This window comes from Corynebacterium sp. 20-84, from assembly GCF_053479455.1.
In genome coordinates this window covers 1-115,343 of sequence record NZ_JBRBCB010000003.1, presented here as the reverse complement: position 1 = coordinate 115,343, position 115,343 = coordinate 1, and the positions used below count along the sequence as shown (strand labels likewise).

95 protein-coding genes, 6 pseudogenes and 1 CRISPR repeat array (1 of these 102 running past the window's edge) are annotated in these 115,343 nt (G+C 61.7%); of the genes and pseudogenes, 33 read left to right on the top strand and 68 right to left on the bottom strand.

Features of this window, described 5'->3' with window-relative positions:
* Positions 1–420: the end of an MFS transporter gene (locus ACUY2Y_RS03205; protein ID WP_448324786.1), read on the top strand. 867 nt of this gene lie to the left of the window's left edge; 420 of the gene's 1,287 nt are visible here — the last part of the coding sequence; the start codon falls outside the window, past its left edge; the stop codon is at positions 418–420.
* 10 nt (positions 421–430) lie between these two features.
* Here ACUY2Y_RS03205 and ACUY2Y_RS03200 read toward each other — a convergent pair whose 3' ends face one another.
* On the bottom strand, positions 431–1,798 hold the full coding sequence (locus tag ACUY2Y_RS03200) for an esterase-like activity of phytase family protein (protein WP_448324785.1): 1,368 nt from the start codon (positions 1,796–1,798) through the stop codon (positions 431–433).
* Between the two features lie 140 nt (positions 1,799–1,938).
* A complete protein-coding gene (locus ACUY2Y_RS03195) occupies positions 1,939–2,664 on the bottom strand; it encodes a DUF2786 domain-containing protein (RefSeq protein WP_210575037.1) in 726 nt (241 codons plus the stop codon).
* Between the two features lie 195 nt (positions 2,665–2,859).
* Between ACUY2Y_RS03195 and ACUY2Y_RS03190 the strand changes: the two genes are divergently transcribed.
* Entirely contained in the window at positions 2,860–3,867 is a 1,008-nt protein-coding gene (locus ACUY2Y_RS03190) for an L-lactate dehydrogenase (protein WP_448324784.1), read from the top strand.
* A gap of 21 nt (positions 3,868–3,888) precedes the next feature.
* On the opposite strand, the gene ACUY2Y_RS03185 is transcribed toward ACUY2Y_RS03190, so the two are convergent.
* The gene (locus tag ACUY2Y_RS03185; protein WP_448324783.1) at positions 3,889–4,653 is read right to left on the bottom strand and encodes an ABC transporter permease; all 765 of its coding nucleotides are present in this window, start codon (positions 4,651–4,653) and stop codon (positions 3,889–3,891) included.
* Positions 4,650–5,474: an ABC transporter ATP-binding protein gene (locus ACUY2Y_RS03180; RefSeq protein WP_259900291.1), complete on the bottom strand. Its 825-nt coding sequence runs from the start codon at positions 5,472–5,474 to the stop codon at positions 4,650–4,652. The genes ACUY2Y_RS03185 and ACUY2Y_RS03180 overlap by 4 nt, the downstream gene beginning before the upstream one ends.
* 138 nt (positions 5,475–5,612) lie before the next feature.
* Between ACUY2Y_RS03180 and ACUY2Y_RS03175 the strand changes: the two genes are divergently transcribed.
* Entirely contained in the window at positions 5,613–6,413 is an 801-nt protein-coding gene (locus tag ACUY2Y_RS03175) for an HAD-IIA family hydrolase (protein WP_448324782.1), read from the top strand.
* A gap of 9 nt (positions 6,414–6,422) precedes the next feature.
* Here ACUY2Y_RS03175 and ACUY2Y_RS03170 read toward each other — a convergent pair whose 3' ends face one another.
* Genes ACUY2Y_RS03170 through ACUY2Y_RS03155 form a run of 4 tightly spaced genes read right to left on the bottom strand, consistent with a single transcriptional unit; the run spans position 6,423 to position 10,262 of the window.
* Positions 6,423–7,229, bottom strand: coding sequence for an ABC transporter ATP-binding protein (locus ACUY2Y_RS03170; RefSeq protein ID WP_448324781.1), 807 nt, complete (start codon positions 7,227–7,229; stop codon positions 6,423–6,425).
* Between the two features lie 35 nt (positions 7,230–7,264).
* On the bottom strand, positions 7,265–8,293 hold the full coding sequence (locus ACUY2Y_RS03165; RefSeq protein ID WP_448324780.1) for a FecCD family ABC transporter permease: 1,029 nt from the start codon (positions 8,291–8,293) through the stop codon (positions 7,265–7,267).
* Positions 8,294–9,313 (bottom strand): FecCD family ABC transporter permease, encoded by a 1,020-nt coding sequence (locus ACUY2Y_RS03160; RefSeq protein WP_448324779.1) that lies wholly within the window; start codon positions 9,311–9,313, stop codon positions 8,294–8,296. It lies immediately after the preceding gene.
* Positions 9,314–9,320: 7 nt separating this feature from the next.
* Positions 9,321–10,262, bottom strand: a complete 942-nt coding sequence (locus tag ACUY2Y_RS03155) for an ABC transporter substrate-binding protein (RefSeq protein ID WP_448324778.1) — start codon at positions 10,260–10,262, stop codon at positions 9,321–9,323.
* A 130-nt stretch (positions 10,263–10,392) separates the two neighbouring features.
* Here ACUY2Y_RS03155 and ACUY2Y_RS03150 point away from each other — a divergent pair, with 130 nt between their 5' ends.
* From ACUY2Y_RS03150 to ACUY2Y_RS03135, 4 genes and pseudogenes are all read left to right on the top strand, one after another.
* Positions 10,393–11,187 (top strand): siderophore-interacting protein, encoded by a 795-nt coding sequence (locus ACUY2Y_RS03150; protein ID WP_448324777.1) that lies wholly within the window; start codon positions 10,393–10,395, stop codon positions 11,185–11,187.
* Between the two features lie 23 nt (positions 11,188–11,210).
* A pseudogene (ldh, locus tag ACUY2Y_RS03145) lies at positions 11,211–11,534 on the top strand (L-lactate dehydrogenase); the annotation flags it as partial.
* Positions 11,535–11,655: 121 nt separating this feature from the next.
* A pseudogene (locus ACUY2Y_RS03140) lies at positions 11,656–11,886 on the top strand (HAD-IIA family hydrolase); the annotation flags it as partial.
* A 13-nt stretch (positions 11,887–11,899) separates the two neighbouring features.
* Positions 11,900–12,592, top strand: a complete 693-nt coding sequence (locus ACUY2Y_RS03135; RefSeq protein ID WP_448324776.1) for a hypothetical protein — start codon at positions 11,900–11,902, stop codon at positions 12,590–12,592.
* Between the two features lie 88 nt (positions 12,593–12,680).
* Here ACUY2Y_RS03135 and ACUY2Y_RS03130 read toward each other — a convergent pair.
* From ACUY2Y_RS03130 to rplN, 8 genes and pseudogenes are all read right to left on the bottom strand, one after another.
* Positions 12,681–12,941 (bottom strand): annotated as a pseudogene (locus ACUY2Y_RS03130) (50S ribosomal protein L5); the annotation flags it as partial.
* A gap of 34 nt (positions 12,942–12,975) precedes the next feature.
* Positions 12,976–14,229, bottom strand: a complete 1,254-nt coding sequence (locus ACUY2Y_RS03125) for an ATP-binding protein (protein ID WP_448324775.1) — start codon at positions 14,227–14,229, stop codon at positions 12,976–12,978.
* Positions 14,230–14,314: 85 nt separating this feature from the next.
* The gene (locus ACUY2Y_RS03120; RefSeq protein WP_448324774.1) at positions 14,315–14,653 is read right to left on the bottom strand and encodes an ABC transporter permease; all 339 of its coding nucleotides are present in this window, start codon (positions 14,651–14,653) and stop codon (positions 14,315–14,317) included.
* A 27-nt stretch (positions 14,654–14,680) separates the two neighbouring features.
* On the bottom strand, positions 14,681–16,069 hold the full coding sequence (locus ACUY2Y_RS03115; RefSeq protein WP_448324773.1) for an FtsX-like permease family protein: 1,389 nt from the start codon (positions 16,067–16,069) through the stop codon (positions 14,681–14,683).
* 4 nt (positions 16,070–16,073) lie between these two features.
* Positions 16,074–16,796 carry an ABC transporter ATP-binding protein gene (locus ACUY2Y_RS03110; protein ID WP_448324772.1) on the bottom strand — a complete coding sequence of 241 codons (723 nt, stop codon included), beginning with the start codon at positions 16,794–16,796 and terminating at the stop codon, positions 16,074–16,076.
* A gap of 431 nt (positions 16,797–17,227) precedes the next feature.
* Positions 17,228–17,809, bottom strand: coding sequence for a 50S ribosomal protein L5 (gene rplE, locus ACUY2Y_RS03105; RefSeq protein ID WP_448324771.1), 582 nt, complete (start codon positions 17,807–17,809; stop codon positions 17,228–17,230).
* On the bottom strand, positions 17,809–18,123 hold the full coding sequence (gene rplX, locus ACUY2Y_RS03100; protein WP_076599117.1) for a 50S ribosomal protein L24: 315 nt from the start codon (positions 18,121–18,123) through the stop codon (positions 17,809–17,811). Before rplX ends, rplE begins: the two co-directional genes overlap by 1 nt.
* Positions 18,124–18,492, bottom strand: a complete 369-nt coding sequence (gene rplN / locus ACUY2Y_RS03095) for a 50S ribosomal protein L14 (RefSeq protein WP_210575002.1) — start codon at positions 18,490–18,492, stop codon at positions 18,124–18,126.
* Between the two features lie 446 nt (positions 18,493–18,938).
* Between rplN and ACUY2Y_RS03090 the strand changes: the two genes are divergently transcribed.
* The 5 genes from ACUY2Y_RS03090 (at position 18,939) to ACUY2Y_RS03070 (ending at position 25,535) form a co-directional block, all read left to right on the top strand.
* Positions 18,939–19,292, top strand: coding sequence for a hypothetical protein (locus ACUY2Y_RS03090; RefSeq protein ID WP_448324770.1), 354 nt, complete (start codon positions 18,939–18,941; stop codon positions 19,290–19,292).
* A gap of 296 nt (positions 19,293–19,588) precedes the next feature.
* Positions 19,589–21,175, top strand: coding sequence for a bifunctional hydroxymethylpyrimidine kinase/phosphomethylpyrimidine kinase (locus ACUY2Y_RS03085; protein WP_448324769.1), 1,587 nt, complete (start codon positions 19,589–19,591; stop codon positions 21,173–21,175).
* A 70-nt stretch (positions 21,176–21,245) separates the two neighbouring features.
* Positions 21,246–22,040 carry a formate/nitrite transporter family protein gene (locus tag ACUY2Y_RS03080; protein WP_448324768.1) on the top strand — a complete coding sequence of 265 codons (795 nt, stop codon included), beginning with the start codon at positions 21,246–21,248 and terminating at the stop codon, positions 22,038–22,040.
* Positions 22,041–22,099: 59 nt separating this feature from the next.
* Complete coding sequence (locus tag ACUY2Y_RS03075) at positions 22,100–23,944, top strand: ABC transporter (protein ID WP_448324767.1); 1,845 nt, start codon at positions 22,100–22,102, stop codon at positions 23,942–23,944.
* Positions 23,931–25,535 (top strand): GTPase family protein, encoded by a 1,605-nt coding sequence (locus ACUY2Y_RS03070; protein WP_448324766.1) that lies wholly within the window; start codon positions 23,931–23,933, stop codon positions 25,533–25,535. Before ACUY2Y_RS03075 ends, ACUY2Y_RS03070 begins: the two co-directional genes overlap by 14 nt.
* Here the strand turns inward: ACUY2Y_RS03070 and ACUY2Y_RS03065 are convergent.
* From ACUY2Y_RS03065 to rpsJ, 17 genes are all read right to left on the bottom strand, one after another.
* Complete coding sequence (locus tag ACUY2Y_RS03065) at positions 25,532–25,960, bottom strand: hypothetical protein (RefSeq protein WP_448324765.1); 429 nt, start codon at positions 25,958–25,960, stop codon at positions 25,532–25,534. The two genes, ACUY2Y_RS03070 and ACUY2Y_RS03065, sit on opposite strands and share 4 nt — an antisense overlap.
* A 63-nt stretch (positions 25,961–26,023) precedes the next feature.
* The gene (locus ACUY2Y_RS03060; protein WP_448324764.1) at positions 26,024–26,953 is read right to left on the bottom strand and encodes a hypothetical protein; all 930 of its coding nucleotides are present in this window, start codon (positions 26,951–26,953) and stop codon (positions 26,024–26,026) included.
* A gap of 46 nt (positions 26,954–26,999) precedes the next feature.
* Positions 27,000–27,266: a hypothetical protein gene (locus ACUY2Y_RS03055; RefSeq protein WP_448324763.1), complete on the bottom strand. Its 267-nt coding sequence runs from the start codon at positions 27,264–27,266 to the stop codon at positions 27,000–27,002.
* A gap of 14 nt (positions 27,267–27,280) precedes the next feature.
* Positions 27,281–27,985 carry a hypothetical protein gene (locus ACUY2Y_RS03050; protein WP_448324762.1) on the bottom strand — a complete coding sequence of 235 codons (705 nt, stop codon included), beginning with the start codon at positions 27,983–27,985 and terminating at the stop codon, positions 27,281–27,283.
* Between the two features lie 149 nt (positions 27,986–28,134).
* The gene (locus ACUY2Y_RS03045) at positions 28,135–29,133 is read right to left on the bottom strand and encodes a hypothetical protein (RefSeq protein WP_448324761.1); all 999 of its coding nucleotides are present in this window, start codon (positions 29,131–29,133) and stop codon (positions 28,135–28,137) included.
* Between the two features lie 28 nt (positions 29,134–29,161).
* Positions 29,162–30,055 carry a hypothetical protein gene (locus ACUY2Y_RS03040; protein WP_448324760.1) on the bottom strand — a complete coding sequence of 298 codons (894 nt, stop codon included), beginning with the start codon at positions 30,053–30,055 and terminating at the stop codon, positions 29,162–29,164.
* A 92-nt stretch (positions 30,056–30,147) separates the two neighbouring features.
* The gene (rpsQ, locus tag ACUY2Y_RS03035; protein ID WP_448324759.1) at positions 30,148–30,411 is read right to left on the bottom strand and encodes a 30S ribosomal protein S17; all 264 of its coding nucleotides are present in this window, start codon (positions 30,409–30,411) and stop codon (positions 30,148–30,150) included.
* Complete coding sequence (gene rpmC, locus ACUY2Y_RS03030; RefSeq protein WP_259798696.1) at positions 30,411–30,644, bottom strand: 50S ribosomal protein L29; 234 nt, start codon at positions 30,642–30,644, stop codon at positions 30,411–30,413. Before rpmC ends, rpsQ begins: the two co-directional genes overlap by 1 nt.
* Positions 30,644–31,060 carry a 50S ribosomal protein L16 gene (rplP, locus tag ACUY2Y_RS03025; protein WP_448324758.1) on the bottom strand — a complete coding sequence of 139 codons (417 nt, stop codon included), beginning with the start codon at positions 31,058–31,060 and terminating at the stop codon, positions 30,644–30,646. Before rplP ends, rpmC begins: the two co-directional genes overlap by 1 nt.
* Before the next feature lie 5 nt (positions 31,061–31,065).
* Positions 31,066–31,809 carry a 30S ribosomal protein S3 gene (rpsC, locus tag ACUY2Y_RS03020; protein ID WP_259900308.1) on the bottom strand — a complete coding sequence of 248 codons (744 nt, stop codon included), beginning with the start codon at positions 31,807–31,809 and terminating at the stop codon, positions 31,066–31,068.
* A gap of 3 nt (positions 31,810–31,812) precedes the next feature.
* Positions 31,813–32,169, bottom strand: a complete 357-nt coding sequence (gene rplV, locus ACUY2Y_RS03015) for a 50S ribosomal protein L22 (protein WP_210574969.1) — start codon at positions 32,167–32,169, stop codon at positions 31,813–31,815.
* A gap of 3 nt (positions 32,170–32,172) precedes the next feature.
* Positions 32,173–32,448, bottom strand: coding sequence for a 30S ribosomal protein S19 (gene rpsS, locus ACUY2Y_RS03010; RefSeq protein ID WP_005286746.1), 276 nt, complete (start codon positions 32,446–32,448; stop codon positions 32,173–32,175).
* 16 nt (positions 32,449–32,464) lie between these two features.
* Entirely contained in the window at positions 32,465–33,301 is an 837-nt protein-coding gene (rplB, locus tag ACUY2Y_RS03005; protein WP_259900309.1) for a 50S ribosomal protein L2, read from the bottom strand.
* Between the two features lie 42 nt (positions 33,302–33,343).
* The gene (rplW, locus tag ACUY2Y_RS03000; RefSeq protein WP_210574964.1) at positions 33,344–33,646 is read right to left on the bottom strand and encodes a 50S ribosomal protein L23; all 303 of its coding nucleotides are present in this window, start codon (positions 33,644–33,646) and stop codon (positions 33,344–33,346) included.
* Positions 33,646–34,335, bottom strand: coding sequence for a 50S ribosomal protein L4 (gene rplD / locus ACUY2Y_RS02995; protein WP_210574962.1), 690 nt, complete (start codon positions 34,333–34,335; stop codon positions 33,646–33,648). Before rplD ends, rplW begins: the two co-directional genes overlap by 1 nt.
* Complete coding sequence (gene rplC, locus ACUY2Y_RS02990; protein WP_448324757.1) at positions 34,332–34,985, bottom strand: 50S ribosomal protein L3; 654 nt, start codon at positions 34,983–34,985, stop codon at positions 34,332–34,334. Before rplC ends, rplD begins: the two co-directional genes overlap by 4 nt.
* Positions 34,986–34,999: 14 nt before the next feature.
* Entirely contained in the window at positions 35,000–35,305 is a 306-nt protein-coding gene (gene rpsJ / locus ACUY2Y_RS02985; protein WP_003848085.1) for a 30S ribosomal protein S10, read from the bottom strand.
* Between the two features lie 633 nt (positions 35,306–35,938).
* On the opposite strand from rpsJ, the gene ACUY2Y_RS02980 reads away from it, so the two are divergent.
* The 6 genes from ACUY2Y_RS02980 to ACUY2Y_RS02955 are packed head-to-tail and all read left to right on the top strand — an operon-like array spanning position 35,939 to position 39,219.
* Positions 35,939–36,436 carry an Asp23/Gls24 family envelope stress response protein gene (locus ACUY2Y_RS02980; protein ID WP_448324756.1) on the top strand — a complete coding sequence of 166 codons (498 nt, stop codon included), beginning with the start codon at positions 35,939–35,941 and terminating at the stop codon, positions 36,434–36,436.
* Positions 36,437–36,438: 2 nt separating this feature from the next.
* The gene (locus ACUY2Y_RS02975) at positions 36,439–36,756 is read left to right on the top strand and encodes a hypothetical protein (protein WP_210574955.1); all 318 of its coding nucleotides are present in this window, start codon (positions 36,439–36,441) and stop codon (positions 36,754–36,756) included.
* Positions 36,757–36,810: 54 nt separating this feature from the next.
* On the top strand, positions 36,811–37,011 hold the full coding sequence (locus ACUY2Y_RS02970) for a hypothetical protein (RefSeq protein ID WP_259900312.1): 201 nt from the start codon (positions 36,811–36,813) through the stop codon (positions 37,009–37,011).
* A complete protein-coding gene (locus tag ACUY2Y_RS02965; protein WP_448324755.1) occupies positions 37,011–38,093 on the top strand; it encodes an Asp23/Gls24 family envelope stress response protein in 1,083 nt (360 codons plus the stop codon). Before ACUY2Y_RS02970 ends, ACUY2Y_RS02965 begins: the two co-directional genes overlap by 1 nt.
* The gene (locus tag ACUY2Y_RS02960) at positions 38,090–38,662 is read left to right on the top strand and encodes a hypothetical protein (RefSeq protein WP_448324754.1); all 573 of its coding nucleotides are present in this window, start codon (positions 38,090–38,092) and stop codon (positions 38,660–38,662) included. Before ACUY2Y_RS02965 ends, ACUY2Y_RS02960 begins: the two co-directional genes overlap by 4 nt.
* Positions 38,659–39,219 (top strand): hypothetical protein, encoded by a 561-nt coding sequence (locus ACUY2Y_RS02955; protein WP_448324753.1) that lies wholly within the window; start codon positions 38,659–38,661, stop codon positions 39,217–39,219. The genes ACUY2Y_RS02960 and ACUY2Y_RS02955 overlap by 4 nt, the downstream gene beginning before the upstream one ends.
* On the opposite strand, the gene ACUY2Y_RS02950 is transcribed toward ACUY2Y_RS02955, so the two are convergent.
* Both ACUY2Y_RS02950 and ACUY2Y_RS02945 read right to left on the bottom strand, forming a co-directional pair.
* Positions 39,216–39,971: a hypothetical protein gene (locus tag ACUY2Y_RS02950; RefSeq protein WP_448324752.1), complete on the bottom strand. Its 756-nt coding sequence runs from the start codon at positions 39,969–39,971 to the stop codon at positions 39,216–39,218. The two genes, ACUY2Y_RS02955 and ACUY2Y_RS02950, sit on opposite strands and share 4 nt — an antisense overlap.
* A 289-nt stretch (positions 39,972–40,260) precedes the next feature.
* Complete coding sequence (locus ACUY2Y_RS02945) at positions 40,261–40,485, bottom strand: hypothetical protein (RefSeq protein ID WP_448324751.1); 225 nt, start codon at positions 40,483–40,485, stop codon at positions 40,261–40,263.
* Positions 40,486–40,488: 3 nt separating this feature from the next.
* Here ACUY2Y_RS02945 and ACUY2Y_RS02940 point away from each other — a divergent pair, with 3 nt between their 5' ends.
* Positions 40,489–40,710, top strand: coding sequence for a hypothetical protein (locus ACUY2Y_RS02940; protein ID WP_448324750.1), 222 nt, complete (start codon positions 40,489–40,491; stop codon positions 40,708–40,710).
* Positions 40,711–40,849: 139 nt separating this feature from the next.
* Here ACUY2Y_RS02940 and ACUY2Y_RS02935 read toward each other — a convergent pair whose 3' ends face one another.
* From ACUY2Y_RS02935 to rpsL, 5 genes are all read right to left on the bottom strand, one after another.
* A complete protein-coding gene (locus ACUY2Y_RS02935) occupies positions 40,850–42,943 on the bottom strand; it encodes a TerD family protein (protein WP_448324749.1) in 2,094 nt (697 codons plus the stop codon).
* 103 nt (positions 42,944–43,046) lie between these two features.
* Positions 43,047–44,237, bottom strand: a complete 1,191-nt coding sequence (gene tuf / locus ACUY2Y_RS02930) for an elongation factor Tu (protein ID WP_448324748.1) — start codon at positions 44,235–44,237, stop codon at positions 43,047–43,049.
* Positions 44,238–44,628: 391 nt separating this feature from the next.
* Positions 44,629–46,752, bottom strand: coding sequence for an elongation factor G (gene fusA / locus ACUY2Y_RS02925; RefSeq protein ID WP_259900319.1), 2,124 nt, complete (start codon positions 46,750–46,752; stop codon positions 44,629–44,631).
* Between the two features lie 209 nt (positions 46,753–46,961).
* Positions 46,962–47,429: a 30S ribosomal protein S7 gene (gene rpsG / locus ACUY2Y_RS02920; RefSeq protein WP_259900320.1), complete on the bottom strand. Its 468-nt coding sequence runs from the start codon at positions 47,427–47,429 to the stop codon at positions 46,962–46,964.
* A gap of 6 nt (positions 47,430–47,435) precedes the next feature.
* Positions 47,436–47,807 carry a 30S ribosomal protein S12 gene (gene rpsL / locus ACUY2Y_RS02915; protein WP_076598032.1) on the bottom strand — a complete coding sequence of 124 codons (372 nt, stop codon included), beginning with the start codon at positions 47,805–47,807 and terminating at the stop codon, positions 47,436–47,438.
* Positions 47,808–48,106: 299 nt separating this feature from the next.
* On the opposite strand from rpsL, the gene ACUY2Y_RS02910 reads away from it, so the two are divergent.
* Positions 48,107–48,763 carry a DUF1707 SHOCT-like domain-containing protein gene (locus tag ACUY2Y_RS02910; protein ID WP_448324747.1) on the top strand — a complete coding sequence of 219 codons (657 nt, stop codon included), beginning with the start codon at positions 48,107–48,109 and terminating at the stop codon, positions 48,761–48,763.
* A 25-nt stretch (positions 48,764–48,788) separates the two neighbouring features.
* Here ACUY2Y_RS02910 and ACUY2Y_RS02905 read toward each other — a convergent pair whose 3' ends face one another.
* The 12 genes from ACUY2Y_RS02905 to ACUY2Y_RS02850 all read right to left on the bottom strand — a co-directional run bounded on the left by ACUY2Y_RS02905 (position 48,789) and on the right by ACUY2Y_RS02850 (position 68,420).
* On the bottom strand, positions 48,789–50,174 hold the full coding sequence (locus tag ACUY2Y_RS02905; protein ID WP_448324746.1) for a hypothetical protein: 1,386 nt from the start codon (positions 50,172–50,174) through the stop codon (positions 48,789–48,791).
* Positions 50,175–50,202: 28 nt separating this feature from the next.
* Positions 50,203–50,964: a hypothetical protein gene (locus tag ACUY2Y_RS02900; RefSeq protein ID WP_448324745.1), complete on the bottom strand. Its 762-nt coding sequence runs from the start codon at positions 50,962–50,964 to the stop codon at positions 50,203–50,205.
* Positions 50,965–50,983: 19 nt separating this feature from the next.
* Entirely contained in the window at positions 50,984–51,418 is a 435-nt protein-coding gene (locus tag ACUY2Y_RS02895) for a hypothetical protein (RefSeq protein WP_448324744.1), read from the bottom strand.
* Positions 51,415–51,936, bottom strand: coding sequence for a hypothetical protein (locus ACUY2Y_RS02890; RefSeq protein WP_448324743.1), 522 nt, complete (start codon positions 51,934–51,936; stop codon positions 51,415–51,417). The genes ACUY2Y_RS02895 and ACUY2Y_RS02890 overlap by 4 nt, the downstream gene beginning before the upstream one ends.
* Complete coding sequence (locus ACUY2Y_RS02885; RefSeq protein ID WP_259900326.1) at positions 51,933–53,027, bottom strand: TRAFAC clade GTPase domain-containing protein; 1,095 nt, start codon at positions 53,025–53,027, stop codon at positions 51,933–51,935. The genes ACUY2Y_RS02890 and ACUY2Y_RS02885 overlap by 4 nt, the downstream gene beginning before the upstream one ends.
* Complete coding sequence (locus ACUY2Y_RS02880) at positions 53,027–54,067, bottom strand: hypothetical protein (protein ID WP_448324742.1); 1,041 nt, start codon at positions 54,065–54,067, stop codon at positions 53,027–53,029. Before ACUY2Y_RS02880 ends, ACUY2Y_RS02885 begins: the two co-directional genes overlap by 1 nt.
* A complete protein-coding gene (locus ACUY2Y_RS02875) occupies positions 54,067–55,875 on the bottom strand; it encodes a GAP1-N2 domain-containing protein (protein WP_448324741.1) in 1,809 nt (602 codons plus the stop codon). The genes ACUY2Y_RS02880 and ACUY2Y_RS02875 overlap by 1 nt, the downstream gene beginning before the upstream one ends.
* Entirely contained in the window at positions 55,875–58,157 is a 2,283-nt protein-coding gene (locus ACUY2Y_RS02870) for a hypothetical protein (RefSeq protein WP_448324740.1), read from the bottom strand. Before ACUY2Y_RS02870 ends, ACUY2Y_RS02875 begins: the two co-directional genes overlap by 1 nt.
* A complete protein-coding gene (locus ACUY2Y_RS02865; protein WP_448324739.1) occupies positions 58,157–61,021 on the bottom strand; it encodes a hypothetical protein in 2,865 nt (954 codons plus the stop codon). Before ACUY2Y_RS02865 ends, ACUY2Y_RS02870 begins: the two co-directional genes overlap by 1 nt.
* On the bottom strand, positions 61,021–64,605 hold the full coding sequence (locus tag ACUY2Y_RS02860; protein ID WP_448324738.1) for a tubulin-like doman-containing protein: 3,585 nt from the start codon (positions 64,603–64,605) through the stop codon (positions 61,021–61,023). Before ACUY2Y_RS02860 ends, ACUY2Y_RS02865 begins: the two co-directional genes overlap by 1 nt.
* A 178-nt stretch (positions 64,606–64,783) precedes the next feature.
* Positions 64,784–67,732 (bottom strand): hypothetical protein, encoded by a 2,949-nt coding sequence (locus ACUY2Y_RS02855; protein WP_448324737.1) that lies wholly within the window; start codon positions 67,730–67,732, stop codon positions 64,784–64,786.
* A 25-nt stretch (positions 67,733–67,757) separates the two neighbouring features.
* Positions 67,758–68,420: a hypothetical protein gene (locus ACUY2Y_RS02850; RefSeq protein WP_448324736.1), complete on the bottom strand. Its 663-nt coding sequence runs from the start codon at positions 68,418–68,420 to the stop codon at positions 67,758–67,760.
* 520 nt (positions 68,421–68,940) lie between these two features.
* Positions 68,941–75,318: a CRISPR direct-repeat array (repeat unit 28 nt; unit sequence GGCTCATCCCCGCTCACGCGGGGAGCAC).
* 291 nt (positions 75,319–75,609) lie between these two features.
* Here ACUY2Y_RS02850 and cas3 point away from each other — a divergent pair.
* From cas3 to ACUY2Y_RS02815, 7 genes and pseudogenes are all read left to right on the top strand, one after another.
* Positions 75,610–78,411, top strand: coding sequence for a CRISPR-associated helicase Cas3' (cas3, locus tag ACUY2Y_RS02845; RefSeq protein ID WP_448324735.1), 2,802 nt, complete (start codon positions 75,610–75,612; stop codon positions 78,409–78,411).
* Between the two features lie 63 nt (positions 78,412–78,474).
* Positions 78,475–80,178, top strand: a complete 1,704-nt coding sequence (gene casA, locus ACUY2Y_RS02840) for a type I-E CRISPR-associated protein Cse1/CasA (RefSeq protein WP_448324734.1) — start codon at positions 78,475–78,477, stop codon at positions 80,176–80,178.
* On the top strand, positions 80,175–80,822 hold the full coding sequence (gene casB / locus ACUY2Y_RS02835; protein WP_448324733.1) for a type I-E CRISPR-associated protein Cse2/CasB: 648 nt from the start codon (positions 80,175–80,177) through the stop codon (positions 80,820–80,822). The genes casA and casB overlap by 4 nt, the downstream gene beginning before the upstream one ends.
* Positions 80,823–80,835: 13 nt before the next feature.
* Positions 80,836–81,993, top strand: a complete 1,158-nt coding sequence (gene cas7e, locus ACUY2Y_RS02830; RefSeq protein WP_448324732.1) for a type I-E CRISPR-associated protein Cas7/Cse4/CasC — start codon at positions 80,836–80,838, stop codon at positions 81,991–81,993.
* Entirely contained in the window at positions 81,993–82,715 is a 723-nt protein-coding gene (gene cas5e / locus ACUY2Y_RS02825) for a type I-E CRISPR-associated protein Cas5/CasD (protein ID WP_448324731.1), read from the top strand. The genes cas7e and cas5e overlap by 1 nt, the downstream gene beginning before the upstream one ends.
* Positions 82,712–83,413 carry a type I-E CRISPR-associated protein Cas6/Cse3/CasE gene (gene cas6e / locus ACUY2Y_RS02820; protein WP_448324730.1) on the top strand — a complete coding sequence of 234 codons (702 nt, stop codon included), beginning with the start codon at positions 82,712–82,714 and terminating at the stop codon, positions 83,411–83,413. The genes cas5e and cas6e overlap by 4 nt, the downstream gene beginning before the upstream one ends.
* Positions 83,414–83,983, top strand: a pseudogene (locus tag ACUY2Y_RS02815) (CRISPR-associated endonuclease Cas1); the annotation flags it as partial. It abuts the gene before it with no gap.
* 49 nt (positions 83,984–84,032) lie between these two features.
* Here ACUY2Y_RS02815 and istB read toward each other — a convergent pair.
* Both istB and istA read right to left on the bottom strand, forming a co-directional pair.
* A complete protein-coding gene (gene istB, locus ACUY2Y_RS02810; RefSeq protein WP_448324729.1) occupies positions 84,033–84,815 on the bottom strand; it encodes an IS21-like element helper ATPase IstB in 783 nt (260 codons plus the stop codon).
* 27 nt (positions 84,816–84,842) lie between these two features.
* On the bottom strand, positions 84,843–86,048 hold the full coding sequence (istA, locus tag ACUY2Y_RS02805; protein WP_448324728.1) for an IS21 family transposase: 1,206 nt from the start codon (positions 86,046–86,048) through the stop codon (positions 84,843–84,845).
* 72 nt (positions 86,049–86,120) lie between these two features.
* On the opposite strand from istA, the pseudogene ACUY2Y_RS02800 reads away from it, so the two are divergent.
* Both ACUY2Y_RS02800 and cas2e read left to right on the top strand, forming a co-directional pair.
* Positions 86,121–86,507: pseudogene (locus ACUY2Y_RS02800) on the top strand (type I-E CRISPR-associated endonuclease Cas1e); the annotation flags it as partial.
* Positions 86,504–86,839, top strand: a complete 336-nt coding sequence (cas2e, locus tag ACUY2Y_RS02795) for a type I-E CRISPR-associated endoribonuclease Cas2e (protein WP_448324727.1) — start codon at positions 86,504–86,506, stop codon at positions 86,837–86,839. The pseudogene ACUY2Y_RS02800 and the gene cas2e, both read left to right, overlap by 4 nt.
* Positions 86,840–87,022: 183 nt before the next feature.
* On the opposite strand, the gene ACUY2Y_RS02790 is transcribed toward cas2e, so the two are convergent.
* From ACUY2Y_RS02790 to eccCa, 13 genes are all read right to left on the bottom strand, one after another.
* Positions 87,023–91,024, bottom strand: a complete 4,002-nt coding sequence (locus ACUY2Y_RS02790) for a DNA-directed RNA polymerase subunit beta' (RefSeq protein WP_448324726.1) — start codon at positions 91,022–91,024, stop codon at positions 87,023–87,025.
* A gap of 105 nt (positions 91,025–91,129) precedes the next feature.
* Positions 91,130–94,627, bottom strand: a complete 3,498-nt coding sequence (gene rpoB / locus ACUY2Y_RS02785) for a DNA-directed RNA polymerase subunit beta (RefSeq protein WP_259900424.1) — start codon at positions 94,625–94,627, stop codon at positions 91,130–91,132.
* A 335-nt stretch (positions 94,628–94,962) separates the two neighbouring features.
* Positions 94,963–95,937, bottom strand: a complete 975-nt coding sequence (locus tag ACUY2Y_RS02780; RefSeq protein WP_448324725.1) for a DUF3068 domain-containing protein — start codon at positions 95,935–95,937, stop codon at positions 94,963–94,965.
* Positions 95,938–95,989: 52 nt separating this feature from the next.
* Positions 95,990–97,054 (bottom strand): hypothetical protein, encoded by a 1,065-nt coding sequence (locus ACUY2Y_RS02775; protein WP_448324724.1) that lies wholly within the window; start codon positions 97,052–97,054, stop codon positions 95,990–95,992.
* A gap of 103 nt (positions 97,055–97,157) precedes the next feature.
* The gene (locus tag ACUY2Y_RS02770) at positions 97,158–97,820 is read right to left on the bottom strand and encodes a hypothetical protein (protein ID WP_448324723.1); all 663 of its coding nucleotides are present in this window, start codon (positions 97,818–97,820) and stop codon (positions 97,158–97,160) included.
* Positions 97,821–97,834: 14 nt separating this feature from the next.
* Positions 97,835–98,341 (bottom strand): hypothetical protein, encoded by a 507-nt coding sequence (locus tag ACUY2Y_RS02765; RefSeq protein WP_448324722.1) that lies wholly within the window; start codon positions 98,339–98,341, stop codon positions 97,835–97,837.
* A gap of 21 nt (positions 98,342–98,362) precedes the next feature.
* Positions 98,363–103,537 (bottom strand): DUF6531 domain-containing protein, encoded by a 5,175-nt coding sequence (locus ACUY2Y_RS02760; RefSeq protein WP_448324721.1) that lies wholly within the window; start codon positions 103,535–103,537, stop codon positions 98,363–98,365.
* A 62-nt stretch (positions 103,538–103,599) separates the two neighbouring features.
* Complete coding sequence (locus ACUY2Y_RS02755; RefSeq protein WP_210573001.1) at positions 103,600–103,893, bottom strand: WXG100 family type VII secretion target; 294 nt, start codon at positions 103,891–103,893, stop codon at positions 103,600–103,602.
* A gap of 47 nt (positions 103,894–103,940) precedes the next feature.
* Positions 103,941–104,279, bottom strand: coding sequence for a WXG100 family type VII secretion target (locus ACUY2Y_RS02750; RefSeq protein WP_210572999.1), 339 nt, complete (start codon positions 104,277–104,279; stop codon positions 103,941–103,943).
* A gap of 73 nt (positions 104,280–104,352) precedes the next feature.
* Entirely contained in the window at positions 104,353–104,655 is a 303-nt protein-coding gene (locus ACUY2Y_RS02745; protein WP_448324720.1) for a WXG100 family type VII secretion target, read from the bottom strand.
* The gene (locus ACUY2Y_RS02740; RefSeq protein ID WP_448324719.1) at positions 104,656–104,982 is read right to left on the bottom strand and encodes a hypothetical protein; all 327 of its coding nucleotides are present in this window, start codon (positions 104,980–104,982) and stop codon (positions 104,656–104,658) included.
* A complete protein-coding gene (locus ACUY2Y_RS02735) occupies positions 104,972–105,742 on the bottom strand; it encodes a hypothetical protein (protein ID WP_448324718.1) in 771 nt (256 codons plus the stop codon). The genes ACUY2Y_RS02740 and ACUY2Y_RS02735 overlap by 11 nt, the downstream gene beginning before the upstream one ends.
* Positions 105,743–105,838: 96 nt before the next feature.
* The gene (gene eccCa / locus ACUY2Y_RS02730) at positions 105,839–109,873 is read right to left on the bottom strand and encodes a type VII secretion protein EccCa (RefSeq protein ID WP_448324717.1); all 4,035 of its coding nucleotides are present in this window, start codon (positions 109,871–109,873) and stop codon (positions 105,839–105,841) included.
* An 80-nt stretch (positions 109,874–109,953) separates the two neighbouring features.
* Here eccCa and ACUY2Y_RS02725 point away from each other — a divergent pair, with 80 nt between their 5' ends.
* The gene (locus ACUY2Y_RS02725) at positions 109,954–111,423 is read left to right on the top strand and encodes an EsaB/YukD family protein (protein ID WP_448324716.1); all 1,470 of its coding nucleotides are present in this window, start codon (positions 109,954–109,956) and stop codon (positions 111,421–111,423) included.
* Positions 111,424–111,437: 14 nt separating this feature from the next.
* Here ACUY2Y_RS02725 and ACUY2Y_RS02720 read toward each other — a convergent pair whose 3' ends face one another.
* On the bottom strand, positions 111,438–111,794 hold the full coding sequence (locus ACUY2Y_RS02720; protein WP_448324715.1) for a hypothetical protein: 357 nt from the start codon (positions 111,792–111,794) through the stop codon (positions 111,438–111,440).
* Positions 111,795–111,920: 126 nt separating this feature from the next.
* On the opposite strand from ACUY2Y_RS02720, the gene ACUY2Y_RS02715 reads away from it, so the two are divergent.
* The 3 genes and pseudogenes from ACUY2Y_RS02715 to ACUY2Y_RS02705 all read left to right on the top strand — a co-directional run.
* Positions 111,921–112,043: a hypothetical protein gene (locus ACUY2Y_RS02715; protein WP_448324714.1), complete on the top strand. Its 123-nt coding sequence runs from the start codon at positions 111,921–111,923 to the stop codon at positions 112,041–112,043.
* Between the two features lie 273 nt (positions 112,044–112,316).
* Positions 112,317–113,744 carry a MinD/ParA family ATP-binding protein gene (locus ACUY2Y_RS02710; protein WP_448324713.1) on the top strand — a complete coding sequence of 476 codons (1,428 nt, stop codon included), beginning with the start codon at positions 112,317–112,319 and terminating at the stop codon, positions 113,742–113,744.
* A 1,446-nt stretch (positions 113,745–115,190) separates the two neighbouring features.
* Positions 115,191–115,343 (top strand): annotated as a pseudogene (locus ACUY2Y_RS02705) (IS256 family transposase); the annotation flags it as partial.

Here is a 115,343-nt window from a genome sequence, read left to right as displayed (position 1 = left end):
ATCTTCGCCGTGGTCACCATGGCCGCCGCGGCCGGGAGCGGTGCCCTGTCCGACAAACTCCAACGCCGCAAGATCTTCTTCGTCGCCGCGGCAGTGGCGATGGCCGCTGGCACACAGTTGATGGCTTTCGTGAGCACCCTGAAAGCCGCGATCATCGCCGCTGTCCTGCTCGGCTTGTCGTGGGGCCTGTTCACCTCCGTCGAGCAAGCGATGATCAACGAGTCCCTGCCGTCAAAGGTCAACCGTGCCCGCGACGTGTCCATCATGACGTTGGCGCAGGGCTCCGCGAATATGATCGCGGGCCTCCTCGCCGCCGCTGGCCTGCGGTATCTGGGCGGTTACCCCGGCCTCTACCAGGCCTGCACGGTTGCCTGCGTCTTGGCCGCGCTACTGGTGCTGACGGTGCGTTCCTCGCGCTGACGCCCGCAAATTACGGGACCAGGACGGTGTGGAAATACGTCGTCTGAGTCTCGTTGAAGTTGTTGTCCGAGACGACGATCAGGGTGCGGCGCCCGTCTTCGGTGCGCGGACCCCATGCCAGGCCCTCGACGTTGTCCGGGTGCGGCTTCTCGGTGGCGAAATCGAAGACGAGTTCCTTGGACACCGTCTTCTCGTCGCCGTCCAGCTTTTCTTTGCCCAGCACGTCATCGGCGCCGTCGAGATCGAGCTTGTAGATCTCGGCCTTGTTCTCGCCGTTTTCGCCCAAGTCCTTGAAGAAGCCGCGCTGCAGCATGTAGAGATCGCCGTTGTCGTCAGCCAAAAGCGACGTCGCGCCGCGTCCGGCTTCGAGCTTGACAACGAGCTCGCGGGTCGGCTTGCCGCTCTCCAGGTCGTAGAAGGTGATGCGGTTGACCGATGCGTCCTTCTCCGTGTTCTTCGCGCCATCCTGGGCGAGGGCGTTTTCTTCAACGGTGACGGCCGTGCGCCCGCCGTCGATAAGCGTCATGCCCTCCGGCCCGTTGTTGTTGTAGATGCCGCGCGTGGAAATGCCGTTGGGCACCTGGTAGCCCGGCACGTCAATGCGGCGGATTTCCTTGCCGTCAGGCGCGGACTCGATGAGCTGCGGCGCGACGACCTGACCGGGCTTGCCGTTGCCCTCCGTGGTCCACAGGAAATTGCCGTTCGGCAGGACACGGATTTCCTCCGGGTCAATGAACTCGTCGTAGGCCTTGCCCTCCGGATCGGTGAACTCGATGACCCCGTCGCGGGTGAATGTCTTGTGGTCCGTCGTGGTGAAGACATAAGCGCGGACCGGGCCGTGCTCGTTCTTGTCGTCGGAGAGCACGACGTAGCGGCCCGGCGCGACCTCGTCGATGCCGCTGAACCCGCCAGCAGCCGGATCATCGTTGACCGCGCTGAAATCGAAGCGGTTCGCGTACTCCGCCCCCTTCGGCTCCGCTGGTGCGGGCTGATCCTTGTCCCCCTTCGAAGAACCCGGCAGCGCGCCCGTGATCGCCTGGATGATCACGAAGCTGAGACCGCCGAGCACCGCAGCTGCGGCCACGACACCCGCCAGCGCCGCCGGCACCGGCACCGTGACCCCACCGATATTCACCTCACGCTGCCCGAGGCCTTCCAGGTCGAACGGCAGCGACGACAGGTCGTTCAGCCCTGGGATAGCGGGCGCGGGTGCCGCGGCCGGCTGTGGAGCGGGTGCCGGGGCTGGTGCCGGCTCAGGGTGACCGCCGTGCGCGACCGCGGGTGCTGGGTTGGTTGCGAGGGCGACCGAAACGGTGAGGGCGACAGCGGCGCGCACTGCGGGTCGGCGGCCAGCGGCGAAACGGGTGGAACGGGACATGGCTACTCCTGAAGCTCGGCGAAACGTGATTCCAAGCCTAAGAACCACCGCGTGTGCCGCAAGCGCTGCAGCGACAATTCATGTCCCGGTAATAGACGCGTTGATCCGCGTTCAACTCGTCGGAGCGCCCCGGATGTGGCCTAGCACGGCAACGCCGGGCGCGCGCGGACACGAGTCTGGCCGAGATCGCTGGTCTCCCCCGCACTCACGCCGCGGAAATACGACCCGGCGTCGACCGTCGCCTTCGATGCGCGGTTGGTGAATTCGATGCCCTGCTGCGCGGCGAAAGCGCTCATCGCATCGCTTGCCTTATCGCGGTCGTCCATCAGTGCGAGGGCGTATTCGCCCTTGCCTGCGGCGACCGTGCCTTCGGCCGCTTGCAGCCGCTCAGTGATCACGCTGATGAACCCGCCCATGAAAGAGCGGCGCGCCACCACCGTCGCCACACCGAGTGCGCGGCTGCCGCTGATCTGCTGCGCCCCGGCAGCCATCTGCGGGTTGAGGACTCCGAAGAGCATGTCCACCCGCTCTATGTGGCGGCGGAGGCCGAAAGCGGTGACGGTGGAGATTTTGCGGGAGCGCCTGGTGCTTTCCATGTAGCCCATGCAGTGCAACGCATTGCAGAGATTCAGCAAAAGCGACGCTTGCATGTCGGTATAAGAGCCGCCCAAGGCGAATGTGCGCATAATCACCTCATCACCGTCGGTCGGGTTCCGCAGGTCCCTTTCCTCGAAACCGTACGCCGCCATGAGCTCAAAAGCCTTCTGGTAAAAGATCTCCCCCTCGGCCGTTCCGGCCCGGTCCGCTGCCTGGTTAAGCAGCTTTTGAACACGTTCTTTGACCTTGTCGATATTCGTCGTACCCATAATGTCCCCCTTGGTTTTGTCGTGTGAAAGGTACGCCACTGGTTCTATCGCGCGCATGCACCCACGTCGCCCGCTGTCGAACACCGCCCTGTGGATAACTTCGTCCCCGGCACGATTCTGCGGCCGGGACTAGGGTCGGGAACTAAGGCTGCCAACTGCTTTTGCACAGCAGCGACAACGAGCGAAGGAGCATCAATGATCCATCCGAACGCATCGCGCAAGGTCGACGTCGACACCAACACCCCCACCCCCGGCAACAAGGTCGTTCTGATCGGTGCCGGCGACGTCGGAATGGCCTACGCCACAGCCATCGTCAACCAGGGCTTGTGCGACCACCTCGCCATCATCGACCTGAATGAAGAGAAAGTCTGGGGCGAGGTCGCTGACCTCAACCACGCTGTGCCGTGGTCCGGACACAACACCCGCATCACCCAGGGCACCTACGAGGATTGCCGCGACGCCGCTGTCGTGGTCAACTGCGCGGGCGTCGCCCAGCGCGACGGCGAGACCCGCCTCGAGCTCGTCGGCCGCAACGTGAAGATCTTCAAGTCCATCGTCGACGAGGTCATGGACCACGGCTTCAACGGCATCTTCGTCGTGGCCACCAACCCGGTCGATGTCCTCGCGTACGCGACCTGGAAGTTCTCCGGCCTGCCGTCCAACCGCGTCATCGGCTCCGGCACCGTGCTGGACACCGCACGCTACCGCTTCGCTCTCGGCGAGTACTTCGGCATCAGCGCTTCCTCCGTCCACGCCTACGTCATCGGCGAGCACGGCGACACGGAGCTGGCTGTCGTCTCCTCCGGTTCCGCAGCGGGCATCCCGCTGACCACCCGCCTGGAAAAGATGGCGGAGACCGACCCGAACACCTCCAACAAGATGGAGGAGATCTTCGTCAAGACCCGCGACGCGGCCTACGACATCATCCGCGCGAAGGGCTCCACCAGCTACGGCATTGGTGGCGGTCTCGCCCGCATCACCCGCGCTGTACTCAAGAACGAAGATGTCGTCCTGCCAGTCAGCGCCCTGCTCGAAGGCCAGTACGGCGAAGAAGACATCTACATCGGCACCCCGGCCGTGATCAACCGCAACGGCATCCAGGACATCGTCGAACTCTCCCTCGACGAGCGCGAATCCGAGCAGTTCGCTCACTCCGCTAAGGTCCTGCGCGATGTCATGACCCAGGCGGAGCTCACGGACTAGTTCCCGCTCTAACCGCGGCCGCTACTCGCGGCCTTTCTCTCGCCGGTCGAGCATCATGCTCGCACCGGCGAAAATTATGCTCCAGACAATGACGCTGACGATGGCCCACCACAGTGGGTCGGTGACGAGTTGGTCACCGTCGTTGGTCACCTGAGTTCCTTCGGTCAGCGGATACCGGGTCAACACGGCCGCCCCGTACAGCGGGGTGAATCGTGCGGCCTGCAGCATTGCGCCGGAAAGCGGAACGAACATATTCGCCGCGAAGCCGAGCACCACCACCGACATCGTCGCGATGGACACGGAAGCAGGCGTCTTCAGTGCCTGCGCCCACACGAGCCCGTAGAACCCGAACGGAAGCGACAGCAACGAGGTGAGCAAGAATGTTTGCCACCAGGCATTCGGCTGCATCTCGGCGTTGAACAGGGCGCCCGTGAGAAAGACTGCAGCGACGGGCAGCACAGCATGCACGGCAATGAGCAGCAGCCTGGCCCCCATGATCTGCGAGCTGCGCAGCGGGGTCAGCGCGAGCGTTCGCCCCCACCCCGTGATGTTTTCCACGACGGCGTTGCTCGCCGTGGAGACAGCTCCAGTGATTCCGCCGTACAAGGCCATACCGACCATGACGTAGGCGGCGACATTGCCGTTGCCGAATTCTGCGTCGGTTTGCTGGGTTGCCGAGCTGAAGATGAGATAGAAGACGACGGGGAGCACGATTGAGGAGATGAGCGTGCTCCACCGGGTGCTGATGCGTTTGAGGTTGAAGAGTGCGAATTTTGCGGAACTCATGAGTTGATCTCTTTTCCGGTCAGCTCGATGAATGTGTCTTCAAGCGTGGAGGGGGTCACGGTGAGATTGCGGGCATCGGTTTCCGTGAGCAACCAACGCACCAACTCATCGGAATTCCCGGTTCGCACCGTCAGCGTTCCGTCGCGGTATTCGGCCCCGGGAACCTGCTGCGCATATTGCTTATCGACGACAGCGCTCACCCAATTCCACCCCGTGGCCTCCCGCAGTTCTGTGGCACTACCATCTGCGATCACTTGCCCCTTGTCCAGGATGACGATACGGCGCGCCATCTGTTCTGCTTCTTCCAGATAATGCGTGGAGAACAAAATGGTCCGCCCGTTTCGGGCTTGCTCATGCATGGCATCCCAGAAAGTGTGCCGAGCAGCGGGATCCATGCCCGTTGTGGGCTCGTCGAGCACGAGGATGTCCGGGTGCCCAAGCAATGCGAGCGCGAACCTCACCCGCTGCTGTTGCCCGCCCGAGCACTTCCCTACCCTGCGTCCTGCAATATCCTGCAGACCTGCCGCTTCGATGGCGCTGTCGACGCTCATCGGATCGTGGTGGGTCGACGCGATCATCGCCACGGTGTCGCGCACCGTCAGGTCCGGCAGAAGCCCGCCGGTCTGCATGACCGCGCCGATACGAGCATCGCGCACAGCATCGTGCGGAGTCGTTCCAGCAATCCGCACGTCCCCCGATGTAGGCCGCGTCAGTCCGAGCAATAGGTCGATCAACGTCGTCTTGCCCGCACCGTTGCGCCCCAGCAAGCCGACTACTTCGCCCTCCCCGACATCCAGCGAGACATCGTTGAGGGCCGTCACACTCCCGAATTCTTTTTTCAATCCCCGTGTTTGGATCACAAAATAAATTTAAGCGTGATGTGGCTCACTTGTCCATATATTTCCCTTGTTATTTGGCGAGTAGACTCGCGAGCGGATTCTCGCCCGGAAGGAGAAAGCATGATTTCCTACTTGACCGACATGGACGGCGTGCTGCACCGCGAGGGATCGGTGATCCCGGGCGCTGAGGAGTTCATCTCCGCCCTGCGCGAGGAGGAAATCCCGTTCATGGTGCTCACGAACAACTCCATGCAGACGCCGCGGGACCTCTCCGCGAAGCTCGTGCGCATGGGCCTGAACATCGACCCCGAACGGATTTGGACATCTGCGACAGCCACCGCCCACTTCCTGTCCAAGCAGGCGGGCGAGTCCAGCGCGTACGTCATCGGGGAAGCAGGCTTGACGACGGCTCTTCACGAGCAAGGCTGGATCCTCACCGACGCCGACCCCGCCTTCGTGGTCCTGGGTGAAACGCGCACCTACTCCTTCGAAGCGATCTCCACCGCGGCGAACCTGATCATGAACGGTGCCCGCTTCATCGCCACCAACCCGGATGTGACCGGCCCCGGCCCGAACGGAGTCGTGCCCGCCACCGGCGCAGTCGCCGCGATGATCACCGCCATGACCGGCAGGAGCCCCTACTACGTGGGCAAACCCAATCCGGTGATGATGCGTACGGCCCTGAACAATATCGGCGCCCACTCCGAAAACACCATCATGATCGGCGACCGCATGGACACCGATGTCAAAGCCGGCCTCGAAGCCGGCATGCGCACCATCCTCGTGCGCACCGGCATTTCCGACGACGCCGAAATTGCCCGCTATCCCTACCGCCCCACCACGATCCTCGACTCCGTAGCCGAACTGGCAAGTCGCGTCCACGACCCGTTCAACGACCACGAGGCTCAGGGGAGCCGGTAAAGGAAGTACCTAGCGAACGGTCCCGCGCGGGACGATGACGGGGGCAACACCTGCCGGGTCCTCCCACACCTCGGCCCGCAACCCGTAAGCCTGTGCCAGAACTTCCGCTGTCAAGGCCTGCTCCGGCGTACCATGCGCCACAATGGCGCCGTCGCGCATGACCACCATCGTGTCGGAAAACATGCCGGCCAGCATGAGGTCGTGCAGGACCATCACCACGGCCTTGCCACGGCGCGCCTGCTCCCGGGCGAGGGAGAGCATGTCAATGGCGTGGGCGGGATCGAGGAAGGTAGTTGGCTCGTCGAGCAGCAGCACGGGTGTGTCCTGCGCCAAGGTCATGGCCAGCCACACTCGCTGACGCTGTCCGCCGCTCAATGCGTCGATATCGCGTTCAAGGAGGTCGCTGATCCCCGTGGCCTCGCAGGCTCGGGCGATCGCCTCATGGTCAACGGCGGACGGACCAGCCATGCGAGCCTGGTGCGGGTGTCGCCCGCGGGCGACCAGCTCCCCGACATACAACCCGCCCGGCGCGCTCGGGTGCTGCGGCAGGAGAGCCACACGGCGGGCGGCCTCGCGCGCCGACAGGGAGTGGATATCGACACCGTCGACGTGCACCATTCCCGCACTCGGCACGAGGAGTTTGGACATCGCCTTGAGCAGTGTCGACTTGCCGCAGCCATTCGGCCCAATGAGCGTGGTCACCTCCCCTGCGCGCGCCGTTAAGTCGATTCCATGGAGCACCTCCGCTCCGTCCCCGTAGCCCACCCTGATGCCCTGAGCCACAAGTGCGTCCGCGGTATGTGTCTTGCTGTTCATTTCCTTGCTTTCCTTCTGGATTGTTGCGCCTCGCGCTAGCGGTCTCGGCTCCACACCAGCACCACCAGAACGACCCCGCCGAGAGCGGCGGAAACAGCTCCCACCGGCGCGGTCGACGGGATGAAACCACCGATCACAGCGCACACCCCCAAGATCGCCGCCCCCGCAGCCCCCGCCACCACCGGCGAGGGGGTCGGGGTGCCGGCGACGAGCCGACCGAAGTGCGGAGCGATAAGTGCGACGAAGCCGATCGGCCCGGCAGCTGCGACCACCACCGCCGATACACCCGTGGCCGCGATGAGCAACGCCCGGCGCTGCGCAGTAATGCTCACTCCGAGCATCGCGGCCGAGTCGTCGTCATGCGCCAAAACCGGCAGGTCGCGTCCACACCACGCCCCGAGCGCGACGAAGGGTGCAAGCCCGAGCAACAGCGGGAGGATGGCATCCATGCGGACAAACCCAGTGGACCCAGCCAGCCAGGTCTGCGCCTCGGCGGCGCGCAGAATCTCGGCACTAAGCAGCAGGTAGCTCACCGCTGCATGCAGCATGAGGGTCAGCGCGACACCGACGATGACGATCCTGTCACTTGTGCCGATTCCCCCGATCAGCGCCAGCACCACGACGACGGCAGCCGCGCCCACTAGTGCGAGCAGCGCGCGCCACCAGAAGACGGGGATGTCGTCCACAAAGGAGGGGCGGTAGGTGATGCTGCCCAGCACCACGAAAGCCGCCGCACCGGAGGTCACCCCCAGAATATCCGGGGAGGCCAGCATGTTGCGCGACATCGACTGCGTCCACGCCCCCGCCATTCCGAGCGCCGCCCCGACGATGAGTGTCGCCAAGGCGACGGGCATCCGCAGGTCCCACACCGCCATGATCTCGCGGTTGGTGCCGCCTCCGGTAAGCACGTCCACCACACGTGCTGGGCTCAGCTCCAACGCCCCCTGTCCGAGAAGGACCAGGTAGGCGGCTCCAGCCACGGTGGCAAACACTGCTCCGGCGACAACCGTCCTCCTCCTGCGCTCGCGCCGCTGCGCACCCAGGATCTCTACGATCCGGTCCATCTACGCCACCGCCTTCTGCATCGTCGAGCCCTGGCGCACCGCTGCGATGAGCACAGGCCCACCAATCACGGCCATGACGATCGACATCTCGACCTCACCGGGACGCATGATGAGGCGCCCAACGACATCAGCGAGCAGCACCAACGCTCCGCCGAACAGAGCCGATGGCAGCAGGAGACGGCTAACCTGAGGGCCGACGACGCGACGCATGATGTGCGGCGCCGCAAAGCCGACGAAGGCGACGGGTCCGGCGGTCGCGGTGGCGCAACCGGCGAGAATCACCACGCCGAGCGCCGCGAAAATCCGCGCCAGCCGGGGCGAGCCGCCCAGCGCGAGGGATGCTTCCTCCCCCATGGCCAAAAGGTCCAAGGGACGTGCGGCCAACACAGCGACCAGCATCCCGACGGCGAGCCCGGCCCACGCAACAGCAGCGTCGGCATAGCCGCGGCCGATGGTCGAGCCGACCACCCAGTGCCTCATGCTGTCGAGCACCTCAGTGTCGAACAGTCCGATAAGGACTGAACCCGCGCTCAAGGAGGCACCGACTCCCATACCCACCAGAATCAGAGTCAGCGGGCTAGCAGAGCGGCGTGACACGACAAGCACCAGAGCGGAGGCGGCAGCCGCACCTACGAAAGCGTGAACGGTGGCTCCGGCAAGGCCCACCACCGTGCCCATGGCGCTACCGAGGGCCACCGCGAACGCTGCACCCGCGGTGACCCCGATGAACCCGGGGTCCGCCAGCGGATTGCGTGTCCAGGCCTGAGCCAAAACGCCGGCAACGGCCAAGCACGCCCCGACGGCGTAGGCGAGCAGGGTGCGCGGAACGCGCAACTGCCAGAAGATGGTTCGCACGTCGATGCTGCCTTGCCCTTTTACCGCGCCGACGAGCTCACCGAGCGGGATCGAGCGTGATCCAAGAGCGAGTGAGGCCACCACCGCCACGGCAGAAACGGCAACGAGTGTGATGAGGGCTCGTCGCGTTGCCGCGGTGCGGACCAGGATATTAGCTGTGCTCATCGGGCTCTCAGAGCTGTTCCTCGAACCTCTCCGCGACCCACGGGATGGTCACCGGGTTGGGCATGCTCATAGCGCTGCCGGTATCAGTGTCGAGGTAGTGCACGCGCCCATCGCGCACCACATCAAGATTCTTGAACGTCGGGTCATTTTTGATCTGGTCGACCAAGCCGTTGTAGTCGAGGACAAACAGGTAGTCCACGTTATTGAGCTCGGTGTAGTTCTCCGGCGCATAATCGACGAAGAAAGTAGAGCCGTCGCCCTGCAGTTCATCCGGGATATCAAAGCCTAAGTCCTCAACGAACTGTCCTCGCCCGTCCTCGGCCGTGTAGAGACCAATCTTGCCGTCGTACGGCATGACGATGGCGGCACGCGCGCCCTGCACCTCAGGGTGGTCCCGGCGGAAATCATCGAAGACCTGCTGCGTCTGCTTGATCAGCTCCTGGCCCTCAGATCCCTTTCCGACGCCCTCGGCAATCGCAGTGACCTGATCTTCCCAAGGGACCTGCCAGTCGTCGAACTCTTCAGGCGCAAGCGTCGTCGGCGCGATGTTTTCCAGTGAATCCTGAGCCTCGACATCGACCGCCTGGTTCACGGCAACAATGTGGGTGGGGTCGACCGCAGAGACCTGCTCGAGAATATCGGCCGTAAAGCCACTAGCGGTGTTATAGATAGCCACGGGGTCGGCATCGCCAAGCAAGTCCTCAGACCACGGACCGACGCCGGAAGGGCCGACGTCTCCCTCCGCTCCCCACGGGGCAACGGCGACAGGAGTGATGCCGAGGGCGAGCAGCGTATCAGCGTCGCCGAGGCCGAGGCTGGCCACGCGCATCTCGGCGGAGTTCGCCGCAGGCTCGGGCTCGCCCTCGCCACGCGAGCAGCCCGTCAGTGTGACGGCGACGGTTGCCACGAGAGCAACGGAACTGGCGGCACGCTTTTTCAGAAAATTCATAGTAGGGTCCTTAGAGCATCCGGGCCCATTTAGGGCACAATAATGTGTTCAAATTGTGTCGACTTTCGTACCATAGACCCCATAGGTAGAATAAAGCAAGCCTCACCTTACTTAGGACACCCTACGACACATGCCAACACACTTCCTCCACCCCGTCACCCTCGTCTCCAACGAGCAGCTCAAGCCACGTCTGCATCGCCTCACCTTCACCGGAGAGGCTTTCGCGGACTACCCCCTGAGCGGCCCCGACGAGTATTTCGGCTTAGTCATGCCAAAGCCGGGTCATCCCTTCCGCCCCTTCAGCTTCAGCGGCGTCAACATCCGCGCGGCCGTGGCAGCAATCCCCGAGAAGACACGCCCCGCCCTCCGCTGGTACACCATCCGCAGCCTCGACAGGGCACGCAAGCTTATCGACGTCGACGTGGTCACCCACGGCGATTCCGGCCCCGGTTCCCAGTGGATCCGCCAGGCGCGCCCGGGCGACACTGCCGGCATGTTCACGTGCCCCGCACTGTGGAAGCCTCCCGCATCCTCACAGCTACTCGTCGCCGATGCTTCGGCGCTGCCCGCCCTGCGCCATATCCTGGCCTACCAGGAGGCCAACGCACCCCAGGCCCTCACGCAGACCCACGCCGTCGCCGTCGTCACGTCTCCAGAGGAAATCGAGGACGGACTGGCTGAACAGTGGCATGAAAAGCTCGCCTCCCTCACCGTCATAGAAGCACCGAAAACGGCCGAGACCGAAGCCACCCTGGCCGTCCTGCGCGAACACTTCGACGCAGGGCAACCGCCGCGCTCCGTGTGGGTCTCCGGCGAAGGCAACCTCACCAAATCCGTACGCGCACTTGCCGTGAAGGACTGGGGCCTTGCCCCGTCCGACGTGGTCTGGGTCCCGTTCTGGTTCCACGGCAAGGCCCGGCCATAACCAACCCGAACACCTCCAACAAGATGGAGGAGATCTTCGTCAAGACCCGCGACGCGGCCTACGACATCATCCGCGCGAAGGGCTCCACCAGCTACGGCATTGGTGGCGGTCTCGCCCGCATCACCCGCGCTGTACTCAAGAACGAAGATGTCGTCCTGCCAGTCAGCGCCCTGCTCGAAGGCCAGTACGGCGAAGAAGACATCTACATCGGCACCCCAGCCGTGATCAACCGCAACGGCATCCAGGACATCGTCGAACTCTCCCTCGACGAGCGCGAGTCCGAGCAGTTCGCTCACTCCGCTAAGGTCCTGCGCGATGTCATGCCCCAGACGGAGCTCACCGACTAAGAGCTTTTCGACGGACGCGTTCACACCCCCTGACCCCGCCTCCCCCCGAGGCGGCGCGCGGCAGGGGGGTGTTCGTCGTCAAGCGTCTGCTTTTCAACCGACAAGCTACAAGGAGAAGAACATGATTTCCTACTTGACCGACATGGACGGCGTGCTACACCGCGAGGGATCGGTGATCCCGGGCGCCGAGGAGTTCATCTCCGCCCTGCGGGAGAAGGAAATCCCGTTCATGGTGCTCACGAACAACTCCATGCAGACGCCGCGGGACCTCTCCGCGAAGCTCGTGCGCATGGGCTTGCACATCGAGCCCGAGCGGATTTGGACGTCCGCGACAGCCACCGCGTCGAAACTAAACTAAGGAAAACATGGGAAACACAGACCTGCTCATCCACAAACCAATTGCACCCCTGACCATACCTGACCAGGAGTTGATTGAGACTGTCGTCGCTGCTGCCAACGGAGCATGGGTATCAGATGAATACCTGGAACAGTTGCACAATAAGATCCTGGAGGACAACCGCGACCTCATCGACGACGGACTCCTCTACCCCGAGGGGACGGGGCTTCGCGGCGATCACTGCCTCGTCGTCGATATATCGGACCATGTGGTCCCCTTGCTAGTGAAACGCCTTTCACAAATCGCAGCGGGAAGGGGACTAGCAGTCGTCTCCGAACTCCATGACCTAGTGTTCGCCTACGGTGACGAAATTCCCAACATGGCCATCCGCACAAACGATTGGGATATTGCGTGGGCTTCCCTCCGCGCATTGCCACAGTGGCTGGACCGTACTACCGAGGACATGATCTTTTACCACCACCGTGGCGACGACGCCGTGGACTTCCTCATCGTCGAAGACACCAGCAAAGAACAGCATTTCATCCAAACGATCTACCGGCCCGACGAAGATAAATACCAAGTGGAGGTCCGCGATGGTGGCCCTGATGCCCACTACCAGGCTCTGATAGCCAGCTACGACGAGACGCTCGCCACATTTGAAACGTGGATGTCCACCGGCGAATGCCCGCCACAGATTAACTGGACACTCATCGACATCTAACCGGAGGCTTCCAGAACGACGAGACCCCCACCACTCAGCGGGAGAGCTGGGTGGTGGGGGTCAGGTGAAACGTCGATAAGCGAAATGCTTATGCCTGCTGCATCTTGCCGTCCTTGTCCTTGAAGGGAAAGCCGAAGTGGCGCAGCAGCGCACGGCCTTCCTCGTCGTTGACAGCGGACGTGACAACGGTGATGTCCATGCCGCGCGGACGGTCGATCTTGTCCACGTCGATCTCGTAGAACATCGTCTGCTCGGACAGGCCAAACGTGTAGTTGCCGTTGCCGTCAAACTGCGTGTCGGACAGACCGCGGAAGTCACGAATACGCGGGAGAGCGACAGCCCTGACGCGGTAGGGTGGGGCACCTTGCGATCAGCGGCCGGGATCATGGACCGAAAAGGCCGATGGGCACGATCCACGTCCGATCGCTGACTTGTGCCGCGACACCAGTTGGAGTGACAAGCAGCAGCGCCTCGGGAGGACGCTTAATACTTTCGGCCACCTGTTGCAGACGCGGCGCAGCTTCAATAGCTGCTTCTTGGGTGAGTTTGACCTCGACACCGACCCATCTTCCGTCACGAAGTTCTAGCACAATGTCGATCTCCGCTGTCCCGTCCTTATTCCGGAAGTGGAAAGCGGTCCCGCGCAAAGGCTGACTGTAGACGCGAAGGTCACGCAGCACTAGGGATTCAAATAGAAAACCCAGTGTGCGGGGATCTTTCGCGAGCGCAGTATGAGATGCACCCATCGCCGCAGCCGCCAACGATGGATCAACTAAGTGTCTTTTCGGTGTGGCATTCAGACGCGACTTGGAGCGTCGGGCCGGGGCCCACGGGGGCTGGTCCTCCACAAGGTACATTCGGCCAGCGAATTCATGGAAAAGAGGCGCGTATTTTTCCCCGACCTCGATTCCTTCTTCTCCTAACCGTTCCTGGATTGTGGTCAACGGAGATGGATGGGCTGTTAAGGACGCGTATGCGCGGACGAAATGCAGGAACCGCTGCGGCGAGCGTCGTGTTCCTCCCACAAACGGGAATTCGTTCTCGGCGAGATTATCCAGATAGCCTTCGACCAGAAGTTCAGCGTCATCCGCATCCCTGTCAACCCAGGAAGGCCAACCGCCCCTCGTGATGAGACGACAGACATCCGAGATCGAATGTGTGCTCGACGCCGCGCCCTCGAGTGGAGTTTCTCCCGCAAGAAGCCGGCGAAGGGAAAAACTACCGGGCGAATCACCCGATTCGTAGAGTGTCATCGGGCGCATCGTTAAGTTCAGAATTCTCCCGGCGCCGGGATGCTTGATTGTTTCACTGTCGGGCCAGGCCGAGCCAGAAAGTATAAACCGCCCGGGAGTGGGATCTTCATCGACAGCTCGGCGAACCGCACCCCACAAACTCGGGGCAAGCTGCCACTCATCCAACAAGCGCGGTGCCTCACCTTCGAGAAGCGCGGAGGGATTGAGGGCAACAATCTGAGCCGCCTCAACTCCCATACGGTCAATCTGCGCGATTGAGCATGCGGCCTGCATGCCAGTTGTTGTCTTTCCCGAGGCACGGGCACCCGCCAACTGCACCGCTGGTGAAGCTTCCAGATAAGCGTTCAAGAGCTGGTCCACAATCCGCGGACGATAAGTCTTCATACTGCAAGAATAGATAAACCTGCCGGAAGTGTCGACGCTAACCTAACGGAATAGTCGATGCAAACCTGCCGGAAGTGTCGACCTCCTATGGCGTCCTACGCCGTAGACTGAGCGAGGCGACTCCGAGCAACACGACGCAGAACGCCAGCAAAATCGCCGCATCGATCCCGATATTGCCCTGCGGGAAGGCAGCTTGATCCGGCACTCCACCGAGCGATTGCATTGCATCGACGGCATAGGTGACTGGCATTGCCGCGGAGATCACTTCGAGAATCCGTGGCATATCCGCGCGCGGAACGAGGAGTCCGCAGATTAAGAATTGTGGAACTACCACTGCTGGAACGAACTGCACCACTTGGAATTCAGTCTGTGCGAATGCAGAAGCAGTGAGGCCAGCGGCGGTGCCAATCAGGGCATCGAGCAATGGTGATCTGGGGACTACTCTCCCGGTTCAGACTCCCTCGCCTCGGAGTTGCGCGCCTGGCCCGTTGCGGAGAGGTCCGGTTGTGGGAATGGCCAAGATGAGGAACAGCAGTAGCCACGTCCCGAGCATGCCAAGCGACATCATCCCTAGAGGCCACTCGACAACTGGGGGCCCATTGAGGGCAGCTGCGGATGCGAAGGCGCAAACCACGCCACCCACAACCACTGGGACAGCCGCGATCAAGGTCGTCGCGAGCGACATAGCAAAACTCTCCGCGCCGATCAGCGCAATCACCTGCAGTGGAGACATTCCGGCAGATTGCAGGAGAGCAACTTCATGACCGCGCCCACGCGCGGACAGTGCGACAACGGCGGCGCTGGTAGCGAACATCGACACAATCACGACGGCGATGATGACCCATGTGTCGGTCATGTTAGTTTGCGCCCCCGGTTCGACAATGTGAATAACTGCTCCAACCGATCCCAATGAGCATAACAGCAGCCCCACGCCACCAAGACCTGCGGCCAACGGGGCGATTGTGGTCACGTTCATGCGCGTCCGGGCCGCTGCCGCGCGGGTACCTAGTGCCGAAACGGTCAGGCCAGTGACATCGAAGGTTTTGTGCAGAACTCGCAGGACTAATCCCACGATTTCCGGGCACATCAGGTAAACACCGATCAAGGCGCACCCGCCCGCGTTTAACGCAAGGTTGATGATTGAGGCTGGTTGCTGGTCCAGTTTCGAAGCGACGACAAGAGCTACGGAGACGAGGAGAAAGAACATACCGCTGACGATCCGTAACACCGTCGTTTTGGATTTGCGGTCAGATTGCTGGACCGTGCGCAAAGCAACACCGGGTTGAGTGCGGGAGGCTCGGTACGCTGGTACCACACCACCAATGATCGCCGTAGCGACGCTGACAACGACGACCACCACGGGAGCCCAGAGGGCGACGGTGAACCCCGGTAAGTCGACGGCTGGGGATACTGCACCGTCGAATGCGGGGAGCGTCCAGAAACTTAGAAGTGTCGAGGCGATGGCTCCCATTATGGCTCCGCAAAAACTCACGATCAGCAAAATGTACAGCGTGGACACGAACACGGCCCACGGTGCTGCTCCGAGCAGAAGCCAAAGGGCGTGGGTATGGCGGGAAGCGTGAACACTCGCTTTCCCTACAACTGTCAGAGCAACCCATGACACGACAGCAATCACCACGTAAATGGTGATCGAGAGGATCTGATATTCGGCCAGTGGGGCGCCTGCGGCGGCGATCGCCTCACGGAACTGCGGGGTCATGGTCCAGGCGTATTGGTGCACGCACAGGCCAATCATCGTGGAGATCACGGCGACCACCGCCATGGCTGGCGTCCATTCACGCCATCCGTCGGCGAACATTCTCAGAACATAGCGCTGCATCTGGTTACTCCCCGAGGTTCGAGATGATTGCCAGTAGCTCCTGGCTGGTCGTCCTCCCAACTGCCCCGACTACCTGACCGTCGCTCATGATGATGACGTTGTCTGCCATAGCCGCAGCCTCAAGATCGTGGGTGACCATGACGATCATCTGCCCCTCGTCCGCCATGCGTCGGAGCGTGTCCAGTACGATTCCAGTGCTCTGTGAATCCAACGCGCCTGTTGGCTCGTCTGCGAAGACGATATCTGGCCGTCGCGCCAGCGCCCGACACAGTGCGGTTCTTTGCTGCTCGCCACCAGACAATGTCCGAGCCGGCGCGTCGCGCCGAGCGCCTAAATGGAATGCCTCTATCAAGCCGTCGACTACGCGAAAGGGAACCTTCTCCCGGTTCAACCGAAAAGGAAGCGTGATGTTCTCTTCGACGGAGAGGAAGGGAACGAGGTTGTATTGCTGAAAGACGAACCCGATGCTCGTACGCAGCATCCGGGCCCGGTCGCTCGCGGACTGGCGGTAGATATCCTGCCCGTTGATGCTGACAATGCCCGATGTCGGTTCGTCAAGACCGCTCAGACACATGAGCAACGAGGATTTTCCGGACCCCGAATGCCCGACTATCGCGGTGAGGCCGCCACCGTGCAATTCCAGATTGCATCCGCGCAGTACTTCAGTAGTTGTTGGCCCCGTTTGAACATCTCGTCGAATGTTGCTGGCACTGAGCGTCGCAGTCATCAAAGTCTCCCTAGCAAGTAGGCATCTGTCGTTCGGGGAACATCCCTTATCAAGAGTCCACCGATGTTCTCATCAAACCGGCGTGCATACTCAACCATTCTTACTGAAACGTGCGCGGCCCGGTAGTTATCGGGGTGGGATCTTTCTCCACGTTCGATGTGAATTCCGTGCAGGCCGGTTGTGCCGCGGGAGCGCAACTTTCCCCACTGTGCTCGCGCAGGCACCGTGGAAGCGCGTGTCAACCACGCGGGCAGAACGACCGGACATGACAAAGCTCCTCGCACAGACGGCAGAACTGGCAGAACTGGAAGAAGCAGCCCCACCTTAATTCGAAATGCCTTTCGCAGCACGGAGAGCAACTGCCCGAACGCAAAACGCCCCCGCGACCACGGTGCGAAACCGGGTAGCGGGGGCGTCGATAAGCGAAATGCTTATGCCTGCTGCATCTTTCCGTCCTTGTCCTTGAACGGGAAGCCGAAGTGGCGCAGCAGCGCACGGCCTTCCTCGTCGTTGACAGCGGACGTGACAACGGTGATGTCCATGCCGCGCGGACGGTCGATCTTGTCCACGTCGATCTCGTAGAACATCGTCTGCTCGGACAGGCCGAACGTGTAGTTGCCGTTGCCGTCGAACTGGGTGTCCGACAGACCGCGGAAGTCACGAATACGCGGGAGAGCGACCGTCAGCAGACGGTCCAGGAACTCCCACATACGGTCGCCGCGCAGGGTGACCTTCGCGCCGATCGGCATGCCCTCACGGAGCTTGAAGTTAGCGATGGACTTCTTCGCGCGACGCAGCTGCGGCTTCTGGCCGGTGATCGCGGTGAGGTCCTCGAGAGCGCCGTTGATCATCTTGGAATCGCGGGCAGCGTCGCCGACACCCATGTTGACCACAATCTTGGTCAGACCCGGGATCTGCATGACGTTCTCGTAGCCGAACTGCTCAGACAGCTTGCCGCGAATCTCGTCCTGGTAACGCGTCTTCAGACGCGGGGTGTAGTTAGACTCGGTCATTAGATGTCCTTCCCGTTCGACTTGGCAACGCGGACCTTCTTGCCGTTCTCATCGAAGCGGTAACCCACACGGGTCGGGGTGCCATCAGAATCGACCACCATCACGTTGGAAACGTGGATCGGGGCCTCCTGGGTGACAATGCCGCCGGACTCAGCGCCGCGCTCATTGTAAGAGTTAGCAACGTGCTTCTTCACACGGTTCACGCCCTCGACGAGGACACGGTCACGCTGCGGGTACGCCTCGATGACGCGACCCTGAGCGCCCTTGTCCTTGCCAGCGATGACCTGGACCATATCGCCCTTCTTGATCTTCAACTAGATCACCTCCGGTGCGAGAGACACGATCTTCATGAACTTCTTATCGCGCAGCTCACGAGCGACCGGGCCGAAGATACGGGTGCCGCGGGGCTCAGTGTCGTTCTTGATCAGAACAGCTGCATTTTCGTCGAACGCAATGTAGGAACCGTCCGGACGACGGGTCTCCTTCTTCGCACGAACGATGACGGCGCGGACAACCTCGCCCTCTTTCACATTGCCGCCCGGGGCGGCTTCCTTCACGGTGGCGACAATCGTGTCGCCGATACCGGCGAAGCGTCGAACAGAACCGCCGAGCACCTGGATGCACAGAATCTCGCGTGCACCAGTGTTGTCGGCGACCTTCAGACGCGATTCTTTCTGAATCACAGTTGGTCTCCTGACCTGGATCAATGTGCGCCAGATTTCCGTCCTGCACGCACGTGGTCAATGTCTTTTTGTGCCTTTTCGCTTATCGACGAACAGTGCCCAGCACCTCACGTGCCGTCACCGCCGAAGGGTCTCGCAGCCTCAACTCGGAAACGCGCGTCAACTGCGACCAGCGATAGACAACTGTGGTATTAAACCACGCCGCCTGCGCGAACCCCAAATTCCCGCAGCTCCCCACAAGTCTGCTCCGGCAGTCACCCTCCGTCGCGATCCCCTACGCCTTTCCGCCACGACCTACCCAAGAGCCCAACGCGAAGACTTACCCCTTTTTGTGCACCAATTTTTCATTTCCCACTTTCCCACCCAACACGAAGACTAGGATCAGTTTTTGTCAAGCTAGTTGACAGGTTTCCTAAACCTATCCCCATTCCGAAAAGGAGTCCCCCATGAAGCGTCGCATCACTGCTGCCGCCCTCGCAGCTGCAACCGCCCTGTCCCTGTCTGTCGCCCCGGCCGCTGAAGCTCAGACCGCTGACGATTTCCGAGATGCCGCCGAAATCCTCAAATTCCTCGGATACGTCGGCGATAAGGGCACGGGCGCAATGCCGGATACCGAAGGCGCAGGAGAGATGGCTGCCGGATCCGTAAAGGCTGGCTCCTCCGGCAAGGACGCCTACTACGTTTCCCAGGTCAGCTGGGGCCTGCTCTGGACCGCACTGGCAGCAACCGGCGTTGGCGCTATCGCCCTCGCAGCTCAGAAGGCTGGCCTCGTGAAGCTGCCGGTGAACGTGCCGTTCTAAGACTCGTTCTTTAGATCCAGCTACGGGTCTCGCACCAACCGATCACGTTGGTCGCGGGGCCCTTTCCCTATTTGTGCCAGCGACGGCTTGCCGCGCACCTCCTGCTGGATCGAATTCGGTCCCCGTCCCTTCCCGTTCGCGTACGATGACGGGTCAAGACACGGGGTGCCGCGCACCCGCCGCCGCGCAACGCCGCAGTTCGCCAGAGCTGCAGCCGCGCGAAATGGAGGCGGGCGCGAAGCTGAGATCACACCCGTCGAACCTGAACGAACCAACATTCGCGGAGGAATTGTCTGATGGCTTCTTTGTCCACTTCTTCTCACGGCTCCACGGCTGACGGCGGCGCGCAGCACAGCGCGATCCCGAACATCCTGTCCATCGCGGGCACGGACCCGACGGGCGGGGCGGGAATCCAGGCGGATCTGAAGTCGATTTCGGCGGCGGGCGGCTACGGCATGTGCGTGGTGACGGCGCTGGTGGCGCAGAACACGCACGGGGTGCGCAGCATCCACGTGCCGCCGCAGGACTTCCTGAAGGAGCAGCTGGACGCGGTCTTCGACGACGTCCAGGTGGACGCGGTGAAGATCGGCATGCTGGGGGATGTGGAGACGACGAAGACGGTCTCCGATTACCTGGCAGCGCACCCGGTCCCGACGGTGGTGGTCGACCCGGTGATGGTGGCTACAAGCGGCGATCGCCTGCTCACCGAGGACGCGGAGGAGGCGATGAGGCAGTTCGTGAAGGATCACGCGAGCGTCGTCACGCCGAATATTCCGGAGCTTGCTGTGCTGGCGGGCACGACGCCTGCGAAGACATTCGACGAGGCGCTCGAGCAGGGCCGCGAATACGCGAAGGCGGCGGGCGTCAACGTGGTCGTGAAAGGCGGGCACCTCAAGGAGGGGTACGCGTCGAACGCGCTGGTCACGCCGGCTGGCGAGGTCGAGGTCGCGCACGTGCCGCGCGTGGACACGAAGAATACGCACGGCACGGGTTGTTCGTTGTCGTCGGCGTTCGCCACGCGCATGGCGATCGACCCGCACGGGGCGCTCGCATGGACGTCGAGCTGGCTCCACGAGGCGATCGCGCACGCGGACGACCTCAACGTCGGCACAGGTCACGGGCCCGTCGATCATTTCCACCGTTCGCGCCGCCTCGCCGCAGCAGGGTCAACGCAGCCATGGAAGCTTATCGACGACTGGACCGCCCCCTCCACCCCTTCACTCGAGCCCAAGATTCCTGCCGCCGGCCCGTTCACCCGCGAGCTGTGGGACAAGGCGGCGCAGAAGGTGTGGCCGGAGACGTTGGAATTACCGTTCATCCACGCACTGCGCGCCGGCACTTTGCCGGAGGAGCAGTTCAGCTTCTACCAAGTGCAGGATGCGTATTACCTCCGCGAATACTCCCGCGCACTGGCGACGGTGAGTGCGAAGGCCCCGGACGCGGAGGATCAGGTGTGGTGGTCGCAGTCCGCGACGGTCGCGATCGAGGCAGAGTCGGAGCTGCACCGCAAGTGGATTTCTGAGCACCACATCGATGCAGACACTCCACCCTCTCCTGTCACCCTCGGCTACGTGAATATGCTCACATCTACGGCCGCTTTTTCGGACTATATTGTCGGCGCCACGGCAGTGTTGCCGTGCTTTTGGCTCTACGCGGAAGTCGGTTTACACCTTGCGGAAAACAATCATCCTGAGCATCCGTACAACGCGTGGCTGTCCATGTACGGCGGCGAAGATTTCACAGATGCCGTGCGTATGGCCCTAAATTCGGTGGAGAAGGCTCTCTCTGGCGCGAGCGAAAAGCAGCGCGCGGATGCTCTCGAGGCGTTCATGTACGCGTGCTATTACGAACGCGAATTCTTCGATCAGGCCACTCGCAACTAGTTCTCGGATAGAGCTTCGGGGCCAAAATCACGGTTAGCCACCTACCCGAGAATGCTTTAGCTTGGGAAGAGTGAGTTTCAGTGAGAAGGCCCCAATTTCAATCCAGAACAAGCTAGACCTGTTCGGCCGCGAACCTGGTCGCTTCGCCCTTCGCGCCATCATGGCCGGCGTCCTGTTGGGCATCATGACTGCGTTCGCTGCAGCAACAGCAACTTTGACCGAATCGTACGCCCCTGGTTGGGGCAAGTACCCCTTCGCGATGATCTTCGCGGTGACCCTCTACATGATGGTCGTCCTCCAATCCGAGCTGGCCACCGGCAACATGATGTTCATGACGTACGGCTTCGTCCATAAGATGACGAAGATCCCGCGAGCCCTGCTGGTCATCCTGTTCGTGACATTTTTCAACCTGATCGGCGCGATCTTCGTCTCGTGGCTGATTTCCATGACCACGACCGGTCAGAACGCCGAGACGACGATGCCGTTCTTGTCCAGCCTGTGGGAGGCGAAGCTGGCGAAGCCCAGCCTGACCCTCTTCTTCGAGGCCATCCTGGCCAACATGGTCGTGAACGTCGGCTTCATCCTGACGGCGCAGGCCGGTAAGGATCACAGCGCCAAGATTTGGGCCGTGGCCATCATCATTCCGGCGTTCGCCGCGATGGGCTACGAGCACTCGATCGCGAACTTCGTGCTGACGACGCTGAACGGCTTCATGTTCGACCCGTCCTCCATCGAGGGCTTCACGGTCGGCAACGTGCTGCGCAACTGGACGATCGTCTGGCTGGGCAACTTGGTCGGCGGCGGTGTGATCATGGGCGGCATTTACGGCTGGCTCAACCGCACGCGCACCAACTACCGCGACTAGTTCTTCCCCCTTCACTCCGTAATCCGCACGGCGTCGAGCTGTCTGCCAGAATGGCTTAGGTGAACTCCCCTAACCTTGACATGCTCGATGCCGTGCGTGGCGTTCGGGACGCTGTCGCCGGCACGCGTTTGAGTGATGGCGGCGTGGAAGCTGATGCCCGTGCTGTCGTCAACCAGCTCGACGATTATGTTCTGCCGCGCCTCGCCAATCTCGATGCTCCGTTGTTGGCGGTGATCGGTGGTTCGACAGGTTCCGGCAAGTCCACACTCGTGAACGCGGTGCTGCGTGAGCGGGTATCCAATCCGGGCGTGATCCGCCCGACGACGCGTCAGCCGGTGCTGGTAGCCAATCCGGCAGACGCGGACTGGTTCAATTCGCCGCAGGTTCTGCCGGGGCTCGCACGTTCTCACGGCGCGGGCGACGAGCAGTCGACGACGCTGCGCCTTGTGCCCACGGGCAGCATCCCGGAAGGGCTCGCGCTTCTCGACGCCCCCGATTTCGACTCCATCGACGACCGCAACCGCGCCCTCGCTTCTCAGCTGCTGGCCGCAGCGGATCTCTGGGTCTTCGTCACTACCCCGGCGCGCTATGCCGACCAGCTGGTGTGGAATTTCCTGCACGACGCCGCCAGCCGCGGGATCGAGGTCCTGGTGGTGCTCAACCGCCTCGACGAATCTTCAGCGGAAACGGTCCCCGATGATCTGCGTCGCATGATGGACGAGGCTGGCCTGCACGGCGCCACGGTCTTCACGGTTCCGTTCGTCCCCGGCCTCGGCGGCGAGGAATTCCTGCAGGACACCTTGGTCGCCGAGCTTCGTTCCTATCTCACTGACCTCGCAGAGGATTCCGCCGCGCGCCGCGCAGTCGCAGGTAAAACGGTAGCAGGGGCCGCCACCGGAGCCATCGAGAAAGCAGAGAAGCTTATCGACGCCCGCTCTCGCCAAGAAGCCTTCGCCTCCCAATTGGATAGCGCGATCAGTGAGCAGTACTCCGCCGCCCACACGCATGTGATCGATGCGACCTCCGACGGCAAGATGCTGCGCTCCGAAGTCATGGACCGTTGGCAGGATGTCGTGGGCACGTCGGATATTTCCCGCGGTTTCGAGCGCTGGTTCTCCCAGACGATGGACAAGGTGGGCAGTTTCTTCACTGGTGAGCCGGCTCCGCTGCGCGAGGTGGAGACTGAGCTCGAGTCCGGTCTCCACGCCGTGATCGTCGATGCCGCAGACACCGCCGCCGCACGTTCGTGGTCGCACATCGGTGCCGTCGCCCCGGACTTGCGCGCTGATGCCGACCCATCCCTCGCCCGTTCCTCCTCGGATATCGACGAGCGCGCCGCTGCCCTAGTCCGCGAATGGCAGGGCGCACTCCTCGACCGCATCCAGGACACCGCCGGCGCCAAACGCCAGCGCGCCCGCGTCGTGTCTTTCGGCCTCAATGTCTTGACCGTGGCGCTCATGCTCGTCGTCTTCGCCTCCACCGCCGGTATCACGGGCGGCGAAGTCGCTATTGCCGGCGGTTCCGCTGTGCTCGGCCAGAAATTGCTGGAGACGATCTTCGGCGAGGACACCGTCCGCCGCATGGCCACCGATGCCCGCAACGACTTGAATGAGCGTCTGCGCGAGCTCCTCCAGCGCGAACGTGAGCGCTACTACCCGGTCACCGATCCCCTCCTCGAGGGCACCACCGCCGACGATCTCACCACAGCCACCAACGCTGCCCGCGCAGCTGTCGCCGAACGCTTCCCGGAGCTCGCCGGCACCCCGAAGCCGACCCAGGCGGTCGAGGAAGCTCGCCCGAGCTCGGCATCCAGCCTCGAAGAGAGCGCCTCGAGTGGCCCGCTCCGCGACTTGTTCGCCCAGCTGCGCGGCGGTTTCCGGGGAGGCGACGATGGCTCTGTTTAAGCGGAAAACAGCCTCCCTCGGGGAACGTCTCACAGCTCTCGACGAAGCCGCCGAGATCGGCGCGCCCTACCTCTCCCCCGCTCAGCGCGAGCGCCTGGAAAAGATTGCCCGCGCAGGTGCCGAACGCCGCGCCCTGTCTGCGGAGCACACCGTCGTCGGCTTCTTCGGCGCGACCGGTTCCGGCAAGACCTCCCTGTTCAACGCTGTCGTGGGCGAGGACCTCGGCAAGGCAGCGGCACGTCGCCCCACCACCTCCTCGCCACTCGCGGCGATCTGGGAGCCAGAGGGGTCCGAGGAGCTCCTCGACTGGCTCGGCGTCGAGGACCGCCGCGTCCGCTCCGGCGAATTCGCTCCCAAGGCCGGCCCCTTGATCCTGCTTGACCTTCCCGATTTCGACTCGGTGGAGGCATCCAACCGCGCCATCGCGGAGCGCCTCGCCGGCCAGGTCGACGTACTGGTCTGGGTGTCTGACCCGGAGAAATACGCCGACAGTGTCATTCACGACCAGTTCATCCGCCCCCACGCCAACCACTCGGCAGTCACGCTCGCGGTGCTGAACAAGGCAGACCTCCTCGCAGAGACCGACGTCCCCACCGTCTCCCAGTCCTACGCGCAGCTGCTGCGCGAAGACGGTCTCACCAACGTGAGCGTCGTGCCCACCTCCACCTACACGCAAGCAGGTATCGACGACCTCCGCTCCGCCATCACCCGCGTCGCCGCTGCCCACAGCGCACAGTCTGCGCGCATTGAAGCCGACATCGCCTCTGTGACGGGGGAATACGCTGCCAGGGAGAAAGCAGCAGACGTCGATAAGCGAGCAAAGCGAGACTTGGATTCTGTGCTCGCCCAGGCCGCGGGCGCCGACCGCGTCGCCAACTCCACCGCCGCTGCATACCGCAAACGCCTCCACGAACGCACCGGCTGGCTGCTCACTTCCTGGGTGACCCGCTTCCGCCCCGACCCGCTGAAACGCATGGGTCTGCGTGAGGACGCCGACACCGTGGGTGTGCACCGCTCCTCGCTCCCGGAGCTCTCCGCCGCCTCCAAAGCCGTGGCCAACCGCGGCGTGCGCGACTACGCCGCCGCTGTCGCAGACGACCTGCCCCCGCAATGGGCCTCCGCCGTCTCCGACCGCGCCGACGAGGTCGCCGAAACACTTCCCGCCGAGCTCGACCGCGCCGTCGCCCGCACACGACTGCCGGCCGAACCGTCGAAAGGCTGGACCCTGCTCACCGTCGTCCAATGGTTGGCGCTGCTCGCCGCGCTCGTCGGCGTGCTGTGGTACCTGCTCGTCGCATTCGTGCCCGGCGCGCTGACACCGCTGCTCGGCGGCGACCTCGTCCCCGATGTCGAAGGCTGGCCGATCCCGACGCTGCTCATCATGGCCGGGCTATTGACGGGCCTTTTGATCGGGCTGGTGACCGCCGTCTTCGGCGGAGTCATCGGCAGCGGCGTCAAACGACGAACGCGCGCGGCGCTACGAAAAGAGGTCGCCGCGACCTCGCAATCCGCCGTCGTGGAACCCCTCGGCGCGATCCGCGACGACTACGCCCGCTTCAGCGAACACATCGCCGTCGCCGCCGGCTCCTAGTAGCGCTGCGACGACAGGCGCGCCTTCGCCGCACCGTAGAAATTCAGCACCGGCCGCGTCAGCGGGGCGAACGCAGACACCCGGTCATCGAAGGAGTAGACCTCGTTCCCCATGTCCACGGCCTGCTTACCGTTGATGAAGCACGCCCCGCGCCCCGGCTTGCTGTACGCGCACACCGCCGTATCCGCCTCGGTGTGACCGAGGACCTGCAGCCCGCGGGTGTTCGTGTCGCCGAATCGGACCACCGGTTCCTCCGCCCACTGGGTGAACTGAGCTTCGTCCCAGTACGGGAGCTTCGTTCCGGGCGGCGGCGGGGTCAGTTTGGTCTCCATCACTGATGCGGCGGCCTCCGGGGCGCTCACGGGAGCGACCACTACGGCAGCAGCGATCACGGCTGCGCTCAAACGACTGACAATCTTCTTCATGGTGTACGTATCTCCTTTCACCGATTCAGGCTTCCCTGCCTCAAGAGTAACGCACATCACACATCAGGCGTCCGAAGCGAAAAGTTCCTGCATGCGTGGGCTCCACTCGGAGGAATCCTCGGGCTGCTCCTCGAGCGGCATGCCCACGAAAGCCCAGCCCAGTCTCCCCTCCGGCCCATCGATGATCACCGACGGGCTCTCTCCCGCCTCCGGCTCGGAGAGGATCTCTTTCAGCCTGCGCAGGTCCGCCTCGTCGTAGTCGTTGTCGGTGTAGAGCTGCCATAAGGTGTTGCTGGTGGCTTGTTGGACCTGGAAGCCGGGCGCGGCTGCGTCGACACGCTTCACAAAGGCGAGCGCCTCTGTGTACCCCACCGGGAAGTTCCCGAGTGCCAGCGTCGTCGGATCTCCACCGGGCGTGAGCGGCATGCCATGGAATTCGAGGTCGATGCCTGTGTCCGCGGCGTCGAGCGTGCGAAACAGCGTGTCGCGGATCCGGATTGTGCGGCTGTCATCTGCGTTCTCTGCGGGCTGCACCTTGACTCTGGTGCCGTGGTCGCCCGCGAAAACATGGACGATGCCGATAGCAGGGTCGGCTAGCAGCTCGTAGGCTGCCTCCTGCTCCTCCAGCACGGCGGGCTCCGGGAGTTGCCCGTCCCAGAAGAACCGTGTCGCCCCGAGCTGCGCTTTCAGCGCAAGATTGAAGGAGTCGATGCCCTGGTCCTGCATCTCCGTCTGCTTGGCGTGGAGCTTCGAGAGCGCTTCAATCAGCTCACTGGCACTGTCCACGTTGAGCTCCCCGAGGAGTTGGATCTGCTTCGTGGGGATGCCGCCGGCCAACTGCTGCTGAACGGTGAGGTCCGAAAACACAGGGTCCTGGTCCGCCCACTCAGCGACGGCGTCGACCTGCTTGTCGATCTTCGCGCAGCCGCCAAGCAACAGTGCGCACATGCCGAGCAGCACCGGAACAATGATGGAAAAAGCTTTCCTCGCCATAACGCCGGATTTTAACGGCGAAAGCAGAAGCATTGCTTTGAGCAGGTTACCCGTTTAGAACTCGCAGCATGCGTTCCTGCCACGGGCACTCGTCACAGGACACTGACTTCGACGGAGGCTTCCCCATGTAAACAGCACCGAGGACCCCCTCGGGGCCTCTGATGACGATTAGAGTGGGCCTCTTGACGGGAGTTTCGGACAGGATCTCCTTGACGGCGCGCAGACCTTCTTCATCGAATTCGCCTTCGGTGTAGAAGCCCCATACGCTGTATTCTTCCTGTTCTTCGGTGCTGCTCACGACGGTGAGGGACATATCGGTAGCAACATCTATGCGGTTGGCGCGCTCAATAAGCTCCTGGTAGGTCCCATCCTCAGGGTTGAGGGCGAGTTTTGGCGGCGCGCAGCCCGTTTGCCCGACAAATTCCGTGGAGTGCATGAGGGGAAACCATATAATTCGAGTCGTGCGTCACTGTCCGCAGCGAAGTTCTCATAGGCTTTGTCGCGGAAGGCGCAAGCTTCGTCGTCAGAGAGGCTCGAACCACGCGTAGCTACCAGTTTTAGCCCTATGTCCTCCTCCCATAGGGTTGCTGTAATTTCTGCAACGCCCGGTGCCACCAACGGTTCGATCAGTTTCTCGTTTCTGCGCGCGTCTTTCCGATCCAGCATTCTTCCGCACCAGACCAGTGACGTTCCTCCAATATCCGCAGTGATGCCTTCGGTGGAAACTAGGTCACTTACCTGCTCTCGGTTCCGCTCCTTCTTGCGGAGGGCTTTTAAAACATCGATAAACTGCGACACGCTTTCGACGTGAAGGACGCCGCCGACTCTGATTCGCAGAGGGTACTCCGATGTGTCACCTATGCGACTGAATGTGAGGTCCTTCATCACTGGGTCGTCTGCGACGAATCTCTCCAGGCGCTGGGTCTCGGAGAGTTTTTCGTTTTTGTTAGATGGGTAGGCGGCGGCGAAGGCGAAGAGGATCGCAACGGTCACCAACAACACGATGGTGTTCACCTGGTTCTTCGCCTTCATGAGAGCGATCCTACTGGGAAATCACCGCATGCAGCTGCTCGTTCCACGGCTGTTGATCGCACCGTCTTGCACCTCGATCTCCTTGCTGCGCAATGCGACCGCACCATACCGCCTGAGTTCAACGGCCGATGCGAGGCGTCACCCGGCGTTTACGAGCCCAACACTTCCTGCATGCGCTCTTCCCACGGATGTTGCTCGTAGGCTTTCGGCCTCGCCCGCGGCTTTCCCACTTTCACCGTTCCGAGGAGTCCGTCGGGGCCTTCGATTCGCACCCACACGCCTTTCCCGTCGACGGGTTCGGTCAGGATCTCTTTGATCGCGCGCAAGCCTTCCTCGTCGAATTCGCCCTCGGTGTAGAAGGTCCACTCGCTGTCAGGGCCTTCAGCGTTGTTCACGCTTGTGAGGAACATGTCGGAGGCGGCGTCAACATGTTCGGCTTGTTCCACCAGTTCGGCGTAGGTGGTGTATTCGGAGACAAGCTGAAGGCGCGGCAATAAGAATTGTTCGCCTTCACCGCCCGGCACGCCTGTCGTACCGCGTTCCTGGGCCGGTTTGGCCAGAGGAAAGCCCATCAGCACGAAGGATGCGTCGGGGTGCGGCTGAATATGGCTGTACGCCTTGTCCCGGAAAGCGCGGGCGTCATCGTCGCTGACGGACATATTCCGGGTCACCTTCGCGTCGATGACTGTCCGGTGGGGCGCGTGCAGTTTCAGTTTCTCCACCTCGGAGGCGGCGAACGGCGTGGACAGCTCTTCCGCGTCAGCGGCCTTCTCCGCATCGGGGAGCTCGCCGGACCAGGCGAACGTCGTGCCGTCGATGTCCGCCGACACGTCGTCAGCGGTCAGCGTCGTCCCATGTCCCGGCTCCGGCGCCTTGCCCTCGAGGGCGACCAAAGCAGCGAAGAATTCGGGCACGCTTCCGACATTGAGGGTCCCGCTGACATCCGCCCGGGTGAATTCCTCCGACTCGCTTCCGACGTGGGAGAAGGTGAGGTCTTTCATCACAGGATCTTCGGCAGCCCATTCATCCAGGCTTTTCATGTTGGATCGGTGCGGCTCGTCGGCGGGGCCGTAGAGAAACGCGGCGAGGAACACGAAGGCGTAGGTCACGACCACCGCGCCAAGGCCGATCTTGTCCTTCTTTTTCACAGGCGCGATTTTAGCGGCGAAACTTCCGCTACGACGCAGCGATGGCTTGCAGTTGCGCGCTCCAGGGCTCGTTGCGGGCGGGCTGCGCGTCACGGGGTTGCCCGACGTAGGCCATACCTAGTCGTCCGTCGGGGCCGTGGAGGACGAGGGTCGCGGTCTTGCCGTCGATAGGCGTGGCGAGCAGCTCCACGACGGCGCGCACATCGGCCTCGTCGAAGGGATCCTCGGTGTAGAAATCCCACACGGAGTTCGTGCCGCGGTTGTCGACGGAATCGAGCCGCATCCGGCTCGCGGCAGCGACCCGCTCGATGAAAGGGATCGCCTCGCGGGCATCGTCGAGAAGCAGTCGCCCGGCAGGTGGGAAGCCGTGCAGCGCGAAATCGGTCCCGCGCGCACCGAGATGTTCGTAGGCGGCGTCGCGGAAGTCGCGCGCTTCGCCATCGCTTATCGACGCCTCCCTGTACACCCTCCCCGTGAATCCCCCATCACTAGCTACCACAGTCACCTCGATTTCCCCCACAGCCGGTGCCGCGAACGGCGCCAGGAGCTCCGTCATATCGCCGCCGAATTCCTCCGACGGGAACGGGCCCTCCCATGAGAAATCGGTGCCGTCGATATCCGCAGAGAGATGCGACGTGAACGAGTTGATCGCACCTTCTTGCACCTCGATCTCCTTGCTGCGCAATGCGACCAAAGCGTCGACGAATTCCGGCACCGTATCCACATTCAGCGAACCCCCGACCGAGATAACCGACGACTTGAAACCGCCAGCTACCACCCGCGTGAAATTCACGTCCTGCAACGCCGGATCGGTCTGCGCCCACGACTCCAACTGCGCGACCTCATCGGCCACCGGGTCCGCGCACCCGCCAAGCAGCATGGCGAGCGCACCCACCACACTGAGAACCGCCCTGCGCATCATGCGAACAATACTAATGCGCACCAAAAACGCCCGCCCCCAAAATCCAACAGTATGGATTGGGGGCGGGCGTGGGGTGGTCGTCGATAAGCGCTTTAGCGTGCCTTCTCGATGACCTCAACGAGACGGAAGTGCTTGTCCTTGGACAGCGGACGCGTCTCCTCGATGCGGACGAGATCGCCGATGCCGGCGGTGTTCTCCTCGTCGTGTGCCTTCACGCGGCTGGTGTTACGGACGATCTTGCCGTACAGCGCGTGGGACTTGCGGTCCTCGATCTCGACAACGATGGTCTTATCCATCTTGTCGGAGACCACGTAGCCGCGGCGGCGCTTCTGCAGGCCCTTCTTCGTTTCAGACATTAGTTAGCTCCTTCACCAGGGACGGTGGACAGGCCGAGCTCGCGCTCACGCAGCACCGTGTAGATACGTGCGATGTCGCGCTTGACCGCCGGGATGCGGCGGTTGTTGGTCAGCTGACCGGTCGCCAGCTGGAAGCGCAGGTTGAACAGCTCTTCCTTGGCGGCGCTCAGACGATCGTTCAGCTCAGCATCAGTGAGCTCACGGAACTCGTGTGCAGGGGTGCCAGTAGCCATTAGAACTGGTCCTCCTTCGCAATGATACGAGTCTTGCACGGCAGCTTAGCGCCAGCGCGGCGCAGAGCTTCCTGAGCAACAGCCTCGTTCGGGTAGGACATTTCGAACAGGATGCGGCCAGGCTTGACGTTGGCCACCCACTTCTCCACCGGGCCCTTACCGGAACCCATACGCACGCCAAGCGGCTTCTGGGTCAGCGGACGATCCGGGAAGATGTTGATCCAGACCTTGCCGCCACGCTTGACGTGGCGGTTGATGGCAATACGAGCTGCCTCGATCTGGCGGTTGGTGATGTACGCCGGCTCGAGAGCCTGCAGGCCGTAATCACCGAAGTTAATGGTGTTGCCGCCCTTGGACACACCGGAACGATTCGGACGGTGCTGGCGACGGTACTTGACGCGCTTAGGGATAAGCATGTGTCTTAGCCCTCCTTCTTCTGCTCTGCGCGCTGGCGGCGCTGGCCACCGCGGCGGGGACGGCGGTCACCGCGGCCACGGCGCTCATTGCCCGGAGCGTTCAGCTCGGACTCGCGCACGCCACCAACGACGTCGCCCTTGTAGATCCACACCTTGACACCGATGTTGCCGAAGGTGGTCTCTGCCTCAGCCAGGCCGTAGTCGATCTCCGCACGGAGGGTGTGGAGCGGGACGCGGCCCTCGTGGTAACGCTCAACACGGGACATCTCAGCGCCGCCGAGACGGCCGGAGCACTGAATCTTGATGCCCTTGACCTGCGGCTGGCGCATAGCGGACTGGATAGCCTTGCGCATCGCGCGGCGGAAAGCCACACGGTTGACCAGCTGCTCAGCCACGTTCTGGGCGACCAGAGCGGCGTTGGCGTCGACGTTCTTGACCTCGAGGATGTTGAGGGCGACCATCTTGCCGGTGAGCTTCTCCAGCTCGCGGCGGATGCGGTCAGCCTCAGCACCGCGGCGGCCGATCACGATGCCCGGACGTGCCGTGTGGATGTCCACGCGGACGCGGTCGCGGGTACGCTCGATGACGATGTCAGCGATGCCGGCGCGCTGCAGGTTCTTGTTCAGGTACTCGCGGATCTTGATGTCCTCGGAGACGTAATCCGCGTAGGACTTGTCGGCGTACCAGTGGGACTTCCAGTTAGAAGTGATGCCCAGCCGGAGGCCGTGCGGGTGGATTTTCTGACCCATTGTTTAAGCCTCCTTCTGGCTCTCGACTACCACGGTGATGTGGCAGGTGCGCTTACGGATCTGGAAGGCGCGGCCCTGGGCGCGCGGCTGGTAGCGGCGCATCGTCGGACCTTCGTTGGCGTATGCCTCGGAGATGACCAGCGTGCGCGGGTCAAGACCGAAGTTGTTCTCGGCGTTCGCAGCAGCGGACGCGACGACCTTGGCCACCTGGGTGGACACGGACTGCGGCGCGTACTTCAGGATCGCCAGGGCTTCGGACACGGACTTGCCGCGGACGAGGTCGAGAACACGGTTCGCCTTCATCTGGGAAGTGCGCACGTACTTCGCGGTTGCGTGTGCGGAAGTGATCGTTTCACTCATCGCTTATCGACGCCCCTTCTCTTCCTTGACGTGACCCTTGAAGGTCTTGGTCGGTGCGAACTCACCGAGCTTGTGGCCGACCATGGACTCGTCGATGAACACCGGCACGTGCTTGCGGCCGTCGTGGACGGCGAAGGTGTGGCCGATGAAATCGGGGAGAATGGTCGAACGGCGGGACCAGGTCTTGATGACCTGCTTGGTGCCAGCCTCGTTCTGTGCGTCCACCTTGTTGAGGAGGTGTTCGTCGACGAACGGGCCTTTCTTCAGGCTGCGTGGCATGTGAATTTACCTCCTCTTAGCGCTTCTTGTTCGGGCGGCGGCGACGCACGATCATGTTGTTGGAATAACGGTTCGGGTTGCGGGTGCGACCTTCCTTCTGGCCCCACGGGGAAACCGGGTGGCGACCACCGGAGGTCTTGCCCTCGCCACCACCGTGCGGGTGGTCGACCGGGTTCATGACAACACCGCGGACAGTGGGCCTCCAGCCCTTCCAGCGCATACGGCCGGCCTTGCCCCAACGGATGTTGATCTGGTCAGCGTTGCCGACCTCACCGACGGTCGCGCGGCAGCGGATGTCCACGCGGCGGATCTCGGAGGACGGCATACGCAGAACTGCGTAGGAGCCTTCCTTACCGAGCAGCTGAATGGACGCGCCAGCGGAACGAGCCAGCTTCGCACCTGCGCCCGGCTTGAGCTCCACAGCGTGGATGGTCGTACCGGTCGGGATGTTGCGCAGCGGCAGGTTGTTGCCGACCTTGATGTCGGCGTTAGCGCCAGCCTCGATAACCGTACCCTGGGTCAGGCCCTTCGGTGCGATGATGTAGCGCTTCTCGCCGTCTGCGTAGTGCAGCAGCGCGATGTTGGCGGTGCGGTTCGGGTCGTACTCGATGTGAGCGACCTTTGCCGGGACGCCGTCCTTGTCGGAGCGGCGGAAGTCGATCACGCGCCACTGGCGCTTGTGGCCGCCACCGCGGTGACGGGTAGTGATGTGACCGTGGGAGTTACGGCCACCGGTCTTCGGGAGCGGTCGCACCAGGGACTTTTCCGGGGTCGAGCGAGTGATCTCGTCGAACTCGGAAACGGAGCTGTTGCGGCGACCCGGGGTTGTCGGCTTGTACTTACGAATAGCCATAGTGTTTCCTTTTCTGCTCGAACTCTTTTTGGTGCGGAGCCGTTAGGCGACGCCGCCAAAAATGTCGATGGAGTCGCTGCCCTCGCGGAGGGTGACATACGCGCGCTTGGTGTCCTTCCGCTTGCCCCAACCGGTGCGGGAGCGCTTGCGCTTGCCCTCGCGGTTGACGGTGTTCACGGAAGCGACCTTCACGCCGAAGATGTCCTCCACGGCAATCTTGATCTGGGTCTTGTTCGCGTTCGGGTTGACGTAGAACGTGTAGGTGTTCTGCTCCATCAGCGCGTAGGTCTTCTCGGAGACGACCGGGGCGATGATGATGTCGCGCGAGTTAGCGGTCTTAGCCATTAGTTCTCCTCGCTTTCAGCAGCTGCGACCACGGTGGAGCCGGAGGCTTCAGTGGTTGCGGCGTTGGCGCGGTTGACGAAGTCGTGCAGAGCCTCGACAGAGAAGACGACATCGTCGGCGTTGAGCACGTCGTATGCGTTCAGCTGACCCGGCTCGAGGATGGTGACGCCCGGCAGGTTCCGTGCGGAAAGACGGGAGTTAGCGTCCTCGCGGCCGATGACCAGCAGCACCGACTTGCGGTCGGTCAGGCGCTCGATGAAAGCGCGTGCGGACTTCGTCGACGGGGTCTGGCCAGGGACGAGCTCCTCGACCACGTGGATGCGGTCGTTCTGAGCGCGGTTGGTCAGGGCACCGGCGAGAGCGGCCTTGATCATCTTCTTCGGGGTGCGCTGCGCGTAGGAACGCGGCTGCGGACCGTGGACGGTGCCACCACCAGTGAAGTGCGGAGCACGGATCGAACCCTGACGGGCGCGGCCGGTGCCCTTCTGGCGGAACGGCTTCTTGCCACCGCCGGCGACCATGCCACGAGTCTTCGTGGCGTGGGTGCCCTGGCGCTTAGCAGCAAGCTGCGCGATGACGACCTGGTGCATCAGCGGAACGGATGCCTCACGGTCGAAGAATTCAGCCGGGAGCTCGACGGAACCCTTGGTGGCTCCGTCAGCGGTGTGGACATCGAGTGTCAGTGTCATGCGTGAGCACCGCCCTTCACTGCGGTCTTGACGGTGACGAGGCTGCCCTTAGCACCCGGGATAGCACCCTTGATGAGGAGCAGGTTGGAGTCGCCGTCGATCCTTTGAATCTTGAGGTTCTGGGTGGTCACACGGTTGCCGCCCATGCGGCCAGCCATGCGGGTGCCCTTGAACACGCGGCCCGGGGTGGCGCAGCCACCGATGGAGCCGACGCGGCGGTGCGAAGCCTGGTTACCGTGAGCGGCACCCTGGCCTGCGAAGCCGTGACGCTTCATGGCACCTGCGTAGCCCTTGCCCTTGGTGGTGCCGGCAACGTCGACGAAGGTGTCATCCTCGAAGATATTGACGGTCACTTCTTGGCCGAGCTCGTAAGCAGAGGTGTCGTCCATGCGGATCTCTGCCACGTGGCGGCGCGGGTTCTGGCCGGCCTTCTTGTAGTGGCCTGCCTGAGGCTTCTTTGCCTTACGGGGATCGATTTCGCCGTAGGCGATCTGGATGGCGGAGTAGCCATCGGTCTCTTCAGTGCGGATCTGGGTAACAACGCACGGCCCAGCCTCGACGACGGTGACCGGAATGACTCGGTTCTCCTCGTCGAAGATCTGGGTCATACCGAGCTTGCGGCCCAGAATGCCCTTGATCTGGTTAGTCATATGTCTTGTTCTCCCTACTGGATGTTCACGTCAACGCTCGCGGGGAGGTCGATGCGCATAAGGGCATCAACCGTCTTCGGCGTCGGGTCGAGGATGTCGATGAGGCGCTTGTGGGTGCGCATCTCGAAGTGCTCGCGCGAGTCCTTGTACTTGTGGGGAGAACGAATAACGGCGTACACGTTCTTTTCAGTGGGCAACGGCACCGGTCCGACGACGCGGGCACCCGTGCGGGTGACCGTCTCAACGATCTTCTTCGCAGATGCGTCGATCGCTTCGTGGTCGTAGGCCTTGAGCCGAATGCGGATCTTCTGTCCCGCCACGTTAACCTCTTCCTCGCTTCCCACGTTCTGTGTCTTGCTCGCGCTCGCCACAAAAGAGGTGGGATTGATAGCTTTCAGTTTCTCTATAACGTTGTCCGGTTTGGGGCCGGCGCCAACGCCAGTGTCTGTTCAAACGAATGACTGCCATGACAATCGGCGGAAGGTGCGCACGCGCCTAAACAGCGCATGTTCAGTGCTTCCGCTGGGATGAGATCCCCATCGTCAGGCTCGGAAGGGGTTTCATAAAGCATGATCGCCTATCGGCGACCACACCCACGTGGCCCTTACGTACTGCCGCTGTTTATTTGCCATGCCCCTTCTCCGGTCCCCGGTCTCGAGAGTGCCTACTCAGGGTGGTGGCCTGTGCTCGATCGCAGGTCCTTCGTCGATAAGCATGACGCTCATCGTGCAAAGGTGTCATGTTCGCCTTACCAGCAGCGCTTATGCGCCGTGTTAAAGCAACCCAGGTATTCAAACACACTGGTCGTCGAAAAGGCAAATAGTCTCAAAATGGTGTTATTTCCGCTCGTGCATGGCCGGACCGGAATTTTACACATACGATGGGCTGGTGTTACGTCGGTATGTCTCACCGGCGCAGACACCACACGATAAAAACTTCCTGAAAGGATTGTCATGGCTGACAACAACGAGAACACCCCGAACACTCCGGCAACCGGCGGCTCCACCACCCCGGAGGCTCAGGCACAGCCGCGCAACGAGGTTCTTGAGACCGAGCACGGCACCACCGTCATCGATGACAACGTCGTGGGCAAGATCGCCGGCATCGCTGCCCGCGAGGTCTCCGGTGTGCACAACCTGGGTGGCGGCGCTGCCCGCATGTGGGGTGCTGTGCGTGAGTCCCTGACTTCTTCCACCAATGTTCAGCAGGGCGTCAACGTCGCTGTCGAGAACGGCCACGCGAACGTCGCTGTCGCTGTCATCGCTGAGTACGGTGTCGCGATCCACGAGCTGGCTAACGCTATCCGCGAGAACATCACCATCGCGATCACCCGCATGACCGGCCTGATCGTCGACCGCGTCGACGTCACCGTCCACGACGTGAACCTGCCGGAAGAAGCTACCGAGACTGACCAGACCACCCAGTCCAACCAGCAGGCTCTGGACCAGTAAGAATGGCCGCATTCTCCGTCACCCAGGAAGTCGCGGAAACCATCCGTGACGCGGCGTTGTCAGTCGACGGTGTGGCGGGAGTGTCCGGCGGCCGCATGGGGCAAGCGTTCCTGCGGGTCAGCGGCGCGATGATCGAAGGCATTCAGCTTATCGACGACAGCGTCCCCCACCTCGCCCTGCACCTCACCTACGACCTGTCCTCCCGCCGCCAGATCCCCGCGATCGTGACTGATGTCCGCACGGCGGTAACGTCCCTGCCCGTCTTCGCGGACATGGACGCCGATCCGCGCATCGACGTCGTTTTCGATGACGCTGCGTAAAGAACCGCGCGAACAACCGCGTAATCAACAACGCACAAGAAATGTGGAATACACATGAACATTTTCTCTAACAAGACCGTCCTCGGTGCCGTCATCGGTATCGTTCTGGCGTTCGCTCTGATCTTCGGAGGCTGGCTCGGGTTCTTCTTCACGCTCCTGTTCGGCGCCATCGGCGGCGTCGTCGGCGCGCAGCTGGAGGGCCGCATCGACCTGGCTGAACTCGTCAGCACCACCTCCGGGCGGGGTCGTGGGTAATGGATCCAGCCGCGTACCGCATTAGCGAAAAAACCGTCCAGCGGATCGGCGAAGTCGCCGTGCTGACGGTCCCGGGTGTCCGCGCCATCGACGCGAAGCTCGCTGGCCTGGCTGGCCGTAGCTTCCCGCGCGTGAACGCCCAGATCGACAGGCCTGGGGGCTCCGTGATCCTCGACGTCGAGATCGTCAGCTCCTACCCCGCCCCCGTCGGTGCGATCACCGACGAGGTCCGCGAGACCATCGGCTCCCACGTGGAAACGTTGACGGGACTTGCCGTCCAGAAGGTCAACATCGTCGTCGTGGACGCCGAATCCATGGCGCTGGGCCAGCGCGTGACCCGCAACGACCTGCTGCACCACCCGACGGGCATCGCGCCCGCCACGATCCGCGTCGCCAGGTCGAAGGTCTTCTCGCCGCAGGTGAAAGCACCGGTCAGGCTCGCCGACATCGTCGTCGACGACTCGACCTACAACCAGCTGACCTCGGTCCACACCCCGGACCCGATGCAGATCCGCCACATCTCCGCACCGCTCCCGCCGCACCCGCAACCGGTTCAAGCACCGGAGCCACGTCGCGTGACGACTGTGGAAGCCCCAGAACCGGTCCGCCCCGTTTCTCCGGAGCGTCCGGATCCAGCACCGCTGCGCGCGGTCGGCGTCGAAAAGCAGACGCGCCCGCGCCACGTGAGCGCACCTGCCCCGGCGCCGCTGCGCACGATCGACGTGAACCGCATTGCGCCCCGCGTTCCCGCGGAGCGCCCCGCACCCACACCACTGCGTCTTGTCGAAGTCGCACGCCCGTCTCAGCTCACTCCGGTGTCACTGCCGGCGCAGCGCCCGCTGACGCAGATCGAGGTGCGGAGGCCGCACCATGTGGACGTCGTCAAGCCAATGCCCGAACCGCTCCGCGCGATCACCGTTCCGCGCCTGGACGTCGTGAGTCCGCAGCTGCCTCCGCAGCGCCCGCTCGATGAGATCACCATCGACCCGGACCGGGCAGACGACGACGCCCTCGAAAAGCCCATCGGCAACTCCACGCAAACCGTGCGAATCCGCCCCGACAAGGAGGTGCAGCGACCGTGACCCGCCCCACCCACGAATTCACCGGCCCACGTTCTGGCGCCGAACCCAAAGGCAACCCGTCGGTCCGGTGGCTCACCATCCTCCTCGGACTGGTGCTGCTCGCCCTCTCCGGCGTCATCGGGCGCGACCTGTGGTACCGCTACCAAGAAAACGATCCGCAGAACTCCTGGGTGCGCCCCGTCCTCGAGTGGCTCGGCACCGCAGCCGTGAACCCGGTCGGCGTCGCCGTCGGCATCGTCGTCGCGCTCGTCGGCCTCTGGCTGATCATCGCCGCGTTGAAGCCGCGTCCGCGCCGCTACGTGCGCGTCGACTCTGCCTCCTCCATCTGGATGCGCCCCGTCGACGTCGCCCGCAAGGCCACCGCGTCGGCGCGCAACGAGCTCGGCCGCGCCAATATCGCGTCCCGCGCCACGCGCAAAAAGCTCACCGTCGACGTTGAAGACGACGGCTCAGCCGATCTCGACCACCGCCTCACCGACGTCCTCGGCAGCGAAATGCAGCGCCTCGCGCAGACCCCGCAAGTCCGCGTCAACATTCACCGCCCAACCCAAGCGAAGGAGCTGGCATGACACGCACACTGGCATTCTTCGACCGGCTGATCATCTTCCTGCTCGGTCTGCTCCTGCTCGCCGGCGGACTCATTCCAGCCGCGCTGTACTGGGATATCCCCTACGTCTCCGAGTTCGTGCGCGGCATCAACCGCTCGCTGCTCACTGACGTGCCCGGCATGAACTGGTACACGGTGGCGCTCGTGGCCACGATGATCGGTGCGATCATTCTCGGCTTGTGGATGATCATGCCGAATATCCGCAACCGCGGGTTCAGCAACCGATTCATCGGCACCGCGGCGTTGGACTTGGGCGACACCCGCGTCAATGTGGCGCGTGTTGCGCAGGCAGCATGCAACCACGCGGAGCGCTCTGAGATTGTGAAGCAGGCGAAGCAGTCCGTCGCCTACGTCGGCGACCGTCCGACCGCCACGTTCACCGTCACCGCCAACCCGGATTACGACCTGGAGACCGTCGTGTCGTTCGTCGAAGCGATCGACGCGGACTTCCGCGATGCGGTCGACACGATGGACATCGACACGGTGTTCAAGCTGCACCTCGACAAGGTCGCCGCTTAGCTCTCCACGAGCAGGAGCTTGACTACCTCCGCCATGGTCACTGCTTCTCCACCCGCGGTCTCGTAGACGAAATTCTCTCCCATACGACAACGCACGACCTGGCTCCAGGCGTGCGTTGTTTTCGCCACCGTGCGTTTGTCGACCTGCCAGAGGTGCAGCCGCTGCGTAATCAGCATCCGAACGCCGCCGGCGAGGAGGACGAGCCAGACGGAATTGCCGATCTCGTCGCGCGCCAGGCCGTCGATGCTGGTTGCGGCTGGGGTGTCCTGTCCGCTGCCAGTGCCAGAGCCAGTGCCGGTGACACTACCGGTGGTGGTGCTATCAATGCGGGAAATCAGCGCCACCACCCCCAGGCGATGCTCCACGCCTTCGCTGTCTGCGATCGTGAGCATCTGTCCGGGCCCCGTCGGGCGAACCGAGTCGTACTGCCACACGCTCGGCTGACGGTCACGATCCCCAAGAGAGCGCACCACGACATCCCCGGCCGCAGTCAGCGTGACACGATGCGCGGGAGAGACAGTCTCTACCAGCACATCGTCTGACACGCGTCCATCCTGGGCGCGGGGAAGGTCGGAGGGGTGGGCGAAGGATTCGTCGATAAGCAATTGCTCGAGTTCCTCGTCCGTCGTGCCCCAGCCCGCGCCGCGGTTGGCCAAGATGCCGAAGAGGGTCGCCAACGGTAAATCCGGCTGTCCCTCCCACGTTCGGCGAAGCTGATCGAGAACACGCGGGATACGAGCGGGGTCATGCACATTGCCCAGCTTACGCGGGGTCGCAAACGATAAAATTAAGGCATGTGGCCAGTAGCGCTCGACGTCGATACGTCCCTGCTTCGCCTCGCGCCCTGCGACTTTGCTGAAGGCTCACCCGTCACCCTCCTCGAAGCGCAATACGTGCGCGACAACGCCGACGCGTGCGGAGTGCGCGTCGCGTACTGTCTCAGCGACGGCACCACCAACTACGCCTGGGAACCCCACCTGCAACTCGAGCCCGTCGACATCCCGCTACGTGGCCCCATCGCGCATAACGCTCCGGCTGAATTCAGCGTCCCTGGCTGTCGATCTCATGCCCGACGGAGCCGACTGCACGCGTGGCGACGATCCTGGTGCCGTCGTCGACAGCCACGGTCGCCTTCACGCTGTGCAGCGCACAGACGGGCCCCTCCCCGTCGAAATTCGCTTTACCCCTCCCTTTCCCGCGGTCAGCCAACTGCCGAGTCGTGGAAGCAGAACTATTGCGTGGAGTCTCACCGTTGGTGAAGATCACGTTATGAACGGGACCGTCACGCTCTCGCCAGGCAACACCGGGACCGACATGACCTGGTCCGTTGATAAATCGTGGAGCGGTGTCAAGCAACGAGGCGCAGCCTGGGTGCTTACTCGATTGATCCCGTTTCTCACACGGTGGCCCCGCCACTACTCGTGGAGCGGCGCTATGCACGCCGACGGATCCATCACCGGATCGTGGATCAACGCGAAGCCGAAAACCTAGTGGCAATTGCAGCGCGGGTAAACGCCTCAACCTGCAAAGTGCAAAATGAAAGCACCCGGATGGCGAGTGTGCGGTATTTGAGAGCAATCTCAAGAAGGGTGGAGGATGCCCACTCATGGCCGGAGTGCTGCCACTGATTCTAGCTCAAGAGTTTCAGAACTTCTTCGGTGTGGAATGGGTCGAGGGTGTGGGAAGAGTCGGTCGGTTCGTCGAGAAGCGTTCCGCCCGCAAGTCGAATATAGGTGGCGATGCTCATCGTGGCATTGCCCCGCACGTTGTCGAGCAAGACCTGCGTTTCCGTTCGTGTGGTTTCGGTGTTGATCGGCGCGTTCGCGTGCACTTTGGTGTTCCAGTCCACCCACACGAGCTCGCGGCGCTCCAGGTCGATGACGGCGACCGTGGCGTAGTTCGACTTTGCAGTCAGGTCGATCCGCGCGATCACCTCGCTGGCTTCGAAGTCCTCCCCCGCCGAGATGGTCCTGTTTGTCATGACACCGATCTGGGCCTCGGGGACCGTGTCGAAAGGCCCACCCGAATACGCATACCCAAGGAGTACGAGATAGCGGTAGCCTGCGGCTTTCGTAGCCTCGATGTCCAGCTGGATGTACTCTGCGGCCCCGTTCGGCGCGGATGTCAGATCACCGGAATGAAACGCTCCCGTCTCTTCGTCGCGAAGGTATGTGTACGAAATATGGCGTTCTTTCTTCCCGTCTTCGCTGGCGAAATACGCCGTCAAATCGAGGTCGACGGACCGTTCCGGCTTATTGCGCCAATGCAGGAAGAAGCGCATGTAGCGGTTATCCCCGAGCGCGATACGGCTGCCGCGGCCCGCTGTCCGTGTGCCGCTCGACGCGCTGCGCAGACCTAACGGGATAGCCAGGCGTTGGGAGGCGAAGGGGAACGGTTCGTCGAAGAAGAAGGATCTTCCCGCAAGGCGCCCGGACAGCCCGTATTCCACCGCGGCGACGATATCGCTGTAGTCCTGGTCCAGGGAAAGCGTGTTCAGGATGAATGACGTGCCACTTCCGGCCCGTCTCGGCAGAACGACGCGGTAGGGCATGGTTTGCATGCGCTCCGAGTTGAAGAAATTCCACATCTGCACGAGCACACGAGGCGCCACTTGTGGGGCAATTGCTCGGAACGCCTGGACGATAGCGTTCCGGTGTTGTGGGAAATGCCGTACGAGAGCGTGAAGGCGGCGAGCGAAATCGCCGGGATTCTCCGCGAGCAGCGGGAGCAGCGCATCGATATCGCCTGCGGCGACAAGCTGCTCAATGCGGTGTTCGCGCGCTGGGCCGATATCGATGCCGTTGCCGTGGACGAGGTCGCGCATAGCGTTCGTTCGCTCCGCCCACCGGTATTCCTGGGGGTGCAGGGCGCGAAACAGTCGCTTCCACCGCTCTATGTTCCGCTGCACGTCGTGGAGGTGCTCAGTCCATTCACCCCGCTGCAGCACATCCTCCAATGCCGCCATGACGCGGCGGCGGTCTGCCCGACGGAGGCGGAACCGGGTGTTCTCCCCGAGGCTGCGCGACCCACCGCTTAACTCGCTGGCGAGGCGGAGGACATCCGTTGGTGTTTTCAGAAACGGTGTCCAGTCGTGGCCGCCAGCCCGGATCGCCGCGAGAAAAGCTAGGTTTTCGCGGATGGGCACGTCAACGGCTGCGGGCACGAATGGGCTCAAGGTGCGCACATCCGCCGCATCGACGTCTGAATACGGCTGGGAGGATGCAACGAGCGCTTCGCTTATCGACGCAATGTCCGCCCCGTTCCCTGTCCACACCGGACGCAACGTGCGCACCTGCAGAGGTTCTCGTTGCATCACCTCCGCGGGCGGGCGAGGTGGCAACCATTGGTAGCCGGCGGAGCCGTAGACGTAATGCAATACGGCGGAGAGCATCAACTCATCGTCGGACAATTCTGGAACGGTTGCCCTGAAGTCGGGGTGCAGCGTCGTTTTCTTGGCCTTGCTCTGACCGGTGATCTCATTTGCTGCAGCGACCACATCGCGCAGCGATTGGGGGTCTGCCGCCGCCAATGCGTCGACATCCTCGTCCTCGACCCGGTACCCGAGTAACGCTAGCTCGTACAGGCAAGTGTGAACCTGGTCCGGAGATGAAGACCCCGGCACAACATGGAGCAGGTTGCGTCGGCGGAGCGCTATCTCAGCTAGCCGTGGCCGGGCATCTGCGGAAACTTCTATGGCGACGGGGTCAAACGGCGGTTGCGTCATGCCACACGATTTTAGATCTCTGGGCGTTGAAGCTCCTGCCAACAAAATAAAAAAGCCGCACCTCACAGAGGAGGTGCGGCTGATCTAGGAAGCTAGTCGGAGACTAGTCCAGGATCTTGGTGACGCGGCCAGCGCCGACGGTGCGGGAGCCCTCGCGGATAGCGAAGCGCAGGCCCTCGTCCATAGCGACCGGCTGGATGAGCTCGACAGTCATGTCGACGTTGTCGCCCGGCATGACCATCTCGGTGCCCTCCGGCAGCTTCACAACACCGGTGACGTCGGTGGTGCGGAAGTAGAACTGCGGACGGTAGTTGTCGAAGAACGGGGTGTGGCGGCCGCCCTCGTCCTTGGACAGGACGTAGACGGAACCCTCGAACTTGGTGTGCGGGGTGTAAGCGCCCGGTGCGATGATGACCTGGCCACGCTCGACGTCCTCACGCTTGAGACCACGGAGCAGCAGAGCGGCGTTGTCGCCAGCCTCAGCGGTGTCGAGAAGCTTGTTGAACATCTCGATGGAGGTGACGGTGGTCTTCTGGGACTTCTCGCGGATACCGATGATCTCGACCTCGTCGTTGAGGTTCAGGACACCACGCTCGACACGGCCGGTAACAACGGTACCGCGGCCGGAAATGGTGAAGATGTCCTCGATCGGCATCAGGAACGGCTTGTCGGTCTCGCGCTCCGGATCCGGAATGGAGTCGTCGCAAGCCTGCATGAGGTCCACGACGGACTGGACCCACTTCTCGTCGCCCTCGAGAGCCTTCAGAGCGGAGATGTGGACGATCGGAGCTTCCTCGTCGTAGTCCTGCTCTGCGAGCATTTCGCGGATCTCCATCTCGACGAGCTCGATGATCTCTTCGTCGTCGACCATGTCGCACTTGTTCAGTGCAACGAGGATGTACGGGACGCCGACCTGGCGGGCGAGCAGCACGTGCTCGCGGGTCTGCGGCATCGGGCCGTCGGTAGCAGCAACCACGAGGATCGCGCCGTCCATCTGAGCAGCACCGGTAATCATGTTCTTGATGTAGTCGGCGTGGCCCGGGGCGTCAACGTGAGCGTAGTGGCGCTTCGGGGTGTTGTACTCCACGTGGGAGATGTTGATGGTAATGCCGCGCTCGCGCTCCTCCGGAGCCTTATCGATCGAGTCGAAAGCGAAAGCCTTGTTCTCCTCCGGGTACTGGTCAGCCAGCACCTTCGTGATAGCGGCGGTGGTGGTGGTCTTGCCGTGGTCGACGTGACCGATGGTGCCGATGTTCACGTGCGGCTTAGAGCGCTCGAACTTTTCCTTTGCCACTGTTTGTCCTCCTGGACGTGCATGTGACTACGACTCTCGCAGCCACGTGGATTTACTTCTGCCTTGCTTTCATTTCCTAGCACGCGGTCCACCGTGTCCCACCTTCGGGGGGTGGTTTACCGGTGCGTCGGGCATGGAAACAATGGCCATTTCACAATGTGCCAGTTACATGATCCTAGATTTGTTAACGCCGTTTTTCAAACCATGACGGGGAGGGTTTCAGGCCCCTCCTCATGGTCTTTCGGGCGACCCACGTGGCGTGGACCCACCTAGTGGTAACGGCCGGCTCAAAGTCTCACTTGGTGAGGCTCTCAGCTCGACCGCTACCGCGGCGCCGTGCGCTCCCCTAGTGGCACGGAGGGTCTAGGGGAGCACCGTGAGGCTTCGCGTTTTAGGCGTTGCCGTTGCGCTCGTCGATGATCTCCTGAGCGATGCTGCTCGGGACCTCGGCGTAGGAGTCGAACACCATGGTGAAGTTCGCGCGGCCCGCGGTCGAGGAACGGAGGTCACCGATGTAGCCGAACATCTCGGAAAGCGGGACCTTTGCCTTGACGACCTTGGCGCCGGAGCGGTCCTCCATGGAGTAGACCTGGCCACGGCGGGAGCTGATGTCACCGTTGACGGTGCCCATGTACTCCTCGGGGGTGACGACCTCGACGGCCATCATCGGCTCGAGCAGAACCGGCTTCGCCTTAGCGACGGCTTCCTTGAGCACCTGGGAACCTGCCAGCTTGAACGCCATCTCGGAGGAGTCGACGTCGTGGTAGGCACCGTCCTCGAGGGTGGCCTTGATGTTGACCAGCGGGTAGCCGGCGAGGAAGCCGTACTGCATTGCGTCCTGGATACCAGCGTCGACGGACGGGATGTATTCCTTCGGGACGCGGCCACCGGTGACGGCGTTCTCGAACTTGTAGGTTGCGGACTCGCCCTCTTCCAGGGTCTCCGGGTCCGGCTCGTACGGCTCGACGGTGACGATGACCTTCGCGAACTGACCGGAACCACCGGTCTGCTTCTTGTGGGTGTAGTCGAGGGACTCGACCTTCTTGCGGATGGTCTCGCGGTAGGCGACCTGCGGGGAACCGATGTTCGCCTCGACCTTGAACTCGCGCTTCATGCGGTCGACGAGGACGTCGAGGTGGAGCTCACCCATGCCGCCGATGACGGTCTGGCCGGACTCTTCGTCGAGCTTGACGGTGAAGGTCGGGTCCTCTTCAGCGAGCTTCTGGATGGCAGTGCCGAGCTTCTCCTGGTCAGCCTTGGTCTTCGGCTCGATGGCGACCTGGATCACCGGGTCCGGGAAGTCCATGGACTCCAGGATGATCGGGTGGTCCGGGTTGCAGAGGGTGTCACCGGTGGTGGCCTCCTTCAGACCGATGAACGCGTAGATATTGCCGGCATCGGCGTGCTCGACCGGGTTCTCCTTGTTCGCGTGCATCTGGAAGAGCTTGCCCACGCGCTCCTTCTTGTTCTTCGTGGAGTTGAGCATCTGCTCGCCCGGGATTGCCTGGCCGGAGTAGACGCGCACGTAGGTGAGCTTGCCGAAGAACGGGTGCACAGCGATCTTGAACGCCAGTGCGGAGAACGGCTCCTCGACGGACGGCTTACGGGTCATGGGCTCGTCGGAGTCCATGGCGGTGCCGTGAACCTCGCCGATGTCCAGCGGGCTCGGGAGGAAGTCGACGACAGCGTCGAGCAGCGGCTGGACGCCCTTGTTGCGGTAAGCGGTACCGCAGTAGACCGGGTAGATCTCCGAGTCGACCGTCATCTTGCGGATGGCGCCCTTGATCTCGTCGATGGTCAGCTCTTCGCCGCCGAAGTACTTCTCCATGAGCTCTTCGTCGGATTCAGCGACGGTCTCGAGCAGCTTCTCGCGGTACTCCTCCGCCTTCTCCTGGAGGTCAGCCGGGATCTCCTCGATGGTCGGCTCAGCGCCGATTTCGACCTTGCCGCGCCAAGTGATGGCCTTCATCTGCAGCAGGTCGACGACGCCGTCGAAGTCGTCCTCGGCGCCGATCGGGAGCTGCATGACCAACGGCTTCGCACCGAGGCGATCCACGATGGTCTGCACGGTGTAGTAGAAGTCCGCACCGAGCTTGTCCATCTTGTTGACGAAGCAGATACGCGGAACGTCGTACTTCGCGGCCTGGCGCCACACCTGCTCGGACTGCGGCTCAACGCCTTCCTTGCCGTCGAAGACGGCGACAGCGCCGTCGAGGACGCGCAGCGAACGCTCCACCTCAACGGTGAAGTCCACGTGGCCCGGGGTGTCGATGATGTTGATCTGGTTGTTGTTCCAGAAACAGGTCACGGCAGCGGACGTAATGGTGATGCCGCGCTCTTTCTCCTGCTCCATCCAGTCGGTGGTCGCGCCACCGTCGTGGGTCTCGCCGACCTTGCGGTTCAGACCGGTGTAGAAGAGGATGCGCTCGGTCGTGGTCGTCTTACCGGCATCGATGTGGGCCATGATGCCGATGTTGCGGACCTTGTTCAGGTCCTTAAGCACTTCTTGTGCCACGTTGTGTACCCCAACTCGTTTGTCGTCGACGCCCATTAGCCGTATCCCCCGTTTTTCACGGGGCGGCCGAAGACGCCTTGGCGGATATTTTCCTTGGTCGATTCTGCCACTTTATCGCTGATCTGGCATTACGAAGTCTTTGAAACTTCGTGCCAGTATCCGGCGGGGCAACCAAAGAACACCCCCGCCGGGTACGTTGCAGCGGGGAACTACCAGCGGTAGTGGGCGAAGGCGCGGTTTGCCTCTGCCATCTTGTGGGTGTCCTCGCGGCGCTTCACGGATGCGCCGAGACCGTTGGATGCGTCCAGGATCTCGTTGGCGAGGCGCTCGGTCATAGAGTTCTCGCGGCGCTGGCGGGTGAAGGTCACCATCCAACGGAGGGCGAGGGTGGTGGAGCGGCCCGGACGGACCTCAACCGGGACCTGGTAGGTCGCACCGCCGACGCGGCGGGAGCGGACCTCGAGGTCCGGGCGGATGTTGCCCAGTGCCTTCTCGAGGGTGCCGACCGGGTCGGTGCCGGTCTTCTCGCGGCACATCTCGAGCGCGCCGTAGACGATGCGCTGTGCGGTGGACTTCTTGCCGTCCTGGAGGATCTTGTTGATCAGCTGGGTGACCAGCTCGGATTCGTAAACCGGGTCCTTGACAACGGGACGCTTCGGAGCTTGCTGCTTACGCATTGTTCTTTACTGTCCCTTCTTCGCGCCGTAACGGGAGCGAGCCTGCTTGCGGTCCTTGACGCCCTGGGTATCCAGTGCGCCACGGATGATCTTGTAGCGAACACCCGGGAGGTCCTTCACACGGCCGCCGCGGACGAGGACCATGGAGTGCTCCTGGAGGTTGTGGCCTTCGCCCGGAATGTAGGCGGAGACCTCGATGCCGGAGGTCAGGCGGACACGCGCGACCTTACGGAGAGCAGAGTTCGGCTTCTTCGGGGTGGTGGTGTACACGCGGGTGCACACGCCGCGGCGCTGCGGGGAGCCCTTCAGCGCAGCAGTCGCCACCTTCTTGCTTTTGTCGTGACGGCCCTTGCGGACCAGCTGCTGGATAGTTGGCATACCAACTCTTTCTTGTTCGGGGGTCGCACTCCCCTGGGCTGAAAAGGTGGTCAAACATGCAAAAATGGGGGCTCTTCTTCGGGGCCCTGCCGTTTTCACATGAACTCACCTTCGCTGCCCCGGAGGGTGCGTGGAGTTCAATGGTTTCCCTACCCCGGCACGCGGGGCGGAATCGGTAGAGAAATTACACGCCGCGCCATCGCAAAAGCAAATCGGACCTCGGCAATGACCGCCGCGCCGTGAACGTGCCAATCATCGTATGCAGGGAGAATTGCGCAGCCAGTTGGTATATTTAGGACATGTCGTCCGAGATTGAACGCTCAGAAGCACAGCTGCCGCGTAAGCGCGCGAGTTCAGCTGCCCGCCAGGCCACGGCCAATCTGCTCACTGAGGCTCTGGCTGACGGCCAGATCGACATCACGGAATTTGACGAACGCACCGCCCAGGTTTGGCAGGCCACATATGCCGACGAACTGGAACATTTGACCGCCGACGTGGAGGTCCCCGACAGCAAGAAGCCGGATTCGCAGGTGACTGCGACTCCGCGCACTCAGCCAACCATGGAAATTGTCCCGCACCAGGGCGGTTCGGCTTTCTCCTTCGCAGTAATGGGCGGCTCGACGAGCAAAGGGTCGTGGCACATCGCACGCCACCACACGTCACTCGCGATGATGGGCGGCAACTACCTCGACCTACGTGAAGCGACGCTCTCCTCGCACGAAACGGTGATCACCGCCGTCGCATTGATGGGCGGCATCGACATCGTCGTGCCCGAAGATGTCCGGGTCATTAGTGAGGGCTTCGGAATCATGGGAGGATTCGGCGTCACGGACCACCCGTCGTGCACATTGCGTATCGACGACATCCCAGCAAGCGCCCCCATCGTCCGAGTCCGCGGGCTGGGTCTGATGGGTGGAGTAGGCATTACCCGCGCGGCGCGAGGAGCACGCGTCTGATAGCGCCGGATTCTCTCCGTGAGGGCTAGTCCTCTCGGTGCCGGGCGATGACGGCGTCCCAGGGGCCGGCCCAGCCGTCGTCACGCGATTCGGCGGCGATGGGTTCGATCTCCCCGTCGTTCCCCAACGCTTCGGTGAGGAAGAGGATGGCACTGCGCGCGGGGTGAGTGGGCACGGTGCCGGCCTTGCCGGAGTGGTTCGCGTCGAAATCGCTGCGCGCCGCACTTTCGAAGGCCAGTGCGCTGGTGGTGTACCACTGCATCAAGAGCATCGGGTCGATACCGTTTGCCCAGGACCACGGAATTTTCGCGCGCCCTTGGACAACGGCGAAGCAAATCATCGAGTTCCGTCCGAAGGTGAGGTGGCGCTCCCAGGCGTCGCCGTCGGTGTCGCCCGCGTACCGCCCCAAGTGCTTCTGCATGTTGTCTAGATGGGCGACGACGGCTCCGTTATCGGCACCGAGTACTGCGGTGACGGTTTCCGCCAGCAGGGCGAGGGCGGTGCGAGCGGTGTGGCCATCGGGCTCGGCGGTGCCGTCGATAAGCGGATGCTTTGCCGTGAGCTCGTCGATGATGCATGATTGCTCGTCGGGCGTGAACTCATTTTTGAAAAAGCCGGAGAGGTTGAATGCCCCGAAGTAGCCGCCGAACGGCCCGCTGTCTTCGCTGTTGCCGAGCTTCGGCGCGAGGCGGTTGATGCGGCGCGTCCAGTCGTCGTTGCGGTCGATCCAGCCTGCGCTGCGCGCGTCGAGCGCGATGCGGTACGCGAGCAGGGGGTCGTTGTTCTTCTCCGCGATGATCGCCATCTGACGGAAGCACGGGTGCTCCTCGCTGTAGGCGGAGCTGTCGTGCGCGCCTTTGATGCGCGTCTCTCGCGCCTCGAGCTGAAGTTTCGCAGCCTCCTGGAGGTTCCCCTTGCTGCTGGCTTCTTTCGCCTTCTTCTCCAGCGCGCCGGCTTTGCGGTACGCGCCGCGTTTGATGCGTTCGCGCTTGGCACGCAGAACGCGCGCTTCGATATTGACGTTATCTTGCGCGATCCGCAGCGTCATGTCGAGGGCGTGCGAGGCGTAGTTGCGTTGCCCGTAGAAGTAGTTCATGACGCGGATCTGCGCGTGGTGGAGGTCGATCAGTGCGTCGTCGTCGAGCTGGTCAGGTGCGGGAAGGTGCGCGTAACGCTCCATTAGCTTATCGATGATTTTTCCCTGCAGCTCCGGGTTCTTGCTCACCCAAATGAGCAAATCGGACAGGAAACTGACATCTATGGACCGCTCTGCTGGCGCACTGAGGATGCTTTGGCCGTGCCGGCTCTTTTGCCTGAAGACCTCGTCCAGAATCGTCCGGTCCATGTCGGTGAGTCCACCCCACCAGTCTTGGAGCCCGAAATAGTTGATCGAGTTCTGGTTGTCCGCCATAGCACCTCCTTAATCTGGCAATACCGTTTTAAAGACCCGGGAAGGGCACCACGTTCAGAAGGATGAGCAGTCCCAGCACGAAGATCATCAGCAGCACGACGCAGATCGCTGCCAGTATGACCAGCCCTGATTTGGACCCGCCCTGCTTGCCTTCCGCACCGGTGCGCACCTCGCTCCGCTGGCGCTGCTGCGCATCACCGTAGGGCTCACCGTACGCCTCGCCGTATGCCTCGCTGTCACGCGCCGTCGTCTGCGGAACCCGCCGCGGCTCCGGCGTGTCCTGAACACGCGAGCGCTCAGCCTCTGCGCCGCCCAGCGCCGGACGCTGCTCCGCGCGCTGTTCGTAGCTGCCGCCACCGTACGGGTTCGATTCGTAGCGCTGCTCCTCATTGCGCGCCGCCCCGCCCAGCTGCGTGCCGTACGGGGTCGACTCGTAGCGCTCCTGTTGCTGCGGTGTCTGCGGGGCCTGCGGCCGCGCCTGTGCTGTCGCTCCCCCAACGTCCGCGGCTGTGCTCCCGCCTGCCGGCGCAGTTGCCGACGCTGCGGCAGCCGGTGCCGCGCCAAGCGCAAATCCTGGCGTGGATGCACCCGGCGACTGTGCCTTGATCACTTCCGTTTGCGGCTCTGCTTGCGTCGGCTGCACTGGCTGCGCTGGCTGAACTTGCTGCGCTGCCTGTGCTGCCTGGTGTGGCTGCTCATGCGCCGGTTGCGGGGCGTCCGGCAGCGCCGCGAATGGCGCGACGTCGGTGAAGTCGTACTGGTTGGCTGCGGTGGGGTTTTCGCGGGTCATTTTCTCGTACCTCGTTTTCCTACAGGTCCTGAACGGGCACAACGCCCAGTGCATTGAGGTGAATATCTGCCACGTGCAGCGGTGCCGCAGTGGGGCAGAGCGGCGGATCGGGGATGAACGCCCAGGCCACGATTGCAATGAAGGCAATCAGCAGAGCAAGGCCGATGACTCCGAGGATTTTGCTCCAAATCCGGGAGCGCCGCTGCTCAGTCTCCTGCACCTTCTCATCGCGGGCGGCGGCGATGGTGTCCGCTTCATCCGTGCTCATCTGAGAAGGATTGGCCTGACCGGCCTGCTGGAACGGGCGCGGCCCACCGAACTGGTTCTGCCCGAAGCCGCCTGCGGGTTGCGCCGGTTGTGCCGGGTTCGCGGGGTTGGCGTGCTGCGGGAACTGCGGCGCATTACCACCGGGCCCGAAGCCTGGCTGCGCTCCTGGGTTCATGCCGTTCGTCATCGTTGCGGCCCTTCTTCTCGCGGCGCGGCCCCCTGATCGAATTTGTAGGGCGACGCGTACGGGTTGTCATTGTGCGGTTGCTGCTGCGGCTGGTACTGCGGGTACTGCTGACCCGGCACCTGCTGCTGGCCCGGCGCAGGTTGAGTCCCAGGCTGTGCCGAAGGCTGCTCGGTGGGGTGCAGTGCCGGCCACTGCTCCATCGAGGGCCGCGACTCGGCGGGCTGCGGCGCGGCTGGCTGCTGCTCAGGCTGTGCGACCGCGGGTTGCGCCGGCTGCTGCTCAGGCTGCGGCGCGTAGGGCTGCTGCTCAGGCTGGGCCGGAGCGGCAGGCTGGGCCGGGGCAGCAATTTGATCAGTAGCCGCAGGTTGCGTCGGCTGCTGCGGAGCCTCCGGGGCGGAGGCTGCGGGCGCGGCGGCGGCAGCGGCGGGGTCGGCGGACGTGGTGGTAGGGGTGGCGGCGGACGCGTCGGTGAGGCGGCGTTCCTCGCGGGCGAGCCAGCCTTGGTTGTGGTGGGTCATTGTTTTCCTCCCTCAAACAGGCCGTATTGGGCGAACATTTCGCGGATGGGGTCAAGGACGCGGAACGGGGCGATGCCCATGCGGGACACGCTGTCGCCTTCGGGCGAATCGCCGAGGGCGGAGACGGCGTGGCAGCTGTACGGTACGGGCTGGCCGGTGGGTGATTGGGTTTCGAGGAGATTGAGCATCTCCATGGCGCCGAGGGCGCTGAGCATGCTGCGGATCTCGAAGTGCATGGAACTGCGGTCGGCCCAATCGAAGGGTTCGTTGGGCGGGTTGGATTCGCGGCGGAAAGAGGCACCGTAGTTGCTCATGGCGGCCTGCCAGTCCACGGTCTGGCCCTGGATGCCGCCGCTGCCGACCTGATCAACGTCGGCGAGACGCTGGAGCATGTCGAATTTGGACAGGGTGAGCGCGATGCCGGGCATGCGTTCGGGCGACATGAGCCGCAGGATGTTCTGCAGAATCATGGCGGGGTTTTCGCGGCCGACTTCGTTGGTGGACACGGTGCCTTCAAGAAGCTGACGGATGCGGTTGACGGCCATCGGGTCGTAGAGGAACACGATGCGGTCGGCGTGGCGGAAGAACCCGAGTTTCGGCGCACGCTCGGGGAAGCCTTCTTCGCGGAGGTCCTCGCCGGCAACGTCTTGGAGCACGAGGTAAATGCGCTGGTTGACGGGCTCATTATTGGCGGGGTTAACGCGGGGTTGCAGACCGAGGTCGTAGATGAGAGGGCGGTTCTGGTACGCGTCGGGGTTCGCTGACGGCGGGGTCGGCGGCATGAGCCCCATCTCTTCGAAGAGGGGGCGCTCGTAGTTTTCCTCGTAGGTGCGTCGCGTGTATTCGTCAGCGGCATTCAAAAAGCCGCGGTTGACTGCCAACATGTCGCGCAGCAGCTTGACGACGACCGCGATGTACAGACTCTTCCCTGACGAGCGAGCGCCGGCCATGGCCACGGTGAGGACACCGGAATTGATCCAGTTATCGGGCAGGTCGATTCCCTCGTGCTTCGGCGCGGAGCCGGAAGGGTCGAGGATTTCGAATGTGACCGGGTCCTTAGACGGGATCACGTACGGGACGTTCGGGTTCATCAGGACGTCACCCCCGCATCAATGGCGCCACGGAGAGAGTGAATGGCGTCGCGGTAGCTGCGGGCATCGCCTTCGGCGACGGCGCGGTGGAGGCGGTCGTCGAAAAGCGTTGCTGTGATACCGGCGGAGGTGGCGACCGGTCGCGGCGAGATGACGTGGACGGGTGCGCTGCGGCCGAGCAGGCGGGCCGGAACATCGTCGGAGATGGCGATGACGGCGGCCGTGGGCGAGATATCCGTCGCGTTGATCTCCCAGCCGATGTCGTTGCCGCGCAGGGCCTCAGTCGTCCCGGCGGGCACCTCAAGGGTGTCCACGATGCCGGGCACAGTCTGACCGGAAGAGGTGGTCAAATGCTTCGCGCAGCGCATGACGGAGACAGCATTGACAGCGAAGCTGAGCATCGCGTCCATCTGCTCGACGGTGGTGCTGCGCAGCATGGATGCGGACGAGTCGACGATGATGTGCACGGCGTCCGTGCTAGCGCCACTAGTTGGAACAGTCGGGGTCGACCCCGCAGTCGGTGCGGCGGCGTCGGAACTGGCGGTGGCACCGGCGGCGGGCGCGACCGAGCTGCCGGAATTGACGGAACTGACAGAACTAACGGAACTGACAGAGCTGCCGCCGGTATCACCCACGTGGGAGCGGACGGCGCCCACTCCCCCGCCGTCGCCGCCGATGACGCGCACGCCCGTGGCGGTGGGAAGGAGGGTCAGCGGAGTGAAGGTGTCGCGGGCGGCGACTTTGAACGGCGGGAGGGCCAGATCCACGAGCCCATCGGCGGAATCGCGGGCTTGGACGCGGACGTAGAGTTCGGCGCGGTTGCCGAAGACTTCATTATCCGGCCGCACCTCGATGGCGGCGGGACCGTTCAATTCGCGCAGGGCGTAGCGGTCGCCGGTGCGGGGCAGCTCGGTCTCGCCGTTGTAGGCGCGGAAGCGGCCGCCGTCGTTGAGCTCCATGACCAGAATCGCGCGGAACTGACCACCGTCAGTGGCGAATTCGTACTCTTCGCCGTGCCCCATGCGTTTCTCAAGAGCCATTACCGGTCTCCTTTCTGGTTCGCATACCCGCGGGTGTTCTGCGTCAGCGATTGGATGACGCGGCTGAGGAACTGCTCGGTGCGTTCGATGCGCAGGGCAGCGAATGCGTCAGGCAGAACGCTGACGGCATGCGCGGCCAAGGCGGTGTCCTGTGCCGAGTCGGGCGCGGTGAGGAAGAAGTCTTCCCAGGTGCGGAGGGCCACAGCATCGACGTTGGACTGGCTCGGCACCGCGCGTGCGGAGATGCGGCCCGCCAGGTCGATGAGCTGGCGGATCGTTTCGGTCCGCTGCTGGGGGTCGGCAGTGATCACGGGGTACTGCAGCTGGTTGAATGCAGCGGCGGCGAGCGCAGCGCCGATGAGGTAGCAGGCAGTGTCCGGGCTGAGCTTTTCCACACCGGTGTGGCCGGCGTGACGCAGAGCGCGGTAAATGTCGTCGCTGCCGAGCCTTTCCATGACGTCGGTGATGTCGTCGCCGGCGAAGACCTCTTCGATCTTCTTGTTGGCCACGAGGCTGACAAGACCGGCGGCAGCGGAGTCGGGGCGCAGGTTGAGGGCGCCGTGCTGCATCATCTCGGTGATGGGATTCTCAAGGTTGCCGAGGGCACCGAGGCCGTCGACCAGCATGTCGCGGTCAAAAGCGCCGATGGCTTCGGCGTCGGTGACGTAGTTGATCAGCAGGGTGCCGTCGCCTTCCCAGTGCTGTAGCGTCTCGTAGACGGAGCCGCGGAGCTCGTCGAGACGGGGTTCGTCGATAAGCTCTTTGCTCACGAGCGTCGGGTAATCCTCGGCTAGAAACTCGCTGGGTTCGCTGATGTCGATCGCGAGCTGGTTGAGTTCGGGCTCGATATTCTTACGGCGGTGCGCGAGCGCGAGTTGCGCAAGGCCCGCACCGAAGCTCGCCGACGCTTCCTCAAGCGAAGCGAGCTTATCGACGGCTGCTGCCGCCTGGCTTCCCGACGTGTACAGCTCAGCAGTCATGCGCGACCAGTCGGTGACCGGCTGTGCGCTGGCGTCCTTTTCCGGGTCGATGACGGTGAAAGCGGGGTTGGCGGCGAAGAGCTCTGTGTCTTCGACCGGGCCCGCGATAAGCGCGGCGACCCCGGGCTCGTGGGAGACCCACTTCGCGGCATCGATGGAGCGTGCACGCTCGAAGGTGCTCACGCGCAAGCCCAGGCGCGCGGCCTGCGGAGTCATGGTGGTGGACACGGCGTAGATCCAGAATGCGGCCTGCGTGTCCGACGGGGTAAGCAACACCGGAATCGTCTCAGGATCCTCCAGCGCTTCCTGGATCTTGTACACGACTCCGCGACGGTCGCCCTGGACCTCGGTGATGAGCTGCCAGAGGCTAGCGACATCGGGAAGCGGACCGCGTGCGGGCTCGTCGAGCGACTGATCGAGCTGGACAGAATTGACCACCGGGGCGCGGAACGGTGCCGCGAGATCCGGGGAGCGGAACCACGCGATCGGGTACTGGGACGCGAGCGGCTCCTGCGGCGCGTGGTCCACCACGCCGTGGGTGAACACATTGCCCGGGCGGCCGGTGGCGTCCTTGCCGGCGGGGACGGACTGCACGAACACGCCGTGCGCCGGGTGCGGGATGTATTCGAAGCGGCGCGGCAACGCCTCGATTTCTTCGCCGCCGATGAACTCGTTGACCTCCTGGATCGGGGTCAGCGAGATCGCGGCGGCGGAGCGGATCAGCTCGATGTCGTCCGGGTCCGCGTTCACTGTCGGGCCAATCGACCAGCCACCGGAGCTGGACGTGTTGGAAAAGGACGCGTACGTCGCGTGCGCAAAGCGTGCCATTACTGCATACCTCCGGTTTGCTGGAAATTGGTGGTGAACCAGAGGGAGGCCACATTCGGATCCCTCAGTGCTACCTCGGATTCCCCGTTTTCGGGCTCGTCCGCTATGAACAGGCGGAGCCACCCGTGTCCGCGGGCGACCAGCTGCGGGTCGACGCGCCAGTACTCGAAGCCCGGGGTGCCGGGTTGCAAGTTCTGGGGGTACAAGTGCTCCGCTGTCATTATCGGCTTGTAATCCTCAACATGGCTACCGTTGATCTTGCTCACGCGGACAGGCTCGCCGTCATTCGGCTCGAGCGGCAGGCGCTCCGGGTGGTAGCGCAACGTGAAGCGGCGGTAGCGGGACTCCTCGTTCTCGGAAAAGACGAACAGGTAGAGACCGCCATCGGGGCCGACGAGGAATTCGTAGCGGAAGTGGCGCAGGCCGCGGTACGGAATGATCGTGGTCCTGCCCCATTCACGCTGACCGGCGTGCATGCGGCTCGGAACGAGCACCACATCTCGGGCGCCGCGCATCTGCACACGCATGCCGCCCTCGCTGCGATACTCCTGCTCGTCGATGGTGGTCATCGGTTTCATCTCGGCCTGACGCGGATCGATCTTGCCGCCCTCCCCCGGCTCGGCGAGGAAGGCGGCGACTTCGTGCGCCTGCTCTGGCCAGCCGAAGGTGATCAGCTGGGCGATGACGCGCTCCTCGATGCGCGCGGCGGGAATGCTGCCGACGCGGACGTAGCTGGTGGATGTACCCACGCGGGCCTTATTGCCCACGACGCTGACCGGGGTGATGACGACGGTGTACCAGTCATCCGGCCATGCGAAATCTGCGGCGTCTTTCGCCTCGGCGATGTCGTTGACCCAGGAGGACACAGGCAGACCGAAGCCCTCGAGCTGGTCGGTTTCGACGACCTTGTCGGAGAGGCCTTCGGCGGGGTGCTCGCGTGTGCGGTAGATCCGCACTTCGCCCGAATTGGGCAATTCCCACCGGACGTTGAACTGACCGTTGCCCACGGATTTGTCCAGTTGAATGTCGGCGTCGACTTCCACGACCTCGGCGGTGATGTCGATGGTGAAGATTTCGGAGGACGGACTCTTTTTCACCATGCCATTGACACTGACCTCGCGGATCGCCTGCACGGCGTAGGTCAGGCCGCGCTGTGGCGGGGTCCAGCGGAAGCCGTTGACGTTTCGGCTGGACTGGCTGACCTCGTGGGAGCGGCGGGTGAGCCGGCGCCTTTCTTCCTCCGGCGCGATGTAGACGGCGACGCGGTCAGTGTGGCGGAATTCTTCCCACTTGCCGCTCACTTCGCTGCCGTCGAAGTTGAGCTCGATGTGCTCGACCGGGCGGACGTAATAATCCTCGCCGACCAGCTTCGGCTGGCTGCGCAGGGCGTCGATCTCGTTGGCGCCTTCGTTGAGCCACACTTGGTAGTAGCGGTAGGAAAACGACAGCGGTTCCGGGTCGTCGAAGAATGTGCCGTTCGTGGCGACGCGCTGGATGCCTTCGGCTGGGTCGCGGTCGAAGGCTTCTTCGTCGCTGACCACACGGAAGATCTGCACCGGCTGCGCGTCGTGGCCTTCCGGCAGCGCCCATTTGACGTGGATGTGGCCTTCATCGTTGGCCTTGGCACGAACTCCTCCACCGTCGATGACGGTGAGGTCCTCGAGCAGATCGAGTGCCTCGAAGTCGTCCTCCAACAGGTCCAGTGGGTGCGCCACATCCGCCTCGGGCGCAGGAGCCGGCGTCGGTGCAGGTTTCGGCGCTGCCAGCTCCGGCATTGCCTGAGCCGCCTGGACGGGGTTCGGGGCCGGCGTTGGCGTCGGTGCCTGCGTCTGAGGCTGCGCCGGGGCTGCATGCCTGCCGTATTCAGCGCTCGAGCCCGACCGCTGTTGTGGGGCTTGTTGCTGTTGCTGCGGGGCCTGCTGCTGCGGCGCCTGCTGTTGTGGAGCCTGTTGCTGATGCTGCGGCGCCTGCTGTTGTGGAGCCTGTTGCTGTTGCTGCGGGGCTTGCTGCTGCGGCGCCTGCTGCGGGCTGGGAGCGTTGCCCTGGGCATTGGGCAGGGGCTGGCTGGGGGTGGTCAGGTCGGGGCCGAGCGGTGTCTGCAGGGGCAGGTCGGCGCCGTCGAGCATGACCAGAAGGTCCAGGGCCTCGGCCCACACGCGGGTGTTGGGGTTGGATTCGCCGTGGACAAGGTGGCGAATGAGCTCCGCTTCTGAAGGGACGGGATACCCCGTCTGTGCCTGGACAGCATTGCGCCAGGCGATGGCCATATCAGGAAGCGCCATTAAATATCACCTTCGCTCGGGAAATCGACGGCCGAGGAGCCACCCGTTCCCGGAGTCCAACGGGACGAGTCGCCGCTGCCGCTCGTGGAGTGACGGCCCGCGGTGGGCATCTCGCGGTCAGTGCCGTAATTGTCTTCGACGTAGCCAGAGCCCGGCAGGACAATATCGTCGGTGTTCTCCGCCGCATTGCCGCGATTGGCGGACAGGGTGATATCGCCCGCCTGGGCATTGCCGCCGACCTGGACGAGCACCTCAGTGCGGCCGACCGGATCGCGGGGGCTAGAGGAGACACTGTGGACGCTCAAGTCGCCGTCGACGACAGAGGCGGAACGGCCACGGCTGGCAGATGCCATGAAGTGGCTGCTGAAGTGGCCACGCGGGGCGTCGTCAAGCAACTCGCCCTCGAGCGCGCGGGACGGGCCGCTGTGCGCGGACGCGACGCTGCCCAGCAGCTGGCCGCTGAACGGGCTGGTGCTGGCGCGCAACTCGTCGGCGACCGGCTGCCACTTCGCCCCCGTGCGGTCGCGGGAGGAGAACTCGGGCGAGGTGACGTAGCGGGCCATGCGGTCCAGCGGCGACGAGGTGTTCTTGCCGCGCTGGCTGGACAGGTGGTCCCAGCGGTCGTCGTTGGTGGGCTGGAACAGCTCGCTGTACGCGCGGGCCATACCGGCGGACACCGCCTCACCGAGCCAACCCTCGTGGTAGAGGCCGTTTTTGTAGTGCGCCACGACATTTGACACCGCGTCAGGCTCCGGCGAAGCATCGGCGAAAACGACATTGCGGGGCATGCGGTTGCTGGGCTGCGCGGCGATATTGCGTTCGGTCTTCACGCGCCCGAACGGGCGGTTGACCAGCTCGCCGAGCATTTGCGTGACGGAGAGGAACTGCGGGTACGCCTCCTCGATCCGCACGAGTGCGATTTCCGCATTGCGCAGGTTGTTCGTCGCCGCTTTGACGCGGGCTTCCTGGCTCTTGCGCAAGTTGGCCAGCTGAACCTGGTCGCGTGTTTCGAAGCTGACCTGCAGCAGGAAGAAAATCAGCCAGACCAGTATCCAGATGCCGAACATCCACGCCAACGTCGACGCGGACGCGTTGTTGAGGTTCTTCACCCACCACATCTGGGAGAAGATCGCATCCGCGATGCCAGCATCGCCGGTAGCAATTTTGTCCTGCGCCTTCTTCATCACCAGATGGCCGATGAGCCACAAGAGCAAGAAGAAGCTTAACGACGTCGTGGCCACCCACCCCATGAACCGGAAAGTCTTCGCAGCACCACCGGTCTCCGGGGCTTTCACTCCGCGGCTGAGACGCTCGAGTTCAGCGCGGGCGGCGTCGACCTGGCTTTCGCACTCCACGCGGATATTGCGCAGTTCCTCACCGACGTGGCGGGCGAAACTGCCGCGCTCAGTGCTCTTCCACCGCTCGAAATCGTTGTGGAGCTTGCCAGTGTCGAACACGCCGTTGGTGTCGGCGGAGTTCAGGCGCTGCTCGTAAGCGGCGATCGCTTCCGGGTCGTAGGGGGCCAAAGAGTCGGCGCCCATGACATCGCGGAGACTCGGATCGTCGATACGCATTGCCTGCTCGGGCGCCGGGATCACGTCGCGGGCGCTCGCCGCCACAGTGATGTGGTCGGAAGCGGGCTGACGCACAACCTGCGGGGTTGCGGTGTTCTGCTTGAACGGATCCATCGGACGCGCTTTCGCGTCCAGCATGGTCAAGGCGAAATTCTTGTAGCCGTTCCACATCGGGTGCATGGTCGCCGCAATCTGGTTGCGGTCGGCCTGCTGCGCCTCCTGGGAGATCTGCGCCGGAGCACCCTGCAGGTGCTTCATGCTGCCGATCACCGCGGAGGAGTCCGTGCCGTAGACGCGCTGCAGACTCGCCGAAATCTGGTCGGAAGCACCGCCGCGCAGGTCGTTGAAGAAGTTGGCCGGAGTGTTGATGAGAGTCTGCCACCAGATCTGGCGCAGCTCCCGGGAGGCCTGCTTATTGCTCAGCTCGCGGTCACGCTGCGTTTGCGCGGACTCGCGGACGGGCATCAGACCATCGCGGTACATGCCCAAGAACTCGTCGGCGGCCGCGCGGGAGAACTGTGCGCGGTCCTGCGGGTGCTCCACCACAGCGGTGCCGCCGTCGGCGCGGTACAGACGCGGGACCGGGTTGACCTCGGTGTCGAAGAGAGCCTGGCGGAGCTGGTTTTGCACCACCTCGCCATCGACGCGACGGAAATAAGCACGGGTGAGGCGGAAGTGAATCGGCGATGCAGTGCCGCGCAGCTGCTCCACTGGGCACTCGGAGGCACCGTCCCACAGACCGAACAGCGAGCACAACGTCGTGGCCACCAGCAAGGTGTAGGTGTTCTCGCGCTCACCGGCAGACACCGGCACCGCATGGTCGGACGGGGCATCGGACTCTTCCGGCGCCACGAACAGATTCACGTAGCCGCGGACGATATCAACGTCAGTTGCCTCTGTCTCCCCGGCGCGGCCGGCGAGCACGTTGACGGGCAGCGGGTTCAGGTCCGATACAGCGTCGGAAATGTTCTGCAGCTCGTCGTCGCGGATATTGTCCTCGCCGTTTTGGGCGTTGACGAGACAGAGGGCGAAGCGCTCGTTATAGCCGCTGGCCAAAAGCCGGGCGAAGCTGTCGGTGGTGGAAGGGCTGGCGTCCACGCGGCCGTCGATAAGCAATGCTTGGTCCATCGGGCCGCTGAATGAGTCGATGTCCACCCAGATCGCGCGACCGATGAGGTGCAGGGCCTCCAAATCCTGGAGAGCCTGGCGGAGCGCGGCGCCGAAGCGGCCGCGACCAACGAAGATGGGCACGCACACCTGCGAAGCAGCGGCGCGGAACGTGTCAGCCATTAAATGTCATCCTCTCCCGGCATGGTCGGCATGCTTGTCGGGCGCGAAACCGAACCGAGGTCGAGCTCAGGGGCTTCCTCGAGGGCGCTGTGCTTGAGACGGTCCGCCTCGTCCAGCATGTGCATGATCGTGTCGATGACCTCGTAGACATCCAGCGCGACATCAGCGAAGAGCGGGATGCGGGAGGCGAGCTCGCGCGAATCGACGTCCGCGACCGGGCGGGATGCCTGGACGGAGAGCTGGTCGCGCAGGAGCTTATCCGTGGGGACGTATTCCATGGCGATTTCGCGCTGGCGCGACAGCCAGGTCTTCACCGCGGCGAGGCGCTCTTCCGGCGTGACCTCCGGGCCGGTGCCCTTGACCATCAGGCGGTCTCCGCTCTTGCGCTCGCCGGTGGCCAGCCACTTCGCCAGCAGGCGGGTGCCGTGCAGCGTGCGGCCGATCTCCGACGGGTTCTCCGCATTGTCGTACAACCCGCGCATGACGCGGTACGGGCGGTAGCTATCCAACAGCGGCGTCATGCCCGCCTTCGTCCACGCCAGCGGGGCGGACTCGATGACGGCCGGCAACCAGTCGAACACATTGCGGAACTTCGACGGCGGGGTGAGCAGCGGGTCCGGGAAGGACACCCAGCCGTGGTTGCCCTCGGTGTCGTCGTACACCTTCACCGGGCTGTTGTTGTCCGGGGTGTCCAGGGTGGCCGGGAAGTCCATGTAGCCGATGATGCGGCCGATGTACCAGCCGCCGACGAATGCGCGGCGCTCCGCCTCGCTCATCGGGACTGCGGCCTGGATCGGGCGTGCACGCTTGGCGCGCCAGAACTCCTTGCGGGCGTCCTTCAGACCATCCCACTGTTCGCGAATCGGGCGCAGCAGGGAGCCGAAGACCACCGGCACGTAGTTCGGGTAGGAACCGAAGATGTCGATGGAGCGCTCCTCGCCCTGGTTCTGCAGGGCGTCGCCCAACGGCCTCATCGGGTCCGCCAGCTTGACGTTGGGGAAGTTGACCACTTCGTCAGCGAGCATCTGCGCGGACTCGTCGCCCTCGAGCGGGACCTTGGAGAAGTTGAACGCGTAGCCCACCTCGTCGCCGTACAGGTTGCGCACCAAGTTGTCGTCGATCTGCGCGAGCGGCAGCGCGTTCTTCATCGCCTCGGTGAACTTGGAGGCCAGGCGCTGCTGGCGTGCGCGGCGCTCGTGGTCCTGCAGCGTCGGCGACGTGACGTAGCTGCGCAGCGAGGTGGAGATGAAGTCGTAGAAGGAGAAGCCGCGGCGCTGGATGTACATGCGGGAGCGCTCCAGGACCTCTTCCGCACCGATGCGCACGGAGAACTGGCCCAGCTTCGGGTCCAGCAGCTCCGTCGGGTTATTCGGGTCGCGCGTGAAGTTCATCGGCACCCACGGACCCGTGAGAACGATCAGGTCCTCCGGTGCCTGCTCCGCGCCCTCGAGCGCCGACCATGCACCGCTGACCACGGAGGAAGCAGCGCTGGAGATCGCGTTGGAGTAGGAGTCCGCGTTGGTGGCGTTCTGAATATCGTGGACGTACTGGCGCGGGAAATCCTCGATCTCGGTGAGGAAGATCTCGTTCGCCGCCTGGGAGAAGCGCGGCGGCACCATGTCGGTGTCCTCCGGCCACAACTGCGGCACATTCGTCTTCAGCTGCGCAACACCCAAGTCCTTGTCGTTGTTGAGCGACAGCTCGTGCTCGAGATCGGTGTGCTCGGTGGTCATCGCCTTCTGCAGCGGGCCGATGAAACGGTCGATGAAGTCGGTCAGCGTCACCATGACGAACTCGGACATGCGTGCCTGCGCGCGGTGGCGGAGCTGCTGGCGCGTGTGGCGGACGATGTCTTCCATGTACTGCTCGGCGCTGACGATCTTGCCGCGCGCATTCATCATCGCGCGCTCAGTCTCCGGGTGGAGGGAAAGGCGCTGCTGTCCGCGGGCCGCCTGCTCGAGCTGCGGCAGCACGTCGCGGGAGAGCATGTTCTTGATCGCGTCGAGCACCGTCGCACCGTACGGCAGGCCGAAATTGCCCACCTCGCGGCGGATGATGTCCAAGAATCCTTCCTGCAGGTTACGCTGGTTCGCCCAGTTGTAGGCGGCGGCGTAGAAGTCCGCACCGTTGTCGGCGGTGACCTGCTGGTCGAGGACATTCAATGCACCGACGACTTCCGGTGCCCAGTCGCGCCCGCGGCGGTTATTCGGCTGCGGGATCTGGTGGCGGAGGGTCTCCGCGTACCTATTCGCCCAGCGGTCCATCTCTGCGCCGAAGGTGCGCCACAGCCAGTCGCCGACGTTCTCGCCGAACGGGATCACCGTGGTGCGCGCCTGGATCTGACGCCAGTTGGTGTCCACGCGCTGCTTGATCTGCTCGTCGCCGGACGCCGGGTTCGTCGGGTCGATGTGCCCGCGCACGAGCTTATCGACGGCCGAGCGTGCCAGCCTTTGCGCCGAGTACTCCGCGTAGCGGTCGCGGCCCATGGACAGCTGTGCGTAGCCGAAAGAGCCCCACGGGAGGTTGTTCTTGTTCTGCACACCCCAGCCGTAGGTGTTGTCGCGTGCCTGGAGGCCACCCTGGTTGCCGAGGTTGAACTGGGTGAAGCGGCCCATCGCCGCCTCGTCCATGAGCAGCGACGCAAGGCCGCGACCAAGTGCACGGTAGACGGTGCCCGGCTTGCCGTCGCCAAGCTGCGCGCCTTCTGCACCGGAGTGTGCGCCGACCGGGAAGACACGGGAGATCGGCACGCTCTCGTCGCCGAGGCTCACGCCGAGCTGCTCGAAGAGACGACGGTCAGTCTCGGTAGCCGCACCCATCTGTGCCGCAGCCATCTCGCCGAACATCGCCATCGCGTTCGGGTTCGCGCCCATCACCTGGTCCTGCGGAATGCCGCTGAAGATATCCGGGGTGAAGGCGAACATGCAGTTGCGGCCCACGCTCGCCTTATCCAGGGAGGTGAGCAAGCGGCAGACATCGATCGCCATGGATGCACCGGCACCGCCGGACATGGAGGTGACCACGATGATCAGCGGCACGTCCTTGCCCGCGTTCACTGCGGACGACGCGCGTCCGGTCAGCGCGGTCTGGACACGGCTGAGCTCACTAGCCGTGCCCGGCTGGTTCAGCGCCGCCCACGCCTTTTCCAGCTCTTCCTGCACTTCGCGCAGCTTGCTCAGGGTGAGCATGCGGCCAATGGAGCGGTACTGGCCCGCACCCGCGGAGATCGGGGTGGTCTCCGCCCCCGGGTTGCGCAGCGCCCACGAAGAAATCGTCCCCAGCTTCTTACCGCTGGCCAATCGCGCCGACACAGCAGCATCGACGTTGGCGTAGCGGCCGGAGGAGCCGACCGAAATGTAGCGTCCGCCCGCCTCCTGGACGTTCTGCAGGTTCTTGCCCGCGGACTCCGGCTTGGTGGGCACGTCCAAGGACACGAACTGCCATGCGTCCGGCAGCTTCACATCCTTCGGCGAGACGTATTCGTTGGGGAGACGCTCCGCCAACATCGTCTTCAGCTGGTCCATCATGAACGCCAAGGTCTTAGCGCCCGAACCGCCGCAACCGACGACGAGGACTCTTTCCATGAGGGGGTGCTCCTTTAAATGGGTTTAGCTTCTAGCTCACTGATGCTTGTGCAATCCGGTTATTCAGTTATTCGTTTTTCAATTGTGAAGATTCCTGCTCCCAATCATGGCCGTTGTGCGGTTCGCCCGCAGCCCGGCTGAATGATTTTCTCGATTGCTCCAAGTGGGTTCACAGTCCTTACTGCGGCGGCGGCCCCCACGGGGCCCCTGCTCCACCACTGCCCGGCTGCGGACCGGCGCTCGGCGGCCCCCACGGAGATTCACCGCCGATATCCTGACCGCCTCCTTGCGGCGGGACCCAACCGGCACCGGCAGCGCCGAAGTCGGTCTCACCCGGCGGGGCGAATCCGCCGCCCTGGTCGAGCTGGCCCGGGGCCGGCTCGGCGGACGGAAGACGTTCGGCCAATGCGTCCGCCAATGCAGGTGCTTCCGTAGCAATCTCGTTTTGTAGCTGCTCCTGCGCGGCCGGTGCGATCGGGATGCGCGGGAACGCGACGACCTCGATGTCGTCACCGGACTGGCTCGGCGCGTGAACGAACCAGGAGTCCTGCACCGCCAGCGGCAGCACCGCGTGGCCGTCCTTCTCCTTGCCGTCTCCGGCGATCGACGGAGTAGACACGATGACATTCGCTGCGGTCAGCGGGTTGATGGAGAAGCTCTCGACCTTAGCTTGCGCACGGCCAGCCTGAACAGAACGCGGTCCTGGCTGCATCTGGCGCGCCGCTGCATCGGTCGGGTCGATCATCGGGCGCGTCTGACCGTCGTACGACCAGGTGCCGCCAGCACTACGGGTCATGCGGAACGCCACCGGGCCCACCGCGGGATCGCTCGGGATCTTGGAGGTGAGGTAGCGCACCAGGTACAACAGCAACAACGGCAGCAGCAGGCCGAGCAGCAGCGCCAGGATGAAGGTCACCACGGCGACGCCCTTAGACACGGGCACCTTGGAGTCGATCTTGGTAGCCACGTCGACCACGCGCTCCTCGCCTCCGTTCTCGTCAGCGATGTGGACCGGCAGGGTGCCGTTGGCGATGAGCTGCGCGCGCTGTTCAAACGTGAAAGTCAGCGGCAGTTCAGCAGTGTCGCCGCGGGCAACGGTCAGTGCGGAGTCCTTCGAGTTGTGCTCCGAGTCGACGGTCACCGCACCGAGTTCGTCGAATCCGTGCTCGACCTGCTGGCCGCCCTCGACCCAGACACGGCCCGGGCCGGAAACCGGCACATTCACCGTGACTTCTTCGCCCTCGGTGACCACGTCGATCTGGCCGGGCAACTGCGGCAGGTTCTGCACGGCGACGCTAAGCGCGGTATCGCCCTCCAGCGGGGACAGCGTGGTGCCAGGCTTGCCCTTCGCACCCGCAGTCGTGATGGTCACTTCCGCCTTGACACGGCCGGATGCGGGCGCGTCGGGGATCTTCGATGCCGGGATCTCGACGCTGCCGGAGGAGAAGTCCGCCTTCTCCTCGAGCGTGACCGGGTCACCGCCGCCGCTCGGGACGAACTCGACTGTGCCTTCGGCCTTGCCCTCCGGATCGACCTTCTTGCCGTCGGGTCCGGTCAGCGACACGATCAGGTTGCCGTCGTCCATGACCTTGAGGTCGTTCTTGCCGCCCTCATCGTCGGTCTTCGCCGCATCGTTGGCACCGTCGGCGCTGAAGGTGACGTTGAGCTCCGGCACCATCTCGACGAGGTTGAACACCTCGCCGTCCTTTTCTGCCTCCGGCGCGATGTCGATGAACCGCATGGACCATTCGCCAGCCCAGTCCTTGTCGCCGGTCTTGTTCAGGGCGCCGTCGGCGCTCTGAACCGCGTCGTTGCGCGCCTCCCAGGTGACCTTGCCGCCGCCGGCATTCTTCTCACCATCGCCTTCCATGACGACCTTGTCGCCGTTCGGCGCAGTCATCTCCAGCTTCGCGTCCGGGCCGAGATCGTCACGGCCCACAGCACTGAAGCGGACAGACGTAATCGAGTTGTCCAGGACGAACGTGAACGGCTCATTCGCGTTCGTGGTCTGGCCAGCCGAACCGCCGGTATCCAGCGCGGAGCGGAAGGCGGCGAAGAGATCGCCCACCTTGTTCGCCGGGTAGAACGCACCGTTGCGCGGCTCCTTACCACAGGTGATACCTGCGGCTTCGCCTTCGGTAATGGCCTGGAACAGGTCAAAGTTCTCGTTGAGCTGCGGGTTGGTCAGGCCGATGCCGACGTGCGTGACGCCTGCGGCGCGGAGACGGTCAGCGACGCCGTTCGGGCGGCACAGGTTGTCCTCTGCACCCTTGTCGTCGCCGGTGGCGAGTTTGCCGTCGGTGAAGGTGACCAACAGGCGGCAGGGATCCTCGCCCGGGGAGTTGAGCAGGTCGTCGCTCGCGCCTTCCAGCGCGGCGTTGTGGTCAGTGCCCTTGGTCTCCTCCGTGCGCTTTTCAAACGTCTGGATCTGCTCGTAGACGTCTTGCTGACTATCCTCTGTCAGCTTCATCCAACCCTTGTAGCCCTCGCCCGGGTTGTTCAGCTCATTCTTGTAGGTGTGGCCGAAGCCGGCGATCTTGATATTCGTGGTGAGGTTCTGATCCTCGCTCTTCTGGAGCAGGATTTTCGCGAAGCTCTGCGCGGCAGGAATACGGAAGTGGTCCGGGTCCGCGCCCGGCTCACCTTCGACCTTCTTGCCGTCGTCCCACCGGTTGACCAGACTGTTCGTCTCGTCCATCAGCAGCAAGACGTCGAGCTCGTCGTTATTAGCCAAGCACGCACCCAGCTGGCCGAGCGCATTGTCCCCGCCTTCGGCCTGCACCGCGTTGCCCGTCGGCTTGTCCGACTTATTCCCCGGCTTATCAGCCGGTTTATCACCAGGCTTCTCAGTGGGTTTGTCACCAGGCTTCTCAGTAGGTTTGTTGCCCGGCTTCTCAGTAGGTTTGTTGCCCGGCTTCTCCGGCTTCTCCGGCTTCACACCGCCTTCCGGTTTTCCGCCAGGCGAGAGAGGCCCGTTTTCCAGCGGCTTGAACGGCTGCCCTTCTTGTGCGGAGGCCTCGAGGGTGCCGAACGCTCCGAAGGCACTGGTGCCCAGGGCGAGGACACCGGCGGCTGCGACGGCGGTGGCCCGGCGGGCCAGGGCCGCGATCTTGTTGTTCTTCGTCATTGTGATCGTGTTCTCCTCGCGGCGCCTAGAGCCTGCCTACCCACAGGGCGATGCAGAGCGACGACAAAATAATGGCGATGAGCAGCACCGCCAGGGTGGCCCAGTACAGACCTTGCTTCCATCCGACAATCGAGTACATGCCGTTGGCACGACGCCGGGTGTCCTCGGAGAAGTAGAAGGCCAAGGAGGACACACCCACAAGGCCAGCCAGCGCCCACGCGCCGAAAGCCATACCCGCGTATGTGCCGGAGATCGGGGAAATGTCACCCAGCAGCAGGATCGCGGTCATCACCAGCGCGATAACGCCGAGGGCCAGACCCGGCACCAGCCAGGTCGCCGGTGCCGAGGACGGCTCCAGTGGCGACGCCCCACCAGCCGGTTCTGCTGAACCAGGCGCGCCTGGGAGCGGACCGGAATAGTCGCCTTCTTTCGCAGGGGCGAAAGGATCCGACGGCGGTGCGGCGAAAGGATCCGTGACAGCACCAGTGCCAGCGCTACTTGGCGAACCCCACGGGGAGGACGCACCACCCGTACTGGGAGTCGGTGCCGGGGCGCTTTGCCCGGGGCTGCCCCACGGCGAATCTGCTGCAGAAGAGCCGGAGCCCCACGCGCTAGATCCACCTGAACCTGGATTATCGGACCCCGGTTGCGGGAATCCCCCGCCAAACGGCGGCTGCTGGTTGGTCATTCATGCCTCCTCTACAAAGCGCTGATCCGCACGAACACCCCGGGCGTAGAGGAGGAGCCCGAGAGATTCGCACGGACAGCACACTTTCCGCCCTGTACTTTACCGAGATCTCAGGATTCGGCAGGCCGAACTGAGAAGAAGATGAGTACCCGGGATCCCCTTCGCTAAGACCAAGCAACCCCGAGAAGTTCGCGCCACCAAGCGTTTGTTCAGACACGCAAACAGAGTGGGTGAAGTAGAGAGCGACAGCATGAATGCCTCCACGCACCCCCATTACGGCGGAAATACTGCCGAAAATAGTCCCACTCGCCTTAGCCACCGTTACCCGAGGCCAAAGGCACTAGAAGACCATATTTCGGCTGCGCTACGCTACCGTTTTTACACGTTCTACGCGACCATTTTTGCAAGTTCCATGCGTCCATGGGTGGACACAATGCCAAATTCACCGGCACTCAGCGCAAATGTTCTCGAATCACGTAGAAAGGACAGGCCGTTACCGTGTTCGCCGTCGATCTCGACGGGTTCATCCCCGCTCACGCGGGGAGCACTGCTTCTTCTTTGTGGCCCATGTCGCCGGCGCGGGCTCATCCCCGCTCACGCGGGGAGCACCGCGGTGAGCTTTATGCGTTTCCCATGCGACCAGGCTCATCCCCGCTCACGCGGGGAGCACATCGCGGCCATGCCGGAATTCACCGACCCGCCGGGCTCATCCCCGCTCACGCGGGGAGCACCACAACCTCCAATCCAACGGCATACCCATCAAGGGCTCATCCCCGCTCACGCGGGGAGCACCCCGTCCCCAAAGGCTTCTACGTCACTAGCCCGGGCTCATCCCCGCTCACGCGGGGAGCACCTCAGCTCAAACATTGGTGGCGGCGCGATCAACGGCTCATCCCCGCTCACGCGGGGAGCACGGGCCTGATGGGGTGCCGTTGCCGTATTCGGGGGGCTCATCCCCGCTCACGCGGGGAGCACTGCCGGGCCTGGCGTCTGATTCGGGGTCAGGTGGGCTCATCCCCGCTCACGCGGGGAGCACGACATGGTCGGCGCGATGGGCGAGTTCGCCGCGGGCTCATCCCCGCTCACGCGGGGAGCACGTATTCACCCAGCTCGAAAGCCCCCGTGCCGGGGGCTCATCCCCGCTCACGCGGGGAGCACCTCATACCAAATGGACTTGCAATGCCTAGCCCGGGCTCATCCCCGCTCACGCGGGGAGCACCAGCTTGAGCCGTTCCGCGACACCCTGATCGGGGGCTCATCCCCGCTCACGCGGGGAGCACTGGATAACGCTAACCCGCTGAAGGACATCAACCGGCTCATCCCCGCTCACGCGGGGAGCACTCCGTAGACGTGGGCAGCGAGCGAGCGGTAGCGGGCTCATCCCCGCTCACGCGGGGAGCACCCCAGCTCGAAAGCCCCCGTGCCGGGTTTTGGGGGGCTCATCCCCGCTCACGCGGGGAGCACTGTGGGGCATCTGCTGCATCGTTGTCGCCGGAGGGCTCATCCCCGCTCACGCGGGGAGCACTTGGCAGCTGGAGCAGTTCCGTCGATTCCGAGGGGCTCATCCCCGCTCACGCGGGGAGCACAAATGCGCGTACGTCTTGCCTGTCACAGCGATGGGCTCATCCCCGCTCACGCGGGGAGCACTTGCCGATGGGACGGATCTTTTGTCGTTGGGTGGGCTCATCCCCGCTCACGCGGGGAGCACTCGATGATCCAGTCGCGTGCTGTCTCCGCGGCGGGCTCATCCCCGCTCACGCGGGGAGCACGATGAGGATTGGGCTGTTCATGTTGGTGGGCAGGGCTCATCCCCGCTCACGCGGGGAGCACCAACGACACAGACACACGCGACCCCACAATTGGGGCTCATCCCCGCTCACGCGGGGAGCACCGCCCCTGTGGTTGTTACGCGGTACAGTCCCGGTGGCTCATCCCCGCTCACGCGGGGAGCACTTCCGGAGGCCACCTGCGTCGGGTCGATTCGTGGGCTCATCCCCGCTCACGCGGGGAGCACGTCACGTTCCTAGACGACACCGACCCGATTAACGGCTCATCCCCGCTCACGCGGGGAGCACGGTGATGCTGCTCGTGCTTTGGATCAGGTGAAGGGCTCATCCCCGCTCACGCGGGGAGCACTTGCCGATCTGTCTTTGGAAGAATTACGGGAGCGGCTCATCCCCGCTCACGCGGGGAGCACCTCAGCTCCGCGAGGCTCATTTAGTTCATCTCCGGCTCATCCCCGCTCACGCGGGGAGCACACAGCGGACTCGAACGTTGACCACTGGGACGGGGGCTCATCCCCGCTCACGCGGGGAGCACTTCACCGCGTTTGTGGACAAGTTGAAGTCCGGAGGCTCATCCCCGCTCACGCGGGGAGCACCGGGGGCTGGTTTGTTGCCGCGTATTCCTGGTGGGCTCATCCCCGCTCACGCGGGGAGCACACCTCGGCGGCCTTAGCGGCAACGGGTAGGAACGGCTCATCCCCGCTCACGCGGGGAGCACGTGGGGGACAAATACCCCATCGACGTCAACGCCGGCTCATCCCCGCTCACGCGGGGAGCACAAGACCACGGGCGGGCAGGTGGATTTCACTGCGGGCTCATCCCCGCTCACGCGGGGAGCACAACATCGAATGGGCCATGCCCACCACCGCGCTGGGCTCATCCCCGCTCACGCGGGGAGCACCCGAAGCCACGCCGCTGGACGTATAGTCGGGCGGGCTCATCCCCGCTCACGCGGGGAGCACGGTAAGGAGCGCGCCCCCGGCAGCGTCGAGGGGGGCTCATCCCCGCTCACGCGGGGAGCACGAAACCAGGGGGTCACGCATCGACCCGCGACAGGGCTCATCCCCGCTCACGCGGGGAGCACGAAACCAGGGGGTCACGCATCGACCCGCGACAGGGCTCATCCCCGCTCACGCGGGGAGCACCTTGGTGACGGTCACCAGAGCGGGGGAAGTGAGGGCTCATCCCCGCTCACGCGGGGAGCACCGATCTTAAGGTGACTCATTGTTTTACTTCTCCGGCTCATCCCCGCTCACGCGGGGAGCACTAACTCAACACTTGTGGGAAGTTGGGTGTTAAGGGCTCATCCCCGCTCACGCGGGGAGCACTTGGTTTGGGGGTTCTTGCGAGAATGATCTGCGGGCTCATCCCCGCTCACGCGGGGAGCACTGCCTGCCAAAGCTGCGGTAGTTGGCAAGCACGGGCTCATCCCCGCTCACGCGGGGAGCACCCGTTTCCCCAGTTCGCCAGTTACCACCAAATGGGCTCATCCCCGCTCACGCGGGGAGCACTCGGCAGTGTGGGAGACCATCAAAACTGTCGTGGGCTCATCCCCGCTCACGCGGGGAGCACTCCTTCTTCGTAGAAGTCGGAACCGTCACTTCCGGCTCATCCCCGCTCACGCGGGGAGCACCACTGGAGATCACTCCACACGTCTCGCTCAAACTGGCTCATCCCCGCTCACGCGGGGAGCACGTGTGACAACTTCGTCGGCGTAGTCCTGAATCGGGCTCATCCCCGCTCACGCGGGGAGCACCTTGAGGATAAGGTGCGCGCACAGGTGGAGCAGGGCTCATCCCCGCTCACGCGGGGAGCACTCCGTCCGACATGAGCGCCGGGCCTGGCGTGCCGGCTCATCCCCGCTCACGCGGGGAGCACTCGGCCAGCGAGCGCCTCTGCCCAATCGCAATCGGCTCATCCCCGCTCACGCGGGGAGCACACCTGCGGTGTTGCCGGTTTCTGCTTGGAGTTGGGCTCATCCCCGCTCACGCGGGGAGCACGCGCCCGATTGCGTGAATCGAAGCTCAGGCTGGGGCTCATCCCCGCTCACGCGGGGAGCACTGAAAGTGGTGCATGTACTTCTGGTACGGGGTGTGGCTCATCCCCGCTCACGCGGGGAGCACGTCAACAGCGTCGGCGGGGGCAGCTTGACGTTGGGCTCATCCCCGCTCACGCGGGGAGCACGTGATGGGCCAGTCCGCGCCTGGTCCGGCGCTGGGCTCATCCCCGCTCACGCGGGGAGCACCCAGCGGGACGATTTGGCCCGCAAGGTTGAGGAGGCTCATCCCCGCTCACGCGGGGAGCACGCTGTTCAGGCGATTGTGACGGCGTTTCTTGGGGGCTCATCCCCGCTCACGCGGGGAGCACTCGATGGTGATGCCGAGTTTGGCGCTGATGCGGGGCTCATCCCCGCTCACGCGGGGAGCACGGGCTTGAGGAGTCCGCGGGTCTGCTTGGTGCGGGCTCATCCCCGCTCACGCGGGGAGCACCGCTTCCAGCAGCATGTCGGGCGTGTCCCTCGGGGGCTCATCCCCGCTCACGCGGGGAGCACGTACTTATTCCTTGGGGAGTGGCAGGACACCCGGGCTCATCCCCGCTCACGCGGGGAGCACGTCTGCTGGTTGGTTGTTGTGGGTTAACCATCGGGCTCATCCCCGCTCACGCGGGGAGCACTCCTTGGTAAAACCCAGAGCATTTTCGTCACTGGGCTCATCCCCGCTCACGCGGGGAGCACCTCTACCCATTTGCGGGCGTCGGTCTCGTCGACGGCTCATCCCCGCTCACGCGGGGAGCACTACGAGCAGCCTCGTGAGATGGCGGCGGTCCAGGGCTCATCCCCGCTCACGCGGGGAGCACTGCTGTGCGCGCTTCATGAGGCGGACAGCCTCGGGCTCATCCCCGCTCACGCGGGGAGCACCCGGTATCTCGATGCGCGTGCCCGTGGGAACGGGGCTCATCCCCGCTCACGCGGGGAGCACCTTGCGCTTCTCGGGTAGATCGCCGGGGCCGTGGGCTCATCCCCGCTCACGCGGGGAGCACTCATGGAACAGGACGAGTTGCGTGCCTGGTTTGGGCTCATCCCCGCTCACGCGGGGAGCACGACAGACCTCATCGCAGCGCCGACAGGGGGAGCGGCTCATCCCCGCTCACGCGGGGAGCACCGCATGTGGGGCAAGGACCCGCTTGCGGCTGAGGGCTCATCCCCGCTCACGCGGGGAGCACCATCACCGCGCCTAGCACGGTTTGCTCAGCCTGGGCTCATCCCCGCTCACGCGGGGAGCACTCCGGGTGGCGGCCCCGCCACTGTCGGATATGGGGCTCATCCCCGCTCACGCGGGGAGCACCCGCGGGCAGTGGCCGTATTGTCCAAGAATGGCGGCTCATCCCCGCTCACGCGGGGAGCACTCTACCTTGCGGACGCCCCGGAATGGACGGCACGGCTCATCCCCGCTCACGCGGGGAGCACTGACGAGGGGTCGGCTCCTGATTTGAGCGCTAGGGCTCATCCCCGCTCACGCGGGGAGCACTGGGGCTGGTCGTATTTCGCGGAGGAGAAAGACGGCTCATCCCCGCTCACGCGGGGAGCACCCGAAGCGGGTATCCCTGGGTCGCTTGGGTCCGGGCTCATCCCCGCTCACGCGGGGAGCACCTTGTCGACAAGGTGATTTCCCCGGTGATCTCGGGCTCATCCCCGCTCACGCGGGGAGCACCTGGCAGACGGAGAAGCTGACCACTCGTACCTCGGCTCATCCCCGCTCACGCGGGGAGCACCTCTCCATAAAATGCGTCGGCTTGCGCTCCGGGGGCTCATCCCCGCTCACGCGGGGAGCACGGCTGGCATAAGCGCAACATCAAACCGAATCTCGGCTCATCCCCGCTCACGCGGGGAGCACAGCCCGTCGAGCCCCTTTGCGGCTAGCTGGGCGGGCTCATCCCCGCTCACGCGGGGAGCACAAGCGGCCCGGAGCCGTTTGTATGCCTGCTGGTGGCTCATCCCCGCTCACGCGGGGAGCACCTCCTACCCGACGCGGACTTCCGCGCCCTAAGGGGCTCATCCCCGCTCACGCGGGGAGCACTCGAGCCTTACGAATCTTCTCGATCAGCTCGGTGGCTCATCCCCGCTCACGCGGGGAGCACTCCGCCTGTGCGACGGCACCTACCAGGACCCACGGCTCATCCCCGCTCACGCGGGGAGCACATGGGCCACAAGGATGGATACTCCGGCCCGCCGGGCTCATCCCCGCTCACGCGGGGAGCACTTCTTTGATTAGTTGGTCGTAGATGGGGGTGGGGGCTCATCCCCGCTCACGCGGGGAGCACGGGGGCCACCTTGGGCCACGGGGGGAGCATTTGGGCTCATCCCCGCTCACGCGGGGAGCACTGGTGCAGATTGAACGTGACAGATTGCGTGGACGGCTCATCCCCGCTCACGCGGGGAGCACTGTACCTGCGGTGTGATTCCCACACCCCACCGAGGCTCATCCCCGCTCACGCGGGGAGCACGCGTGCCATTGGCCCTCCTTTTTCGTGCATGAGGGCTCATCCCCGCTCACGCGGGGAGCACTCTCGGATGATGTCGCCGGATTCCCACGCGCCGGGCTCATCCCCGCTCACGCGGGGAGCACGGCTTTTCTCCGTCAGGTGAGTACCAACCAAGGGGCTCATCCCCGCTCACGCGGGGAGCACACAAGCGGCGAACTGGTCAATGGCGACATAGTAGGCTCATCCCCGCTCACGCGGGGAGCACCGCGACAAACTGGAGGTGTGGAAAAGTCGGTACGGCTCATCCCCGCTCACGCGGGGAGCACGTTGACATGTTTTCCTCCAATGTGTTGTGTGTGGGCTCATCCCCGCTCACGCGGGGAGCACTGGAGGCGGACGCGGTCGATGGCTGGGCCTGGTGGGCTCATCCCCGCTCACGCGGGGAGCACAGTGTCACTGTTGCCACAGTAAGGCTCCTTCACGGCTCATCCCCGCTCACGCGGGGAGCACCGGATTTGGTGAACAAGATAACCAAGGTCAGCAGGCTCATCCCCGCTCACGCGGGGAGCACCGAGATGACCCCGCTGTTCGACCGGTTCATCGGGGCTCATCCCCGCTCACGCGGGGAGCACACTTCCCAGCCTGCAAAAAGAGATCCTATCTACCCTTGATAGGGACAACTCTCGCACCCAAGTAGATGGTACCCCGCTTACGCGGGGAGGTGAGCCAATCGCACAAAGACTACGGCTCATCCCCATTTAATGGGGATGAGCTAACGGTATGCGAAAACCAGATGCTTCCACCAAACAACTCGAATGGATATATATCAACTAGTCATAGTGAGATTTCAAGAGAATTTCCTTAAAGTGGCCTAGACTTTAAACAAGCGATGTAAACAAAACCGCGCCTGCAAGGAGTGGACCATGGAGAAGCAACACAAGAGCCCGCTTCGCGAAAAGCCCGTTCGAATGCAAGCGCCAATCCTCAGTTTCAGCGAACAAGCTAAAGCACTTTGGGCTAAGTCAGGAGATGAGAGTGGCAACCTCAGTCTTCCGCAGCACCTCATAGATACAGCCGGTGTCGCGGGAGCGGTTTACGACATTTGGATTGCAGACCACATAAAGCAGCAACTTGCGAACGGTTTAGGCCTCACAGAAGAACAAACCCGAGATCTATATGCCTGGTTAGCGGGCACGCACGACATTGGCAAAGCCAGCTTGAAGTTCCAGACCCAACTAGAGAAAAGGGGTGGATTCGAGCACCTCATTTCAAAACTGACGGATGCAGGCCTACCCCTGCGAATGAGCGGCTTAGAAATAGGCCGAAACAAGATGCCCCATAGCATCTGCTCCGGAGTTCTTGTCACAAACTGGCTCATGGATCAAGGATTTGACTACCCCACCGCAGAACAACTTGCCTCAGTTTCTGATGCCCATCACGGTGTTTCATCATCAGATGGCGAGAAAGAACACATCGAAACCATCCTGAGCATCTACTCGCAGGAATGGCAAGATGTCCAGTACGAACTACTGGACGTCCTCGCCAATTACACAGGGATCCGGCCTGTTCTCGAAGTATTGAAAACAGGCTCAGCACCAGACACATCAGCGATCCAGCTCCTCACAGGCCTTGTCGTCATGGCTGACTGGATTGCATCAAACCCCGATGCATTTCCCATGGTGGTTACCGGGAATCAAGATGAACGGGTTCGCTCTGGAATGCAGTCCACCGACCTAACACCCCCATGGAACGGAACGAGCGTAGAAGACGACCTCGATAAGCATTATCGAAACTCCTTTAGCTGGCCAGAACACTTCCACGCGAGAAGCGTTCAGGCCGCCTTAGCCGAGGCAGCTAAAACAGTTACTGGCCCCTCCTTAATAATCCTCGAAGCGGAAACCGGGGTAGGCAAGACGGAAGCGGCCCTTGCCAGCGCACACATCATTGCCAACGCCTCTCGCTCGCAGGGAATTTACTTAGCGGCACCAACGATGGCCACCGCAAACGGGTTGCTCGAACGGACCATCACTTGGGCCAAGAACGCCACAGATTCAGAAACTGTGTCATCGCTTTATCTCGCCCACTCGAAAAATCAACTGTCCCAGCCGTATCAGCAACTGAGATTCAAGGGAATCGGCGAGGACAGCCCTGCCGGCGAAAATGTCATCGCGAGTTCTTGGATGAGTGGACGCCGCCGCGGATTGCTCTCAAATGTGGTTGTGGGAACCGTAGACCAAGTGCTCATGATGGCATTACGTCAACGTTATTCCATGCTGCGGCACGTGGCGCTCGCCGGGAAAATCATCATTTTCGACGAGGTTCACGCGTATGACACGTACACCTCTGATTACCTCGAGACAACGCTCGAGTGGCTCGCCGAGTATGGCGCGACCGTGATAATGATGTCTGCCACTCTCCCACCGGATCGACGAAATTCACTGGTAAAAGCATTCACAGGCCGTGAAATCGAAGACCCCTGCAATGCGTATCCGCTCATCACCGTGGCATCTCAAACTGAACTGAAGAATATCGCTCCAGCGCCTAGCCCCACCAACCTCGAAGCCTCGATCGAAGTGATTGATGACTCGCTCGATGAGCTCCAGCAACGCATTGACACCTTGCTTGAAGACGGAGGCGTAGCGCTCATCATCTGCAACACGATCGCCCGCGCTCAAGAAACATACCGTGCCTTCAAGCTCTCGCACCCCGATGAGGTTGAACTACACCATGCGGGATTCATGGCCTGGGAACGTTCCGAAAAAGAAGACCTCTTGCGCAAAGAGCTCGGCCCAGACGCTCACCGCGGCGAAGGTAGGCCATACCGCAAGATCGTGGTCGCTACTCAAGTCGCCGAGCAAAGTCTAGATATTGATGCTGATGTCCTAGTCACTGACATCGCGCCCATGGATCTCATAATTCAACGTATTGGGCGCCTGCACCGCCACGAGCGCCCAGACGCCGATCGTCCATCACGCGTACGCGAACCGAAGGTAATTGTTCGCGGTATCGAGACACTTGTGCCCCATCCTGTCCTCGATTCAGGCGCTGAAGCCATCTATGGGTTGAAAGTTCTCCTCTCAACCATTCATCATCTGCCCTCAACTTTTAAAAGGCCGGATGATGTAGCAGCACTCGTTCGCAATGTTTACGCCCCCGAGCAAGACTTACCGGACGAATGGGCTGAGGAATGGGAAAAGGCCTTAATCGCTGACAGTGCACGGGTCAAAACAGCACACGCGCGGTCAAGCAGCTTCCGTATTAAATCTCCCGAAGACTGCACCCGGCTCAGTGACCTTTTCGGCGATCTCCAACAGGCCACTGTCACCCTTGGAGATGACGAGATGGGGGCTGCACAAGTCCGCGATGCAGAACCAACGGTCGAGGTCATCCCGATCGCTGGTGACGAGCAAGAGTATGTCCCATTAGGCACCGACTGGGCAATCACTGGTGATCCAGAACTGAACTACCGCCAAGCGTTCCATCTGGCTTCAAGTACCGTGCGCCTGCCAACACGCATGACTCGATATGACGCAGATTTTGAAGATGTGGTTGGGACCCTTGAACAACTCACACCCACGGCATGGAACAAGCATTACTTACTCAAAGGACAGCTCGCACTGCCCTTAGATGAAGCAGGCGAAGCTGTCCTTGGGCGGTTCAAAATCCGATACACCTCGGAACTCGGAATCGAAATCCTGAGCGATAGACCCGGTGATGATGTCTAACACAATTCTTAATATCGAAGAAAAGTCAACCCGTTTCCCAAAAGTAGAAAGGAGAGAATCGAAGTGAGACACCCTGACAAGCACCCGTCGTTCAACTTGCTTGAACAGCCGTGGATAATCTGCGAAACCTCCAGCGGCACCGAGAAATTGAGCATCAGGCAGATTTTCGATGGCAGTACAACGCCAATTCAGATACGCGGTGATTCCCCCACACAGGACTATGCAGTTCGCCGTATCTTGTTGGCTATCTTCTGGCGGGCTCACCAAGGCGCCGCCGCAGGTTCTCGTAGCTGGGAGACCTGGTTCATTTCAAAGCGACAGGAACTAGCGGAAGACGGAAACGACAATGCGGTCTTGGAATATTTAGACAAATATCAACACCGCTTTGACTTATTCGATCCCGCAGAACCTTTTATGCAGGTCGCTACTCTCGATACAACCAAGGCGACACGACAGCCAGTTTCTCGGATTTTGCCTGACTCTGAGCAGGACTATTTCACAATGCGCACGCACGAGGGGCGTCAGAGCCTCGCATTCGATGAGGCAGCACGATGGCTTATCCATACGCAGGCGTATGACTACTCCGGGATCAAATCTGGCGCTATCGGTGACCCGCGGGTGAAAGGCGGTAAGGGCTACCCAATCGGTACCGGATGGGCCGGAATGACTGGAGGCACAACCATCCATGGACGCTCACTTCTCGAAACCCTTCTACTGAATACCCCTGAGAAAGTTCTCTCCCCTAGTTCCGCAGATGACTTGCCTGTTTGGGAACGCGATGCGGATTCGTCCGCTCAACGAAACGATCGCGCCGGAAAGCTTGCGGAACCCGAAGCGCCGCAGCCAGAAGGTGCGGCAGACCTGGCTACGTGGCAGTCAAGAAGAATTCGCCTATTTACTGAAGAAGACCGAGTAGTGGCAGTCCTGGTTAGCAATGGTGATCAAATCCCAGAGGCAGGAAAAAACGTTTTCGGGGATCCAATGACTCCTTACCGCTTCAGTAAGAATCAGACTAAGAAAGGAAAGCTGGCCTACTACCCCAAAACATATGATGCACAGCGCACCATGTGGCGCTCGCTCGACGCACTACTTGTATCCGAGTCCGATGCCGGTTTTACCGGTGCAGATCATGCGCCTAAACGGCCAGACAACTTAGAAAATTTCTCGAGGATCGCGAAGCAACAGCGCTCTAACGAGATTGCTGATGTAAGCATCGTCTCGATGGAATACGGAGCACAAAGCTCGTCGGTCGGCACAGTAGTCACTGGAAATATTGGCCTGCCTCTCTCACTGCTACAAGATGACGGAGTTTCACGAGTCCAACGCCAATACGTTCGCGATGCTGCGGATGTAACCCGCAACGCGGCTACTTCACTCGGTTGGTTCGCTGGCCAACTGGCTGTTGCGGCTGGCGGCGACTACGAATTCGACGTCGATGCAGCGGACCGTCTGTACACGGTCTTGGAACCACTATTTATCTCCTGGCTCCGTGATCTAAACCTCGAGAACATCGAGGAAGAGGCGATCTCCTGGCAGGCCCAGATCCGTAAACAACTGTTCCAGATTGCTGATGAAGCGGTGCGAGGAGCGGGACAGAAAGCTCTGGTCGGCCGCGTTGTGGATGCTGGAGAAGATGGAGACGGCCGCGTAATCAGTGCCGGATCACTGTATCGCCATCTGCAATATCGGATCAGCCAGGATCTCCCTCTCTTGCGAGAACATGAACGAGAAGAAAGAGCACAGCGACAGAAAGGCGACGCCGAATGAGTGCACCAAACCTTCGGTTCAGTGTGGCAAACACTGTAAACCGATTGCAGACAAATTACCTTGAACGGCCCGAATCAATTGGTGGTACTGAAGCACGCAGAGTTTTCGCGGAATTACGCAAGAGTGCGGCTCGCGAGTTTGGTACCAACCCACTCGCCCTCCAGCAAGTCCTGAGCTTCCTCACCCCTGCGCTTAGTGAGGGCGAGCTCGGCCATGGCGATGCCCCCTCACCTTCTGAGTCTGCGGCTTACTACGCACTCACGCTCTTCGCATCGCACATGCAAAGCGCTACAACGCCAGCACACTCTGAAGATCGCTCATTTGCAATGGCCTGTGGTCGATTGCAAACCATCAGCGAATCAGGGTCACTTAAAGCACGGTTTGATGCTATGCAAACTGCTCGCGAAGAGTCCTCGCGTCTAATTCACCTGCGAACACTGGTCTCGTTGCTAAAGAACGAGAAACTCGCATTTGACTACGGTGCCTTTGCCGTAGACCTGCGCAGCCTGCAGAACCCAGCACATCGCGATGGAGTTCTTCTGCGCTGGGGCCGCGATTATGCGGTCGGAATGCTACGACCATCCCAGCAAGACTCCCCGTTGTCTGACTCCGAATCCTCAGATCTTTCCACCACCACTAACTAGAAAGGCAGTACCCATGTCCCTGGTAATCGATATCCACGCCCTGCAGACTATTCCTCCATCCCTGATCAACCGCGATGACACTGGTGCACCGAAAACCGCTGTCTTCGGTGGTGTCCCCCGCCAACGCGTCTCTTCCCAGTCATGGAAGCGTGCTATCCGTCGGTACTTTGAAACTCAATTTGATAGCGAGCAGATCGGTGATCGTTCCAAACGTTTGCCGGAAAAAATTGCTCTCCGCCTTGTGGAACAAGGCGTCGATGAAGACGACGCTATCGCACGGACTGAGAAGCTGTTCAAAGCTGCGGGGATCAAAACCGAAGTAGACAAGAAGCCAAAGAAGGGCGACGAAGAAGCGAAACACAACCCGTACCCTCGTACCAGCTACTTGATCTTCCTCAGCCAGCAGCAGATCGATCGCGCAGTTGAGGAGCTACTCGCACGCGGCGATGAAAAGCTGACCAAGAACGAAGCCAAGGAAATCCTGGACACGAATCACTCCGTGGACATGGCCATGTTCGGCCGCATGGTCGCAGATGATGCAGCTTTCAACGTCGATGCCGCGGTGCAGGTTGCTCACGCTATTGGTATCCACAACTCCACGCCAGACTTTGACTACTTCACCGCAGTAGATGACCTTGCTGAAGAAGGCGAAGAAACCGGTGCAGGAATGATCGGAACTGTCCAGATGATGTCTTCTACCCTTTACCGGTACGCAACCGTCAACGTGAATGGGCTGGGAGCCAACCTGGGTTCTGCTGAGGTCGCACGCCAGGCAGCGCAACACTTCATCGAAGCGTTCATTGCGTCGATGCCTACCGGAAAGATCAATACGTTTGCTAACCAGACCTTGCCTGAGTTGGTTTACGTAACCATTCGCGATACGCGCCCGGTTTCATTGGTCAATGCCTTCGAGACGCCAGTACTCGAGGAAACAGCCAGCAACTATCAGTCGAATGAGAAACCAAAGACCCGTCGTACCGTGGCCGCTGAGCGACTCGCTCAGGAAGCACGAGATATCGAGGAAGTCTACGGTTTCGTCCCTCAGGCTGCCTTCGTGCTTGGTATTGGCGATCTCACTGTGCCGTTTGAATCCATTGCTGAGAAAACCACGCTCACAGGACTGACGGATCGTGTGGCTGATGAGCTGAAGCGCCTGGCTGGTGAAAGCTAGTGGCTCACTCACTTTTGCTCCTTTTAAAGGGGCCAATGCAATCATGGGGAGATGAGTCTCGCTACAAGACCCGTGCTACAGCAACTACTCCAACAAAGTCTGGAGTCGTAGGTCTCATCGCTGCAGCTCAAGGTCGGCGTCGCACAGACGAAATCGAAGACCTTGCAGCTCTGAGGCTGGCGGTTCGCGTCGACCAATCCGGAAGTCTCCTGCGCGATTACCAGACTGCTCAGCCATGGCAGACAAAACCAAATGCTTCCGCGCATCTCGTCACACGGTACTTCCTTTCGGACGCTGCATTCCTTGTTGCTGTGGAGTCGGATGACCGAGCGCTGCTCGAAAACATCGCGGACGCGCTGAAATCTCCTGTGTTTCCCCTTTTCATGGGACGGCGCTCCTGCCCCGTGCATCCGGGATTAGTCGTCGGCCTGACTGATACTTCCGGCGAGCAGGCCCTTCGAGACCACAAAACTTGGTACGCGACCGCTCAACACAAGAATCAGTCGCCGAAGGATGTCTCTCTAGCGGTCTACCGGGACGCACTTCCCGAAGAGACAGGCGGTGTGCCACGCCAGGACGTTCCACTGTCCTTTGATCCCCAACACCGCCGCTATGGATGGCGCGATGTCATTCGGTGTGACGATGTGGAAATTCACAATCCTGACGGGAAGGAACGCACTTCGCCCCGAGACATCTATTTTGAAACGGTGGTGCAGGCATGAGCACGCTGACGAGAATCTCAATCAACCCAGCGCGGCGTAATGGGCGAAAGCTCCTCACAAATCCCCAAGCCATGCACGCCGCTGTTCGGGCCTCATTCCCGCCGGATATTGCTGAAGACAATGGACGTGTTCTTTGGCGAGTCGACCCGCAAGACCACGAATCCGTGCTGTACATCGTTGGTCCTGAAAAGCCCACGGGCGCTCTAATCGTTGAGCAAGCCGGGTGGGATAGCCGTCCAGCGCAAAGCGCGGACTACGACCGTTTTCTGAATTCCCTCATGAAGGGACAACGGTGGCATTTCGAAATCGTGGGTAACCCCACCTACTCGGCTCCCAACGGCAAACGAGGCAAGGTCAAGGCACACGTATCAGTCCGTCATCAACTCGATTGGTTGTACAAGCAAGCCGATCGAGCAGGTTTCGCGCTTGCTCCGCGTATTGATGATGACTGCACTGACGAGGAACGTGCTCGGTGGTCAGCTGGTGATGCACCGATGGTGATGGAGCGGTGGACCGAAGTGTTCGGCAAACGAAAAGAGCCCCGCGGATCCCGGAACCAAGTCCGCATTGCAAAGGCACGTTTCTCCGGCACTCTCGAAGTCACCGACGCGGCGGCACTTCGGGGCGCGCTTATTAATGGCATTGGTCGTGCACGTGCTTACGGTTGTGGCCTCCTGACCCTCGCGCCAGTGCAGTAAATGACCACGCCACAAGAGTTACCCATCACGCGCCACGCCCTGGCGCAAATGGGAGATCGCATTTCATTTCTGTATGTCGAGCGTGCCACGGTGAACCGTGACGGCAACGCACTAACAATCACAGATCAACGCGGCGTTGCGCACGTGCCAGCCACTCAATTAGCCGTGCTTCTCCTGGGCCCTGGAACGCGCATCACCTATGCCGCGATGGCTTTGCTCGGAGATGCTGGCACCTCGACAGTCTGGGTTGGAGAACGTGGCGTTCGCTACTACGCGAGCGGACGTCCACCTGCGAAGTCTTCTCGGATGGCGGAGCTTCAGGCTGAAGTTGTGTCACACCAGCGGAAGAGACTCGACTGTGCAAAACGAATGTACAATCTCCGCTTTCCCGGAGAGGACCTCACCGGGTTATCGATGGCCAAGCTCCGAGGCCGCGAAGGCGCTCGTATGAAGAAGGTGTACGCCGCGGAGGCTGAGCGCACTGGTGTCTATTGGGACCGCAGGAGTTATGACCCCAATGACTTTGACTCCTCCTCCCCTATCAACCAAGCGCTCTGTGAGTGCTCTTCGAAATGTAGCCCACTGGCGCTCTTTGAAAAGTAGCCCAGTGTGGTCGTAGTTATTGTGCCTGATTTGTTTGTGGTGTTGTGAGTTCGCGGCCTTTGATGCGGTGGCTTACTCCTCGGTGTTGGAAGATTTTTGCGTGGTGGACGATGCGGTCGACCATGGCAGTTGCGACGGTGACGTCTCCGAAGCATTGGGCCCATTGGGAAAACGCCAGGTTGGATGTGACGATGATGGATCCGTGTTCGTAGCGGCGTGAGACGAGTTGGAAGAAGAGGTTTGCTGCGTCTGCCTCAACGGGGATGTATCCGAGTTCGTCGATGATGAGCAGGTGGTATCCGCTTAGGCGTTTGAGTACGGATTCGAGTCGTCCGGTGTTGTGTGCCTCGGTGAGTGTGTTGATCCACCCTGCGGCGGTGTCGAACAGTACTCGGTAGCCTTGCTGAGCAGCGGTTATGCCTAGGGCTGTAGCGAGGTGTGTTTTTCCGGTGCCTGGTGGGCCTAGAAGGACGACGTTTTCAGCGGTTGCGACCCAAGCACCGGTTTCTAGTCGGGCGATGTCAGCGCGGTCGATGCCGGGTTGGGCGCCGAAGTCGAAATCGGCGATGGTTTTGACTGCTGGAAAACCGGCTCGCTTAATGCGTTGGCGCGCTCCGGATTCAGCGCGTGCGGTGGCTTCTACTGAAAGTACCGCGGCGAGGTATTCCTCGTAGGTATACGATTCTGCGCGTGCTTGTTCAGCAATGGTGGCGTAAATGGTGTTGATACGTGGGGCTTTCAGCGTCTGTGACAGGTGCGCAATCGTTGCTTGGGTGTCGTGGGCGTGCGTGTGGGGCATAGTCGAATCCAATCTTCTTTGGGGGGGCTAGGCGATTGAGTCGTAGATGGCTAAATCGGCTACCTCTACGTCGTTGTCTGGTGTGTGGGTGTGTCGTTGGGGTCCGGTGATTAGCTGTCGCATGCGTCGTGCGGCGTGTCGGTGGGCAGGGTCGGTGATGACGTGGTGTTTGCCCCAGTAACGCCGGTGGCAGGCAGCGATTTCGCCGGATGGTCCTGTGACAGTGATTTCTTCTAGACAGGTGCGCACGGTCACAAGCCTGTCGATGAAGGCGGGGTCGACGCTGTATTGGTTGGTGTCGACGGTGATGTAGTAGTTGCGTGGCAGGCGTACTGCAGGACGGATCCCGATCGTTGGGGTATACGGCGGAAGTGGACGCATGGACTGTTGGTCGGTGCGAAACAGATCGATCGGGCGGGTTTTCAACGTGGCATGGGTGCGGGTATTGGCCACGGTGCTAAACCATTCATCGAGTTGGTCTTGCACATCCTGCGGGTTGCTGAAGTGCCGGCCTGGGAAAAAGGAGCGCTTCATATAGCCGTTGGTGCGTTCAACGATGCCTTTCGATTCCGGATCTCTCGGCGGGGCCTGGACGATCTTGGTGCCGATTGCACCGGCGAACGCAGCGACTGGCTCACACAGGCGGGCTTTGCCGATGCCAGCTTCCCGGTCCCATACCAGCCGGTCGGGCACGGCTTTGAAGTCACGCTCGATGAGCTGCCACATCCCAGCTATCAGATCATCAGTTGTACGAGTCGGAAGCAGACAGGCGGCGGCGAATCGGGAATGCGATGCCGCCATCACCAGCACCGGGAATGGTCGGTGCACACCGCTTGCATCGGGCAACCCGCCGGCGGCAAAAGTCAGGTCGCACTGGATTTCACGCCCGGGAAGATGGGTGAGCGTGTCCACGGGGTCTGCGGGAAGATACTCGGGTCGGATCCGGGCAATGTTTTTGCGCAGCCACGATTCTGACCCGGTCCACCCAACGCGCTGTCCGATGACTTTTGCGTTAAGACGTGGAGTTTCAGCCAGCAACGCGCGTACTTGTGGTTCGAAGGCATCGAAACTTGTGGTTTTAGCCCGACGCGGCGGGTATTTCGGAGGCGAATCCGAAGCGAGTGCCCGCTCGACAGTCTTTTTCGCGCAGCCAACCTCGTTGGCAATCTTGCGTATCGATAAACCCTGCCCACGCAGGTATCGGATCTGTGCCCATTGCTCCAAAGAAATCACCCATCCAATCTTTTTCGGATGGGCTACTTTTCGGGGAGCGTTTTGGGCTACTTTTCAAAGAGCGCTGACACGCTCACTGCGGCTAGCGCAGCTCTTTATGGCATTGCGCATGCCGTAGTAGCGGGAATGGGGTTCATTCCCGCGCTCGGTGTGATCCATACAGGAACCGATCGCTCTTTCGTGTACGACATTGCGGATTTGTATAAGGCCGAGATTGCTATTCCCGCGGCTTTCGAAGCTGTAGCCAGCGCACAGGGCATGCCATCTGTCACTGTGCGGAGGATGGTGCGGGACGCAATCGTCGAAAAGCGATTGATGCAGCGGATGGTCCGCGACCTCAAGTTCGTTATGGACGTACCGGATGACGAACTCTTCAAAGACGCAGAACTCTTACTTTGGAGCGAACTCGAAGTCATTTCTTCGGGTGTCAATTGGGCTGAGCACGAGGCGCTCACATGATGGTTCTTGTGGTTACGGCATGCCCGGCTGGCCTGCGGGGTGACCTGACCAAATGGCTCACAGAACTCACACCTGGCACATTCGTGGGTTCGCCTTCGGCTCGCGTTCGCGATCTCCTATGGGATAGAACGACAGATCTAGTCCGTGACGGGCGGGCACTGCTGGTTTACTCATCCAACAACGAGCAGGGCATGGAATTTCGCACGCACCGGCACGACTGGACTCCAACAGACTTTGACGGCCTCACGCTCATGGTCAGGCCAGCCGCTCCTAGTAAAAAAGCGAGAAGGACCGGCTGGAGTAGAGCGAGACGACAGAGGCAGCGTAGATAAGGTCCCAAAGTCGTCGACGAGTACTCACAGCGCCCGATTCCTCAATCTCTGATGTTCGTGAACCCTCGGGAGACGATGATGGATGGCGAAAAGCCCGGCTCCCCGCCCCCACTCACCCCGCAGGAAAGTGCGGGGGGCGGGGGCGGGAGCCGGGCTCGTCGTTAAGCGCGGGCGTTTAGGCGCTTAGAACTGATCGAAGCCGTACTCGTCGAGCGGCACGGATGCGCCAGTGAACTCGCCGTAGCCTTCGTCGCCGTAGATCGAATCGCCGAAGGACGGAATCGAGTAGGCGGCGGAACGTGCGGCCTCCGTCGGCTTGACGGAGATGTTGCGGTAGCGCGAGATACCCGTACCGGCCGGGATGAGCTTACCGATGATCACGTTCTCCTTGAGGCCGATCAGCTTATCGGAGCGCTTGTTGATCGCGGCGTCGGTGAGCACGCGCGTCGTCTCCTGGAAGGAGGCGGCGGACAGCCACGACTCGGTCGCGAGCGACGCCTTGGTAATACCCATGATCTCACTGCGCAGCTCAGCCGGCTCGCCGCCCTCGGCAACGGCCTGGCTGTTGATCTGGCGTGCCTCGGACAGGTCGACCAGGGTGCCCGGCAGGAACTCGGTCGCGCCCGCATCGATGACGGTGCCGCGGCGCAGCATCTGGCGGATGATGATCTCGATGTGCTTGTCGTGAATCGACACACCCTGGGTGCGGTAGACAGCCTGAACCTCGTCGATGAGGTGCTTCTCCACACCGCGGCGGCCGAGGACCTCGAGCACGTCGTGCGGATCAGCCGCACCGCGCAGCAGGCGGTCGCCGACGTTGACCTTGTCGCCGTCCTTAAGCGAGCGCTCGATCATGGCGTCCGGGTTGGACTCCATCGGGCGGCGCACCTGAGCCAGGCCCTGACGCTTGGACAGCTTCTCGTAGACCACGTCGTCGGAGCCGTCCTCCGGGTGGATGGTCAGGGTCCAGAAGTTGCCCTCGTCCTCCAGCGAGATCTCGCCGGCGACAGACGCGATCGGGGCGCGGTTCTTCGGCACGCGGGCCTCGAACAGCTCCTGGACACGCGGCAGACCACCGGTAATGTCGCCGCCGACACCACCCTGGTGGAAGGTACGCATGGTCAGCTGGGTACCCGGCTCACCAATCGACTGGGCCGCGACAATGCCGACAGCCTCGCCGATGTCCACCAGCTTGCCGGTGGCCATGGACTTGCCGTAGCACTTCGCGCACACACCGGTCGGGGTCTGGCAGGTCAGCACGGAGCGGACCTTGATCTCCTTGACACCGGCCTCGACCAGGGTGTCGATGCGCTCCTCGGACAGGTCGTTGCCTGCCTCGAGGATGACCTTGCCGTCGGCGTCGGTCGCATCCGCGGCCAGCACGCGGCCGGACACGGAGGTCTCCACCAGGTCGTGGCGGACGTGGTTGCCCGTTCCTGTCGCTTCTGCGACAGGAACCTTGACACCCTGGTGGGTGCCGCAGTCGTCCTCGCGGACGATGACGTCCTGCGCGACGTCCACGAGACGGCGGGTGAGGTAACCGGAGTCAGCGGTACGCAGAGCGGTATCCGCCAGGCCCTTACGGGAACCGTGGGAGTTGTTGAAGTACTCCATCACGGACAGGCCCTCGCGGAAGGAGGTCTTGATCGGACGGGTGATGTACTCACCGCGGGAGTTCACGACCATGCCCTTCATGCCGGCCAGGGTCCAGATCTGGCGCATGTTACCGGCAGCACCGGACTTCACGATCATCGGAATCGGGTTGTCGTCCGGGTACAGATCCTCGACAGCCTGACCCACCTTGTTGGTGGCGTCCTGCCACAGCTCCACAAGACGGTCGTAGCGGTTCTCTTCGGTAAGAGCACCCTTCTCCCAGAACTTGCGCTCGATCTCTGCGGCTTCCTTCTCGTACTCGTCCAAGATCTCGGTCTTGTTCGGGAGCACGAGCACGTCGGACATGGTGATGGTGATGCCCGAGCGGGTCGCCCAGTAGAAACCGGCGTCCTTGAGCTTGTCCATCGTCTGCGCGACGGTGATCATCGGGTACTTCTCCACCATGGCGGAGATGATGTCGCCGAGCAGGACCTTGCCGGAGCCGCCGCCCTTACGGACCATGGCGCCTTCCTGGTATGGGAAGTTGAACGGCAGCATCTCGTTGAACATGATGCGGCCGAGCGTGGTCTCCGCGGTCCAGGTCTGGCCCTTCTCCCAGCCGTCCGGGAACTGCTCTGCCTCGATCTCGCGCGTCGGACGCAGGTGGCTGATGCGCACCTTGATCGGGGCCTGCAGGCCCAGCACACCGCGGTCGTAGGCCATGATGGCCTCGCGGTGATCGGAGTAGGTGCCGCACTCCGGGCCGTTCTCGTCGGCCGGTGCGTATGCGCCCTGGCCACCGATCTCGCTCTCGCTCTTGACCATGGTCAAGAAGTACAGGCCGGTGACCATATCCAGACGCGGCATAGCCAGCGGCTTACCGGATGCCGGGGACAGGATGTTGTTGGAGGACAGCATGAGGACACGTGCCTCAGCCTGTGCCTCAGCGGACAGCGGCAGGTGAACAGCCATCTGGTCGCCGTCGAAGTCGGCGTTGAAGGCCTCACATGCCAGCGGGTGCAGCTGGATGGCCTTACCCTCGACCAGGACCGGCTCGAAGGCCTGGATACCAAGGCGGTGCAGCGTCGGTGCGCGGTTGAGCAGCACCGGGTGCTCGGCAATCGCCTCTTCGAGCACGTCCCACACCTCGGGGCGCTGACGCTCGACCATGCGCTTGGCGGACTTGATGTTCTGCGCGTAGTCGTTGTCGACCAGGCGCTTCATCACGAACGGCTTGAACAGCTCGAGAGCCATCAGCTTCGGCAGACCGCACTCGTGCATCTTGAGCTGCGGACCGACGATAATCACCGAACGGCCGGAGTAGTCCACACGCTTACCAAGCAGGTTCTGGCGGAAGCGGCCCTGCTTGCCCTTGAGCAGGTCGGACAGGGACTTCAGCGGACGGTTGCCCGGACCGGTGACCGGGCGGCCGCGACGACCGTTGTCGAACAGCGCGTCAACGGACTCCTGCAGCATGCGCTTCTCGTTGTTCACGATGATCTCGGGCGCACCGAGGTCGATCATGCGCTTCAGGCGGTTGTTGCGGTTGATCACGCGGCGGTACAGGTCGTTCAGGTCGGAGGTGGCGAAGCGGCCACCGTCGAGCTGAACCATCGGACGCAGCTCCGGCGGGATCACCGGGATAGCGTCGAGGATCATGCCGGCCGGGTCGTTGCCGGAACGCTGGAACGCAGCGACGACCTTCAGGCGCTTGAGTGCGCGGACCTTCTTCTGGCCCTTGCCCTCAGCGATGATCGTGCGCAGCTCCTCGGACTCAGCGTCCAGGTCGAAGTTGCGGATCAGGGTTTGGATCGCCTCGGCGCCCATGCCGCCGGTGAAGTAATCCTCGTAGCGGTCAACGAGCTCCTCGTAGAGGTTCTCGTCGATGATCATCTGCTTCGGGGCGAGCTTGATGAAGGTGTTCCAGATCTCGTCGAGACGCTCGATCTCGCGCTCGCCCGCCTCGCGCATGTGCTGCATTTCCTTATCGGCAGCATTCTGCACCTTCTTGCGCGCAGCGGCGGTGGCGCCCTCGGACTCGAGCTCGGCGAGGTCCTCCTCGAGCTTCTGGGCACGGTCCGCGATCTCGGACTCGGTGTCCTGCTCGACTTCCTTCTTCTCCAGGATCATCTCCGCCTCGAGGGTGGACATGTCGTTGTGACGTGCCTCCTCGTCGACAGAGGTAATGATGTTGGCAGCGAAGTAAATGATGCGCTCGAGGTCCTTCGGCGCCAGGTCCAGCAGGTAGCCCAGGCGGGACGGAACGCCCTTGAAGTACCAGATGTGCGTGACCGGAGCGGCCAGCTCGATGTGGCCCATGCGCTCGCGGCGCACCTTGGACTTGGTCACCTCGACGCCACAGCGCTCACAGATGATGCCCTTGTAGCGGACGCGCTTGTACTTGCCGCAGGAGCACTCCCAGTCGCGGGTCGGACCGAAAATGCGCTCGCAGAACAGGCCGTCCTTCTCCGGCTTGAGGGTGCGGTAGTTGATCGTCTCCGGCTTCTTCACCTCACCGTGCGACCAGCGGCGGATGTCTTCGGCGGTGGCCAGGCCGATGCGGAGCTCATCGAAGAGGTTTACGTCAAACACGTAAATGCCCTTTCACCTCCCATTTCGCGGGAGGATTGAAGTTGAATTAGTTCTTCGTTTTAAGTCTTAATTGCGTGCCGACGCACGGCAGAAGCGCTCGCGCGCTTATGCCGTGTCGGCTGCGGAACCCTCGTCGCGGGACAGGTTGATGCCCAGTGAGGATCCTGCCTGGTCGTATTCGTCGTCGTCGCCGGACAGCTCCATCGGAGTGCCGTCAGTGGACAGCACCTCGACGTTGAGGCACAGCGACTGCAGCTCCTTGAGCAACACCTTGAAGGACTCCGGGATGCCCGGATCCGGGATGTTGTCGCCCTTGACAATCGCCTCGTACACCTTCACGCGGCCCACAACGTCATCGGACTTGATGGTCAGCAGCTCCTGCAGGGTGTAGGCAGCGCCGTACGCCTGCATTGCCCACACCTCCATCTCGCCGAAGCGCTGGCCACCGAACTGGGCCTTACCACCCAGCGGCTGCTGGGTAATCATGGAGTACGGGCCGGTGGAGCGGGCGTGAATCTTCTCGTCCACCAGGTGGTGCAGCTTGAGCATGTACATGTAGCCGACGGAGATCGGGTACTTGAACGGTTCGCCGGAGCGGCCGTCGAAAAGCAGGGTCTTGCCGTCGCCGTCCACCATGACCTCGCCGTCGCGGTTCGGCTTGGTGTTGGCCAGCAGGCCGGCGATCTCCTCGTTGGTGGCACCGTCGAACACCGGGGTCGCGGTGAGGGACTCCGGCGGAACGTCGTAGAGGTGCTCCGGAAGGGTCTCCAGCAGCTTCGCGTTCTTCGGGTCGTCCGGGTTGACGGTCCAACCTGCGTGCGCCAGCCAACCGAGGTGAACCTCGAGGACCTGGCCGATGTTCATACGACGCGGCACACCGTGGGTGTTCAGGATGATGTCCACCGGGGTGCCGTCAGCCATGAACGGCATGTCCTCCTCGGGGAGGATCTTGCCCACGACACCCTTGTTGCCGTGGCGGCCGGCCATCTTGTCGCCGTCCTGGATCTTGCGCTTCTGGGCGACGTAGACGCGGATCATCTCGTTGACGCCCGGCGACAGATCGTCGTCGTCCTCACGGGAGAAGCGACGGACAGCGATGACCTTGCCGGTCTCACCGTGCGGCACCTTCAGTGAGGTGTCGCGGACCTCGCGTGCCTTCTCACCGAAGATGGCGCGCAGCAGGCGCTCCTCCGGGGTCAGCTCGGTCTCGCCCTTCGGGGTGACCTTACCGACGAGGATGTCGCCATCGCGGACGTCCGCACCGATGCGGATGATGCCGCGCTCGTCGAGGTCCTTGAGCACGTCCTCGGAGACGTTCGGGATCTCGCGGGTGATTTCCTCGGCGCCCAGCTTCGTGTCGCGGGCATCGATCTCGTGCTCCTCAATGTGCACGGAGGTCAGGATGTCCTGCTCCACCACGCGCTGGTTGAGGATGATGGCGTCCTCGTAGTTGTGGCCCTCCCACGGCATGAATGCCACGAGCAGGTTGGTGCCCAGCGCCATCTCGCCGTTCTTGGTGCCCGGGCCGTCAGCGATGACCTGGCCGGCCTCAACGCGGTCGCCTGCAGAGACGATCGGGGTCTGGTTGTAGCAGGTGCCCTGGTTGGTGCGCTCGAACGTGCGCAGCAGGTAGGACTCGCGCTGACCCTCGTCGTCCATGATGGTGATGACGTCACCGGTGACATCCTCGACAACACCAGCGTTCTTGGCGATGACAATGTCGCCTGCGTCGTAGGCGGCGCGCAGCTCGGTGCCGGTGGCCACGTACGCGGCGTCGGAACGCAGCAGCGGCACTGCCTGCTTCTGCATGTTCGCACCCATGAGCGCGCGGTTAGCGTCGTCGTGCTCGAGGAACGGAATCATCGCCGTAGCGACGGAGACCATCTGGCGCGGGGAGATGTCGACGTAGTCGACGTCCTTGGCACCCACGACACCGATGTCGCCGTCCTTGAGGCGCACCTCGATGCGCTCGGCGGTGATGTTCATGTCCTTGTCGTGCTCGGTGGCCGCCTCAGCAATTGCGTAGCGGTCCTCCTCGTCGGCGGTGAGGTATTCGATCTCCTCGGTGATCTTGCCGTCGACGACCTTCTGGTACGGCGTCTCAATGAAGCCGAACGGGTTCACACGTGCATAAGAAGACAGTGCGCCAATCAGGCCAATGTTCGGGCCCTCAGGAGTCTCGATCGGGCACATGCGACCGTAGTGCGACGGGTGGACGTCTCGGACCTCGATGCCGGCGCGCTCACGGGACAGGCCACCCGGGCCGAGTGCGGAGAGACGACGCTTGTGAGTCAGACCAGACAGGGAGTTGTTCTGGTCCATGAACTGCGACAGCTGGGAGGTGCCGAAGAACTCGCGGATCGCCGCGGAGACCGGGCGAACGTTGATCAGGGAGGTCGGAGTGATCGACTCAGCGTCCTGCGTGGTCATGCGCTCGCGCACGACGCGCTCCATGCGGGACAGGCCGACGCGGACCTGGTTCTGCACCAGCTCGCCCACGGTGCGCAGGCGACGGTTGCCGAAGTGGTCGATGTCGTCGGTGTTGATCGGGATGACAACGCCCTCCGGGGAGGTCATCTCACGCTCACCCGCGTGCAGGCGCACGAGGTACTCGAGCGTGGTGGCGATGTCCTCTTCAGTCAGGGTCATCAGGCCTTCGTGGTCGCCGCCGAGGCCGAGCTTGCGGTTGACCTTGTAGCGGCCGACGCGTGCGAGGTCGTAGCGCTTCGCGCGGAAGAAGGCGTTCTCGAGCAGGGACTGCGCGAGATCGCGGGTCGGCTGCTCGCCCGGGCGCTGCTTGCGGTAGATCTCCAGCAGTGCCTCGTCGGTGTTGGCCACGCCATCGTTCTCCAGCGTGGACATCATGATCTCGGAGAAGCCGAAACGGTCCTTGATCTGCTGCTCGGTCCAGCCGAGGGCCTTCAGCAGGACGGTCACCGGCTGACGGCGCTTGCGGTCGATGCGGACACCGACGGTATCGCGCTTATCGACGTCGAACTCCAGCCATGCACCACGTGACGGGATGACCTTCACGGCGTGGAGCGGACGCTCGGTGGACTTGTCGATCGTCTCGTCGAAGTAGACGCCCGGGGAACGCACCAGCTGGGAGACAATGACACGCTCGGTGCCGTTGACGATGAACGTGCCCTTGTCCGTCATCAGCGGGAAGTCGCCGATGAAGACGGTCTGGGACTTGATCTCCTGGGTGTCGTTGTTAATGAACTCCGCGGTGACGTACAACGGTGCGGAGTAGTTGATGTCCTTGTCTTTACACTCGTCGATGGTGTACTTGACATCTTCGAAGCGCGGCTCGGACAGAGACAAGCTCATGTTGCCCGAGTAATCCTGGATCGGAGAGATCTCCTCCAGGATGTCTTCGAGACCGGACGTGATGCGGGCGTCGTCGCCGCGCTCTTCTGCCTGACGCTCACGCCACTCGGGCGTGCCGACGAGCCAAGCGAAGGATTCTAACTGAACATCAAGGAGCCCAGGAAGCGCAATCGGCTCGTCGATCTTCGCGAACGAGTAGCGCTCCGGAGCTCCGGGAATCGTGGCCACTGACTTGGTCTGGCGGGAGACTGCCAAGATGGGTCCTTCCAGCACCTCACGCGGGGCCCGTACACGGCGCATATGCACTGGTCACCCGCTGGATAATTAGCGTTTATTGTTAGCTGCGACAGCTGTGGAAGCCCCCGGGAGTCCAGAATGCACAAAATCACCTTGTCAAATCAATGTTTTCGCATTGACGCAAGGTTTTCCTCATACACACTGGCGACGGCTTCCAGCGCAAGGAGACAGCTTATACCCCCGCTGCTCGCTTGTAAAGCCGATATCTACCGATATCTATCAATCCGGTATCTATCTATACCTACCGTCGCTCGCCGGAAACCATACCACCGGCAGGCCCTCCCACCGTAACGCCGCAGCACGCAGCGCGTCTACGCGCGGTGCGATGCCGCACGTAGGCGCCCGCCCGGACGGAACGCACCGATCAGACCGGCCAGCGCCAACAGGGTGCCGACCCCGATGACGGCATAGGTCACGGTGCGCGACAGCCCCTGGGTGACCTTTGGCAGCTGCCCGGTCAGCGCCTCCATCTGCTGCTCGTCCATCACTGCGTCGTAGGAGTAAATCTCGCGCACGCGCTCGCCAGAGCGGTCCGCGTAGTAGTCGTCGACCTTCTCGTTGATCCCGACGACCAGGCCCGTGATCTGGTCGACAGTGATTTCGCGCTCGGCGGCGTGGTGCTTGAATGCCTTTCTCGCTTCCCCGTCGGGCCCGGGCACCATCAGCGAGTTCTGCTCGCCCGGGTAGAGCTCCGCGACATTGGTGTCGGGGATGGTCTGCGTGAAGGTGTAGACCGTCCGCCCCGCCACCTCGCTTTCGCCGGTGAATTCCGCGTCGACCGCGGCGCGCAGCGTCGGGTCGAAGACGGGGTAGCTCTCTTTTTGCACATCAGACGGGAATTTCAGCCACACTCCGTCGATGTCGACCGTTTCTTCCGGCAGCGCCATCACGGTGCTCACCCGCGCCGGCTCGTCGAAGCGGCCTGTTTTCCGGTCCATTTCCATCGACCACGTCGCGGCCGTGACCAGATTCTCGAAATCCGATTCTTTGTCCCCGCGCAGTAGCGAGTCGCCCACGCGCAACGCCACGGCCTTATCTGTCGCCGGGTTCTGCACCGTCATGTGCAGCTGACGCGTGAGCGGCACAGTCACGTCCTTGGCCGTGCCGTCGTCCTTGGCCTCCCCCACCGTCGCTTCCGGGTCGTGGAGCGTCCACGTGGTGTTCTCCAGGTTCAGCGGGAAACGCGCATCACCGTTGAGGAACCGCGGCGCGATCAGCCCCGCAACGATCAACGCCAGACCAAGCCCGACGAGCAGGGCTGACACGATGCGGGATTTAGGGAGCATGCGAGCGAGTGTACAAGCCAACCCACCCCAGGCACACGGTCACCACGCCGCGCTAGTTCATCAGTACCGCGATCGCGTCGCCGCGCTCAGCTGCCGCCGCGTAGATCGCGGCCAGCTCCCCCACCGCATAGGAATTCTCCACCGCCCCCAGCTCAACACCAGCGAGCACGGACGAAAGCTTATCGACGACACCCGCCTCATTCCCCCTCAACCCGTCCGTCTCCTGCTGCGGATCCAGATCCGTGCCGCCATAGACAATCGCCTCCGCGTCCTCCTCCCCCACGAGATCGACCAGCACGCGGTACGTCGCCGCATGAAGCTTATCGACGTCCCCCACCGGCCACGTCTCTTCCTCCATCGCCTCGAACACCGCATCCGCCCGAACCTCTGCCTCAGCGGACAGAAGCGCCGAATACTCCTCCGCCGGCACCGACACATAGATCGGAATCGGACCGCTCACCGCCGCATCAGCCAGCGTCTCCACCCCCAGCGCCTCCGACTCCGGCGAAGCCGACCCTGCGGTCTTCACTGAAACGCTCTCATCAGAAGCAGACAACATCCGATCCAAAGCCCGGTCAGTGTATTTGTTCAAGCCACGAAAACGCGACGAGACCAGCCATTGCAGTTCTGAGGCTTCACGGAAGAACTTCTTCTTCGCCCCCTCCTGGATGATTCCCCCTTGCATCAGGGTGATCGCTTCTGACTCCAGCCTCAGGAATCGATCGAGCTGACCAACACTGCTCGGTAACAACGTGTTGTACAAAATATCCACGTCGTGATCCAAGCCCCGTTGCAATTCAGGCCCTATCTCTTCGTCTTTCAGCTGCTCGATCTCATCGACCACATAACTGATGTCGGGATTCTTCACCCCGAACCCCGGAAGATAGCGGAACATGTAACGCGCGAGCGGATCATCAAACGAACGCTCCGCCAACGGGCGAATCCCCTCACGAATCGCCTTTAGCTCACTGCGGCTCGCATGCTCTTTGAGTTGGTCGATCCAACTCACATTCGGATCGACCAACTCAGCCAGTTCAGGGTTGACTTCATTCACTACCCGAAGAATCTCGCCTCGAGCAGCCTTCATCTGGTTTTCCGGATCCAACTTCTCGAACACAGCATTAACCCCTTGCGTGCGAACCTGAGGACTCAGACCAGGTCGCGGTTGGGCGTAGCGACACCTAAATCATAGTTTCTGCGCTTCTATGTAGAGCCGGACGCTAACTGCGCCACGCTTGTAAGAGCTGGTGTTCGGTATACGCGAAATCAGGATCGACGCTTTCCACCGCCCCTACAAGACGCTGCTCCCACTTCTTCATCAATTCATCCCCAATCGGGCCGATCGGCCCGCTGACTCCCTCAACCGCCGCATCAAGCACGATCCCAGCAATATCGAAATCCGGGCGCGTCCACCCACGCCCCTGACTCAACTCCAAAAAAGCCCCACACGCGTCAAGCGCACCAAACGGGTCATCAATCCCCTCATGGCACAACCCAGCCGTCCCCCACAAATGCATAGCGACCAACTCATCGCCCCCGCTCGGGGTGTCAGTAGCTGTGACGAAACGATGCACATCCAACGGCGGATACGCCGCCGCGTCATACTTAAGCAGCGTCATCGTCGCCCACCGAGCCACCGGCGAACCAGCAAGCACCTCATTAGCCTCACGACCAGGAACAGCATTGCCTTCCCGCCCACGAACACTGCAGGAATTAATCAAATTACGCGCAAGCGCCCCAACCACGGTCACATGCGTATCCGCATCACGAGAATCAGCCAGAACCTCCCTAGCCTGACCCCACGTCAAATCCGGAATCGGTGCCAGCTCAACACCAGAAAGATACTGCTCAACAGAAATCAACGGCGGAAGCTCAACAGCCACAAGTCACACCCTCTCTATTTCGGATCCGGCCGGTAGAAGTACGGGTCGCGCTCCACACGATTAATGCTCAAACCACGGGTATCGAAATTCGCCTTTAGCCACTCCGCAAACTGCGGCGTATAAAGCTGATCCATCCACAAATCAGGATTAGACGGAGTAGTACGAGTCCTAAACACCGGAGCCTGTGGCGTATCTTCATACAAATTGAAAGCACGAAAACCGTGGTAGGCCCCAAACTGGCTGACAAACGTCGCCTCAGCAATCCTCGCCCCACCCTGATTCAACGCCTCACGAATCGCAGGAGCCATCTCGCTTTCAGCCACCAGCGCCCCCAAAGCCTCCGTCAAACCATATTGCGGCATCGGTGTCCCATCGGTGTCTTTTCGAACTTCCAACACCTCAAAGCTTTGGCCGTCGAACTCGTTGAAATCCTGGGTCTCAGTCATCTTCAACATATGAAAAGACCCGTCGTATTCGAACAGAGCGGAAACAATTGCTGCATCGATTCGGTAGCAGATCATCGTTTAACTCCTCCAGCTTGGCTACATAAAATCAGACAAGAGACGTCCGCTCTGATGCATGTCACTGATCTGACCGAGCTTCTTAACCAGATCGTCCTTGTCAGTTGAACCCTTAATATACTCGTGTATTGCCCGAGATTCCCGGTTGCTGTGGACACCGCTACCATGGTGACCGAGACGAAAATCCTTGTCCATCTTCGTATTGGGCAAGTATTCGCCGTTGGCTGCGTCGTTCAAGTTCAGCCCGTGTTTATCGAAAATCTGACGACACTGCTCCATATGTCCGCGATTAAGTCGTGCCGGGATCATGTGGTGCGCCTGGTCTCCCGGAGCAGCGAGCTTCCCTGCGCTCGTCATATTTTCACGCAGAGCCCTTGCATTCAGCTCCGTGGCGTTTGAATATTTTCCGGTCCAGATTTGCCGCGCTTCATCCCACGTAGCAGGTTCATATGCCTGCAATCCCAGAAAATCGATCCAATTACCAGGATGGGTCACGTACCCCTGCGCCGAAGCAACCTGGGGCGCGACCCCTAAGGGATCCTGAGCGTTGTAGATCCCAGCAGATGGCTGGTAATACCGGTATCTGTTATATGCCCATCCGGATTCACGATCGATGTATTGCCCAGCGAAGAGAAGCGGAGGCTCGTCCTCGCCATGCCAAGCTCGAACACCATACAGAGTTTGGGTGGCGTAACCGGTCATCACACCAGAATCCGGATCTACGACTTCCAGTGGCGCGCCGGCAAGGTCCGCCATGAGAAAATTAAATCTAGCTTCGACCCGTGCATCCGGACATGCTGACGGGTTGCTTTCTCGGACCGTAGCGAGGGTGAGCTGGCCGGTAAGATCCCCTGTGAGAGGATCAATAGTCCACACGTGCCCAGCCCCTAGCTGATAGCGGAAAGCGGCATCTGAATTAGCAAGTGGGACAGTCGCTGGAGAAGCGTGTGTGATTTGTTCAGCAACAAGCCGGTCGCCCGCATGGACAAACACCCACCGAGTCAGAACTTCTCCCGAAGCGGTGTCAACTCGTTCTTTGGCGACGCGACGCCCTAAGGGATCATACGCGTAACGATAACCCACTCCGGGTTCCTCGGAGCTAGTAAATCCGATAGGTTGCTCACCAGTTGCGTAGAAAAACTGATGAATCAACGGCTTCTTACTGATGCGCTTAGTTACAGATTTCACGACTCGACCAGCGGCATCGTAGGTGTAGGTAGTTCGTCCAACCCTCTTCGGCAGTGTCCCTTTAAATTCGATTCCCGAATCCGAATAGAGCCTTCCTAAATGATCTGACCGAACAGAAGCCGTTAGATGCTCTTCTTTCACATTATTTACACGGCTGACACCGTCCAAGTCAGCCTGAGTATCAACCGATGTCAACCTACCAGCAGGGGAAAAGCTATATGACTCGTTTGCCCTCGATGCGTGTTCAACGGTTTCGCATTTCGTGTCTGTCGATAGTTCCCTGGTCAGACCCGTAGCGCGACCAAGCACATCGAGTTTGTAATCTGTGATCCCCCGAAGGTAATCGACACTGGAATCGAGAGCACCGTCACCTCGCCAATTAAACATCCGCGAAGCGACCGTGCGCAGTCCTCCCTGGACAGAGGAGTCGAGGACACTCAGTGTGTCCCCAATGGTGCGACCGCGGGCATCTGTCTCGAATCTGCGATTCAGCGCTCCGACGGTTAGCCGATTTCGGTAGCCACGTTCGTCAACACCCAGCGAAATCTCTGCGACGGTCTCGAAGAATTCAGATCCATCCTCTTTGTAAAGGTGCGCGACTTCAGATATTTCACTGTTGGAGTCAAAATAGTGTTGGGTGCAAAGCGCATCGCCGAGCGGGAGACGTAGAAGTTCTTGACCGATTTGCCCAGTTTGGCTAAACGTTCTTTTGTATGTCGTGGACTCACCGGACTTAAGTGTGACTATCTCCGATTGAGATTTTCCAAGATCGTCAACTACATAGTCAATCGTAGCTTCAGGCCCTGCGATCTGCGTTAATGTCCCAAAGTCGTCATACCTGTATTGTGTCACACCAAGTGCATCGGCTACCGTTTTGATCCGCCCGTCCGCATATCTGGAGAGAGTGGTGGTGCCCGCCGCTGATGTGGAACTCATCAGCAAACCATCCGGAGTTACGCTAGTTGTGGTGGCAAAGCCGTTATAGTCCACCTCTCTCGCGGTTCGACCGTCAAGATCGTAGGAGAACGTCCAAGACATCTCATCTGCATTTGTGATGCGGACCAGCTGCATCTGGGTGTTGTATTCCAAACGAGTGACAGCCCCAGTTGCATCTGTCGTTGAAATTGGTTCGTCAAAAACCGTGTATTTCGTGTGCTTAGTTGCCCCGATCTCATTTGTAAACGATGTACGGTTCCCCTCCCCGTCATAGGTGGCGACATTGGAGGATCCGTCAGGACGAACAACTCGCGTAAGCCAACCTTCAGGGGTGTATTCAAAAAGGGTCGTCGCACCGACAGCATCGATGATCTCGATGACTTGACCTCGAACATCAAGTATTTTGCTGGTTCGCCGACCCGCAGCATCTACAGAGGCCGTTTCCCGGCCCGCATCGTCACACTCAGTGAAAGTGGTTGAACCATCAGAGTATGTCGTGGACCGGGGGACGATGCCGCTCGGGCGCATCTCATAGTCAAAGTTCGTCGTTGCACCTGACGGAGAAGCTACAGATCGTACGAGGCCAAAAGAGTCAACCTCGTATTCGGTCACATGACCATCTGCGCCAATATAGCGAACGGGCTTTCCCCATTCACCAGCCTCGATAGCGATGCTCGTACCATTGGGCAGATTGACCCGAGTGAGCACTCCGTCCTCAGAATAGAAATACCTTGTTGTTACTCCGGCCGAATTCGTGTGTGAAGTACACGAATGATAATGGTCGTAGGAAGCATCTTCAACCGCGCCTTCAGGCGTAACTATTCTCCAAACATCACCGGCAGCGGTTGAGCGAAAAACTGTCGGGCGAATGTCACCAAGAAAATCATCATGCAACCACTCATCCGGAACAGTCCAGGTTTCGTCATCACGAAGCGAAGTTCGCCCACGCCCAGTCATGCCTGCAGCTGTCAGCCCTCCCTCGACGAGCGCATTGTAGAGAGGTAATTCCTCGAGGCGAGCGAAATATTTATCAACAATGCTGTCGCCCAACTCCAGCGGATCACCTTTAAACTCGCCAGCGGTCTCAATCGCCACGCAAAGTCGACCGCCCTCTGGCGCGTCATCGCCTTCATCATCGGCCCAATAGACAATGTTCGGGAACATGCCGCCGGTACCGACCTGAGAGTGCACACGGCCGAGCGCGTCAAACCTGTAGTAGTAAGACACCCCATTGCGGTCGGTCCACGAATTGATTCTCCCAAGCTCGTCGTAGTGGTACTTTAACGCACCTTCATTGGAATTGATGACACGGATCAATTGCCCGTAAGCATCGTATTCGTAGGAGATTAGTTTCAACGGATCTTCATCCGGGTGGGTTGACGGGTTCGAAACATAAACGTGGGCCACGCGGCCAACAGCTTTATCCCATTCAAGGTCAAGAATTGTGTCATCGCTGCGGCGCATACGCACCATGTGCCCTGTGGCTACATCCCAGGTGCAATCAATCGAGGCCCCAGTATGGTGAACCACACTGGAAAGCCCGATTTCGATTCCAGAATCGATAGTCGCCGCCAAGGATCCACTCGGAATTGTCGCTGCCACATAAGAACCTCCCAGCGAGGGAGATTCATCTTTGACACCGGGGGATGCGATATCCGCACCGTGACCTTCAATTTCGAATAGGCGGAAAGTATAGGTCAATCCGGCCGCAATGTTTCGAATCCGGTATGCACCGTCGGCATAAGAAAGAAGCCATGGGCGTCCATCCGCGCGAACCTCCGAACCGTCGGTAGGTGCCGCCGGGAACGTCAACAGAGCGCCGTCAGGCGACAGCATTAGCACCTCATCAGCGCAAATCTCGAGACGGATGTCCATTGTCGAAACCCAACGAGGGCCAAGAGCACGGCCGAGTTCATGGCTAGTGTTCGCATTACGGTTGATTGCAATCGGCAATGCTCCGTCGATAAAAACATCGGTCCGAAAATCGATCATGTTGCCCGTAGCCATATCAACGGGCTCAAGACCGAAACACACTTCCCTGCCTCTAGTGACTGTGCTGTAGAAATCTTTAGCTATTTTCTCGCCAGCAACACTATTGACCCCGTCGGCAGTCTTCAGTGCGGTCCTGATAGCAGCGGACTTCACCGACGACATTGCTTTAGTCCCCAAGCTCGACGCCTTGTTCAGGCCTTTGGCCGCTGTGGTGCCTAACTTCCCAGCTTTTACGGCTTTGCCTAACACCCCTAGCGGGCCAGCAGTCGCCAGGTCGAAAGCGAATTCACCCCAGCTGACCACACCAGCTGCTGCCAGAAGTCCCTTCAAGCCGACGCCAATGCCGAGCAGTACAGCACCGACAACGGGGCAGATGAACATCGCGATCGCACCGACAATCTGTAGTGCATCCGCGATGAAGCTCAGGATATCCCCGTGTTCGTTCAGCCAATCGCTCACTGCGTCCCATGCGGCTTCCCACGGCTTCGGGTTGTCCTTGAACGCTTTGCGCGACTGCGTATCAATGATGGCAGCTTGTGCCTCAGCATCTGTTCCGAGCATGGTGCGGATACTCTGCGCGGTTGCAAGGTTCCCTTCCCAGACGCCGAGCGCCGCTTGATGTTCTGCGGTCGCCGCCGCCAACGCGGCCGCCGCGGCCGACTTCGACGCTGGATCCGGAGCGGCCGCCAGAGCTGCCTCAGCAGCGTTGACATTAGCAGCGGCAGCATTGACAGCCGCATGACTGCCGCGAGCGGTGGTCTCAAGCGTCGCCATTTCCGCCTTACGCTCACTCAACAATGTCGCATAGCGCGAGATTGCGTCGGCGACACCAACGTGAGCATCACCCGTCACCTGCAGGTTCGCCGGGAAATCACTGTTAACTAGCTCCCTGAACCTGTCGCCCTCTGTCCCCTCAAAGCCGCCATCATTGATCGACCGCATCGCGGAGGCCGCCTCAAGCGCGCTGTCACCGAAGGTACGCCACCGAACGGCAGCTGCCATCAACGTCGATACGCTGCCTCCAATGTGGAAATTATCCGGACGGAAGGTGAAAAACGGCGGCAAACTCGGCACAGGCATTACTCGTAGCGACCTTTCGCAATCAGGACCCGAATCGGGAAGCTAGTTTTACTTAATACGGACTACTCACCAACAAGCGACTGAGAAGCGCGGGAACGAGTCTCAGTCACAGCCGACGTATTCTCGTCGAGGGCCGAACGAACCTGGCCCAGAATCGACTTGATGTTCTGTGCCGCAGAGGTCCACTTTCCGTGAACACCGCGGTAAGTCTCCTGCTCGGAACCTTCCCAACCAGCAGACAATTTTTGGATATCGGATTCCATCTCAGACAGCGTCGACTCAATGCCGTCCATGACACTGTTCAGATCATCAGCGGTCTGCTCCGCATCCTGACGGTTGTACGCATAAACACCCATAATGGCGCTCCTTTAAGAATTAGATCTGGGTATGTGGTGGATTGGGATTAGAGGATCGGACCGTTGTTGAATTCCATGCCAGCGAAACGCTGCTGAAGCATCGACGTCTGCTCTTCCTCGCCAGCCTGGTAGTCCTTACCGGCCTGTTCCACACGGCCAGTCAGCTGTTCAAGCGCATTATTGATATCTTCCATGTTGTCGTGCCACGCATTCGTCATGTTCTCCCATGCGGCTACCGAGGTGCCCTTCCAGGAGTTCTTCAGTGGTTCGATCGCGGAGAGGAACTGACTCGACTGCGTCTTTAGCTGGCTGTGGTTGTCTTGGAGGGAAGAAACGTGGGAAGAAACCGCTGAGTGCTCAACGGACATCTCGTTCGACTGGGACATGGAAATATTCCTTTCTTGAAGCTGTACTGTCTGGACAGATTCGAAGCTGGCTCAACCCAACCGTTGAGATGGTCTAGGTCATGTTGTCCAGCTCCGTTTGGATTTGGGTACGCACCTCACCATTTGCATCTTTGATACTGGTGAGAGCCTTAGAAACATCGTTGAGGATGTCGTTGATTTGTCGAGCAGCTTTCCGCCACTCCCGATTGATGTCGTCGTAGAGTTCCGCTTCAGACCCTTCCCAATCAGGCTTCAGCGCATCTACGTCGTTGTGAATGCTGTCAATAATTCCGCGGATACGATCCATCACCGACAAGATGTCGGCAGAGCCGCCGTCCGCATGAGATGTACGAAACGCGTAAACACCAGCCGACATCTACGCACCATCCCCGGGACGAAGCTGCCCTGCCATCTCGTTGAGGTTGCCGGCCACTTCCGTGTCGAACGTCTCCGCAGTAGAAGCGATCATGCCCGCCGCCTCTCCGAGCACACCGACATTGTCTAGCAACGATTCGCGGGATGCCTTCCAATCACTAAAGAAGCCACTTACCGCTGAAGTGATTTTCGCCCCATGAATATCATCGACACCTTCTGCTCCATCGGCGGCTTTTTCTACAGAGGACACACTCTCGTCCAAAGCCTTGAGCTTTGCGTCAATAGTCTGCAGGTCTGTGATTGGCACCCGCCAGTAATCACTCGGCATGATTGTAAACCCCCTCTCCACGCACCCAGACACGGGACAGCCCCGCTCCAGGCTTCTCCACTTCATTATTCTCTTCCGTCTCGACTCCCTTTTCACGCTCAACAGCGGCGCTGAGGATGGATGCCGAGGCGGAGATTTCAGTGTGGCCCGTCACACTAGCTGCCACCCTAGCAACGATGTCACGTACTTCGCCGCTGACGGATTCACTGGGAGCGGTGGAGGACACCGTCAGCGTCCACGTGCTGGAAGCAATCGGCACGAATGCCTGGTGGTGATAGACCGTTCGCCGCTGGGTAAGCGGTCCAGCTTGCCCCTCGGTGCAAGCAAGCAAAAAGCTTTCACCAGCTCTCGTGCGTTCAACGCTCGTATCGGCTTTGGAACCCACCTGCTTCTGAGCGGAAAGCACACTTGCCGGAACTGGTGCAGAGTCCGCCCAACGAAGAAGTAAAGGAACCACCGAAATCTCCTCGTCGTCTACACCCGGCTGCACAAGGGCCAGCAAAACACCAGCTTTCCTAGCTTGGGTGGCCATGTCTTTCAACGACTGCTGCATCGCACGGCGTTGTGCGCTGCTCAACCGCACCCCCGGAACGAGATCATCGTCGCGAAGCAAATTAGCAATATTCGAATCCATCCGCGATGGATCCAAATCAATGATGCGCCATGTTGTCGGCAGACTGGCCGACCACACAAATGGTGGCCGAGGTGCATTCTCTGGCAGCGCGACTAAAGGCTTGTCATCTGCGACCGCAGGTGCCATCCGTTAACCCTTTCGTTGGAGCTACATACGTTTGAATCTTGTAAGAGCACGTTAGGCTCACCTGAAAGACTGGCTTAAGACACTTTAAGTCTGTTCTTAGGGGCGCGCCACCTGAACCATCTCCACACGGCCCGCTCGATTCACCCATTGTGCACGTCCCGGAGGAAGTTGCTTCAGGAAAATCCGCGGGTAAATCGCCCCTTCTTGGCGGTCGCCGGAAAGCAGCACTCCAGCTGCGCCTGCTTCCCGTATCGCTTGCATGATCGGGTCATACCCGCCGCGAGCCATACCTGTGGAGCGGCGGGCAACAATCATGTGCAACCCCAAGTCAGCTGCCTGATTTATGAACGGAACGATGGGCTTGAGTGGGTTGCTGCTGCCTTCGAAGCTATCGAGATTATCAACGACCAGATAGATCTCCGGGCCTTTCCACCATGTGCGGTTCCGTAGCTGCTCGACCGTTACATCCGGCCCTGGTAGCCGTCGCTCTAATTCTCCTGCTATGCCCTTAGCGAGAGTTTCGCAGCCTTTCCTGGTCCCGGCGAAGCCGCCAAGGAACTCGTCCGGCACCGCTCCCAACAACCCACGGCGCAAATCCCACACTCCGAACATCACATCGCCAGGTTGCTTGTCCTCCAAGATCTCGGAAATGTAAGTCTTCAGTGCGGTAGTCTTTCCGGACTTTGCGTCACCGATTACCAACACGTGTCGCTCATCGCCCTCTGGGTCGAATCGAGCCGGAGACAACGTCGACTCCGCCAACCCCAATCGCACCGGCGGCACAGTCGGGTGCGACGTGCGAATCGATGCCAACGAGACTTCCGCAGGGAGCATACGCACCTTCGGTGCACTTGATTTCGGCCAGGCCTCAGCGATAGTTTCAACGGTCTCCTGAGCCGTTGCCCCCTTGGCGGTAGACCCGCGCCCCAGAACCGGAAGCGCAATCTGGCTGTACAGCCCATCCGCGGTTGCGGCCCTGCCGGTGGGAAGACCCACGAGCCCTTCCGAAACCTTCTTCCCAATCGCAGAGTCGATCGGGTCATTCAACGCGAACTCAAGTCGTGTGCCGATCACAGCTTGCAGCTGCAGGCGAAAATCCGCCCACCGGCCCGTGACAAACACGACGTGAATGCCGTATGCCAAACCACGCTGCGCGATCTCGGAAATTTGATCCGCTAGATCTTCATAATCTTTCCTCAGCGTGGCCCAACCGTCGACGGCGAGCACGATGTCAGCAGCGGGAAGATTCGAAAGCAGCCCCTGCTTGTGCATTCGGCGCATTTCATCGACATCCGAGATTTGATGGGCCGAGAACAGCTGCTCACGCTCGACCATGAAAGCACCGACCTCGGCAACAGTTCGCCGCAATTGATCCTGATCAAACCGGGTCGCCACAGTACCGACATGAGGCAAATCCTCTAAATATGTGAGAGCGGAGCCAGCCATGTCGATGAGATAAAAGTTCACTTCCTGGGGCGTATGGGTAAGCGCCGCTGAGGTGACGAGCGTGCGCAAAGCAGTCGTTTTCCCTGACTGAGGCGCACCCATGATGGCCGCATTGCCACCAGCGCCCGACAGGTCAAGTGTCAATGGGCCCTGCCACTGCTCCATCGGTTTGTCTTTGACGCCCAACGTAAACACCATGTGCCCAGCCGAAGGCGCACTCAAACCGCGGTCAGACGTAGCTGTCACGGAACCTAACGTGTCCACGAGATTCATTTGGGCGGGCGGAGGTGGTAGCCAAATCTGGCGTGTCCTCGGGGCCGCTGGAGCAAGTCGGCTGACAACGACGTCCAAGGTCGTCGGGATCTGACCAGCATCGTCACCGGCAGCTGCCCGTTGCGCCTCACGCTGGTTGTCCAATTGAGTGTTGAATTCAGCTTGACGGCGCGCCAACCATTCCTCGGTGGTGTTTGTCAGGTGCAGCGGCATTGGCACAGGCGGCAACTCGCGCTCATGAGCTTGCTCAATTGCCTCGTATGGTCCAGAAACATACGCCGCCTTGAACCTGTCAAAAATATCCGGGTCCACTTTCAAGTAGCCCGAACCAGGGATCGGCGGCAGCTCGTGCGCGGCGGTTGAGCCGATCGCTGCGCGAGACTCCTGAGCGGAAAACGTACGCAAGCCGATGCGGTACGAAAGGTAGGATTCCAAACCGCGCAGACGTCCTTCTTCCAGTCGCTGAGAAGCCAGCAACAAATGGACACCGATCGAGCGGCCGATACGCCCGATCTGGACGAACAATTCAATGAAGTCTGGTTTAGCTGCGAGCAACTCACCGAACTCGTCAATAACCACAAAAAGCACAGGGAGAGGATCGGTAACCTTGCCCTCGTCTCTGAGCTTGTTGTACTCCCCCACATTGGCCAGGTTGCCGGCTTGCTGTAAAACCCGTTGACGACGCTGGATCTCTCCAAGGATTGAATCGTGCAACCTATCCACAAGGCCGGCTCCATCTTCAAGATTGTCAACGATCGCGGCAGTATGCGGCAATGGCTCGAGCCCTGCGAAAGTGGCACCACCCTTAAAGTCGACCAGAACGAGCGAAAGCTGGTCAGGCGGATGGCAGATCACCTGGGACAAAACAAGCGTGCGCAACACTTCCGATTTGCCTGAACCAGTCGCGCCGACGCACAACCCGTGCGGACCCATACCTGATTTAGCCGACTCCTTGATATCCAACCGCATCGGCTCACCATCAGCGCCAATACCGAAGGGAACGTTCAGAAAGCTCCGTTCTCCGTTTGGAGACCACGCTTGCTCAATGTCGTAGGACGCGAAATTAGCGATCCCGAGCATGTCGTCTAACGCGATCGTGCGCTCCAAAGCCGAGTCAGGCGAGGCATCCTCGACGAGACGAAGCGGTGAAACGCCCCGGGCGACGCTTTCAGCAATAGCAGGGCTAACCTCGTCGAGAGTCCCCTTGTCGCCGCCGTAGAGAACACGTTCCGCATACCCTTTTTCCCCGCTTTCAGGCTCGCGGATTTCACCACGGTCCAGCAACTGCACCTTGAACGAACGGTCTGGCGAAAAAAGCACACGAACATCGACATGCGACGGTTCCAAGTGTTGCACCGAAGAAGTAGCCAACAGGGTCACCCGAGCAGCTTGAAGCGACCGGATCGCCCCAGCCTTGGCACTGATCAGCTTCCCGTGTGGGTGGTCCATATTCACCACCAACACCAGATGCTCACGGTCGAGTTCTGCAAGCTGGTATCTGGAACGTTCCGCCAGTTCCTCTGCACGCTCGTCAAGTTCGGCTAATAATTCCTCACACGTCTCCTCGTCATAGGAGACATTGCGTTTGCCGATCGGGCCGTCGAATGACTCAGGGGAAAGAAGGTGCGGCAGCCACAGTGCCCACTGTCCATCATCATTGTTGCTGAGCGGTAGTCCGAGGTGCAGTCTCACATCGTCAGGTGCGTGGAACACCGCGATCTGAGAAATAATGCTGCGAACAGCTTCAGCAGTGATTTCAGCCGGCCCAACGAGCGAAACGACTCCACGTGCCGGAATCGCGATCGGCAGCCCTTCAATGGTGCTCGTCCTGCGCATCATCCGATCCAAGTGCGCTTGCGAAAGCGGCTCGGCAACCGACATCGGGTCCTTCGCTGGTGGTACATTGATTCCACGGGCCATCGTTCCCACTCCAGTCCCAAGTCGGACAACCAGGAAATCCTCATCACCCCGCCGGCGCTCCCACAAACGGTAAGGGTCACGCGTGACATCCAGCAGCGAGCGTGGATGGGGGTGCCGCGTTAAAGCTTCAACCTGCTGCTTTTGAGCAACCTCACGCACCTCTTCCTCCAGCTCCTGGAGGTGTTCCAGAAAGCGGGTACGTTCCTCCTCCGCCTGGCGGCGCGAGCCAGTTCGCTGGCGAATGAACATGCCAATCGCACCCAAGATCACCGCGACAAACATGACACCGCCGACGACCATTCGGATCGGATTACCCGACGACATCATCATCAGAACCATGCCGGTTCCGCCGACGATGGGCATCATAAGTGTGAGGACGTTAGCCCCACCTGAGCGTGCCCGAATCGTAGGAATCTGAGCCACATCCAGCGGCTTTTCCTGGGGAATAGTTCTGTGTAGACGTGCAGGCCGATGGACAATGCGGGTGCTCATAACCCCGCATTCTAGGTCAGAGCTGCGCAAACGTTCAGCTCAGATATACGCACCTGTCTGACTGTGTAACTATTAAGGGCATGAGTCATCCTTTTGTTCGCGTGAGCGTATTCCACGACGAGCGCCAACTCGATGTTTCGCTCCCTTTATCACGGCCCGCCGTGGATATCGTCGCCGACGTAGTCGATCTGCTGGATCAACATGAAAAGGCACAAAGAACGTCAAGCGGAGCGCCGACCGATGCACAGTCGTCTATCGCCACCGCAGATACTCACACCTGGGTGCTGTCGTTGCCGAAAACCGGCGCCATCAATCCGCACGCCACGTTGGCAGAATTCAACGTTCAAGACGGCGACAAGCTGTACCTCACGCGTCGTGAGGAAGCTGCACACACGCCATTCGTGGATGACGCCTTGGCTGAAGTCCGGAACACAATCGCTACTGCGCAGTGGGGATACTCCGGGGAGGTGCGCTCAAGCGGGGTTTTCGGAGTAGTAGCTGCCGTGCTGACGCTCACCATTCTCACCACCGATGCCAGAATCTGGAACCAATCGCTACCGCTAACGCCTGAAAGTTGGTTCATGCTTGGGGCAGCCTGGATTGCCAGTCTTACGCTTTTTGGGCTCGCTGTGTGGAGACGACACAGCTGGATGCGCTGGCTCGGTTTTGCGATTCCTTACACGACTGCAGCGACGGCGCGGGTTTTCTTCGCTTCCCTGCCTGCGACTGAAGCAGTGCCGTGGTGGGTAACGGTTGTAGCCATAGCCTTTACGCCCGCGGTTTGGGCAGCAGGTCGTCGCGTGGCAGCCGGAGGACTCGCGGGTGTAGTGGCCTGCACAGTCGCTTCGGTGTTCGCGGCTGCTGTGGCAGGTGCTGTCATGGCTGGAGCGAATATCTACGCAGTGTGCGCTTGGGGGGCATGGGTTCCGATCCTAATTCTGCTCATCGCCCCGTCCGTCGGGCTTCGCGCGACTGGGCTTCCAACATTGATCCGTCAGAATGACGCTGGTGACCCCGTGAAACGAGAAGCTATCCGCGCCTATTCTCGGCGTGCCGAAGCAGCCAGCCGAGGAGCTGCCTGGGCTGCAGCTGCACTAGCACTCGGAGTTGTGCTGTGTCTTGCCACGAGCCCGGTGTGGCAACACGGGCTGATCACATTGATGGTGGTCGTTGCGACGGTTCTTCGTCAGAATGGATTCGCGGACGCACGTATCATCACGGTGCTGAATTCGGTGGGAATTCTCGGGGCATCATTGATTGCCGGAGCCTTGGTCCGTTGGGGGCAGGAAGATTGGCAGACGATTACTCGGCCAGATGTGTGGTGGGGTCCCTCTACGACAACCGACCTCTGGGTGTGGATCGCGACGTACGCCACACTCATCGTGACCCTGCTTTTGATGTTGGTGCTGCAGCTTCCGTCGCGTGACGAGGTTCAAAAGGCTCGCAATGCGAGGACGCTCTCGTTCCTCGACGTTATTGTTTGCCTCGCAGTGATTCCACTCATCCTGGCATGCCAGGGTCTCTACCAGTACTATTGGGCGACCACATAAGGCTTTTCAGGCATCTAGTTGTAGAGCCTAGAAAGCAGCTGGTTGTACTGAATCACGGCCGATGCATCATCAGGAACGATAAGCCGGTCGCGCGCGCTCCTGCCCATCCCGGTCGCTGGAAGAGTCAAGGTGTCCTGCGGGTCGGTTTCAGCTGGCTGAGCGCCCACCTTGATCACTGTGACGCGGCCGCTCTGTGCGGGGACAGTGAGGTGGTGGCCGGCTTGGTACAGCCACGGGTGCCCAGGGTGATACTTATCCGTAAGAAGAACCACGTGCGTCGCCATGGCTGTGCCCGCTGCAATCAACTCTCCGCCGCAGGTGAACGGCAGGTCGACGACAACGACCGGCCACCGATGAGACACCCGCTGCACAACGTTCAGCAGAGTCTCCGAAGCTACCGGTTCTGGATTATCAGCGCGAACACTCAGCAGAGGGGTTGCACAAGTTGTGTCCGCGTAGCTCTCAATAGCGGAACGCTTTAGATCACGGCCTGGGAGATGCGCCAAGCTGATCAAGTCTCCGGCCCCACTCGATCCAAGTACACCACGCAAAGGCTGGTTGATTCCATCACCATCGACAGCTACCACGGGCGGCCGTACAGCGGCGCCGAGCACTGCTGAGATTAGAGCCGTAGTGGAGGTAGTGAGCAGCTGCTCACCCAAGGCCGCAACGGCAATGACCATCGGCCTGTCAGTATCACGCGGGGTAGCCCGCTGGGAATGCGCGATAGCTCCTGAGGCCAACAGATTGCGGCAGAGCTCCGCCGGAGAAAACACTGACACCGGCACATCACCGCTTTCGCTAAAGTTCAGATAGACAAGTTGTTCGCTATAACTACCATGAGACTCCAATAGCCTCTCTAAGAATAGCGAGGCTGAACGAAGGAGGGAAACGTGGACCAACACCCCGGCAACGAGCAGTCGCTCCCGTCATGGCTCCAATACGGGCCAAATAGTCAACCTCAACAGCCGCAGCCGCGTCCTTCGGAAAATCCACAGCCGCCTCAACCGGAACAGCCCAGCGCACCGCAACAATACCAGCCGAATTTTGCCCAGCCTTGGCCCTCCCCGACTGATCGGGCCGCCCAAGAACCGCAGCAACACTCGCCAGTACACGAGTCTCCGCAGCGCCATGCTCAGGAGCAGCAGTCTCCGCGTCATTATGCGCCTGAACCACAGCAGGAGGTTCAGCCACAGCAGCCAACTGAGCATTCCCGCACCCCAGAATCACAGCAGGTTCCTCACACGAGGCAAGAGTTCGTCCCTGAATACCAGAATCCGAACCACTCTCCCAAGCCCACGTTCAACCCCCAGCCGCAAGAGTCCCCGCACGTTCACACACCGCCGATCCAGAATCAACAGCCCGATCAGCAGGTACAACTGACACCTCCAACCGCACTCGACCAGTCCAATCTGATCAACCCGGTCAAAGCTCCACCGAAGCAGGGGTGGCGCAAGTTCGTCTATCGCATCACCGGTGGCCGAATCAACCTGGGAGGGTCGAAGCAGGAATTGTCTCAAGAACGCCTCCTCGAGGCCGTGCGCACACCGCTCCACGGCGATTACCGCATCGCTGTTATGAGTTTGAAGGGCGGTGTTGGTAAGACGACGACAACCGTGGCGCTCGGCGGTGTTTTCGCCAAGGAGCGTGGCGACCGTGTGATTGCAGTTGACGCCAACCCAGATCTCGGGACCTTGGCACAACGTGTAGTCGCTCCGGGATCTGCCACAATCAGAGACTTGCTGAACGCAGAGGAAACGAAACGTTACCCGCAAGTTCGTGCATTCACGGACCAGGCACCATCCCGGCTTGAAGTCATCGGATCGGAACGCGATCCCGCAGTATCGGAAGCGTTCAGCGAGGAAGACTATCGTCGCGCAATCGAGATCCTTCAGCACCATTACAATGTCATTCTCACGGACTGTGGCACCGGTTTGATGCATTCTGCAATGGGCGGTGTGCTAGACCTCGCCAACACCCTCGTGCTGGTGACATCGCCTGCGCTTGACGGCGCTCAGTCTGCTTCAGCAACCCTCGATTGGTTGAACCTTCACGGCTACGAACAGCTAGCTGCCAACGCAGTGGTCGTCGTGTCGACCTCTGCGCCCGGAAAGCCGACTGTGGAGCTCAACCAGCTAATCGAACACTTCCGGGCCCGCACCCGCGCAGTGCATGTCATCCCCTATGATCGCCATCTGGCAGAGGGCTCCGCTGTGGACATTGACCGCCTTGCAAAGCCAACACTGCAGGCTTATCAGGAGCTCGCCGCCACAGTGGCACAGGACTTTGGTGCACGGAATAACTCCCATGCCACGCACTAGGTTGACGACGCTGGTTACGGCAGTTGGAGCTGTCATGCTGACCGCCTGCGCCCCACGCCTTGAGCCCCCTGAGCCAGTACGATACGACGAGATCGAAGCGGTATCGGATTGGTCGCGACAGCGCGCGGAGCCGTATGGGATTCCTGAACGACAGTTGCGTGCCTATGCATATGCAGCTTGGCGGGTCGAAGCTGACGAAGACTGCGCTGTCGGCTGGCCGACTATCGCTGCGATCGCGCAAGTAGCGTCAGACCATGGCCGGGCGCAGGAGTCCTCCGTTGACGAGAACGGGATCACAACTAAACCCCTTCGAGGTTTGCGAGTGATGAAGATGCCACCTGTCGTCGTTCCAGATACGGACGGTGGAGCCACCGACGGTGACACGGTCAACGACGTGGCAATAGGCCCAATGCAGATCATGCCATCAAGGTGGGAACAGTACTCAGTAGCCGTAGAGGAAGGGAGAAAACCGAATCCGGATAGCATCGATGATGCTTCGTTAACAGCAGCCCGCCTTCTCTGTTCCGCAGGCAATCCTGCGTCGCCGGAAGGATGGGATGAGGGTGTGAAGCGCTTCTTCTATAGCGCGGAGCAAATAAAGGCCGTACACGCGGTAGCAAGCGAGTTGTCACGATGAAGAACCCACGAAGCTTAACAATTGTGGCCTGTCTAGCCGTCTCGGCTGTAACACTAAATTCGTGCGGAGCGCCCGGCGCCTCGAAAGACGAGGTCCTTGAGCAACAGATTCCGCCGCTCGGCGAACTTCCACCGCTGCCAACAAGCTACTTTCCTCCGCCTCCCACACCGGAGAAAGAAGAGCCCAAAGAAGCACCGCCCTCGCCAGAGGCACCACCAACGCCGCCCACTCCCTCATCGCCGGACCCAGTGACAGTTACCAGTGTCACGGTGGCACCGCCACCGCCTGCTCCGGCGCCAGCGCCCGCACCAGCACCAAATCCAGTCGACGAAGCAATTGACCGGTTCGTCGACAGCCTCCCTAGGTTGTGACGGATCTAAAGGAGAACCTAAACCTATGTCCCACCGCGCTACCCCGGTTCAACCCGATGTCGACGTTGGCTCACCTCAGCCTGCAACGCAACCACCCGCAAAAACGAGCGAACCGACCGCGCCACCTCGAACAGACGGACGCCTAGCTATTCAAGCTGAGAAGCTAAGAATCGACGCCCTGACTCAGGCCGTTCGCTTTGGTTCTTCAAAACCGTCCGTTTCACCGCGGGGAATTGGCATTCTCATTGGCTCTGCCATCATCGGCCTGCTCCTACTCGGAGGCACAGTAGGACTGTCCGCTCTACTGCAATGGTTCATGAACCAATAAAAGCGAGCGCTACGGAACCAGCTCAGGATTTATAGCTTCCACACCCCGCACGACGGGAGTGTCAGGAAGTTTGTGTGTGAGGCTCTGATCTAGAAGGAGTTTCACCGATAATGACTACGGTGTCACCGAAGAAAGGCCATGACCCGGCGAGGGTCAACGAGATCAGCGAGAAGCTGATGGAAAATCCTGAGCTCGCCAGCTTGATCAGCGAGCTGTCAACGTCGGCTGATGATGCCAGCGACCTGGTCAAAGGCCTGTTGCAG

Coding starts and splice junctions, on each gene's coding strand:
- ACUY2Y_RS03200 (WP_448324785.1), bottom strand. CDS start 1,798: ATGTCCCGTTCCACCCGTTTCGCCGCTGGCCGCCGACCCGCAGTGCGC.
- ACUY2Y_RS03195 (WP_210575037.1), bottom strand. CDS start 2,664: ATGGGTACGACGAATATCGACAAGGTCAAAGAACGTGTTCAAAAGCTG.
- ACUY2Y_RS03190 (WP_448324784.1), top strand. CDS start 2,860: ATGATCCATCCGAACGCATCGCGCAAGGTCGACGTCGACACCAACACC.
- ACUY2Y_RS03185 (WP_448324783.1), bottom strand. CDS start 4,653: ATGAGTTCCGCAAAATTCGCACTCTTCAACCTCAAACGCATCAGCACC.
- ACUY2Y_RS03175 (WP_448324782.1), top strand. CDS start 5,613: ATGATTTCCTACTTGACCGACATGGACGGCGTGCTGCACCGCGAGGGA.
- ACUY2Y_RS03170 (WP_448324781.1), bottom strand. CDS start 7,229: ATGAACAGCAAGACACATACCGCGGACGCACTTGTGGCTCAGGGCATC.
- ACUY2Y_RS03165 (WP_448324780.1), bottom strand. CDS start 8,293: ATGGACCGGATCGTAGAGATCCTGGGTGCGCAGCGGCGCGAGCGCAGG.
- ACUY2Y_RS03160 (WP_448324779.1), bottom strand. CDS start 9,313: ATGAGCACAGCTAATATCCTGGTCCGCACCGCGGCAACGCGACGAGCC.
- ACUY2Y_RS03155 (WP_448324778.1), bottom strand. CDS start 10,262: ATGAATTTTCTGAAAAAGCGTGCCGCCAGTTCCGTTGCTCTCGTGGCA.
- ACUY2Y_RS03150 (WP_448324777.1), top strand. CDS start 10,393: ATGCCAACACACTTCCTCCACCCCGTCACCCTCGTCTCCAACGAGCAG.
- ACUY2Y_RS03135 (WP_448324776.1), top strand. CDS start 11,900: ATGGGAAACACAGACCTGCTCATCCACAAACCAATTGCACCCCTGACC.
- ACUY2Y_RS03125 (WP_448324775.1), bottom strand. CDS start 14,229: ATGAAGACTTATCGTCCGCGGATTGTGGACCAGCTCTTGAACGCTTAT.
- ACUY2Y_RS03115 (WP_448324773.1), bottom strand. CDS start 16,069: ATGCAGCGCTATGTTCTGAGAATGTTCGCCGACGGATGGCGTGAATGG.
- ACUY2Y_RS03110 (WP_448324772.1), bottom strand. CDS start 16,796: ATGACTGCGACGCTCAGTGCCAGCAACATTCGACGAGATGTTCAAACG.
- rplE (WP_448324771.1), bottom strand. CDS start 17,809: ATGACCGAGTCTAACTACACCCCGCGTCTGAAGACGCGTTACCAGGAC.
- ACUY2Y_RS03090 (WP_448324770.1), top strand. CDS start 18,939: ATGAAGCGTCGCATCACTGCTGCCGCCCTCGCAGCTGCAACCGCCCTG.
- ACUY2Y_RS03085 (WP_448324769.1), top strand. CDS start 19,589: ATGGCTTCTTTGTCCACTTCTTCTCACGGCTCCACGGCTGACGGCGGC.
- ACUY2Y_RS03070 (WP_448324766.1), top strand. CDS start 23,931: ATGGCTCTGTTTAAGCGGAAAACAGCCTCCCTCGGGGAACGTCTCACA.
- ACUY2Y_RS03065 (WP_448324765.1), bottom strand. CDS start 25,960: ATGAAGAAGATTGTCAGTCGTTTGAGCGCAGCCGTGATCGCTGCTGCC.
- ACUY2Y_RS03060 (WP_448324764.1), bottom strand. CDS start 26,953: ATGGCGAGGAAAGCTTTTTCCATCATTGTTCCGGTGCTGCTCGGCATG.
- ACUY2Y_RS03055 (WP_448324763.1), bottom strand. CDS start 27,266: ATGTCCCTCACCGTCGTGAGCAGCACCGAAGAACAGGAAGAATACAGC.
- ACUY2Y_RS03050 (WP_448324762.1), bottom strand. CDS start 27,985: ATGAAGGCGAAGAACCAGGTGAACACCATCGTGTTGTTGGTGACCGTT.
- ACUY2Y_RS03040 (WP_448324760.1), bottom strand. CDS start 30,055: ATGATGCGCAGGGCGGTTCTCAGTGTGGTGGGTGCGCTCGCCATGCTG.
- rpsQ (WP_448324759.1), bottom strand. CDS start 30,411: ATGTCTGAAACGAAGAAGGGCCTGCAGAAGCGCCGCCGCGGCTACGTG.
- rpmC (WP_259798696.1), bottom strand. CDS start 30,644: ATGGCTACTGGCACCCCTGCACACGAGTTCCGTGAGCTCACTGATGCT.
- rplP (WP_448324758.1), bottom strand. CDS start 31,060: ATGCTTATCCCTAAGCGCGTCAAGTACCGTCGCCAGCACCGTCCGAAT.
- rpsC (WP_259900308.1), bottom strand. CDS start 31,809: ATGGGTCAGAAAATCCACCCGCACGGCCTCCGGCTGGGCATCACTTCT.
- rplV (WP_210574969.1), bottom strand. CDS start 32,169: ATGAGTGAAACGATCACTTCCGCACACGCAACCGCGAAGTACGTGCGC.
- rpsS (WP_005286746.1), bottom strand. CDS start 32,448: ATGCCACGCAGCCTGAAGAAAGGCCCGTTCGTCGACGAACACCTCCTC.
- rplB (WP_259900309.1), bottom strand. CDS start 33,301: ATGGCTATTCGTAAGTACAAGCCGACAACCCCGGGTCGCCGCAACAGC.
- rplW (WP_210574964.1), bottom strand. CDS start 33,646: ATGGCTAAGACCGCTAACTCGCGCGACATCATCATCGCCCCGGTCGTC.
- rplD (WP_210574962.1), bottom strand. CDS start 34,335: ATGACACTGACACTCGATGTCCACACCGCTGACGGAGCCACCAAGGGT.
- rplC (WP_448324757.1), bottom strand. CDS start 34,985: ATGACTAACCAGATCAAGGGCATTCTGGGCCGCAAGCTCGGTATGACC.
- ACUY2Y_RS02980 (WP_448324756.1), top strand. CDS start 35,939: ATGGCTGACAACAACGAGAACACCCCGAACACTCCGGCAACCGGCGGC.
- ACUY2Y_RS02975 (WP_210574955.1), top strand. CDS start 36,439: ATGGCCGCATTCTCCGTCACCCAGGAAGTCGCGGAAACCATCCGTGAC.
- ACUY2Y_RS02970 (WP_259900312.1), top strand. CDS start 36,811: ATGAACATTTTCTCTAACAAGACCGTCCTCGGTGCCGTCATCGGTATC.
- ACUY2Y_RS02965 (WP_448324755.1), top strand. CDS start 37,011: ATGGATCCAGCCGCGTACCGCATTAGCGAAAAAACCGTCCAGCGGATC.
- ACUY2Y_RS02955 (WP_448324753.1), top strand. CDS start 38,659: ATGACACGCACACTGGCATTCTTCGACCGGCTGATCATCTTCCTGCTC.
- ACUY2Y_RS02940 (WP_448324750.1), top strand. CDS start 40,489: ATGAACGGGACCGTCACGCTCTCGCCAGGCAACACCGGGACCGACATG.
- ACUY2Y_RS02935 (WP_448324749.1), bottom strand. CDS start 42,943: ATGACGCAACCGCCGTTTGACCCCGTCGCCATAGAAGTTTCCGCAGAT.
- rpsG (WP_259900320.1), bottom strand. CDS start 47,429: ATGCGTAAGCAGCAAGCTCCGAAGCGTCCCGTTGTCAAGGACCCGGTT.
- rpsL (WP_076598032.1), bottom strand. CDS start 47,807: ATGCCAACTATCCAGCAGCTGGTCCGCAAGGGCCGTCACGACAAAAGC.
- ACUY2Y_RS02910 (WP_448324747.1), top strand. CDS start 48,107: ATGTCGTCCGAGATTGAACGCTCAGAAGCACAGCTGCCGCGTAAGCGC.
- ACUY2Y_RS02905 (WP_448324746.1), bottom strand. CDS start 50,174: ATGGCGGACAACCAGAACTCGATCAACTATTTCGGGCTCCAAGACTGG.
- ACUY2Y_RS02900 (WP_448324745.1), bottom strand. CDS start 50,964: ATGACCCGCGAAAACCCCACCGCAGCCAACCAGTACGACTTCACCGAC.
- ACUY2Y_RS02895 (WP_448324744.1), bottom strand. CDS start 51,418: ATGACGAACGGCATGAACCCAGGAGCGCAGCCAGGCTTCGGGCCCGGT.
- ACUY2Y_RS02890 (WP_448324743.1), bottom strand. CDS start 51,936: ATGACCCACCACAACCAAGGCTGGCTCGCCCGCGAGGAACGCCGCCTC.
- ACUY2Y_RS02885 (WP_259900326.1), bottom strand. CDS start 53,027: ATGAACCCGAACGTCCCGTACGTGATCCCGTCTAAGGACCCGGTCACA.
- ACUY2Y_RS02880 (WP_448324742.1), bottom strand. CDS start 54,067: ATGGCTCTTGAGAAACGCATGGGGCACGGCGAAGAGTACGAATTCGCC.
- ACUY2Y_RS02875 (WP_448324741.1), bottom strand. CDS start 55,875: ATGGCACGCTTTGCGCACGCGACGTACGCGTCCTTTTCCAACACGTCC.
- ACUY2Y_RS02870 (WP_448324740.1), bottom strand. CDS start 58,157: ATGGCGCTTCCTGATATGGCCATCGCCTGGCGCAATGCTGTCCAGGCA.
- ACUY2Y_RS02865 (WP_448324739.1), bottom strand. CDS start 61,021: ATGGCTGACACGTTCCGCGCCGCTGCTTCGCAGGTGTGCGTGCCCATC.
- ACUY2Y_RS02860 (WP_448324738.1), bottom strand. CDS start 64,605: ATGGAAAGAGTCCTCGTCGTCGGTTGCGGCGGTTCGGGCGCTAAGACC.
- ACUY2Y_RS02855 (WP_448324737.1), bottom strand. CDS start 67,732: ATGACGAAGAACAACAAGATCGCGGCCCTGGCCCGCCGGGCCACCGCC.
- ACUY2Y_RS02850 (WP_448324736.1), bottom strand. CDS start 68,420: ATGACCAACCAGCAGCCGCCGTTTGGCGGGGGATTCCCGCAACCGGGG.
- cas3 (WP_448324735.1), top strand. CDS start 75,610: ATGGAGAAGCAACACAAGAGCCCGCTTCGCGAAAAGCCCGTTCGAATG.
- casB (WP_448324733.1), top strand. CDS start 80,175: ATGAGTGCACCAAACCTTCGGTTCAGTGTGGCAAACACTGTAAACCGA.
- cas7e (WP_448324732.1), top strand. CDS start 80,836: ATGTCCCTGGTAATCGATATCCACGCCCTGCAGACTATTCCTCCATCC.
- cas6e (WP_448324730.1), top strand. CDS start 82,712: ATGAGCACGCTGACGAGAATCTCAATCAACCCAGCGCGGCGTAATGGG.
- istB (WP_448324729.1), bottom strand. CDS start 84,815: ATGCCCCACACGCACGCCCACGACACCCAAGCAACGATTGCGCACCTG.
- cas2e (WP_448324727.1), top strand. CDS start 86,504: ATGATGGTTCTTGTGGTTACGGCATGCCCGGCTGGCCTGCGGGGTGAC.
- ACUY2Y_RS02780 (WP_448324725.1), bottom strand. CDS start 95,937: ATGCTCCCTAAATCCCGCATCGTGTCAGCCCTGCTCGTCGGGCTTGGT.
- ACUY2Y_RS02765 (WP_448324722.1), bottom strand. CDS start 98,341: ATGATCTGCTACCGAATCGATGCAGCAATTGTTTCCGCTCTGTTCGAA.
- ACUY2Y_RS02760 (WP_448324721.1), bottom strand. CDS start 103,537: ATGCCTGTGCCGAGTTTGCCGCCGTTTTTCACCTTCCGTCCGGATAAT.
- ACUY2Y_RS02755 (WP_210573001.1), bottom strand. CDS start 103,893: ATGGGTGTTTATGCGTACAACCGTCAGGATGCGGAGCAGACCGCTGAT.
- ACUY2Y_RS02750 (WP_210572999.1), bottom strand. CDS start 104,279: ATGTCCCAGTCGAACGAGATGTCCGTTGAGCACTCAGCGGTTTCTTCC.
- ACUY2Y_RS02745 (WP_448324720.1), bottom strand. CDS start 104,655: ATGTCGGCTGGTGTTTACGCGTTTCGTACATCTCATGCGGACGGCGGC.
- ACUY2Y_RS02740 (WP_448324719.1), bottom strand. CDS start 104,982: ATGCCGAGTGATTACTGGCGGGTGCCAATCACAGACCTGCAGACTATT.
- ACUY2Y_RS02735 (WP_448324718.1), bottom strand. CDS start 105,742: ATGGCACCTGCGGTCGCAGATGACAAGCCTTTAGTCGCGCTGCCAGAG.
- eccCa (WP_448324717.1), bottom strand. CDS start 109,873: ATGAGCACCCGCATTGTCCATCGGCCTGCACGTCTACACAGAACTATT.
- ACUY2Y_RS02725 (WP_448324716.1), top strand. CDS start 109,954: ATGAGTCATCCTTTTGTTCGCGTGAGCGTATTCCACGACGAGCGCCAA.
- ACUY2Y_RS02715 (WP_448324714.1), top strand. CDS start 111,921: ATGCGCCAAGCTGATCAAGTCTCCGGCCCCACTCGATCCAAGTACACC.